The organism is uncultured Comamonas sp. (assembly GCF_964277875.1).
Lineage (GTDB): Bacteria > Pseudomonadota > Gammaproteobacteria > Burkholderiales > Burkholderiaceae_C > Comamonas > Comamonas sediminis.
In genome coordinates this window covers 1-109,421 of record NZ_CAXYJV010000030.1, presented here as the reverse complement: position 1 = coordinate 109,421, position 109,421 = coordinate 1, and the positions used below count along the sequence as shown (strand labels likewise).

At 65.7% G+C, this 109,421-nt stretch carries 109 protein-coding genes (1 of these 109 running past the window's edge); 45 read left to right on the top strand and 64 right to left on the bottom strand.

What is annotated here, in order from left to right:
- Both mreC and ACHWUQ_RS11435 read right to left on the bottom strand, forming a co-directional pair.
- Positions 1–238, bottom strand: the start of a protein-coding gene (gene mreC / locus ACHWUQ_RS11440; RefSeq protein ID WP_239810286.1) for a rod shape-determining protein MreC. Its footprint begins 704 nt before the window's first position; the window shows 238 of its 942 coding nt (coding positions 1–238); the start codon lies at positions 236–238; its stop codon lies beyond the left edge, outside the window.
- Between the two features lie 287 nt (positions 239–525).
- Complete coding sequence (locus ACHWUQ_RS11435; protein ID WP_021026802.1) at positions 526–1,572, bottom strand: rod shape-determining protein; 1,047 nt, start codon at positions 1,570–1,572, stop codon at positions 526–528.
- A 212-nt stretch (positions 1,573–1,784) separates the two neighbouring features.
- Between ACHWUQ_RS11435 and gatC the strand changes: the two genes are divergently transcribed.
- From gatC to gatB, 3 genes are all read left to right on the top strand, one after another.
- Complete coding sequence (gene gatC, locus ACHWUQ_RS11430) at positions 1,785–2,084, top strand: Asp-tRNA(Asn)/Glu-tRNA(Gln) amidotransferase subunit GatC (protein ID WP_239810285.1); 300 nt, start codon at positions 1,785–1,787, stop codon at positions 2,082–2,084.
- A 141-nt stretch (positions 2,085–2,225) separates the two neighbouring features.
- Entirely contained in the window at positions 2,226–3,701 is a 1,476-nt protein-coding gene (gene gatA, locus ACHWUQ_RS11425; RefSeq protein WP_394681193.1) for an Asp-tRNA(Asn)/Glu-tRNA(Gln) amidotransferase subunit GatA, read from the top strand.
- 20 nt (positions 3,702–3,721) lie between these two features.
- Entirely contained in the window at positions 3,722–5,176 is a 1,455-nt protein-coding gene (gene gatB, locus ACHWUQ_RS11420) for an Asp-tRNA(Asn)/Glu-tRNA(Gln) amidotransferase subunit GatB (RefSeq protein WP_394681192.1), read from the top strand.
- 139 nt (positions 5,177–5,315) lie between these two features.
- Here the strand turns inward: gatB and ACHWUQ_RS11415 are convergent, their stop codons facing one another.
- The 7 genes from ACHWUQ_RS11415 to ACHWUQ_RS11385 all read right to left on the bottom strand — a co-directional run bounded on the left by ACHWUQ_RS11415 (position 5,316) and on the right by ACHWUQ_RS11385 (position 9,717).
- A complete protein-coding gene (locus ACHWUQ_RS11415; protein WP_239810282.1) occupies positions 5,316–5,468 on the bottom strand; it encodes a transcription initiation factor TFIID subunit D10 in 153 nt (50 codons plus the stop codon).
- Positions 5,469–5,675: 207 nt separating this feature from the next.
- On the bottom strand, positions 5,676–5,897 hold the full coding sequence (locus ACHWUQ_RS11410) for a hypothetical protein (RefSeq protein ID WP_394681191.1): 222 nt from the start codon (positions 5,895–5,897) through the stop codon (positions 5,676–5,678).
- Positions 5,898–6,001: 104 nt separating this feature from the next.
- Positions 6,002–6,475, bottom strand: a complete 474-nt coding sequence (locus ACHWUQ_RS11405) for a hypothetical protein (protein WP_394681190.1) — start codon at positions 6,473–6,475, stop codon at positions 6,002–6,004.
- A 108-nt stretch (positions 6,476–6,583) separates the two neighbouring features.
- Entirely contained in the window at positions 6,584–6,742 is a 159-nt protein-coding gene (locus tag ACHWUQ_RS11400) for a hypothetical protein (protein ID WP_239810280.1), read from the bottom strand.
- A gap of 38 nt (positions 6,743–6,780) precedes the next feature.
- Positions 6,781–6,909, bottom strand: a complete 129-nt coding sequence (locus tag ACHWUQ_RS11395; protein WP_312413822.1) for a hypothetical protein — start codon at positions 6,907–6,909, stop codon at positions 6,781–6,783.
- 268 nt (positions 6,910–7,177) lie between these two features.
- Positions 7,178–8,365 carry a hypothetical protein gene (locus tag ACHWUQ_RS11390; RefSeq protein WP_394681189.1) on the bottom strand — a complete coding sequence of 396 codons (1,188 nt, stop codon included), beginning with the start codon at positions 8,363–8,365 and terminating at the stop codon, positions 7,178–7,180.
- Positions 8,362–9,717 (bottom strand): hypothetical protein, encoded by a 1,356-nt coding sequence (locus ACHWUQ_RS11385; RefSeq protein ID WP_394681188.1) that lies wholly within the window; start codon positions 9,715–9,717, stop codon positions 8,362–8,364. The genes ACHWUQ_RS11390 and ACHWUQ_RS11385 overlap by 4 nt, the downstream gene beginning before the upstream one ends.
- Positions 9,718–9,908: 191 nt before the next feature.
- Here ACHWUQ_RS11385 and ACHWUQ_RS11380 point away from each other — a divergent pair, with 191 nt between their 5' ends.
- Both ACHWUQ_RS11380 and ACHWUQ_RS11375 read left to right on the top strand, forming a co-directional pair.
- On the top strand, positions 9,909–10,370 hold the full coding sequence (locus ACHWUQ_RS11380; protein ID WP_312836308.1) for a PaaI family thioesterase: 462 nt from the start codon (positions 9,909–9,911) through the stop codon (positions 10,368–10,370).
- A 58-nt stretch (positions 10,371–10,428) separates the two neighbouring features.
- Complete coding sequence (locus ACHWUQ_RS11375) at positions 10,429–10,980, top strand: nitroreductase family protein (protein WP_230773338.1); 552 nt, start codon at positions 10,429–10,431, stop codon at positions 10,978–10,980.
- A 63-nt stretch (positions 10,981–11,043) separates the two neighbouring features.
- Here the strand turns inward: ACHWUQ_RS11375 and ACHWUQ_RS11370 are convergent, their stop codons facing one another.
- From ACHWUQ_RS11370 to serA, 6 genes are all read right to left on the bottom strand, one after another.
- Entirely contained in the window at positions 11,044–12,135 is a 1,092-nt protein-coding gene (locus tag ACHWUQ_RS11370) for an ABC transporter ATP-binding protein (protein ID WP_394681187.1), read from the bottom strand.
- Between the two features lies 1 nt (position 12,136).
- Entirely contained in the window at positions 12,137–13,003 is an 867-nt protein-coding gene (locus ACHWUQ_RS11365; RefSeq protein ID WP_312413837.1) for a carbohydrate ABC transporter permease, read from the bottom strand.
- Positions 12,993–13,994: a carbohydrate ABC transporter permease gene (locus tag ACHWUQ_RS11360; protein ID WP_394681186.1), complete on the bottom strand. Its 1,002-nt coding sequence runs from the start codon at positions 13,992–13,994 to the stop codon at positions 12,993–12,995. The genes ACHWUQ_RS11365 and ACHWUQ_RS11360 overlap by 11 nt, the downstream gene beginning before the upstream one ends.
- Positions 13,995–14,012: 18 nt before the next feature.
- Positions 14,013–15,377 carry an extracellular solute-binding protein gene (locus ACHWUQ_RS11355; RefSeq protein ID WP_312525919.1) on the bottom strand — a complete coding sequence of 455 codons (1,365 nt, stop codon included), beginning with the start codon at positions 15,375–15,377 and terminating at the stop codon, positions 14,013–14,015.
- A 110-nt stretch (positions 15,378–15,487) separates the two neighbouring features.
- Positions 15,488–16,444 (bottom strand): TauD/TfdA dioxygenase family protein, encoded by a 957-nt coding sequence (locus ACHWUQ_RS11350; protein ID WP_394681185.1) that lies wholly within the window; start codon positions 16,442–16,444, stop codon positions 15,488–15,490.
- A gap of 193 nt (positions 16,445–16,637) precedes the next feature.
- Positions 16,638–17,867, bottom strand: a complete 1,230-nt coding sequence (serA, locus tag ACHWUQ_RS11345) for a phosphoglycerate dehydrogenase (protein WP_394681184.1) — start codon at positions 17,865–17,867, stop codon at positions 16,638–16,640.
- Between the two features lie 340 nt (positions 17,868–18,207).
- Between serA and ACHWUQ_RS11340 the strand changes: the two genes are divergently transcribed.
- From ACHWUQ_RS11340 to ACHWUQ_RS11320, 5 genes are all read left to right on the top strand, one after another.
- Positions 18,208–19,323, top strand: a complete 1,116-nt coding sequence (locus tag ACHWUQ_RS11340; RefSeq protein ID WP_394681207.1) for an alkene reductase — start codon at positions 18,208–18,210, stop codon at positions 19,321–19,323.
- 82 nt (positions 19,324–19,405) lie between these two features.
- The gene (locus ACHWUQ_RS11335; protein ID WP_394681183.1) at positions 19,406–19,978 is read left to right on the top strand and encodes a hypothetical protein; all 573 of its coding nucleotides are present in this window, start codon (positions 19,406–19,408) and stop codon (positions 19,976–19,978) included.
- Positions 19,979–19,991: 13 nt separating this feature from the next.
- Positions 19,992–20,354: a hypothetical protein gene (locus ACHWUQ_RS11330; RefSeq protein ID WP_394681182.1), complete on the top strand. Its 363-nt coding sequence runs from the start codon at positions 19,992–19,994 to the stop codon at positions 20,352–20,354.
- A gap of 88 nt (positions 20,355–20,442) precedes the next feature.
- Positions 20,443–20,673: a hypothetical protein gene (locus ACHWUQ_RS11325; RefSeq protein WP_021026822.1), complete on the top strand. Its 231-nt coding sequence runs from the start codon at positions 20,443–20,445 to the stop codon at positions 20,671–20,673.
- A 60-nt stretch (positions 20,674–20,733) separates the two neighbouring features.
- Complete coding sequence (locus ACHWUQ_RS11320) at positions 20,734–21,267, top strand: GNAT family N-acetyltransferase (RefSeq protein ID WP_394681181.1); 534 nt, start codon at positions 20,734–20,736, stop codon at positions 21,265–21,267.
- 10 nt (positions 21,268–21,277) lie between these two features.
- Here the strand turns inward: ACHWUQ_RS11320 and ACHWUQ_RS11315 are convergent, their stop codons facing one another.
- Genes ACHWUQ_RS11315 through pyrE form a run of 3 tightly spaced genes read right to left on the bottom strand, consistent with a single transcriptional unit; the run spans position 21,278 to position 23,294 of the window.
- The gene (locus ACHWUQ_RS11315; RefSeq protein ID WP_394681180.1) at positions 21,278–21,895 is read right to left on the bottom strand and encodes a DNA-3-methyladenine glycosylase I; all 618 of its coding nucleotides are present in this window, start codon (positions 21,893–21,895) and stop codon (positions 21,278–21,280) included.
- Between the two features lie 15 nt (positions 21,896–21,910).
- Positions 21,911–22,555, bottom strand: coding sequence for a DUF4124 domain-containing protein (locus tag ACHWUQ_RS11310; RefSeq protein WP_394681179.1), 645 nt, complete (start codon positions 22,553–22,555; stop codon positions 21,911–21,913).
- 40 nt (positions 22,556–22,595) lie between these two features.
- Positions 22,596–23,294: an orotate phosphoribosyltransferase gene (gene pyrE / locus ACHWUQ_RS11305; RefSeq protein ID WP_312836315.1), complete on the bottom strand. Its 699-nt coding sequence runs from the start codon at positions 23,292–23,294 to the stop codon at positions 22,596–22,598.
- 10 nt (positions 23,295–23,304) lie between these two features.
- Here pyrE and ACHWUQ_RS11300 point away from each other — a divergent pair, with 10 nt between their 5' ends.
- Complete coding sequence (locus ACHWUQ_RS11300; RefSeq protein WP_394681206.1) at positions 23,305–24,108, top strand: exodeoxyribonuclease III; 804 nt, start codon at positions 23,305–23,307, stop codon at positions 24,106–24,108.
- A gap of 62 nt (positions 24,109–24,170) precedes the next feature.
- Entirely contained in the window at positions 24,171–24,758 is a 588-nt protein-coding gene (locus ACHWUQ_RS11295; protein ID WP_394681178.1) for a hypothetical protein, read from the top strand.
- A 9-nt stretch (positions 24,759–24,767) separates the two neighbouring features.
- On the opposite strand, the gene pntB is transcribed toward ACHWUQ_RS11295, so the two are convergent.
- Positions 24,768–26,183, bottom strand: a complete 1,416-nt coding sequence (gene pntB, locus ACHWUQ_RS11290; protein ID WP_394681177.1) for a Re/Si-specific NAD(P)(+) transhydrogenase subunit beta — start codon at positions 26,181–26,183, stop codon at positions 24,768–24,770.
- Between the two features lie 18 nt (positions 26,184–26,201).
- On the bottom strand, positions 26,202–27,839 hold the full coding sequence (locus tag ACHWUQ_RS11285; RefSeq protein WP_394681205.1) for a Re/Si-specific NAD(P)(+) transhydrogenase subunit alpha: 1,638 nt from the start codon (positions 27,837–27,839) through the stop codon (positions 26,202–26,204).
- Between the two features lie 239 nt (positions 27,840–28,078).
- On the opposite strand from ACHWUQ_RS11285, the gene ACHWUQ_RS11280 reads away from it, so the two are divergent.
- Positions 28,079–28,387: a hypothetical protein gene (locus ACHWUQ_RS11280; protein ID WP_394681176.1), complete on the top strand. Its 309-nt coding sequence runs from the start codon at positions 28,079–28,081 to the stop codon at positions 28,385–28,387.
- Positions 28,388–28,706: 319 nt separating this feature from the next.
- Here the strand turns inward: ACHWUQ_RS11280 and ACHWUQ_RS11275 are convergent, their stop codons facing one another.
- Both ACHWUQ_RS11275 and ACHWUQ_RS11270 read right to left on the bottom strand, forming a co-directional pair.
- Positions 28,707–29,132, bottom strand: coding sequence for a cupin domain-containing protein (locus tag ACHWUQ_RS11275; protein ID WP_313336450.1), 426 nt, complete (start codon positions 29,130–29,132; stop codon positions 28,707–28,709).
- Positions 29,133–29,212: 80 nt separating this feature from the next.
- Positions 29,213–30,049: an AraC family transcriptional regulator gene (locus tag ACHWUQ_RS11270; RefSeq protein ID WP_313336453.1), complete on the bottom strand. Its 837-nt coding sequence runs from the start codon at positions 30,047–30,049 to the stop codon at positions 29,213–29,215.
- A gap of 188 nt (positions 30,050–30,237) precedes the next feature.
- Between ACHWUQ_RS11270 and ACHWUQ_RS11265 the strand changes: the two genes are divergently transcribed.
- Positions 30,238–30,876 (top strand): MBL fold metallo-hydrolase, encoded by a 639-nt coding sequence (locus ACHWUQ_RS11265; protein WP_313336456.1) that lies wholly within the window; start codon positions 30,238–30,240, stop codon positions 30,874–30,876.
- Positions 30,877–30,943: 67 nt separating this feature from the next.
- Here the strand turns inward: ACHWUQ_RS11265 and ACHWUQ_RS11260 are convergent, their stop codons facing one another.
- Together ACHWUQ_RS11260 and ACHWUQ_RS11255 are read right to left on the bottom strand one after the other, a co-directional pair.
- Entirely contained in the window at positions 30,944–33,253 is a 2,310-nt protein-coding gene (locus ACHWUQ_RS11260) for a TonB-dependent siderophore receptor (protein WP_394681175.1), read from the bottom strand.
- A 162-nt stretch (positions 33,254–33,415) separates the two neighbouring features.
- Positions 33,416–34,348 (bottom strand): helix-turn-helix transcriptional regulator, encoded by a 933-nt coding sequence (locus ACHWUQ_RS11255; protein ID WP_394681174.1) that lies wholly within the window; start codon positions 34,346–34,348, stop codon positions 33,416–33,418.
- A gap of 162 nt (positions 34,349–34,510) precedes the next feature.
- On the opposite strand from ACHWUQ_RS11255, the gene ACHWUQ_RS11250 reads away from it, so the two are divergent.
- Positions 34,511–35,527, top strand: a complete 1,017-nt coding sequence (locus tag ACHWUQ_RS11250; RefSeq protein ID WP_394681173.1) for an alpha/beta hydrolase — start codon at positions 34,511–34,513, stop codon at positions 35,525–35,527.
- 12 nt (positions 35,528–35,539) lie between these two features.
- Positions 35,540–35,839, top strand: coding sequence for a DUF2218 domain-containing protein (locus ACHWUQ_RS11245; RefSeq protein ID WP_394681172.1), 300 nt, complete (start codon positions 35,540–35,542; stop codon positions 35,837–35,839).
- Between the two features lie 19 nt (positions 35,840–35,858).
- Here ACHWUQ_RS11245 and ACHWUQ_RS11240 read toward each other — a convergent pair whose 3' ends face one another.
- The gene (locus tag ACHWUQ_RS11240; RefSeq protein ID WP_312413889.1) at positions 35,859–36,716 is read right to left on the bottom strand and encodes a M48 family metallopeptidase; all 858 of its coding nucleotides are present in this window, start codon (positions 36,714–36,716) and stop codon (positions 35,859–35,861) included.
- Positions 36,717–36,885: 169 nt separating this feature from the next.
- On the opposite strand from ACHWUQ_RS11240, the gene ACHWUQ_RS11235 reads away from it, so the two are divergent.
- From ACHWUQ_RS11235 to ACHWUQ_RS11210, 6 genes are read left to right on the top strand one after another with little or no spacing between them, the layout of a single operon-like run.
- A complete protein-coding gene (locus ACHWUQ_RS11235; protein ID WP_394681171.1) occupies positions 36,886–37,593 on the top strand; it encodes a hypothetical protein in 708 nt (235 codons plus the stop codon).
- Positions 37,590–38,555: a collagen-like protein gene (locus ACHWUQ_RS11230; RefSeq protein ID WP_394681170.1), complete on the top strand. Its 966-nt coding sequence runs from the start codon at positions 37,590–37,592 to the stop codon at positions 38,553–38,555. Before ACHWUQ_RS11235 ends, ACHWUQ_RS11230 begins: the two co-directional genes overlap by 4 nt.
- On the top strand, positions 38,552–39,406 hold the full coding sequence (locus tag ACHWUQ_RS11225) for an aspartyl/asparaginyl beta-hydroxylase domain-containing protein (protein ID WP_394681169.1): 855 nt from the start codon (positions 38,552–38,554) through the stop codon (positions 39,404–39,406). Before ACHWUQ_RS11230 ends, ACHWUQ_RS11225 begins: the two co-directional genes overlap by 4 nt.
- On the top strand, positions 39,394–40,419 hold the full coding sequence (locus tag ACHWUQ_RS11220) for a sulfotransferase family protein (RefSeq protein ID WP_394681168.1): 1,026 nt from the start codon (positions 39,394–39,396) through the stop codon (positions 40,417–40,419). The genes ACHWUQ_RS11225 and ACHWUQ_RS11220 overlap by 13 nt, the downstream gene beginning before the upstream one ends.
- A 2-nt stretch (positions 40,420–40,421) precedes the next feature.
- Positions 40,422–41,561: a hypothetical protein gene (locus tag ACHWUQ_RS11215; RefSeq protein WP_394681167.1), complete on the top strand. Its 1,140-nt coding sequence runs from the start codon at positions 40,422–40,424 to the stop codon at positions 41,559–41,561.
- A 20-nt stretch (positions 41,562–41,581) separates the two neighbouring features.
- Positions 41,582–42,124: a tail fiber protein gene (locus ACHWUQ_RS11210; RefSeq protein ID WP_313336029.1), complete on the top strand. Its 543-nt coding sequence runs from the start codon at positions 41,582–41,584 to the stop codon at positions 42,122–42,124.
- Here ACHWUQ_RS11210 and cysC read toward each other — a convergent pair.
- From cysC to ACHWUQ_RS11185, 5 genes are all read right to left on the bottom strand, one after another.
- Positions 42,070–42,735, bottom strand: a complete 666-nt coding sequence (gene cysC / locus ACHWUQ_RS11205) for an adenylyl-sulfate kinase (protein ID WP_394681166.1) — start codon at positions 42,733–42,735, stop codon at positions 42,070–42,072. The two genes, ACHWUQ_RS11210 and cysC, sit on opposite strands and share 55 nt — an antisense overlap.
- On the bottom strand, positions 42,732–43,250 hold the full coding sequence (locus tag ACHWUQ_RS11200) for a GNAT family N-acetyltransferase (RefSeq protein ID WP_394681165.1): 519 nt from the start codon (positions 43,248–43,250) through the stop codon (positions 42,732–42,734). The genes cysC and ACHWUQ_RS11200 overlap by 4 nt, the downstream gene beginning before the upstream one ends.
- Positions 43,240–43,593 carry a DUF6916 family protein gene (locus ACHWUQ_RS11195; protein ID WP_312525964.1) on the bottom strand — a complete coding sequence of 118 codons (354 nt, stop codon included), beginning with the start codon at positions 43,591–43,593 and terminating at the stop codon, positions 43,240–43,242. The genes ACHWUQ_RS11200 and ACHWUQ_RS11195 overlap by 11 nt, the downstream gene beginning before the upstream one ends.
- An 89-nt stretch (positions 43,594–43,682) precedes the next feature.
- A complete protein-coding gene (locus ACHWUQ_RS11190) occupies positions 43,683–44,627 on the bottom strand; it encodes a DMT family transporter (protein ID WP_394681164.1) in 945 nt (314 codons plus the stop codon).
- A 78-nt stretch (positions 44,628–44,705) separates the two neighbouring features.
- Positions 44,706–45,407 (bottom strand): helix-turn-helix domain-containing protein, encoded by a 702-nt coding sequence (locus ACHWUQ_RS11185; RefSeq protein ID WP_394681163.1) that lies wholly within the window; start codon positions 45,405–45,407, stop codon positions 44,706–44,708.
- A gap of 160 nt (positions 45,408–45,567) precedes the next feature.
- Between ACHWUQ_RS11185 and ACHWUQ_RS11180 the strand changes: the two genes are divergently transcribed.
- The 3 genes from ACHWUQ_RS11180 (at position 45,568) to ACHWUQ_RS11170 (ending at position 49,080) form a co-directional block, all read left to right on the top strand.
- Positions 45,568–46,923: an AmpG family muropeptide MFS transporter gene (locus ACHWUQ_RS11180; protein ID WP_239810242.1), complete on the top strand. Its 1,356-nt coding sequence runs from the start codon at positions 45,568–45,570 to the stop codon at positions 46,921–46,923.
- A gap of 128 nt (positions 46,924–47,051) precedes the next feature.
- Positions 47,052–47,780, top strand: a complete 729-nt coding sequence (locus ACHWUQ_RS11175; RefSeq protein ID WP_239810241.1) for a response regulator transcription factor — start codon at positions 47,052–47,054, stop codon at positions 47,778–47,780.
- A gap of 28 nt (positions 47,781–47,808) precedes the next feature.
- Positions 47,809–49,080, top strand: coding sequence for a HAMP domain-containing sensor histidine kinase (locus tag ACHWUQ_RS11170; RefSeq protein WP_312413917.1), 1,272 nt, complete (start codon positions 47,809–47,811; stop codon positions 49,078–49,080).
- A 79-nt stretch (positions 49,081–49,159) separates the two neighbouring features.
- Here ACHWUQ_RS11170 and rbsD read toward each other — a convergent pair whose 3' ends face one another.
- The 7 genes from rbsD to ACHWUQ_RS11135 all read right to left on the bottom strand — a co-directional run bounded on the left by rbsD (position 49,160) and on the right by ACHWUQ_RS11135 (position 56,675).
- A complete protein-coding gene (gene rbsD, locus ACHWUQ_RS11165) occupies positions 49,160–49,561 on the bottom strand; it encodes a D-ribose pyranase (protein WP_239810239.1) in 402 nt (133 codons plus the stop codon).
- Positions 49,558–50,532: a ribokinase gene (gene rbsK / locus ACHWUQ_RS11160; RefSeq protein WP_394681162.1), complete on the bottom strand. Its 975-nt coding sequence runs from the start codon at positions 50,530–50,532 to the stop codon at positions 49,558–49,560. Before rbsK ends, rbsD begins: the two co-directional genes overlap by 4 nt.
- Complete coding sequence (locus ACHWUQ_RS11155) at positions 50,529–51,578, bottom strand: LacI family DNA-binding transcriptional regulator (protein WP_394681161.1); 1,050 nt, start codon at positions 51,576–51,578, stop codon at positions 50,529–50,531. Before ACHWUQ_RS11155 ends, rbsK begins: the two co-directional genes overlap by 4 nt.
- Before the next feature lie 8 nt (positions 51,579–51,586).
- Complete coding sequence (locus tag ACHWUQ_RS11150; protein ID WP_373449401.1) at positions 51,587–52,615, bottom strand: ABC transporter permease; 1,029 nt, start codon at positions 52,613–52,615, stop codon at positions 51,587–51,589.
- 24 nt (positions 52,616–52,639) lie between these two features.
- Positions 52,640–54,229: a sugar ABC transporter ATP-binding protein gene (locus tag ACHWUQ_RS11145; RefSeq protein ID WP_312462541.1), complete on the bottom strand. Its 1,590-nt coding sequence runs from the start codon at positions 54,227–54,229 to the stop codon at positions 52,640–52,642.
- Positions 54,230–54,243: 14 nt separating this feature from the next.
- Positions 54,244–55,194 (bottom strand): sugar ABC transporter substrate-binding protein, encoded by a 951-nt coding sequence (locus ACHWUQ_RS11140; RefSeq protein ID WP_394681160.1) that lies wholly within the window; start codon positions 55,192–55,194, stop codon positions 54,244–54,246.
- Positions 55,195–55,409: 215 nt separating this feature from the next.
- Entirely contained in the window at positions 55,410–56,675 is a 1,266-nt protein-coding gene (locus ACHWUQ_RS11135; RefSeq protein ID WP_312462539.1) for a YbfB/YjiJ family MFS transporter, read from the bottom strand.
- Positions 56,676–56,753: 78 nt separating this feature from the next.
- Between ACHWUQ_RS11135 and ACHWUQ_RS11130 the strand changes: the two genes are divergently transcribed.
- From ACHWUQ_RS11130 to pdxY, 3 genes are read left to right on the top strand one after another with little or no spacing between them, the layout of a single operon-like run.
- On the top strand, positions 56,754–57,638 hold the full coding sequence (locus ACHWUQ_RS11130) for a LysR family transcriptional regulator (RefSeq protein ID WP_394681159.1): 885 nt from the start codon (positions 56,754–56,756) through the stop codon (positions 57,636–57,638).
- On the top strand, positions 57,635–58,687 hold the full coding sequence (locus tag ACHWUQ_RS11125; protein ID WP_312462536.1) for a nitronate monooxygenase: 1,053 nt from the start codon (positions 57,635–57,637) through the stop codon (positions 58,685–58,687). The genes ACHWUQ_RS11130 and ACHWUQ_RS11125 overlap by 4 nt, the downstream gene beginning before the upstream one ends.
- 47 nt (positions 58,688–58,734) lie before the next feature.
- Positions 58,735–59,631, top strand: coding sequence for a pyridoxal kinase PdxY (gene pdxY, locus ACHWUQ_RS11120; protein ID WP_394681158.1), 897 nt, complete (start codon positions 58,735–58,737; stop codon positions 59,629–59,631).
- Positions 59,632–59,646: 15 nt separating this feature from the next.
- Here the strand turns inward: pdxY and ACHWUQ_RS11115 are convergent, their stop codons facing one another.
- The 4 genes from ACHWUQ_RS11115 to ACHWUQ_RS11100 all read right to left on the bottom strand — a co-directional run bounded on the left by ACHWUQ_RS11115 (position 59,647) and on the right by ACHWUQ_RS11100 (position 62,630).
- A complete protein-coding gene (locus ACHWUQ_RS11115) occupies positions 59,647–60,939 on the bottom strand; it encodes an O-antigen ligase family protein (RefSeq protein ID WP_394681157.1) in 1,293 nt (430 codons plus the stop codon).
- On the bottom strand, positions 60,936–61,748 hold the full coding sequence (locus tag ACHWUQ_RS11110) for a glycosyltransferase family 2 protein (protein ID WP_394681156.1): 813 nt from the start codon (positions 61,746–61,748) through the stop codon (positions 60,936–60,938). The genes ACHWUQ_RS11115 and ACHWUQ_RS11110 overlap by 4 nt, the downstream gene beginning before the upstream one ends.
- The gene (locus ACHWUQ_RS11105; protein WP_021028650.1) at positions 61,749–61,955 is read right to left on the bottom strand and encodes a zinc-finger domain-containing protein; all 207 of its coding nucleotides are present in this window, start codon (positions 61,953–61,955) and stop codon (positions 61,749–61,751) included.
- Positions 61,956–62,198: 243 nt separating this feature from the next.
- Entirely contained in the window at positions 62,199–62,630 is a 432-nt protein-coding gene (locus tag ACHWUQ_RS11100) for a glycerate kinase (protein WP_394681155.1), read from the bottom strand.
- Between the two features lie 175 nt (positions 62,631–62,805).
- On the opposite strand from ACHWUQ_RS11100, the gene ACHWUQ_RS11095 reads away from it, so the two are divergent.
- The 4 genes from ACHWUQ_RS11095 to ACHWUQ_RS11080 all read left to right on the top strand — a co-directional run bounded on the left by ACHWUQ_RS11095 (position 62,806) and on the right by ACHWUQ_RS11080 (position 67,353).
- Complete coding sequence (locus ACHWUQ_RS11095) at positions 62,806–63,498, top strand: MarC family protein (RefSeq protein WP_394681154.1); 693 nt, start codon at positions 62,806–62,808, stop codon at positions 63,496–63,498.
- A gap of 169 nt (positions 63,499–63,667) precedes the next feature.
- Positions 63,668–65,146, top strand: a complete 1,479-nt coding sequence (locus ACHWUQ_RS11090; protein ID WP_239810229.1) for a S1C family serine protease — start codon at positions 63,668–63,670, stop codon at positions 65,144–65,146.
- Complete coding sequence (locus ACHWUQ_RS11085; RefSeq protein WP_394681153.1) at positions 65,143–66,252, top strand: FHA domain-containing protein; 1,110 nt, start codon at positions 65,143–65,145, stop codon at positions 66,250–66,252. The genes ACHWUQ_RS11090 and ACHWUQ_RS11085 overlap by 4 nt, the downstream gene beginning before the upstream one ends.
- 96 nt (positions 66,253–66,348) lie before the next feature.
- A complete protein-coding gene (locus ACHWUQ_RS11080; RefSeq protein ID WP_394681152.1) occupies positions 66,349–67,353 on the top strand; it encodes an aldo/keto reductase in 1,005 nt (334 codons plus the stop codon).
- 6 nt (positions 67,354–67,359) lie between these two features.
- Here the strand turns inward: ACHWUQ_RS11080 and ACHWUQ_RS11075 are convergent, their stop codons facing one another.
- Both ACHWUQ_RS11075 and radA read right to left on the bottom strand, forming a co-directional pair.
- Complete coding sequence (locus tag ACHWUQ_RS11075; protein WP_312836343.1) at positions 67,360–68,034, bottom strand: phytanoyl-CoA dioxygenase family protein; 675 nt, start codon at positions 68,032–68,034, stop codon at positions 67,360–67,362.
- Between the two features lie 4 nt (positions 68,035–68,038).
- Positions 68,039–69,424: a DNA repair protein RadA gene (radA, locus tag ACHWUQ_RS11070; RefSeq protein ID WP_230773463.1), complete on the bottom strand. Its 1,386-nt coding sequence runs from the start codon at positions 69,422–69,424 to the stop codon at positions 68,039–68,041.
- A 157-nt stretch (positions 69,425–69,581) separates the two neighbouring features.
- On the opposite strand from radA, the gene ACHWUQ_RS11065 reads away from it, so the two are divergent.
- The gene (locus ACHWUQ_RS11065; protein ID WP_312462529.1) at positions 69,582–70,211 is read left to right on the top strand and encodes a glutathione S-transferase family protein; all 630 of its coding nucleotides are present in this window, start codon (positions 69,582–69,584) and stop codon (positions 70,209–70,211) included.
- Here the strand turns inward: ACHWUQ_RS11065 and ACHWUQ_RS11060 are convergent.
- The 8 genes from ACHWUQ_RS11060 to ACHWUQ_RS11025 form a co-directional block, all read right to left on the bottom strand.
- Positions 70,208–71,083 carry a substrate-binding domain-containing protein gene (locus ACHWUQ_RS11060; RefSeq protein WP_312525980.1) on the bottom strand — a complete coding sequence of 292 codons (876 nt, stop codon included), beginning with the start codon at positions 71,081–71,083 and terminating at the stop codon, positions 70,208–70,210. The two genes, ACHWUQ_RS11065 and ACHWUQ_RS11060, sit on opposite strands and share 4 nt — an antisense overlap.
- A 44-nt stretch (positions 71,084–71,127) precedes the next feature.
- The gene (locus ACHWUQ_RS11055; RefSeq protein ID WP_373449391.1) at positions 71,128–72,750 is read right to left on the bottom strand and encodes an ABC transporter substrate-binding protein; all 1,623 of its coding nucleotides are present in this window, start codon (positions 72,748–72,750) and stop codon (positions 71,128–71,130) included.
- A 154-nt stretch (positions 72,751–72,904) separates the two neighbouring features.
- Positions 72,905–73,549: a 4'-phosphopantetheinyl transferase family protein gene (locus tag ACHWUQ_RS11050; protein ID WP_394681151.1), complete on the bottom strand. Its 645-nt coding sequence runs from the start codon at positions 73,547–73,549 to the stop codon at positions 72,905–72,907.
- Positions 73,537–77,604: a Pls/PosA family non-ribosomal peptide synthetase gene (locus tag ACHWUQ_RS11045; protein WP_394681150.1), complete on the bottom strand. Its 4,068-nt coding sequence runs from the start codon at positions 77,602–77,604 to the stop codon at positions 73,537–73,539. The genes ACHWUQ_RS11050 and ACHWUQ_RS11045 overlap by 13 nt, the downstream gene beginning before the upstream one ends.
- Before the next feature lie 177 nt (positions 77,605–77,781).
- Complete coding sequence (locus ACHWUQ_RS11040) at positions 77,782–79,245, bottom strand: efflux transporter outer membrane subunit (protein WP_394681149.1); 1,464 nt, start codon at positions 79,243–79,245, stop codon at positions 77,782–77,784.
- Entirely contained in the window at positions 79,242–80,438 is a 1,197-nt protein-coding gene (locus ACHWUQ_RS11035; protein WP_394681148.1) for an HlyD family secretion protein, read from the bottom strand. Before ACHWUQ_RS11035 ends, ACHWUQ_RS11040 begins: the two co-directional genes overlap by 4 nt.
- Before the next feature lie 39 nt (positions 80,439–80,477).
- Positions 80,478–82,142 (bottom strand): MFS transporter, encoded by a 1,665-nt coding sequence (locus ACHWUQ_RS11030; protein WP_239810220.1) that lies wholly within the window; start codon positions 82,140–82,142, stop codon positions 80,478–80,480.
- Positions 82,139–82,723 (bottom strand): TetR family transcriptional regulator, encoded by a 585-nt coding sequence (locus tag ACHWUQ_RS11025; RefSeq protein WP_312525991.1) that lies wholly within the window; start codon positions 82,721–82,723, stop codon positions 82,139–82,141. The genes ACHWUQ_RS11030 and ACHWUQ_RS11025 overlap by 4 nt, the downstream gene beginning before the upstream one ends.
- Positions 82,724–83,090: 367 nt before the next feature.
- On the opposite strand from ACHWUQ_RS11025, the gene ACHWUQ_RS11020 reads away from it, so the two are divergent.
- The gene (locus tag ACHWUQ_RS11020; protein ID WP_394681147.1) at positions 83,091–83,591 is read left to right on the top strand and encodes a helix-turn-helix transcriptional regulator; all 501 of its coding nucleotides are present in this window, start codon (positions 83,091–83,093) and stop codon (positions 83,589–83,591) included.
- Positions 83,588–84,856 (top strand): type II toxin-antitoxin system HipA family toxin, encoded by a 1,269-nt coding sequence (locus tag ACHWUQ_RS11015; RefSeq protein WP_394681146.1) that lies wholly within the window; start codon positions 83,588–83,590, stop codon positions 84,854–84,856. The genes ACHWUQ_RS11020 and ACHWUQ_RS11015 overlap by 4 nt, the downstream gene beginning before the upstream one ends.
- A gap of 90 nt (positions 84,857–84,946) precedes the next feature.
- On the opposite strand, the gene alr is transcribed toward ACHWUQ_RS11015, so the two are convergent.
- The gene (alr, locus tag ACHWUQ_RS11010) at positions 84,947–86,050 is read right to left on the bottom strand and encodes an alanine racemase (RefSeq protein ID WP_394681145.1); all 1,104 of its coding nucleotides are present in this window, start codon (positions 86,048–86,050) and stop codon (positions 84,947–84,949) included.
- A 143-nt stretch (positions 86,051–86,193) separates the two neighbouring features.
- On the opposite strand from alr, the gene lplT reads away from it, so the two are divergent.
- The 3 genes from lplT to ACHWUQ_RS10995 all read left to right on the top strand — a co-directional run bounded on the left by lplT (position 86,194) and on the right by ACHWUQ_RS10995 (position 89,024).
- Positions 86,194–87,498: a lysophospholipid transporter LplT gene (lplT, locus tag ACHWUQ_RS11005; RefSeq protein ID WP_239810215.1), complete on the top strand. Its 1,305-nt coding sequence runs from the start codon at positions 86,194–86,196 to the stop codon at positions 87,496–87,498.
- A 109-nt stretch (positions 87,499–87,607) separates the two neighbouring features.
- Positions 87,608–88,489 carry a DMT family transporter gene (locus tag ACHWUQ_RS11000; RefSeq protein WP_394681144.1) on the top strand — a complete coding sequence of 294 codons (882 nt, stop codon included), beginning with the start codon at positions 87,608–87,610 and terminating at the stop codon, positions 88,487–88,489.
- Between the two features lie 37 nt (positions 88,490–88,526).
- On the top strand, positions 88,527–89,024 hold the full coding sequence (locus ACHWUQ_RS10995; protein WP_312836600.1) for a glutathione peroxidase: 498 nt from the start codon (positions 88,527–88,529) through the stop codon (positions 89,022–89,024).
- Positions 89,025–89,038: 14 nt separating this feature from the next.
- Here ACHWUQ_RS10995 and ACHWUQ_RS10990 read toward each other — a convergent pair whose 3' ends face one another.
- From ACHWUQ_RS10990 to ACHWUQ_RS10960, 7 genes are all read right to left on the bottom strand, one after another.
- Entirely contained in the window at positions 89,039–89,164 is a 126-nt protein-coding gene (locus tag ACHWUQ_RS10990) for a hypothetical protein (protein WP_373449380.1), read from the bottom strand.
- 128 nt (positions 89,165–89,292) lie between these two features.
- On the bottom strand, positions 89,293–90,387 hold the full coding sequence (locus tag ACHWUQ_RS10985; RefSeq protein ID WP_394681143.1) for a ProQ/FINO family protein: 1,095 nt from the start codon (positions 90,385–90,387) through the stop codon (positions 89,293–89,295).
- A gap of 240 nt (positions 90,388–90,627) precedes the next feature.
- Complete coding sequence (locus ACHWUQ_RS10980) at positions 90,628–91,407, bottom strand: SDR family oxidoreductase (protein ID WP_394681142.1); 780 nt, start codon at positions 91,405–91,407, stop codon at positions 90,628–90,630.
- 21 nt (positions 91,408–91,428) lie between these two features.
- A complete protein-coding gene (locus ACHWUQ_RS10975; protein WP_394681141.1) occupies positions 91,429–92,463 on the bottom strand; it encodes a 2Fe-2S iron-sulfur cluster-binding protein in 1,035 nt (344 codons plus the stop codon).
- A gap of 30 nt (positions 92,464–92,493) precedes the next feature.
- A complete protein-coding gene (locus tag ACHWUQ_RS10970) occupies positions 92,494–92,970 on the bottom strand; it encodes a heme-binding protein (RefSeq protein WP_133857535.1) in 477 nt (158 codons plus the stop codon).
- 24 nt (positions 92,971–92,994) lie between these two features.
- Positions 92,995–94,452, bottom strand: coding sequence for an aldehyde dehydrogenase family protein (locus tag ACHWUQ_RS10965; protein ID WP_394681140.1), 1,458 nt, complete (start codon positions 94,450–94,452; stop codon positions 92,995–92,997).
- Between the two features lie 91 nt (positions 94,453–94,543).
- On the bottom strand, positions 94,544–95,281 hold the full coding sequence (locus ACHWUQ_RS10960) for an iron-containing redox enzyme family protein (protein ID WP_312462254.1): 738 nt from the start codon (positions 95,279–95,281) through the stop codon (positions 94,544–94,546).
- Between the two features lie 300 nt (positions 95,282–95,581).
- Between ACHWUQ_RS10960 and ACHWUQ_RS10955 the strand changes: the two genes are divergently transcribed.
- The 5 genes from ACHWUQ_RS10955 to ACHWUQ_RS10935 are packed head-to-tail and all read left to right on the top strand — an operon-like array spanning position 95,582 to position 98,262.
- Positions 95,582–95,938 (top strand): 2Fe-2S iron-sulfur cluster-binding protein, encoded by a 357-nt coding sequence (locus ACHWUQ_RS10955; protein ID WP_239810211.1) that lies wholly within the window; start codon positions 95,582–95,584, stop codon positions 95,936–95,938.
- Between the two features lie 9 nt (positions 95,939–95,947).
- The gene (locus ACHWUQ_RS10950) at positions 95,948–96,265 is read left to right on the top strand and encodes a ferredoxin (RefSeq protein ID WP_312462256.1); all 318 of its coding nucleotides are present in this window, start codon (positions 95,948–95,950) and stop codon (positions 96,263–96,265) included.
- Positions 96,266–96,274: 9 nt separating this feature from the next.
- Positions 96,275–96,565 (top strand): 2Fe-2S iron-sulfur cluster binding domain-containing protein, encoded by a 291-nt coding sequence (locus ACHWUQ_RS10945; protein ID WP_312414028.1) that lies wholly within the window; start codon positions 96,275–96,277, stop codon positions 96,563–96,565.
- Entirely contained in the window at positions 96,562–97,308 is a 747-nt protein-coding gene (locus ACHWUQ_RS10940) for a TSUP family transporter (RefSeq protein ID WP_394681139.1), read from the top strand. The genes ACHWUQ_RS10945 and ACHWUQ_RS10940 overlap by 4 nt, the downstream gene beginning before the upstream one ends.
- A 27-nt stretch (positions 97,309–97,335) precedes the next feature.
- Entirely contained in the window at positions 97,336–98,262 is a 927-nt protein-coding gene (locus ACHWUQ_RS10935; RefSeq protein WP_394681138.1) for an ornithine cyclodeaminase family protein, read from the top strand.
- 9 nt (positions 98,263–98,271) lie between these two features.
- Here ACHWUQ_RS10935 and ACHWUQ_RS10930 read toward each other — a convergent pair whose 3' ends face one another.
- The gene (locus ACHWUQ_RS10930) at positions 98,272–98,925 is read right to left on the bottom strand and encodes a GntR family transcriptional regulator (RefSeq protein WP_239810207.1); all 654 of its coding nucleotides are present in this window, start codon (positions 98,923–98,925) and stop codon (positions 98,272–98,274) included.
- A gap of 139 nt (positions 98,926–99,064) precedes the next feature.
- Entirely contained in the window at positions 99,065–99,295 is a 231-nt protein-coding gene (locus ACHWUQ_RS10925) for a hypothetical protein (RefSeq protein WP_312836054.1), read from the bottom strand.
- 347 nt (positions 99,296–99,642) lie between these two features.
- Here ACHWUQ_RS10925 and ACHWUQ_RS10920 point away from each other — a divergent pair, with 347 nt between their 5' ends.
- Together ACHWUQ_RS10920 and ACHWUQ_RS10915 are read left to right on the top strand one after the other, a co-directional pair.
- A complete protein-coding gene (locus ACHWUQ_RS10920; protein ID WP_394681137.1) occupies positions 99,643–101,181 on the top strand; it encodes a hypothetical protein in 1,539 nt (512 codons plus the stop codon).
- A 1-nt stretch (position 101,182) separates the two neighbouring features.
- Complete coding sequence (locus tag ACHWUQ_RS10915; RefSeq protein WP_394681136.1) at positions 101,183–102,664, top strand: gamma-glutamyltransferase family protein; 1,482 nt, start codon at positions 101,183–101,185, stop codon at positions 102,662–102,664.
- Between the two features lie 6 nt (positions 102,665–102,670).
- On the opposite strand, the gene glcF is transcribed toward ACHWUQ_RS10915, so the two are convergent.
- The 3 genes from glcF to ACHWUQ_RS10900 all read right to left on the bottom strand — a co-directional run.
- On the bottom strand, positions 102,671–103,936 hold the full coding sequence (gene glcF / locus ACHWUQ_RS10910; protein ID WP_394681135.1) for a glycolate oxidase subunit GlcF: 1,266 nt from the start codon (positions 103,934–103,936) through the stop codon (positions 102,671–102,673).
- Positions 103,937–103,969: 33 nt separating this feature from the next.
- A complete protein-coding gene (glcE, locus tag ACHWUQ_RS10905; RefSeq protein ID WP_394681134.1) occupies positions 103,970–105,121 on the bottom strand; it encodes a glycolate oxidase subunit GlcE in 1,152 nt (383 codons plus the stop codon).
- A gap of 595 nt (positions 105,122–105,716) precedes the next feature.
- The coding region (locus ACHWUQ_RS10900; protein ID WP_394681133.1) for an RHS repeat-associated core domain-containing protein at positions 105,717–109,421 on the bottom strand (3,705 nt) is incomplete at its 5' end.

The following is a 109,421-nucleotide window of genomic DNA, read 5'->3' as shown; positions in this document are numbered from 1 at the left end:
GCAGGTCTTCGAAATACTTGGCGCCGCCCTGGGCCAGCAGCACCGGCTGCAGCATCACCCACTGCAGCGGAAAAAGCACGGTGGCGACGGCCTTGCGCAGCGGCTCGGTCAGCTTAAAGCGCACGTCCGCCACCATCAGGAACACCGCCAGCGCTACGCACAGCGCCAGACGCACATTGGCGCTGGGGCCCTGGGGCCGGAAAGTGGGGATACCGCCGGAGAAGACGTTGCGTGCCATGCGGTGCCTCAGCAGGACCGGGCCCGGTGGCCAGCGCCCGGCCCGGACGCGTGCCGGTCCGCCGGTCGGCGGTCAGCACGGTGGACAAAAGGCAATGGCAGGGACATCGGAGAAAGGCGAAAAGTCAGAAACGGGCGCATCACAGCGGCGAAGCATCCAGCCAGACTGCCTGCACATGGCAAGCGGCCCAGCTGCCGGACACACGTCGGGCGGGCCTGCGGCATGCGATGCAAGCATTGCCGCTGACGCACGCCATTATTGCGTAACCGCCGCGAAGGGTGCCTCTGTTACTCGCTGGTGAAAATCGTCACACCCTTGCGATCCAGGGTGTCGAGTGCAATACCGCAGCCGCGCACCACACAGGTCAGTGGCTCCTCGGCCACCAGCACCGGCAGGCCGGTCTCTTCGGCCAGCAGGCGGTCGAGGTCGCGCAGCAAGGCGCCACCACCGGTCAGCATCATGCCGCGGTCGGCAATATCGGCACCCAACTCGGGCGGGGTTTGCTCCAGCGCGTTCTTCACCGCAGAGACGATCTGGTTGAGCGGCTCGGTCAGCGCTTCCAGCACCTCGTTGGAGCTGATCGTGAAGCTGCGTGGCACGCCTTCGGACAGATTGCGGCCCTTGACTTCGATTTCCTTGACTTCGGAGCCTGGGAATGCAGAGCCAATGCTCTTCTTGATCAGCTCGGCGGTGGGCTCGCCGATCATCATGCCGTAGTTGCGGCGGATGTAATTGATGATGGATTCGTCAAACTTGTCGCCACCCACGCGGACACTGCCCTTGTAGACCATGCCGCCCAGCGAGATAACGCCCACTTCGGTGGTACCACCACCGATGTCGACCACCATCGAGCCGGAAGCCTCGGACACCGGCAGGCCCGCGCCGATACCGGCAGCCATCGGCTCTTCGATCAGCTCGACCTGGGTCGCGCCGGCCTTGAGCGCCGCATCCTTGATCGCACGGCGCTCGACCTGGGTCGAGCCGCAGGGCACGCAGATGATGATGCGGGGGCTGGGCGAGAGCAGGGTGCGGGGGTGCACCATCTTGATGAACTGCTTGATCATCTGCTCGGTGATCAGGAAGTCGGCAATCACACCGTCCTTCATCGGACGGATCGCTTCAATGTTGCCAGGCACCTTGCCCAGCATGGCCTTGGCTTCGCGGCCTACGGCCTGGATGACCTTGCGGCCATGGGTGCCGCCTTCATGGCGAATCGCAACGACAGACGGTTCATCCAGCACAATCCCCTTGTCGCGTGCAAAAATCAAGGTGTTGGCCGTGCCCAGGTCGATGGCCAGGTCGGTGGAAAAGTAGCGACGGAACGCTCCGAACATGCAGGTTTCCTCTAGGGCATGGGTCGCGCTTCGGCGCTCCATCGCCCTTCATTGGTGTGTGGTGAGATGACAGAAGGGTTTTTGATGCGCAATGACCGACGTTGCCGCGTTATTGCGTCAAAGACGGGATAATACTCTATCCCCTGTGAATAACTTACAGGGCAACGCTTTCCGGCCCCGTTTTTTTACGACTGGTTTACATACGACTATCTATGGCCCTGACAAAAGATGACATTGCCCGCATCGCCAACCTGGCGCGGCTCGAATTATCCGGAACCGAGAGTGAGCGCATGCTCTCGCAGATGAATAACTTTTTCGGCATTGTGGAGAAGATGCAGGCTGTGGATACCTCCGGTGTCATGCCCCTGTCACACCCCGTGGCCGCGATCCAGGAAATCAGCCTGCGCTTGCGTGATGACGTCATCAGCGAACCCAATAACCGGGAGGCCAACCAGCGCAGTGCCCCTGCCGTGGAAAAAGGCTATTTCCTGGTACCCAAGGTGATTGAGTAATTCACAGCATCTTCAGGCCTGGTGGGCCCTGGCAACAACCGGCCCCGGCCGTGGTGGCGGCACCAGGCTGCACCACGGCCCTGAGACCGGGGCGCAGCGCCCTATCCCATTCACCGAGATCGCCAAGATCGCGAGATTTGTATGAGCATCCCTACCGAATTGCATGACTTGAGCGTGGCCCAGCTGGCCGCCAAGCTCAAAAGCCGCGAAGTGTCCTCCGTCGAGGCTGCGCAACATTTCCTCACCCGCGCCAAGGCCCACCAGGACCTGGGCGCCTATGTCCATATCCATGAGGAGGTGACCCTGGCCCAGGCCCGTGCCGCCGATGCCGCCATTGCAGCGGGCACGGCCGGCAAGCTGGCCGGTGTGCCGATTGGCCACAAGGACCTGTTCGTCACCCAGGACTTCCCCACCACCGCAGGCAGCAAGATGCTGGCCGGCTACCAGTCGCCGTTTGACGCCACCATGGTGAGCAAGCTGGCCGCTGCCGGTGCCGTGACCCTGGGCAAGCTGAACATGGACGAGTTCGCGATGGGCTCGGCCAACGAGAACAGCGCCATCAGCCCGGTGCGCAACCCCTGGGACACCAGCCGCGTGCCTGGCGGTTCGTCCGGCGGCTCGGCAGCCGCCGTGGCCGCGCGCCTGGCACCCGCAGCCACCGGCAGCGATACCGGCGGATCCATCCGCCAGCCCGCGTCGTTCTGCGGTATCACCGGCATCAAGCCCACCTATGGCCGCGCCAGCCGCTACGGCATGATCGCCTTCGCCTCCAGCCTGGACCAGGCCGGCCCGATGGCGCGCACCGCCGAAGACTGCGCACTGCTGCTCAGCGAGATGTGCGGCCCCGACCTGGACCGCGACTCCACCAGCCTCGACCACCCGGCCGAAGACTTCAGCGCTCACCTGAACGACTCGCTGGCCGGCCTGCGCATTGGCGTGCCCGCCGAGTTCTTTGGCGACGGCCTGAGCAGCGATGTGCGCGCCGCCGTCGATGCCGCCCTCAAGGAGTACGAAAAGCTGGGCGCCAGGCTGGTGCCGATCAGCCTGCCGCGCACCGAGCTGTCCATCCCCGTGTACTACATCATCGCCCCGGCCGAAGCCTCGTCCAACCTCAGCCGTTTTGACGGCGTGAAGTTCGGCCACCGCGCCAAGGACTACAGCGACCTGGTCGACATGTACAAGAAGACCCGCGCCGAAGGCTTTGGCGACGAGGTCAAGCGCCGCATCATGACCGGTGCCTATGTGCTCTCGCACGGCTACTACGACGCCTACTACCTGCAGGCGCAAAAGATCCGCCGCATGATTGCCGACGACTTCCAGGCTGCCTTCAAGGACTGCGACCTGATCGCCGGCCCCGCTGCGCCCACCGTGGCCTGGGCGCTGGGCGGCAAGAGCGACCCGCTTGCCAACTACCTGGCCGACATCTACACGCTGCCCGCGTCGCTGGCCGGCCTGCCCGGCCTGAGCGTGCCTGCCGGTTTTGGCGAAGGCGGCATGCCCGTGGGCCTGCAGCTGATCGGCAACTACTTTGGCGAAGCCAAGCTCCTGAACGCGGCCCACCAGCTGCAGCAAGCCACCGACCACCACCTGCGCCAGCCCACCGGCATCGCGAAGTAACGCAGGGAGGAACACAGAACATGACCGAAACAACCGTCAAGCTCATCAACGGCTACGAAGTGGTGATTGGCTTTGAAACCCACACCCAGCTGGCCGCCAACAGCAAGATCTTCAGCCGCGCCAGCACCGCCTTTGGCGCCGAGCCCAACACCCAGGCCTGCGCCGTGGACCTGGCCCTGCCTGGCACCCTGCCGGTGATGAACAAGAAGGCCGTCGAGTGCGCGATCAAGCTCGGCCTGGCGCTGGGCAGCACCATTGCGCCCGTCAGCATCTTTGCGCGCAAGAACTACTTCTACCCCGATCTGCCCAAGGGTTACCAGATCTCGCAGTTCGAGATCCCGGTGGTGCAAGGCGGTGAGGTGAGCTTCTTCGTCGGCGACCAGAAAAAGACCGTGCGCCTGGTGCGCGCCCATCTGGAAGAAGACGCCGGCAAATCCGTGCACGACGAATTCATCGGCCAATCGGGCATTGACCTGAACCGCGCCGGCACGCCGCTGCTGGAGATCGTCACCGAGCCCGACATGAGCAGCACCGCCGAAGCCGTGGCCTATGCCAAGGAACTGCACAAGATCGTCACCTGGATCGGCATCTGCGACGGCAACATGCAGGAAGGCTCGTTCCGCTGCGATGCCAACGTGTCGGTGCGCAAGCCCGGCCAGCCGCTGGGCACCCGCCGCGAGATCAAGAACCTGAACTCGTTCAAGAACATGCAGATCGCCATCGATTACGAAATCCGCTGGCAGATCGAGGAGATCGAAGACGGCCGCGCGATCCAGCAGGCCACCGTGCTGTTCAACCCCGACACCGGCGAGACCCGCGCGATGCGCACCAAGGAAGACGCGGCCGATTACCGCTACTTCCCCGATCCGGACCTGCCGCCACTGGTGGTGGCCGACAGCTGGGTGCAGGCCGTCAAGGCCGACATGCCCGAGCTGCCGCGCCAGCGCGCCGACCGCTTTGTGGCCGACTACGGCCTGCCCGAGTACGACGCCACCACCCTGACCCAAAGCCAGGCGATGGCCGACTACTTTGAAGCCGCCGCCAAGGCCAGCGGCCAGCCCAAGCTGGCCAGCAACTGGGTGATGGGCGAGATCTCGCGCCGCCTGAACCTGGAAGAGATCGGCATGGACCAGGTCAAGGTCAGCGCCGCGCAGCTGGGCACCCTGATCGCCCGCATCCACGGCAATGTCATCAGCAACAACAGCGCCAAGCAGGTGTTCGAGGCGCTGTGGAGCGGTGAAGGCGCAGATGTGGACGCCGTCATCGACGCCAAGGACCTGAAGCAATCCAATGACACCGGCGCGCTCGAAGCCATCATCGACGAGGTGATCGCCGCCAACCCCGGCAATGTCGAGCAGTACAAGGCCGGCAAGGACAAGGCCTTCAACGCGCTGGTCGGCCAGGTGATGAAGGCCTCCAAGGGCAAGGCCAACCCGGGCCAGGTCAATGAGCTGCTGAAGGCTAAGCTGGCCTGATCCCGCAACCGCAAACCGCAGACAGCAAGAAGCCTCCAGCGATGGAGGCTTTTTTACGGGCTTGCCAGGCATGCACCCTGGCTGACCCTGCTGGCTATCGTGCGGGGGCAACTACCAGTTGCTTAGGCCAACGCGGGCTTTAGCGCTGCTGCTGGGACCGGTCTTGCTGACCAGGCTGCTTTTGCTGCGGCGACTGCTGCTGGTGTTGCTGCTCTTTTTGCGAACCGGATTTCTGGCCCGATTGCTGCTGGTTCACCTGGTTGGGATGGCGTTGGCTGTTTGGCTGATTCATAGCGTTAGCTCCTTCAAGATGATGACGGGGCGACATTGCCCTGCCATGGCTCTATAGTCGCGCCCCAGCCCAGGGGCCGGTGTAGGAATTGACGCGCCGCCTGCATCGAGACGTTTCTCTGCACACATTTTGCAAAGCCGCATGGCGCTCTTGCCTGGGGCGATCAGCGCAAGTCAACAACATTCCTTTTCCTTCCTTCACAGAAGTTCAAGCTTGGGTTGACTCCCAGCGGTCGGCCATGTCTTCGGTATAGCCCAACACCAAACTGCGTTGCGTTTGCAGCACCGCTGGCAAGGCTTGCCAGCCCGGATGGGCCCGCAACGCCTCATCAGCCGAGGCATACAGCGCCCGCAAATCCTCTACCAGCGCCTGGGCCTGCGCCGCATCCGGCGGCTGCGGGCGGGCCAGCGCCATCCAGGCGGCGCCCATCGCATACAGCTGGTAGCCATGCTGCTGCGCCAGATGCTGGTGAATGGCATGGTTCTGAAAGCTGTCCCAGTCGGCGCTGAAATAGCCATTGGGCTGACCGGCGATCAGCGGGTCGGCATCGGCGAGCGGCAGGCGCTGGATGTAGATGACCTCGTCGAGCAGCAGATCGGGCAGCGATTGGCGGCCAGCAGCGCGTCGATATCGCTGCCGCTCAGCGCCAGGCTGCCGCAGACCTCGGCCCAGCGTTGCGGGCTGTGGGCCTGCCGCAGTTGCCGCGCGCGGTGCTGCAGCGCCTGCAGCTCCCAGGCGGCCTCCTGTGCCGGATCGTCCCAGTCCATGTCCGGCGGGCTGGCCAGGTCGAGCCGATCGTCCTGGCTGGCATGGCCGCTGGTGTAGCTGGCCTGCTGGATATCGTCCAAGGTGCTCAGGTAGCGGTGGCCGGGGCCGGCGGCACGCAGCGCCTCGACATGGGCCAGCAGCGCAGCGAGGCTGACCACCCCCTCCAGCCATAGGTAGGCAAAGGGGTAATTGGCGCGGCGGTATGGGGGGTCGGGCTGCGCGAAGAAACCGGTGTTCATGGCAATCTGCTGGCGAGGGGGTCAAGGACGCCAGTATCGCCGCTGCCAACGCTGCTGCGCCCACGAAAAAGCCCGCTGGAAGCGGGCTGTGGCGCAGCATTCAGCAGATCAGCACATCTGTGCATTGCTCGGCGTCTTGGGCTCGGTGCCCAGTTGGCGGCGGTTGCATTTGCACTGCTGCTGCGAGTACTTGGCCTCGCGCAATGGCTGCCCCTGTTGCAGGGGCCAAGGTTGCTGCTTGGTCATCGGCAAAGGCAGGTGTTGCATGGCTGGCTCCGTGTGATCTGGCTGCGTGCCGTCGCTGTCTACTTCTGCGACTGCTGCTTGCGGTCTTGCTGGCCCTGTTGCTGCTGCTTGGGGGACTGCTGCTGTTGCTGCTGTTCCTTTTTCTGCGCAGGCTGTTGGTTGGACGCCTGGCGGTTCTGCTGAGTCATCGCTATCTCCTTCAGTGTCAAGTTGAGAGGGGCGGCAGGCTCTGGGCACTGCCGTAGCTAGATGGTGCAGCAGGTGCTGCGCCGCGCTTGTAGGAGTTTTGGAGATCTGAATGGCTTTACGTAAACGAGCCGTTCGATTTGCAAAATTTCTTTTCAAAACAGCAGCTTATCCCAGCCAATAACTATCGATGCAAGGGCCGTTTTTGGGGCCGGCTATGGCCCCATCGCCGGGCTGCGGAGTGATCGGCTTGGGCCGGTCTGCCGCCGCTCAGTCTTCGCCCGGGGATGGAAGGCGTTTTTGCGGCTGAAAGTCGTACAAGGTCTGGCCGGCGTTGTCGATCACCAGCGCCGGAAGGTTCGCGCTGGTGGTCAGGTAAAAGCCGCCTGGCCAGGCCTGCGCAGCGAGCTGCGCCCCGTCCAGCAGCAGCTGCGGCATCTCGCGTGACGACTTGCGCCATACCAGCTGCAGGCTGCGCGCATCCACGATCTGCAGCACGACTTCGGCAGCGGTGGTGGGCGTCTCGTCGTAGCGCATCAGCACCCGGTCGGCATTGCGGGCCAGCACCTCGCCGCTGAACTGCACCGGCACCTGGGCCACTGCGGCGATCTGGGTGATGCCTGCATCACGCAGCGCCTGGCGGCTGACGACGAAACCATCGCTCACCGGCTGGTAGAGCCTGGGCGCGGCGCGCACCTGTTGGTCTGCGCTGGAATGCACGCTCAGCCGTGGCCAGCGTTCAAACTCGCCGGGCCGCACTTTTTGCGCAAACTGCAGCAGCATGGTGGGCAAGCCGTACTGGGCGACGTCGGTGTCAAAGTCGGCGTAATCGATGCGCGATACCGTCTGCCGGTACTGCGCCCAGGGGCGCTGCTGCCAGCGCTGCAGCCGCTCCGCCCAGGGGTACAGCTCGCCGCTGGCCCAGTACAGCGCATAGCGGTCGCCGGTATTGCTGGTCACCTCCAACAAACCCGGTTCGCGCTGCTCGCCAAATGCGTACCTGGACACGCCCGTGCCCAGCGCTGCCGCAAAGCGCTGGCGCAGCGCTGCATCCATCGGTTCAAACGCGGTCTGCGCCGGCTGGCGCAGCCACCAGTGCTGGTCATTGAGCAGCAGCGACAGCTGGCCATCGGCCTCGCTGCGCAGGCGGGCGGGCTGGCGCAGCTGCGCGCGGGGCAGCACGATGCGCTGGGGCTGGCCCAGCAGCTGCCTGGCCTGCAGGTCGTTGTCCAACAGCACAAATACATCGTCCTGCGTGGTGCTGTGCTTCATCACCCGCAGCATGCGCAGGCTGCCATCCTCGCCCTGGTAGATGGCCGATGCCTCGACCTCGCCCAGCTCCTCGGCCTGGTCCGCAGGGCGCAGCAGGCGGACCGTGGCGGGAACCAGCAGCGGCAGCACAAAAAACACCACCAAGGCGATGCCCAGGGGCCCGATGGCGCGCCGGGGGACGTTCATCGCGCGGCGCCTTCAGCCGCACCGCTAAAGTCCTGCAGCACTGCACCGTCCTCGCCGATCAGCAGCGCAGGCTGGCGCATGTCGTTGAGCAGCAAAAAGCCGCCGCTGACCGCCTGGCCGGTGACATAGGCTCCACCTTCGCGCTTGCCCAGTGGGGGCAGCTGGTCGATCGTGCGGCTCCACACTACCTGCTGGCTGGCCTTGTCCAGCAGCTGGATGACGCGGCCTTCCTGCCGCACCGGGCTGGGGTTATAGGCCAGCAGCAGGCGGCGCGCGTTTTCCGCCATCACATCGGCATGGAAGCGCGGCACCGCCGGCTGCACCACCTTGATGCGCAGCAGCCCCCGGTCCTGGGTGGCATACCGGGGCGTGAAGTAACCATCGCCTATCGGCACATAGCTGCGCAACGATGTCTGCACCTCGCGGCTGTCGCCGGGCTGCAGGTCGAAGTAGCCAAAGTGAAGAGGCTGACCGGGCTCGTGCCGCCACCAGGACTGCACCAGCACGGCGCGGTTCTCCTCGCCGGTCGGGCGGGGCAGCGATTCGTAGCGGTAAAAGGCGGTCTCCTGGCGGTAGCCGGCTTGCGCCTTTTCATACAGGCTGCTGCTGTCGGCCGCCGGCCAGATCTGGCCCAGCAGCCAGTACACCAGGTATTTGCTGCCATTGCGGCTGGTCACCTCCAGGCTGTCGGGCCGGTCACGGCCCTTGGGCGCCACGCCGACGATGCCCTCGCCCAGCTGCGCTGCAAAGCGCGCGCTCAGCTGGGGCTGCAGATCGACAAAGCGCAAGGTGCCGGGGTCAAAACGCCAGAAACCGCGCTCCTTCAAGAACAGGTAGAGCTGGCCGTCGGAGAAGAACTGCAGCGCTGCGCTGCCCGAGCTGCCGGCCCAGGGCATCGCCATGCGCTGGGGCTCCCCCAGGCTGGTGCCGGTGGCCGCATCGCGCACCACCGTGCGGTAGACCACATCATCGTGCTCACGGTTTTCATACAGCTGCACCAGCAGGCGCTGGCCGTTGCGCTCAATGAGCGTGGTGGCCTCGCTGCGGCCCAGCGCCAGCGGCGGTGCCTTGGCTTGCCAGGCAGCGGGCAGGCTCAGTCGGAGCCCGGGTTGCAACCGGGGCAGCCACCAGGGTATGGACACCAGCATCGCCAGCAGCACCGCCACCCAGGGCAGATGCCGGCGCAGCCGCGCCCCGCTGGCTGCGTCTGCAGAGGCGGACATGCCTGGGTAGGCCTGGCCCTGCAACTGCTCCAGCCGGAACTGCGCGCCGCACTGCAGGCAGGCAAAGGCATGGGGCACGCCTGCACTGCGGCAGTGCGCAGCGCCGCAGCGCGGGCAATACGGGGACATCAGAGAGGATGCGGGGGTCCAGGCAGGCATAAGCCAGCGATGATAAACCGTGACCCCAGGAGCCCGGGAACCCGCTTTGCAAACGAAGCTGGGCGCCGCCAGGTGGGCGACTCCCAGGCGTCAGCCGCCTTGCCCGCACGGCTGCCCCAGCCGCTAACATGCTGGCTTTTGAACCTGCTGCGCCCTGCCCCATGACCACCACCGCCCCATCCACCGCTGTTGCCAACGACATCCCCGCCTACACCGTGGATGAGCCGGCCCACCAGATCTTCGGCCTCAGCATGGCCATGGCCGAGGCCTTTCTGCTCAAGGGCGAGGCGATCGGCAATGACCGCGCCCGGGTGCGCATGCCCTACCAGAAGCACTACACCAACAGCCGGGGCGACATGCATGGCGGCGCCATCGCCACGTTGCTCGATGTGGGCCTGTCCTGCGCCGCACGCGCGCATGACCCGTCGCGCTATGGCGTCATCACCGTGGACCTGACCATCCACTACATCGCACCGGGCAGCGGCGATGTAGTCTGCACCGCCGTCTGCGAAAAAAGGGGCAGGAGCCTGTCGTTTGTGCGAGGCGAACTGCATGACGATGCCGGCAACCTTTTGGGGCTGGCCACCGGCACCTTCAAGCTGGTCGACAAACAGAAAATCTGAGCCTGCAAAAAACCGGCAGATATGGCATGCTGGCGGTCTTATTGCTCCAATTTTGACCATGACGCGCCAATCCACCCATGCCATCCATCCCCAGTTTCTGGACCGTTCCTCGCCCCGCGCCTTCTCCGGCAAGGCGCTGACGCCCAAGGACATCGAGACCATTGTTGAAGGCGCACGCTGGGCCCCTTCGGCCAGCAACAAGCAGCCCTGGCACTTTGCGTATTCGATCCATGGCGATGCCAACTGGCAAGCGTTCTCCACCATCCCCAACGAGTTCAACCGCCGCTGGTGCCTGAACGCCGGCGCGTTGCTGGTGGTGCTGTCGAACAAGGCCGAATCGGCCATGCACAGCTTTGACACCGGCTGTGCCTGGGGCTACCTGGCGCTGCAAGCGCATGCCATGGGCCTGGCCACGCATGCGATGGCCGGCATCGAGCTGGCTGCCGCACGCGAGGTGCTGCAACTGGGCGAGCAGTGGCAGGTCGAATGCCTGGTCGCGATCGGCGAGCGCGGCGACAAGTCCAGCCTGCCAGCCGACCTGGCCGAGCGCGAAACACCATCGCCACGCAAGGCGCTGTCGGACATCCTGAGCGCAGGCCCGCTGGCTTAAACGGCTGCCTCCAGCAACGCAAAGGCTCCCAACCGGGAGCCTTTGTGCTTCAGGCATCAGGCTTTATGCGACGTTCAAGCGCTCGCCGCTGTGCCGGTCAAACACATGCCAATGCTGCGGCGCCGTGTGCCAATGCAGGGCCTGGCCGGGGGCCAGCGCCAGGCGCTCCTTGACGGTCGATATCAGTGGCTGCTGGCCAAAGCGGCTGACCACCTGGGTTTCGGCGCCGGTGGGCTCGACGACCTCGACGGTCGCAGCGCTGGTGGCCACACCGCTCAGCGGCGCCACTGCCAGCTGCACATGCTCGGGCCGCACACCCAGCCACAGTTCACGCGCGCCCTGGGCCTGCAGGCCAGGCAGCAGCGGCAGGCGCTGGCCGTCGTCGGTCACCAGCTGCCAGCCGTCCTGCGCTGGCTGGCTGCGGGCGGCAATCAGGTTCATCGCGGGTGAACCGATGAACTGCGCGACAAAGGCATTGCGCGGCCGGTCATACAGCTCCAGCGGGGTGCCCACTTGCTCAATCACGCCGTCGCGCATCACCACGATGCGGTCGGCCATGGTCATGGCCTCGATCTGGTCGTGGGTGACATAGACCGTGGTGGTGCGCAGGCGCTGGTGCAGGGACTTGATCTCGGTGCGCATCTGCACGCGCAGCTTGGCATCCAGGTTGGATAGCGGCTCGTCAAACAAAAACGCCAGCGGCTCGCGCACAATGGCGCGGCCCATCGCCACACGCTGGCGCTGGCCACCCGAGAGCTGGGCAGGCAGGCGGCCCAGCAGCGGCTCCAGGCCCAGAATCTCGGCCACCTGCTGCACGCGCTGCGCGATGGCCGAAGGCGCCTGGCGCTGCAGCTTCAGCGCAAAGCCCAGGTTCTCGGCCACCGTCATATGCGGGTAGAGCGCATAGTTCTGGAACACCATCGCGATATTGCGCTCGCGCGGCGGCACGTCGTTGATGACCTGTCCGCCCAGCACGATCTGGCCGCTGCTGACCTCCTCCAGCCCGGCGAGCATGCGCAGCAAGGTGGATTTGCCGCAGCCAGACGGGCCGACCAGCGCGACAAACTCCCCCTCGGCGATATCGAGCGATATGCCCTTGAGCACATCGTGCCCCTCAAAGTGCTTGCGCAGCTGTCTCAATGCAATCGAAGCCATCTCAGTCCTTTACGCCACCGGCGGTGAGGCCGTGCACCAGGTATTTGCGCACCAGCACCGTGAACAGCAGCACCGGCAGCATCACCATCGTGCCGGCTGCGGCAATCTTGGTCCACTCCCAGCCGTCGTACTGCAGAAAATTGACGATGGCGACCGGCGCCGTCACCGCCTGGGTGCGCGTCAGAATCAGTGCGAAGAAAAAGTCGCTCCACGAGAAGATGAAGCACAGCACGGCCGTGGCCACCAGGCCCGGCCGGGTCAGCGGCAAGGTCACATGCCAGAAGGCCGACCAGATGCCGCAGCCGTCCATCCAGGCCGCTTCTTCCAGCGCTGTGGGAATCGCGTCAAAAAAGCCTTGCATCATCCAGATCACGATCGCCAGGTTGAAGGTCAGGTAGACCAGTACCAGCGCCCAGACCGTGTCGAGCAGACCCAGCCAGCGGAAGGCCAGGAAGAACGGAATCGTGAACGCAATGGGCGGCGCCATGCGCGTGCACAGCACCCACAGCGCCACCTGGCGCCGCTGCTTGAAGCGCCAGCGCGACAGCGCATAGGCCGCAGGCACCCCCAACAGCAGTGACAGCCCGGTGGACAACACACTCACCAGCAGGCTGTTGCCAAAGGAGCGCGCAAAGTTGTCCTGCCAGAGGCCGGCAAAGGCCTCCAACGTGGGGCTGAAGATGAGATCCAGCGACAACGCATCGCCCGCCGGGCGAAAGGCCATCTGCAGCATCCACAAAAAGGGCAGCAGCACCAGCATCAGCACCCCCACAGCCACGGTGCTGCGCAGATGGCGCTGTGCGCCCTGCACTACGCGTTGCCACAGCGGCAATGAAGGTGCTGCGCTGTGCCAGGTCTCAGCGTGCATGGCGCTCTCCGTTGGCCTTGCCCAGGCGGCTGATCAGCGCGCTCAGCACAAAGATGATGGCCAGCATCACCACCGCAATGGCGCTGCCATACCCCCAGTACGAGAAGTTGAAGGCCTGGATAAAGCCGTAGAAATTGGTCACCTCGGTCACGGTGCCCGGCCCGCCATTGGTCAGCACATACAGCAGCGGAAAGGCCTTGAAGCTGTCGATCAAGCGGAACAGCGCGCAGACAACCAGCGTGCGCTGCAGATAGGGCAGCACGATGTAGACAAACACCTGCCAGCGGTTGGCGCCATCGATGCGGGCGGCATCGACCGGGTCGCGCGGCACCATCTGCAGCTGCGCCAGCACCATCAGCATCGTGAACGGGAACCACTGCCAGACATCGGCAACGACAATGGCCCACAGCGCGGTGTCGGGGTTGGCGATCAGCGAGCGCACCGGCCAGCCCCACTGCTCGAGCAGCGCATGCAGCGGACTGATGTCGGGCGTGTAGATGATCTTCCAGACCAGGGCCACCACAATCGGTGGCAGCACCATGGGGATCAGGAAAAACGTGCGCAAGCCCGCCAGCAGCCGGCTGCCGCTGTGCAGCAGCAGGGCCAGGCCCAGGCCGACGAGCAGCTGCAACAGCACCCCCACCGACGAGAGCTTGGCCTGCACCCACAGCGAATCCAGAAAGCGCTGGTCCTGCAGCAGCTGCACATAGTTGCCAGCGGGCTGCTCAAAGTGGAAGGTGGCTGCCGGGTCCGTCAGGCTCAGCGGTGTCAGGCTCACCACCACCAGGGTGATCAGCGGCAGCAGGGTAATGGCGGCCAGCACCACCAGCGCCGGCGCCAGGCCCAGGCCGTAGGCCCGCGCCGATGCGCGCTGCCAGCGCTGTGTGGCTGGCGTTTCAGCGCGCTTGCCGCGTGTTGGCCGGGGCAGCGGCAAGGGCTGCGCAGGCCCCGTGTCGAGCGCCTGCGGCGCGATGGAAGCGGTGGGCGGCATGGGCGCGTTCCTGGCCTGTCAGACTGAGACGCCAGCGCGGCGCAGCTCGGCAATCGACGCGGTCTGCGCCTGCTTCATCGCCTGCTCGGGCGTGCGCTGGCCGGTGACGATCAACTCGATGGCCTTGTTGATCTGCTGGTCCACCTGCGGGTAGGCGGCCACGGTGCGGTATTTCATATGGCCCTGCTTGGCCGACAGGTCCACCGATGCGGTCACCAGCGCCGCAATGTCATAGCCATTGGCGCGTTGGCGCTCGCGGTAGAGGGGGGAGTCGATGTCCGAGCGGCGCGTCGGCGAGCCATAGCCGGCGGCCACGGCACGCTGCAAGGTTTCCTTGGACGTCGCCCAGCGGATGAACTGCCAGGCGGCGTCCTTGTTCTTGCTGCCCACCGGAATGCCCCAGCCATGGATGGCGGTGCCTGGAAAGCGGCCGGCCACGCCCTTGGGCACCTGGCCCCAGGCCGCCGATGCCGCCACCTTGCTGCTCGATGCGTCGGCCAGCTGCGAGAGGTTGATCTGGCCTTGCACGCTCAAATGGCTGCGCCCGGCCTTGAGCGACTGCACCGCCTGGTCCGAGGTGTAGGAGACCACTCCGTCAGGCCCGTATTCACGCAGCAGGCGGGCAAAGTAGTCGGCGGCCGCGATCGCCTCCGGGCTGTCCAGGGTCGGGAACAGGTCATCGGGCGCCTTGCGGAACACATCGCCGCCAAAGGCCTGCAGGAAGGGGATGAAGGTCCAGCCATAGTGGTTGTCGGTGACAAAGCCGGCCGCGCGCTCCTTGCGGTTGAGCAGCTTGGCCGCTTCCAGCCAGGCGTCTGTCGTATCGGGAAAGGCCAGGCCCGACTGCTTGAGCACATCAAAGCGCGAGGCGGCGGCAATTGTCACCTCGGCCTGCCAGGGAATGCCGTAGAGCTGCCCGTCGCGGCCCCGCTCGGGCGCCAGCGCGCCTTCCAGAAAGTCGCGGATGTCAAAGTTCGCCGGCGTTTTGTTCGGATCGTTGATATAGCCGTCCAGCGGCGTCAGCCAGCCCGAGTTGATCCAGCGGCTCGAATAGATGAAGGTGACATTGACCGCATCAAAGGCCGCGCCCTTGGTGGACAACTCCAGATCGGCACGCTGGTTGTAGACCGGAAAGCCGGGCGTGTCGAAGTTCACCTTGGCGCCCGTCGCCTCCTCGAATTCGGGAATCCAGGGGCGCAGCAGCTTCGAGTACGGCGAGCTGTACAACGAGGTATTGAGCGTCACGCCCTTGAGCGGCTTGCTGTCCAGCGCCAGTGCGGGAAAGCCCAGCGCGCTGCCGGCACCGGCGGCCAGCGCTGAGACCAGCAGCTTGCGGCGCGGCACCAGCAGGCCGCCTTCATAGTGGTAGGTGGTTCGGGTCATCGAAGTTCTTCTCCAGCGGGCGCAGGCGTTCATGGCCGTCTGCTGTCGGATAGGGAGGCAGGCGCAGCGCCAGTCCAGGCAGCCGCCAGGTCCGGCCGGTCTGCGGCGGGTCAGGCTGCGGCCGGCTCGCGCACCGTCAGGTCGACGCTGGTGCGGCCATCGACTGCAGTGGCCACATCGCCGGTGACCGTGACGCGGCGCATCACGCGGTGGGCGTCGGCGTAGTCATTGATGGCGTAGTGCTGGGTTGCCCGGTTGTCCCAGATGGCCACATCGCCGGGCTGCCAGTGCCAGCGCACGGTGTTTTCCAGACGCACAATGCGCTCATGGAAGAGCTGCAGCAACGCGGCAGACTCGTTGCTGCGCAGGCCCTTGATGCGCTTGGCAAAGTGGCCCAGCAGCAGCGCCTTCTCCCCCGTCTCGGCATGCACATGCACCAGCGGTTGCTCGGACTCGATGGTCTTGCTGGTGAACACCTTGCGGTAGCTGGCGCGGCCCTGCGTCTCGCTCTGGCTGGCAGTGGTGTTCTGGCGGAAGTTCTCCGCATAGTCGTAGTCATTGCCATGCACAGCCCAGAGCTGCTCGGCCAGCTGCTGCAGCTGGGCGGGCAGGCTCTCATAGGCGGCCACAGTATTGGCCCAGACGGTGTCGCCGCCATGGCCGGGCAAGGTGACGGCGCGCAGCACGCAGACTTTCGGGAACACCGCCTTGAAGGTCACGTCGGTGTGCCAGGAATCGGCCCGGCCACCGTGCTGGGAATTGAGCTCCAGGAAGGCCGTGCCATCGGGTGCAGGCACGGTGGGATGCGCTTCGATCTCGCCAAACAGACGGCCAAAGGCCTGGTGGCTGGCGTCATCGAGGTGCTGCTGGCCCCGGAAGAAAATCACCCGGTGCTGCAGCAGCGCCGCCTTGATCTGGGCAAACAGCGCGGGCTCCAGCGCGCCCGACAGCGACACGCCATGCACCACCGCGCCAATGCGGCCCGCCAGGGGCTCGATGTGCAGGGCGGCGCCTGCAGCGGCATCGGCCGCGGGGCTCGGGTGGCGAACATTGGTGATGGCATTCATGGGCGCTCCTCAAGGGCTGGCAATCAGGTGGAAGCCTTCATGCTAGGCAGGGGTGCGCGCCGCCACAACGACGCATTTCATGCATCGATATGCCAACAGCAGCTAAGAAAAAAGAGGCATAAGCCTCTTTCTGGGGTGTCTAAAGCCATCCACTGCAACGGCCCCGCTGGGACGCGCTGCGGTGGATGCCGCATCAGAACAGCACGCGGCAGCGGATCGTGCCGGCGATCTGGGCCAGCTTCTCCAGCGCCAGCGCCGACGATTCCTGGTCGATATCGATCACCACGTAGCCCACCTTCTCATCGGTGCGCAGGTACTGGCCGGCGATGTTGATGCCGTTGTCGGCCAGCACCTGGTTGATGGCAGACAGGATGCCGGGGCGGTTCTCATGCACGTGCAGGATGCGGTTCTTGCCCGGGTGCTCGGGGAGGGCCACTTCGGGGAAGTTGACCGCCGAGGTGGTGGTGCCGTTGTCGCTGTACTTGACCAGCTTTTCTGCCACTTCCAGGCCGATGTTGGCCTGGGCTTCCATCGTCGAGCCGCCGATGTGCGGTGTCAGGATCACGTTGTCCATGCCGCGCAGCGGCGACTGGAACTCATCCTTGTTGCTCTTGGGCTCGACCGGGAACACGTCGATGGCAGCGCCCAGCAGCTTCTTGTCCTTCAGTGCCTGGGCCAGCGCGTCCAGGTCCACCACGGTGCCGCGCGAGGCATTGATCAGGATGCTGCCGGGCTTCATCGCGGCGATCTGCGCCGCGCCGATCATGTTGTGGGTGGAGGCCAGCTCGGGCACGTGCAGGGTCACGATGTCGGACTGCTCCAGCAGCGCCGTCAGGTTGGCGGCCTGGTGCGCATTGCCCAGCGGCAGCTTGGTGACCACATCATGGAACACGACCTTCATGCCCAGGCCTTCGGCCAGCACCGACAGCTGCGTGCCGATGGAGCCGTAGCCGACGATGCCCAGGGTCTTGCCCCGGATCTCGAAGGCGTTGTCGGCGCTTTTCTTCCAGCCGCCACGGTGCGATACCGCGTTCTTCTCGGGGATGCCACGCAGCAGCAGGATGGCTTCGGCCAGCACCAGCTCAGCGACGGAGCGGGTGTTGGAGAAAGGCGCGTTGAAGACCGCAATACCGCGCTCGCGCGCCGCATTCAGATCGACCTGGTTGGTGCCAATGCAAAAGCAACCCACGGCGACCAGCTTGTTGGCCGCGGCAAACACATCGGCTGTCAGCTGCGTGCGGGAGCGGATGCCGACAAAGTGCACGTCGGCGATCTTGCGCTTGAGCTCCTCGCCCTCCAAGGCGCCGGTCAGCGCCTCGACCTGGGTATAGCCCGCCGCCTGCAACACCTTGAGCGCGGAAGGGTGGATGCCCTCGAGCAGCAAGAACTTGATCTTCGATTTATCCAGCGATGTTTTGGTCATGAATGCGCGCTTTCTCTTTCACAAACAACAGCGGTCTGCCCCCACGGCTGCGATCGGCAGCTGGCAGACCCGGGTCGATCATGGCGCAGAACCTTTGCCATTACGTGTTGTCGGGTTGACCCTAGGTCCTACGCGGCGCAGCCGGCGCTACCCGCCGCTTGCCCAGGCCTGCCGCCCTGCACAGCTGAAGCACTTGATTTGCTTGGTTTTTCAGCACCCGGGTGGTTCGCCGACAAGCGCCGGGCTTCAACCCTGGCCTGCAAAGGGTGGCGCTGCGTGGTACAAAAAGCAGGTGATTCTGTGACACAACCGCAAGGAGTTTTGCATGACAACTGCCCCCATCCACAGCCTGTTCGACCCGATACAAGTGGGCGATCTGGCGCTGGCCAACCGCATCGCGATGGCGCCGCTGACGCGCAACCGTTCGCCCAACGCCGTGCCCCAACCGATGACGGCTACCTACTATGCCCAGCGCGCCAGCGCGGGCTTGCTGATCACCGAGGCCACCGCCATCAGCCACCAGGGCCAGGGTTATGCCGATGTGCCAGGCCTGTACGAGCAGGACCAGCTTGACGGCTGGAGCAAGGTGACCAGCGCCGTGCATGCCAAGGGCGGCAAGATCGTCTGCCAGCTGTGGCATGTGGGCCGCGTCTCCCACCGCCTGCTGCAGCCGGGCCAGCAGGCCCCGGTGGCCCCTTCGGCCATCACTGCCAAGACCAAGACCTACCTGATTGACCACGCCACGGGAGAAGGCCGCTTCGAGCCGACCTCCGAGCCGCGCGCACTGGATGCCGAGGAGATCCCCGGCATCGTGCACAGCTTTGCTGCGGCTGCCCGCAATGCGGTCAAGACGGCCGGCTTTGATGGCGTCGAGATCCACGGCGCCAATGGCTACCTGCTGGACCAGTTCCTGAAGACCGGCGCCAATGTGCGCCGCGACGACTACGGCGGCTCGATTGAAAACCGCGCTCGCCTGACCCTGGAAGTCACCCGCGCGGTGATCGATGCGGTAGGCCGTGGCCGGGTGGGTATCCGGCTCTCGCCGGTCACCCCGGCCAATGGCATCGATGACGCCGATCCGCAAAGCCTGTTCACCTACCTGGCCCACCAGCTGGCGCCGCTGGGGCTGGCCTATATCCATGTGATCGAGGGCGCCACCGGGGGCCCGCGCGAGGTGGAAGGCCGCCCCTTCGACTATGAAGCGTTCAAGGCGGAATACCGCCGCGCCGGCGGCAAGGCGGCCTGGGTGGTGAACAACGGCTATGACCGCGAACTGGCCGAACAGGCCGTGGCCAGCGGCCAGGCCGACATCGTCGCCTTTGGCCGGCCCTACATTGCCAACCCGGACCTGGTCGAGCGCCTGCGCAGCGGTGCCGCGCTCAATACCGGCGACAGCAGCACCTACTATGGCGGTGGCGAGAAGGGGTATACCGACTACCCCACTCTTGCCGGCTAAGCGCCTTGAGCGGCCTGGGCCTACAAAGAACCTGTTCCAAGGCCTGGGCCGCTGCTTCACCGTATTTTGGTAGAGTGCGCAGATGCCATTGACTCCTCTCTTCCGCACCACCTTCTGCCTGCTGCTGGTCCCCGGCCTGGCCGCCTGCTCCAGCCTTTGGCCCTCCAAAAAAGAGGCCGATCCTGCGCCCCGCGCGCCCCAGCAGGCGCCCAGCGGCAAACCGGCGCCGCAAGCACCTGCCGCCGCAGCGGCCAGCATCAGCGAGGCCGACCTGGCCGGCATCTGGGAATGCCAGTTCCAGATCAGCATGGGCAAGGACAGTGCCAGCTTCACCTACACCAACCAGTTCAACCCCGACCACACGTTGCGCTCGCAGGCCTTTCTGGCCTATGACATGCCCAGTACCGAGCAGCAGTACCGCTTTGTGCTGCAAGGCACGGGCCATTGGCGCATCGACGGCAGCACGATCACGATGATCGTGCCCAAGGTGGTCAAGCAGGACCGCTCCGAACACAAGAAGCCCGAACTGATGAACGACAAGGACCTGGTCCCCGAGGATTTGAGCGATACCTGGGCGGTGCAGGCCCACAAAGGCAAGAACCTGCGCGTGACCGTTGGCAGCCTGGCTGACGCGATGCTCTGCAACAAGGAATAAGGCCGGGCCTCGCATGGATTCGCTGACCCTGGCCTTTTTGCCGCTGGCGCTATGGTGGCCGGTGGCCACCGGCCTGTCCTTGCTGCTGGTGCTGAGCGCCGTGCTATGGATGTTTCTGCAGAACCGGCCGCCGCGGCAGCAGGCACCCGCAGGCCGTCCAGCCTGGCTGCCGTGGGCGTTTGCACTGTTTGCGCTGGTCTGGTGGGGCTTTGGCTTTGCGTTCGCGCTGTGGCCGCTCACAGAGCTGGATGAACTGGGCCAATGGGCCCGCGCCAGCAGTTATGTGCTGGAGCCGCTGTGGATAGGCGGCGTGGCCTGGGTGGGCGCGCTGCTGGTGCAGCGCCTGCTGCGCAGCATGGCGGCCATGCGCGGCTAGCGCGGCGTTACCGGTTGGCGGCGATTGCCGATTGACAGCCGCCCCATTTGCGCGACACTGGTGCTTAACCCTGAGTTGGAGGCCTGCCATGACCGATATCGACAGCATCAACCTCGACAAACTGCGCAATATCGTGCAGAAGTTCACGCACCGCGACTTTACCGCCGCCCAGATTGCCGATGACTACTGGGATGGCGCGGCCGAACAGATCGGCGCCAGCGGCGCGCAGTTTGAAGCCGTTTTGCAGCGCAATGCGGCGCTGCTGGGCATCCAGACGGTCGGCAGCCATCAGCCCGCGCGCTGGCATGTAGCGGCCTGAGGCGCCGGCCCCTCATCCATGCCACACCGCACCGCCGCCCAGCGGTGCTAGGCTTGCACCATGCTGCAGCCCGCCCGCCTCCATTTCCGTGATTTCTCTCCCGCCGACCTGTTCGTCGTCGCCCATGCGATGGGCGACGCACGGCTGACCGCGTTTTACGGACTGGAAACGGCGTACAGTGATGCCCGCGTCATTGCGCAGGAACAGCTCGATTGGTATGCCAGTGTTGCCAGCGAAGGCAGCGGCTGGTGGCAGGCGGTGCTGCTGGACGGGGCCGTCATCGCAGCCGTCGGCATCTACGACCATGACGACGAGGCCGACAGCGCCGATCTGGGCTACTGGCTGCTGCCCGACCATTGGGGCCACGGTTGGATGGACCAGGCACTGCGCCAGTGGCTGCCCGGCGCATTTGGGCGGCTGGGCTTGCACAGCGTGGTGGCCTATGTGGAGCCCGAGAATGCGGCATCGACCCGTTTGCTGGGCCGCCTGGGCTTTTGCCATGAAGGCCTGCTGCGCGACTGCAGCAAGCGCGATGGCGCCTACGTATCGCTGCAGCGCTATTCGCTGCTGGTCAGCGAACTACCGGGCTTGTAGGTAAAGGGGCTCAGGCCGGCCGGCCATCCCGCACATGGCAGCCATGGAGGTGGTCATTGACCATGCCCATCGCCTGCATGAAGGCGTAAACCGTGGTGGGGCCGACAAACTTCCAGCCGCGCTTTTTCAGATCCTTCGACAGCGCCACGGCCTCGGGCGCCACGCCCATCTGGCGCACGGCCTCCAACGTGATCCGCTCCGGGCGGCTTGCCGGCGCTGGCGCAAAGCGCCACAGGTAGGCGTCAAAACTGCCAAATTCGCGCTGCAGCTCGGCCAGGCGCTGTGCATTGTTGATCACTGCCTCGATCTTGCCCCGGTGGCGCACAATGCCGGCGTCGGCCAGCAGGCGCTGCACATCCTCGGCACCGAACTGCGCAACCTGCTGCGCATCGAACTGCGCAAAGGCCGCCCGGAAGGACTCGCGCTTGTTCAGAATCGTCAGCCAGCTCAGGCCGGCCTGAAAGCCTTCCAGGCAGATCTTCTCGAACAAGCGGCGGTCATCATGCACGGGGAAGCCCCATTCATGGTCGTGGTAGTGCTGGTAGAAGGGCGAGGCCATGCACCAGCTGCAACGCGCGCGCTGGTCGTCGGCCAGGGCCAGGCCTGGGGCGAGGGTGTCGAGGGGCATGGAGGTTGCGCGCGGCTACTTGGAAGCAGCCGGGGTCCAGTAGGGTTTGAGGTTTTGGGCCTCTTCGTCAAAGCGCAGGTTGGTGGCCTTGATTTCTTCGTTGATCGTGGCGATCTGCTCGTCCACTTCCTTGAAGTCACGGCGGTTGCCTTCCAGGCGCGCCTGCAGCGGCGCGGGGGCCTTGCTGGGGTCCTTTTTGTAGAACTCCATGTCCTGGTCGATCTTCTTGCGGTCTTCGAGCAAGAAAGTGCGGCGCTCCTGCACGATACGGATCTGCGCACGCAACACATCGACGGCTTCGGCACGCTCGGCGTCATGGGCGGCCTTGGTGGGAAAGCGTGTGGCCAGCGCGCGCTCGCGCCGTTTGCCGTCATTGGCGCGGTAGCGCTCTTCTGCCTCACGGCGCTGCTGGGCGGCCTGCTCGGCACGCTCGCGCTCGGAATAGGCCGGCCCCACCGTGCGCACCGCACCGCCGGGCATCGTGACCTGCTGCTCGCGGTCCGCACAGGCAGGAATGGGCCGGTCCGCAGTCAGGCGGCGGCCAGCCGCATCCACGCAGCTGTAGACCATGGAGGCCGACGGGGACTTCTGGGCATGGCTGGCGCCAGCGAGCGCCAGCATCCCGATGGCCAAAGCAGCTGCACACCTGTCCTTCCGCATTGCTAGATCCTTATCATTCAAAACTATCGAATTCTAATAATCAATTGCCAACGCCATAACGTTCCCGGTAAGCCAGCACCTGACTGTGGTGTTCACGCATCGATTCTGCGGCCGGGCCCTGGGCCAGGAAGGCCAGCAGGTCCTCCAGCCTGGCAATGGTGCAGACCTGCATTCCCAGCTGGTCGCGCACATACTGCACGGCACTATGGGCAACGTCCTTGCCATTCTCAGTGGCTTTCTCCTGTCTGTCCAATGCAATGGCCATCGCATGGGGAATGGCGCCCGCACCCTTGATGAGCGCAATCGATTCGCGTGCAGCAGTGCCGGCCGACATCACATCGTCAATGATCAGCACCCGGCCTTTAAGCGGCGCGCCCACCAGGCTGCCGCCTTCGCCATGGTCCTTGGCTTCCTTGCGGTTGTAGGCAAAGGGCACGTTCTTGCCCTGGCGCGCCAGCTCCACGGCCACGGTCGCGGCCAGCGGAATGCCCTTGTAGGCCGGGCCAAACACCATGTCGAACGCCACACCGCTGGCCAGAATCGCTTTTGCATAGAATTCGGACAGGCGCGCCATCTTGGCGCCATCATCAAACAACCCGGCATTGAAAAAATACGGGCTGATGCGGCCGGCCTTGGTGGTGAACTGCCCAAAGCGCAGCACGCCGGCTTCGACGGCAAACTCTACAAAATCCTGTGCCAACTGCGCATCTGCGCCTGGCTGTGGGAGACTATCGACCATGACCCAATCCTTGTTCAAATTAACCAGCCTCAACCTCAACGGCATCCGCTCCGCTGCCACCAAGGGCGTGATCCCCTGGATTGAGACAACCCGGCCCGATTGTATTTGTGTGCAGGAAATCAAGGCACAGCAAGCGGATATGCTGGACAAGTTCGACGTTATCGACGAGATGAACGGGTATTTCCAGTTTGCCGAGAAGAAGGGCTACTCGGGGGTGGGCATCTACACCCGCCATGCACCCAGTGATGTGGTGGTCGGCTTTTCGCCCAACGAGTTCGATGCCGAAGGCCGCTATGTGGAGCTGCGCTTTGACACGCCCACGCGCAAGCTGTCGATCATCAGCTGCTACTTTCCCAGCGGCAGCTCGGGGGACATCCGCCAGGCTGCCAAGTACCGCTTTCTGGCCGAGCTGCACCCGCACCTGATGCGCTTGCGGGCCGAGCGCGACTTCATCCTCTGCGGCGATATCAACATTGCCCACACCAACGCCGACATCAAGAACTGGCGCAGCAACCAGAAGAACAGCGGCTTCCTGCCCGAAGAGCGCAGCTGGATGACCCAGCTGCTGGAGAAGGAAACCGAGACCGGCGGCCTGGTCGACGTGTACCGCGTGCTGCAGCCCGATACCACCGACGCCTGCTACACCTGGTGGAGCAACCGGGGCCAGGCCTATGCCAACAATGTGGGATGGCGCCTGGACTACCACCTGGCCACGCCAGCGATTGCCGCACTGGCCCGCCAGGAGCACATCTACAAGGATGTGAAGTTCTCCGACCACGCGCCCATCACGATCGATTACGATTTCCAGCTCTGATCCCAACGCCCCGCCACGCGTCCCAGCGGCCGGGAGCCCAGACCACCCACCGGGAGCTTTCCATGCGCATCACTGCAACACCCCTTCTTCTGGCTGCCCTGCTGGCCAGCAGCGCCGTTAGTGCCCGGGACGCATCGGATTACAGTACGCAGGAACTGGTCGAGGCGCTGGCCCAGCGCCTGTCCAAGGTGCTGCTGGCGGGCCCTACGCGTGATGCGCCGCCCAGTACCGCTGCCATTGTCATGCTGGAGGGCAAGGGCCTGCGCCTGGCACCACGGCTGCAATCCACCCCAACGATGCGGGTGCTGAGCCAGGAGCAACTGGTGGCCGAGCAGCGCGCCAACTTTCTGATCATCTCGCAGTTGGGCCAGCAGGGCGCGGACATGCTCGTCGACTACGAGACGCCCAACAATGCCTCGTTCGGTACCTTGCGCATCCAGGACAAGGACGGCAAGCTGGTCTTCAAGGCCGAGGACACCTACCGCAGCAGCAGTGGCGCGCGGGCCACCTATGCACGCCTGTACGGCGGCCTGCCCTGCCGCAATGGCAGCGAGATGGCCTACCGCTTCAACTATGCCGACCGCTATGCGCGCAGCGGCGAATGCCCGGTGGCGCGCTTTCCCAGCAGCGATTCCGCCTTCGAGTGGTAAGCATCCGTCCTAGGTGCTGCCCTTGAGGCTGGCCAGCACCTCATCGAGCATCTGCTTGGCATCGCCAAACAGCATGCGGTTGTTGTCCTTGTAGAACAGCGGGTTGTCCACACCGGCATAACCGGCCGCCATCGAGCGCTTCATCACGATGGACTGGCGCGCCTTCCAGACTTCCAGCACCGGCATGCCGGCAATGGGGCTCGCAGGGTCGTCCTGGGCGGCGGGGTTCACGATGTCATTGGCGCCGATGACCATGGCCACATCGGTGTCGGGAAAGTCGTCGTTGATCTCGTCCATCTCCAGCACGATGTCATAGGGCAGCTTGGCCTCCGCCAGCAGCACATTCATGTGGCCGGGCATGCGGCCCGCCACCGGGTGGATCGCAAAGCGCACCTCCACCCCGCGCTCGCGCAGGCTACGGGTGATCTCGTTGACGGTGTGCTGTGCCTGGGCCACGGCCATGCCGTAACCGGGCACGATGACCACGCGCTTGGCCTCGCGCAGCATCTCGGCGGTCTCGGCCGCGGTGACCGCCACCACCTCGCCCTGGGGCGCTGCGCCTGCCTGGCCCGCTGCTGCGGGCGCGCCACTGCCAAAGCCGCCTGCGATCACACTGATAAAGCTGCGGTTCATCGCCTGGCACATGATGTAGCTCAGGATCGCACCCGACGAGCCCACCAGCGCACCGGTGACGATCAGCAGGTCATTGCCCAGCATGAAGCCGGTGGCTGCCGCGGCCCAGCCCGAGTAGCTGTTGAGCATCGACACCACCACCGGCATGTCGGCGCCGCCAATGGCCATCACCATGTGCACGCCAAACAGCAGTGCGATGGCTGTCATCACGAGCAGCGCCAGCATGCCCAGGCCCAGCGATGCGGTCTGCACAAACCAGCAGCCCAGCGCAACCACCACCACGAGCCCCAGCAGGTTGAGCAGATGCCGCCCCGGCAGCAGCAGCGGTTTGCCGCCGATGCGGCCATTGAGCTTGCCAAAGGCCACCAGCGAGCCCGAGAAGGTAACAGCGCCGATGAGAATGCCGATATAGACCTCGGCCGCGTGGATGGCCTTTTCGGCGCCCTGCAGCGGATGGGAGGTATCGACATAGCTGGCAAAACCCACCAGGCAGGCGGCCAGGCCGACCAGGCTGTGCATCAGCGCCACAAGCTCGGGCATCTGGGTCATCTTGACCCGCTTGGCGGCATACAGCCCGATGCCCCCACCCAGCACCAGCGCGATGACAATGGCCACCACGCCGGACTGCGACACGCGCGGGCCGAACACGGTCACCAGCACCGCCAGGCCCATGCCCAGCATGCCCAGCAGGTTGCCGCGCCGCGCGGTCTCGGGGTGTGACAGCCCGCCCAGGCTGAGGATGAACAAAATGGCAGCGCCCAGGTAGGCAACGGTTGCAAGGCTTTCGGTCATGCGGTTCTACCCCCCGGCCTATTTGCGGAACATGGCCAGCATGCGGCGCGTCACCGCAAAACCACCAAACATATTGATCGCCGTGAGCACCAGGGCCACAAAGGCCAGTGCGCCAATCAGCAGCCCCGGCCGGTCCGAGCCCACCACGCCGGGCGGCGCTATCTGCACCAGCGCGCCAATCGCGATGATGCTGGATATCGCATTGGTCACGCTCATCAGCGGTGTGTGCAGGGCGGGTGTCACATTCCAGACGACCATGTAGCCGATAAAGCAGGCCAGCACAAACACCGTGAGGTGGCCCAGGAAGGCCGCCGGCGCATGCGCGCCAATGAGCCAGAAGAGCAGCGCCAGCACCGCAAAGAGGATGGCCAAGGTGCGCGCAGGCAAAGGGCTGCCGGCACCATGGCCATGGCCCCGCTTTTTGGCCGCTGCCGGGCTGGCTGCGGCCGTGCCCGCAGCAGCCGCTGCCGGCTTGGCCACCGGCGCCGCCGCCAGCGCAGGCGCGGGCCAGCTGATGCTGCCCTGGTACACCACCGTCAGGCCCCGGATCGCCTCGTCGTCCATGTTCACCACTGCATGCCCATCCTTGGCCTTGCACAGCTCCTCGGCCAGGCGCAGCAGGTTGTTGGCGTACAAGGTGGAGGACTGCGCCGCCAGGCGCGAGGCCAGATCGGTGTAGCCCACAATCGTCACGCCGTGGCGCACCACGGCCTCGCCGGGCACCGTCAGCTCACAGTTGCCGCCCTGCTCGGCGGCCATGTCCACAATCACGCTGCCGGGCTTCATCGCCTGCACCATCTCGGCCGTGACCAAGCGCGGCGCCGGCTTGCCGGGGATCAAGGCCGTGGTGATGATGATGTCGGCCCATGCGGCCTGCTGCGCATACATCTGGCGTTGCGCTGCCTGAAAGCCCTCGCTCATCACCTTGGCGTAGCCACCACCACCACCGCCCTCTTCGGCGTAATCCACCGGTACAAAGGTACCGCCCAGCGACACCACCTGGTCCGCCGCCTCGGCCCGCGTATCGTTGGCGCGCACCACCGCGCCCAGGCTGACGGCCGTGCCAATCGCCGACAAGCCCGCCACCCCGGCACCCGCAATAAACACCTGCGCAGGCGGCACCTTGCCGGCCGCGGTGATCTGCCCGCTGAAAAAGCGCCCAAAGGCATGGGCCGCCTCGACCACTGCCCGGTAGCCGCTGACCCCCGCCATCGAGGTCAGCGCATCCATCTTCTGCGCGCGGCTCAAGGTGCGCGGCAGCGCATCCATCGCCAGCACCGTCAGCCCCTTGGCCGCCAGCTGCGCCATCAGCTCCGGGTTTTGCGCAGGCCAGACAAAGCCGACCAGCATCTGGCCGGCATGCATCCATTCGCATTCTTCAGCAGTAGGTGGCCGCACCTTGAAGAGAATGTCGGCCCCCGCCCAGATCGCCGAGCTGGGCATGACCTGCGCACCCGCTGCGCGGTAGGCGTCGTCGCCAAAACTGGCCGCCTCGCCAGCGCCTGCCGCGACGCTGACGCGAAAGCCCAGTTTCACCAGCTTCTCCACCACCGCAGGCACGGTGGCCACGCGCTTTTCACCGGCGAATATCTCGCGCGGCACTCCTATGCATTGCGGGTTGGCCGGCGGTGGCTGCGGCGCCGCTGCTGCTGACATCGGTGGCGAGGTGCTGGACATGGATGCGCGCTCCTGGTTCAGGGATCAATGGGCTTGCAGCGCGCCGGTGTGCCCGGCCATGCCTGCAGCGCAGAACCCCTTGTATCACGGGCCAGCGGTTTGGGCTACGCGCATTTTTGCCTAGGGCCTGGCGATCCCTGCCATAGCGCGCGACTGGGCAGTGCGTATACCTACAATGCAGCTCCATCACCCAGCGCATTGGGTCTGCTACTACTTCCATGGCATTTGTGATATCACGTTTTCAATTTCGCATCAGCACTGCTTTGCTCTGCGCAGGCATACTGTTGTTGCCATGGACTTCCACCTTACTGGACGGACCCAGGCCTGCATTACCGGGGGAATCCATTCGCGAGCTGATTGACGTGACGGTGATGCATGTGGGGCCTCAACTCTTCTTCTTGGCTTTTCTGTTCGCCTTGGTTAGATTAGGCCGCTCAATCTGGCAGCGCCGTTGGGTTGGAACCATCCAGCCGATGACTGAAATGGCGCTTTGTTTTCTGGCTTTGTTATTCATCCCAACGTACTGAGATACCGAGAGCTCCACCAGGGTGCCTGGTTCTGCCAGTCAGCCTTAGCTTTGTGCCGGGCACAAAGAAATTTCCAGTCCTATCCCCCATGCCCCCGGCGCGCTGCACCAGCAGCGCGGGAAAAGCGAGGTACTGGAACCCCTCTTCTCTGGTCTCCCGCGCAAAGTCCAGCGTCGCGGCCGACTCCCGCGTCTGCATCATCCGCCTGATATCGGCGGCATGGTCGCTCAGAAATGCCAACGCATCCTGCAGCTGGCCGGGAACATCATCGAATTCGCAGTCGCTCACCAAGATCTTCCGTTTTTTCGCTGGGCGAGTTCTAAATCCAAAGATCATTCGCCACCGTACGCGCCCCCGCCTCCCCATCCCCCGTATTGGCCACCCCGCGCGGCTCGATCAGCAGCAGCTTGACCTCGGCCTGCGCAAAGGGCTTGTGCTCGAGGCCCTGGGGGATGACGGCCATCTGGCCGGCCTGCAGGTGGAGGGCACGGATGCTGCCGCTGGCATCGCGCAGGTCGATGCGCAACTCGCCGCCCAGGACGATGAAGGTTTCGTCGGTGTCGCTGTGCTGGTGCCACAGAAATTCGCCGGCGATCTTGACGACCTTGAACTGGTAGTCGTTCATCTCTGCTACCACGCGCGGCTGCCAATGGCCCTGCAGCTGGGCGATCTTGCCCAGCAGATCGATGGACTGGCCTTGGCCTCGGTGGCGGGGTGCGGGAGATGTTTCGGCAGGTGCTGACATGGTGGTGCTGTAGGTGTTGAAAACAGCAGCCAGCTTAAGCATGCGCAGCCCGGACGTATTGAACGTTTGTGGTGCCGGGTTCAGCGAGGTCGTGCATGGCGCATCACCTGCAGCCAGCGCCCTGGCGTGATGCCAAAGGTCTTCAGAAAATGCCGCGTCATATGGCTTTGGTCGGCAAAGCCGGCGTCCTGGGCGGCGTCGGCCAGTGACAGGCCCGCCAGCAGCAGGCGCCGCACGGCATCGAGCCGGCGCATCGTCAGGTAGCGGTAGGGGCTGGTGCCATAGAACATGCGGAAATCATGCGACAGGCTCCAGCGGTCGCGGCCGGTGGCCGCCTCCAGCTCGTCCAGTGCCACGACCCGGGTGGCATGGGCCTGCAGGTAGTCACGCGCGCGGCGGGCGGCCTGGTAGTCGCCCTTGGCCTTGGCGCGCCGCGTGCCGGGCCCGCCGGTGGCAGCGGCCAGCGCATGGGCCAGCTGTGCCAGCGCATCGCTTTGCTCCAAGGGCTCGACAACATCATCCACACCTTGCAGCAAGGCCTGGGCAGCGGCCGATATCGCCGGGTCGTGGGTGATGCCGCCTTCCAGAAAAGGCAGCGCGCTGCCGCCCAGAATGTCCTGGATCAGCGCGGGCTCCACATAGACCATGCGGTAGCGAAAGCCCTCGTCCGTGCCGGCCTGCCCGTCATGCGCCTCGTCGGGATGCAGCACCAGGGTGCTGCCGGCCAGGCTGTCGCGCCGGCCGCGCCGGTAGTGAAAGCTCTGCACGCCCGCCAAGGTGCGCCCGATCGCATAGGTGTCGTGGCGGTGCATCGCGTAGGCAGGGCCCTGGAACCAGGCCTCGATGCGCTCCATGGCGCCGGAGGCCGGGCTGCGCAGCACCCAATCCGAACGGGGCAAGGCAGGAGGGCGGGGCATCAAACCTCCAGAAAAGACGTAGAACCGATGGGCGAAGCACTGATTTTACGGGGCATCCCCCAAGCGGCACCCACCACCTGCGGCGCCAAACCCCACCCAGCCCCCTCGTCCATAGCAGCTTGCCGCACAATAGCCGGATTGCGCCCCGCATCCGCCGGCCTGCGCGCTGCCGCCAGCCCCAACAAACCATGCTCCACTACCACACGATTCCCGTCACCGCGTTTCAGCAAAACTGCTCCCTGGTCTGGTGCGACCAGCAGATGGAGGCCGCCGTCATCGATCCCGGCGGCGATCTGGACCGCATCGAGGCGGAGATTGCACGCCTCGGTCTGCAGCTCAAGGCCATCTGGCTGACCCATGCGCATATCGACCATGCCGGTGGCGCCGGTGAGCTGGCCGAGCAGCGCGGGCTGCCGATCATTGGCCCGCACCCGGGCGACCAGTTCTGGATTGATGGCCTGCCCCAGCAAAGCCAGATGTTTGGCTTTCCGCCTGCGCAAAGCTTTACGCCCACGCGCTGGCTGCAGGATGGCGATACGGTCAGCATCGGGCAGGAGACCTTGCAGGTGCGCCACTGCCCCGGCCACACCCCTGGCCATGTGGTCTTCCATGCGCCGCAAATCACGCGTTGCTTTGTCGGAGATGTGCTGTTTGCCGGCAGCATTGGCCGCACCGATTTCCCCCAGGGCAACCACCAGCAGCTGATCGACTCCATCACCCAGCGGCTGTGGCCCATGGGCGATGCGACGGTGTTCATCCCCGGTCATGGTCCCGAGAGCAGCTTTGGCCGCGAACGCCAGAGCAACCCCTATGTGGGTGGGACCTGATCTCCAGCGAAGGGTCTAACGCCCAAGGCCAGCGGCATGCCGCTGGCCTTTTTTGCGTAGACGCCGATCAGAACCTGGCGGTCAGCGACGCATAGAATGAGCGGCCCGGCTCGTTGTAGGTCGCTGCACCCGCGCCGTAGATGGTGCGCGGGTTGTTCACGCCCACGGCATTGCCCATGCGGTAGAGGCGCTTGTCAAACAGGTTCTTGATGCCGGCGGTCAGGGTGACATCCTTGCTGAAGCTGTAGCGCGCGCCCACACCGACCAGCGCATAGGGGGCCAGGCGGCGGGTTTCCTCGCCGGTCAGCGGCAGGCCCTGGTAGTCGAGCTTGTTGGGCTTTTGGCCGCCATACCAGGTCACCGAGCCAAGCAGTTGCAAGGCGTGGGTGGTCTGCCATTCCACCCGCGAGTTGAGCGTGTACTTGGGGATGATGGACAGCTGCTCGCCGGTGGTCTTGTTCTTGCTCTGCACCATGTAGGTGAGGTTGTTGCTCAGGCGCACTGCAGGGCCCAGCTTGATGTTGAAGGTGCCCTCTACGCCAGACACCACCGCCTTGGGGATGTTGGTCCAGGTGAACACATCGGCATTGGCATAGGCGCCGGTGCCGCCAGTAGCGCTGCCCACCGGGGTCATGCCCGCATCGATCTTGTTGCGGTAGTCGTTGTGGAACAGGGTCACACCGGCCAGCAGGCCCTCGTCGGCGTACTCGATGCCCAGCTCCTTGTTGATGCTGGTCTCGGGCTTGAGGTCGGCATTGCCCATCAGGTAGCAGGCACCGCCCGCGCCCCAGCAGCCAATGCCGCGGCTGTAGAGCAGGTAGTTGGGGTTCATCTGGTAGAGGTTGGGAGCCTTGTAGGCCCGTGCCACGCCGGCCTTCAACGTGACCTTGTCCGTCAGGTAGTGCGACAGGTTCAGCGACGGGCTCCAGTTGGTGCCCACCTCGCTGTGCTGGTCCAGGCGCAGGCCGGGGGTCAGCAAGGTGCGGGCGTTGAGCTCGATGTTGTCTTCGACAAAGACCGAGGCAATGCGCGAGGAGATCTTGCCGCTGCGGCCGGTGTTGTCCACCCCCGGCACGCTGCCGGCCTCGGTCGTGGTCTGCGATACCGAGTTGCTGTCTTCCAACTTTTGCTCGACCCACTCGGCGCCCACGGTCATCACATGGGGCAGGCTGCCCCATGTGCCCCGGGCGCTGACCTCGCCATGGGCGGTCAGGATGTCGAGCTTGGAGGTGCCATAGGCATCGCTGGAGAACAGGCCTTCGGTGCCGCCGGCCAGGCCCTCGTTCAGGCGGGTGTTGCGCGTGGTTTCGTACTGCAGGTAGGCGGTGGAGCTGCCAAAGTCGTACTCGCCCTTGTGCGTGACAGCATAGGTGGAGCGGTACATGCGGTTGGTCTCGGTGCCCAGCGCATCGAGCACGCGCTGCGAGGTGGCGACCAGGTTGCCATTCGCGTCGACCGTGTAGTTGTTGGTGTTTTGCGTATCGCCCGCATAGATATTGCCCTGGCGCGCAAAGCTGGCATCGAAGTCGATGCGGTGCCCCGCTGCGGGCTTGAGGCTCAGCCGCCCCGACAGATTACGGTCGCGCACGCCTTCGCGGCCCGCAGGGAAGGTGCCGGCATAGATGCCGGTGCGGGTCGAGGCATGGCCTTGGTTGATGTCCCAGGCGTCTGCATCGGTCTTGTCGATATTGCCGCTCAGGCGAAAGCCCAGTTGCTCCGAGATGGGCCCGGCCAGCGAGAAGCTGGTGCGGCTGCTGCTGCCGTCGCGCGAATCTTCGGGCTGGTTGTAGTAGACCGTCGCGCTGCCGCTCAGCTTGTCGGGGATGCCCTTGGTGATGATGTTGACCACGCCGCCAGCGGCGCCATTGCCATAGCGGGCCGCGGCGGGGCCGCGCAGCACCTCGATCTGCTCGACGGCCTCTTGCGGCACCCAGTTCATGTCACCCCGGGTGTCGCGTTCGCCGCGCCAGCCGTAGCGCACCGATCCCCGGCTGTTGACGGGTTTGCCGTCGACGAGGATCAAGGTGTTTTCCGGGCCCATGCCGCGCAGGTCGATCTGGCGGTTGTTGCCGCGCTGGCCGCTGCTGGAGTTGCTGGTGAGGTTCACACCGGGCTGCTGGCGCAGCACATCGGCCAGGTCATTGCTCGGCTGGCTGTCCAGGTCTTCGCGCGTGACGGTCGATACGCCCGGTGCCTGCTTCCAGGCGCTTTCTGCCGTGCCCAGCACCTGCACGGTCTCCAAGGTCGGATCCTGCTCCGGCGGTGTGGTTGCCGCTGCCTGGGTTTGTGCCTGCGCTGCCGCCTGCACACCCACTACCAGCACCGCTGCTGCCACGGCGCGCAAGCGCCACCCCTGTTCCCCTGCCTGGATCGACATACCGCCCCTTTTTGAAAGACAAATGATTTTCATTACCAAGTACTGAATTCTTCCATCCCGGGGGCGCGCCGTGGTTTGCGCGGGCAACAAAGATGTTTGCGCCAGCGGCAGTGCCGTCCGGCGGAGACCAGGCCATGGATGCGGACGGAAGAGCGCGCGCTTTTAGACCCGTGCCCGCGCCAGCTTGGGCGCCAGGCCAAAGCGCCTGCGGTAGGCGGTGGCAAAGTTGGCGGCGCTGGTGTAGCCGGCCAGCAGCGCCGCCTGGCCCACGGTGATGCCGTCGCGCTCCAGCGCCTGGCGGGCGCGCTGCAGCCGGCATTCGCGCAAGAACTCGAATACGGTGGTGCCGTAGACGCTGCGGAACTGGCGCTGCAAGGTGCTGGCATTGACACCGGCCTGGCGCGCAATCGCATCCATCGACAGCGCATCGGCCTGGCCGGAGGCCAGAAACGCCTGCAGCTCGCGCAGCCGCTGGTGTTCACGCGGCAGCAGGCCTGCCGCACTGGCGCCTGGGGCCGCGGCCTCGCCATCCCCCACGGTGGCCAGTGCCTCGCCCAGCAGCTCCAGCGCATGGCTTTCCAGGTACATATGCTGCAGCAGCGGCGCCAAGCCTGGCGGATGCACGATCTGCTCGGCAATCACGGCGGCGCGGGGCGACAGCTGCCAGCGGCGCGTGGCCAGGTGCTCATGCATGAAGCGCTGCAGATCGGGCCAGGCGGCCCCGTCGCCACCTCCGGCCTGGGCCAGCCAGGCGGGGGTGAGCCCCAGGCTGACCCGGCGGGAATACACGCCCGAGCGCGCGCGCCGCTCAAAGCGTTCGCGCTCGGCAACCGACACCAGCGCCGCGCTGGCGCCCGCGCCTGCATGGCTCAGCGCCACCCGGGTCAAACCGTAGGAGACATCAATGCGCCCTTCCAGCAGCACCACCAGGCGCAGCCCGGCACCGATCTCGGCCTGCGCAGTCTGGTCGCGCAGGTCGCAACCGTCCTCGCTGTGCAGGTGCAGGCCCGGGCGCAGTTCGCGCAGCCGCGAGACATGCGCGCGCAGGTCCGCTTGATCCGCCTCTGGGCTGGATGCAGGATCAGCGCTGTGCATGGGCCAGGCCGGTAGCGGGTGGAAGGGGTGCCCGGCATGCGCAAACATTTTTCTTGCTGCAGCAAACATGGGCCAAGCGGGTTTGTGCCATGCTTGCCATGATAATTTCTTAATGCAAATCATTCTCAAGCTCATGGTTGATTTGCCGCAAGCCCCGCCCCTATGCACATTGCCCTGTCCCCCTTCCCCACCCTGCCCTTGGCCCAATTGGCCGATGGGACCCGGCGCCGCTTGCTGGGCCTGGGCGCCGCGCTTGCGCTGCCCGGCTGCGCCTGGCAAAGCAGCCTGAAGGATGCCCCAGCGGTGACCCTGCCCGGCACGCGGCAGCTGGACCTGCGCGCGCCCGGCATGCCGGGCCCGGGCGCACTGGAGCGCGTGCACCGCATCATGGTGGCCGTGCCGCCCGCCCCGCCGCCGCCCCAAGGCTACCCGGTGCTCTATCTGCTGGACGGCAACCTGCTGTTCACACCCACCGCGCAGCTGATGCGCAACCGCTTTGCGCGCGGCCCCTCGGTGCCCACGCAAGGCGCAGTGGTCGTCGGCCTGGGCTATGCCGACAGCGCGGTACTGGACCTGAGCGCCCGCAGCTATGACTACACCCCGCCTGCGCCCGGGCCGGCCACCGATGCGCGCGGGCGTGCCGAAGGCGGCGCCGACCATTTTCTGGATTTCATCGACCAGCAGGTGCGCCCGCTGGTGGAGGCGAGCTGGCCGATCGACCGGGCGCGCCAGACCTTTTTTGGCCACTCGTATGGCGGCTTCTGCGTGCTGCATGCGCTGCTGACCCGGCCGGGCAGCTTTCAGCGCTATGTCGCCGCCAGCCCCTCGATCTGGTGGCGCGATGGCTTGGTGCTGCAAGCCTTGCCCGGCTTTTTGGCACAGGCAGCGAGCCGGCCTGCCGATGCAGCGGCGCTGCAGCTGTTGCTGACGCAGGGTGAGCGGGAAGCGCGGCCGGCCGCGCCATCGACGCAGTCTTCGCCGCCGGCATCCGCCAGCGACCCGGCCCGTGATGCGATACGGCGCCAGCGCCAGAACGCGCCCGGCATTCCGGCCTTGATGGAAAGTCTGCGCGGCGCGCCCGGCCTGGCGCTGCGCTATGCCAGCTTTCCCGGAGCCGACCACGGCGGCGCGATGCTGCCAGCGGCGCAGCAGGCGTTGGCAATGGCTCTGCAGGACTGATCGCCCGACGCCATGACTTCATCGACCGCCACCCCATTCAGCACCCAAGGCCAGGTAGCGACGCCAGAGGCCAGCCGCTACCTGCAGCGGCTGTGCTACCACTTCAGCCGCAAGATCAAGGTGCAGTACGACAGCCTGCAGGGCGAAGCGCAGTTCCCCTGGGGCCACTGCAGTTTGCGGGCCGACGAACGCACGCTCTCCTTTGTCTGCAGCGCAGACGATGCCCTGGCGCTGGCACGGGTGCGCCATGCCATCGATGCGCATGTGGCGCTGTTCTCGCGCAAGAACCCGATGCAGGTGGAATGGGTGTGAGCGCGTTCAGGCCGGGGCTCTACCGCTTGGCGCGCTCGTAAAGACCTTGCACCTTGGGCACATTCGCCTCCAGGTTGGCGATGCGGTCCGGCCCGGTCGGGTGGGTGGACAGAAAGCCGATGCCGCCCTTGCCGGTGGCAGCACCCATCTTTTCCCACAGCGTCACGGCGGCCTGCGGCGCATAGCCGGCACGTGCAGCGATCTCCAGCCCGACCAGATCGGCATCGGACTCGTCGGAGCGGCTGAACTTGAGCGTCAGCAGCTGGCCGCCCAGGTTGGCCGCGGCCGTGCCCATATCGCCCAGCCCAAAAATGGCCGCGCCCAGGCGGATGCCCAGCCCGGTGGCCTGGGTCTTGGCCAGTTGCTCGCGGGAGTGCTCGCGCAGCGCATGCGCCATCTCGTGGCCCATGACCATCGCAATCTCATCGTCGCTGAGTTGGAGCTGGTCGATCAGCCCGGTGTAGAACACGATCTTGCCGCCGGGCATGCAAAACGCGTTGATCTGCTTGCTGCCGATCAGGTTCACCTGCCACTGCCAGTCCTTGGCGCGCGGGTTCCAGGGCAGGGCCTGCGCAATCAGGCGCTGGGCAATCGTCTGGAGGCGCTGCAGCTGCGCATTGCCCGGCCCCGCCAACGCACCCTGCTCTTTGGCCTGCGCCAGCAGCTCGGCGTACTGCTGCTGCGCCGCCTGCTCCAGCGTCTCGGCCGGCACCAGATTGCGCAGCGCGGACGACTTGCCCACATCGACCTGCGCCCAGGCGCTGCCTGCGCTGCCCGCCCCCACCACGGCGGCACCCGCCACCAGCGTTTGCAACCAGGCGCGGCGCCCGTGGCAGGCACAGCTGAACAACGGTGTCGGGTGAGGCAGGTCAGGCATTCCAGTTCCAATCATGAAAACGCGATGATCGCACAGCGGTTGTATCCCCAAATACGATTTCGCTTAGCACATTAATAAATATATTTAATAAATAAATTGCAAACTATGTTTCGCTCTGGTACAAATCTACACCCAATTACATTTGCTCCAAAGCAAAACAGGCCCGCCCATGCCTCATCTGCGTTTTCTGGCCGCCGCGAGCATCGCGCTTGGCCTTGCCTCTGCTGCGCATGCGCAGATGGAGATCCCTGCTGGCTCTGAAGGGAGCCTAGGCGGTGGCAGCCAGGACCTGGGCTGTGAGGCCGTCACCATTGCGGGCAGCTATGCACTGGACGGTGGCACGCTGCAAAACGCTGGGGCCTTTTTGATCGAAACGGGTGGCGTGCTCGATGCCCAGGGCAGCATCCAGCTGGGCTCCGATTTTCGCAACCAGGGCAGCTTGAACGCAGCGGCCAGCACCATGGTTTTCGACGGCTCCTGCGCCGCGCCGGGCGCCAGCCTTACCGTCTCCGGCGTCACCACGGTAGCCAACCTTACCTTCAGCTCCAGCAGCGGTCAAAGCTTTGTGCTGCCCAACGGCGCCAATATCGTCGTTACGGGCAACCTGGTGCTGCAAGGCCAGCCGGGCCAGCCGCTGCAGATCACCACCGCATCCGGCCAGCCAGCGATCTTCACCTTGGGCCCGGGCGCACAAGTCACGCAGCAGAACGTCAACCTGGTCAATGTCTACATCGGCCCACCGCCTAGCGCGGCGCCGGTTGCGGTGCCGGTTTCCGGCCTGGGCTGGACGGCCAGCCTCGCACTGCTGCTTTCGCTTTTGTCCTGGGGCGCGTTGCGCTCTGCCCGCATCCGCTCTTTTCTGAGAACCCAGCCATGAACCTCGTCACCTCCTTCTTCCACAGCCGTTGGCTGGCCGGCAGCATCATGGCCCTGGCTGCGAGCGCCGCATGGTCTGCCGATACCAGCTTCAAACCAGCGGCAGGCTCCGGCTTTGTCATCAAGGACCAGGCCAACCAGGATCTGTTCCGGGTGCAGGGCACCGGCGAAACCTATGTGCCGCCAGTCCGCACCGCGCCCGAGACCGGCACCGAGCAGCTGTGCATGGACCCTGCCACCGGCCGCCTGCTGCGCTGTGCCGATGGCATTGGCACGGGCGCTACAGGCCCGGCCGGTCCCACCGGTCCGCAAGGCCCGGTTGGCCCCGCAGGCGCCATTGGCCCGGTTGGGCCGGCAGGCCCCACGGGTGAAACCGGCCCAAGCGGCGCTGTGGGTACAACGGGCCCAGCAGGTCCTGCAGGCCCTGCGGGCCCCACCGGCGCTGCCGGCCCTGCGGGCCAGACAGGCCCCATAGGTCCAACAGGTGCTACCGGTGCGACCGGGCCTGCCGGTCCCATCGGTGCTACCGGCGCCCAAGGTGCCACAGGCGCTCAAGGCCCTGCTGGTCCCGCAGGCGCCACTGGCGCGACCGGGCTGACGGGCGCGACCGGTTTGCAAGGACCTCAGGGCGAGCCAGGCCCGCCTGGTGCCCAAGGTATTCAAGGACCCGCCGGCTCGATTGCCGCTGTACGCACTGTCGAAGGCGATGGCACGGGTGAACTCTGCCAAGCAGTCGCCTGCTGCAATGTTGGCGAGCAAGTGATCGGTGGCGGCCATTCGGCTTTTAGCGGGACCGTACAAAACCCTGTCTTCGATGTGCGTGTTTCGGTCAGTGCACCCGGCTCGCCGACCAGCTGCAGCGGTACCCGTGGTTGGTCGGTACAGATCCTGAACTCGTTCAAAGGCGACAATTCTTTGACCTGCAAGGCCTACGCGCTTTGCGCCCCTGTCACCACGCCATGACCCACACGGCCGCTCCGGACCTGCAAGCCCAGCCCCGCCAGGGTCTTCGCCTGCAGGGCATCACCACCATGCGCCTGCCATGGCGCCTGGAGGTAGCGGCTGCCTTGCAAGAAGCCCAGCAACTGCCCGAATCCCTGTGGCGCATGCATTTCAACCAGGGCCGGCACGATGGTGGCTGGCAGGCGCTGGCCTTGCGGGCATCGGCCCAGGCGCCGTCGGACATCATGCCGATGGATGCCAGTTTGGACGCGTATGCCGACTGCGAGGCGCTGCAGGCCTGCCCCGCCATTGCCGCCCTGCTGCACAGCCTGGACCTGCAGTGGAAATCGGTGCGCCTGATGCGCCTGCAGCCTGACAGCGAAATCATGGAGCACACCGATGCAGGCCTGTGCGCGGCCGAGGGCGATGCCCGGCTGCACATTCCCTTGCAGACCGAAGAGCGGGTTTTTTTCCATTTAGGTGGCCAGCGCGTGCCGATGCGCGTGGGTGAATGCTGGTACACCGATGTGTCCCTGCCGCACCGCGTGCGCAACCGCAGCGGCAAGGCACGCATCCACCTGGTGGCAGATGCGCTGGTGGACGAGCGCCTGGCACAGGCGTTTGCCGCCGGTGACCAGGGCGAGCCAGCGCCTGATGACGGTGATCCCTGGTTGGCATTTGAACAGTTTCGCGAGCGCGTGTTTGCGCAAGAAGCACTGGCCGATGCGCTGGCCGGCTGCGCCGACCTGGCCAGCCTGAGCGCCCGCAGCATTGCGCTGGGCCAGGCCCAGGGCCTGGTGTTTGATGCCTCCGATGTCGAATCGGCGATGAAGGCCGGGCGCCGCGCCTGGAATGCCCAATGGATGCTCTGACACTCCAGGGCTGGCGGCCCGTTCGGCTGTACCACGATGGCAACCAGACCATGGTGGACTGGGCGCGCCTGGGCGATGCACCGCTGCGCGCGCCCTTCTACCAGGAGAGCCTCAAGCCGCTGCTCAACCTGCCGTTCAACCAGGCCTTTCGCCGGCAGACCCCGCTGCAAGTGCTGCTGGACTGGCAGGCGCAGTCGCCGGGTATCGCGCCTTGCCTGCTGGTCTTCCATGTCTCGCGCTGCGGCTCCACCTTGTTCCCCCAGGCACTGGCGCAAAGCGCCCACCACCTGGCGATGTCCGAGCCGCCACCGGTCGATTTCCTGCTGCGCGAGGCACGGGTCAATGGCTGGCTCAGCCCCGCGCAATCCATTGCCGCGCTGCGCGCCTGGATGAGCGCCTGGGCCCAGCGCAGCGATGCGGCCAGCCCGGCGCTGCAATCGGCCAGCCTCAAGATCGACGCCTGGAACACCGACCAGGCACCGCTGTTGATGCAGGCCTGGCCTGAGGCCTTGCCAGTCTTTTTGACCCGCGAGCCGCTGGCCGTGCTGGTGTCGCAGATGCAGGAGCGCGCTTTCTACCTCGTTCCCGGCGCCTTTGGCCCCACGTTCGGCCTGCCGGGCCTGAGCCTGCTGGAGCAGGCCACGATGCCGCCCGCGCAGTACTGCGCACGCATGCTGGGCCGCATTTATGCGGACATGGCCCGGGTGGCCGATCCGGCGCAAGCGCTGGTGCTGGACCATGCCCAGCTGCCCGAGGCCATCGAGCAGTGGGTGCTGCCACGCATGTCCTGGCAACCCGATGCAAAAGCCATGCAGGCGCTGCGCGAGCGCCTGTCGCGCCACGGCAAGCGGCCGCATGAGCCCTTTGCCCAGGACACCAACGACAAACATGCCAAGGCCGACGCCGCACTGCGCGCGCTGGCCGCGCAATGGATGGCCCCCCATTACCAGCAATTGCGGGCCCGGTGCGACGCCCATGACCGCGCAGAGACTCTCACCGAGGCCGCTCTATGACCATGATTCCAAGACGCCATTTTCTCGCCTCCACCAGCGTGGCCGTCAGCACGACCGGCGGCTGGAGTGCTGCGCAGGCGCTGGTGCCCAGCACCCCGGCCCCGCAAACGGCCAAGGCCTGGCAGCTGCTGGCCGTGGCGCCGCAGTCGCACAAGGTGGCCACTCTGGGCTCGGACTACCGCCGAGGCCTGGAGCTGGGCCTGGCCCAGCGGCCGGAGATCGCTGTACAGCTGCACTGGGTGGAAGCCCCGCCCACCCCCAACCGTGCCGCCCGCAGCATCACGGCGGCAATGGACCAGCTGCCCCAACTGCATGGTGTTGTCGGCTGGATGCCGCCCGCCGTCGAAGCCAGGGTGGCCGCCCATGCGCAACCCAGGGGGCTGCCTTTGTGGGCCAGCGATACCGGTGCCGATCTGCCTGCCGATGCCAAGCCGGGCCAGCCCCAGGCCGTCGTGCGCCACAGCCTGGATCTGTGCGGCAGCGCCGCGCAGCTGGCGCAGGCCGTCTACCAGCAGCTAGGCCCACGGGCCGTGCTGGCCGTGGGCCATATGGAAGGCGGCTACGACTTTGTCTATAGCTTCGAGCATGCCTACCGCGCGTTGGGTGGACGGGTGCTCGCCCGCCATGTGGGCCGCCAAGGGCCACAGAGCGAGGAATTTGACGGCTTGCGCACTGCCGTTTTCAGCCACCGGCCTGATGCCGTTGTCGCTTTCTACTCAGGTCCGCAGTTGGCCCGCTTTGCTCACTGGTGGCAGGCGCATGCCCAGTCGCAAGGTGCATGGGGACTGGCTGGCTTGCCTTGGCTGGAGGATGTGCATACCGGCGGTAATACCATCACTGCTGGCACTTGGCCCAGCGCCGCTCAGGCGGAGCCGGTTTGGAAGCAACGTTTTGAGCGGGTTGGATTGCCTTGGACCGCTGCAGCCTTGCTTGGCGCCGAAGCGGGGTACAGCATTGCGGCTGCCTTTGATAACCCTGCTCAACAGCCTTTCGCTGCTGCGTTGCGCCAGCGTTGGCAATTGGCGGTGCGACAGGGTCCACGCGAAAGCAGTTCGCGCGATATCGCCTCGACCACCAACGTGCACAACCGCCCTATGACCCCTCTTGTCAGCGGATGGCTTAACGGCTATCTCCAAACCTAACAACGTCAAAGGAATCGACCATGGAACTGTATTTAGGCCAGATAGTCATGTTTGCGGGAAATTTTGCCCCTAGGGGCTATGCCTTTTGCAATGGACAGATTCTCTCCATCGCTCAGAATACCGCCCTGTTCTCACTTCTGGGAACCACCTATGGAGGAAACGGCGTAACCAATTTCGCTCTGCCTAATTTAAGTGGCCGGATGCCAATTGGTGTTGGACAGAGTCCAGGAACCGAGAATGTGCTCCTGGGCCAAGTTGGAGGAAGCCCCAATGTCACCTTAACTTCCTCGCAGCTCCCGATACATAACCATACATTGGCCACCCCTGTGGCAAGCACCGCGGCCGGCACGCTGCAAGCAGCGACTAGCGGCGCGATGCTGGCACAGTCAAACCAGCGGGACGCGCAGTACATTCCGGCCGCCGAGGCGGGCACTCCGGTTTCACTGGCAGGCGCTACAACCACGGGATTGGCTGGTGGTTCCCAGCCTGTCCCGACAATGTCCCCCTATCAGGGAATTAACTTCATTATTGTGGTTTCAGGCCTCTTCCCATCGCGTAATTGAGCATTGGGCGCAGACGCGTCCAGATACGCCAGCACAGCGCCCAGCGCAGCCTCGGGCGCGAGGTCCGTGCCCTGCAAATGCAGCTCCGGCTGCAGCGGCCGCTCATAAGGGCTGTCAATACCGGTAAAGTCGCACAGCTCGCCGCGCCGGGCGCGCGCATACAAGCCCTTGGGATCGCGCGCCTCGCACACAGCCAGCGGCGTATCGACAAACACCTCGACAAAGGCGTCCGGCGCAAACAAGGCCCGCGCCTGTGCCCGTTCTGCCGCAAACGGCGAGATGGCAGCCACAATCACCACCAGGCCGGCATCGGCCATCAGCCGCGCCACATGGGCCATACGGCGGATATTCTCTGCCCGCGCCTCGGCGCTGAAACCCAGATCGGCATTGAGCCCCTGGCGCAGGTTGTCGCCATCGAGCGCATAGGTATGGCAGCCGCGCTGGTGCAAGGCCCGCTCCAGCGCATGGGCCAGGCTGGTCTTGCCCGAGGCGGACAAACCGGTGAGCCAGATGCAGCAGGGCGCATGGCCCATCAGCGCGGCGCGCTGGGCCGGCAGCATCGCCTGGCCAGGCGGAAAGATGGCGGCCACGGGTTCTGGATGGTCGTTCATTCGGCAGGCTCCGTCTTGGTGGGCGCGCGGCGCATGGTCACGTACAGCCCATCGCCTGGCAGTTGCACAAAGCCCAGCCGCAGGTATAAATGGCGCGCGCGGTTCTGCGGCTCCACACTCAGCGCCAGCGGCTGCCGCTGGGCATCAGCGCAGTCGCACAGCCACCGCAGCAGCACGCTGCCCAGGCCTTGGCCACGCTGTGCAGCCAGCAGCGAGATATCGACGACCCGTAACGCATCGGGCCCGTCCTCCACAATCAAACGCCCGATCGGCTGGCCATCCTGTTCGACCAGGTAATGCAGCGCATCGGGGTAGTAGCTGCCATAGTGCTGACGCTGAAAATCAAACTGCGACTGGCAGAAGGCATCGATGACCTCAGGCGGCCAGCCGGTAACTGCCAGCTCGTCGCTGCGCACATCGCGGTAGAGCACACGCAAAAAATCCGCATCCGACGCCAAAGACTGGCGCAGCTGCAAGCGGCCCAGCTGCAGCGCCGCAGGCAGCTCAGAGGGCATGGCTGAAGTGGGCCTCGTAGTACACGCCTTGCGCATCGGCCCCGGTGGCGGACACCATGATCGCAAAGTCGCCCCAGTCCGCATGGCGTGCGCGGTAGGTCTGGCTGGGCAGCACCGGGGCGGCCGGGCCCTGAAAATTAAGCCGGAAGGCAGCCATGCCTGGGGCCGTTCGGCCTTGCGTTTCAAAGGCCGTCACCACCAGCGGAATCTGATGCGTCTGCCCTGCGGTATCCCCCGCCAGGAACACCAGCGACTGGCCCTGGAGCTGGCTGGCCATCTCCTGCGTCAGCACCCGCGACCATACGGCATCATCCAGTTGGTAAGTGGCTTCGGGCAAGGTCATACAGGGGCAGCAAACGCAGTCCATGGGGGCAAGAGCGCCATTCTATCGCTGGGCCTGCGGGCGGCACCAGCGAATGCGTGACCTGGATTTCAGCCCCGCATCTCCGCCTTCACCACCACCCACAGCCCCAGCAGCACCGCCGCCAAGCCCGCCCAGGCCACCCAGGGCTGGTGCTCGCCGACAATCCACACCGCCAGCACAAAGGCCGCCACCGGCTCGATGAGGCTCAGCGCCACTCCGGTGGGCCCGGAGATATGGCGCAGGCCCATCGAGAACAGCAAGTGCGCAATGCCCGAGACGACAGCGCCCAGGTAGACGACGACCAGCACGGCAGACAGGCTCCACTGCGGCGCACCCGCATACAGCGCGGCAACAGGCAGCGCCAGCAGCGCAGCACCGCTGAACACATAGAAGTTCACCACCTTGGGCGACATATGGCTGACTAGGCGCTTGTTGACCAGCGCATAGCCGGCATAGGACAGCCCCGCGAGCAGGCACAGCGCCAGCCCAGGCCAGGAGACCTGGCTGCCGCCGCCCTCGCCCATCACCATCGCCACGCCACCGGCCACGCTGACCAAGGTGCCCAGCCACCACAGCGGCGACAGCGGCGCGCGCAGCACCAGCGCCTGCAGCAGGCCCGCCCAGATGGGGCTGCTGCCAATGGCCACGGCCGTACCCACGCCTACACCCGCCATCTGCAGGCCGGCATAAAAGAACACGCTGTAGCCGCCAATGCCCAGCGATGCCCAGAAGAACGACGACAGCCGCAGCCCCGCCTGGCGGGGCCGCAGCACCAGGCTGCCAGTGCTGCCGCGCCGCGCCCAGAGCAGGCTCAGGCCCAGGAAGGCCGCCGCCACCGCCAGCTGCGCCGCACCCACCCAGAACGGCGACAGCCCCGCCGCCCCCAGGTATTGGGCGGTGCCGCTGGTGCCCCAGAGCACGCCGGCAATGGCGACCAGTGCAATGCCCTGGGCGGAGGCGCTGAAGATAGAAGAAGGTGCAGGGGAAACCATGCCGCTGGATGTCTGTGTCATACCGCTATGGTGCTGCGGCGGGACCCGGGCAAATGTCGAGAAACGCTTGTGCCTGCGCTGCTCCACAGGCCCCGTGCATCAACGCGCCGCGCCCTTGCGCAGGCTGCGGCTGCCCACGCCACGGTCGCGCCGCAGTGCATAGGCCAGCGCGCTGGCGGTGCTATAGCCGCAGCGCAGCGCCGTGGTCTCCAGCGGCTGGCCGGCCGCCAGCGCTTTGCTGGCCTCGGTCAGGCGCAGGTCGCGCAGCCACTGCTGGGGGGTGCTGCCGGTCAGTTCCAGCCAGCGCACATGGAAGCGCTGCGGGCTCAGGTGCGCGAGGGCCGCCAGTTGGGGGGTGCGCCAGTCGCCGGCCAGATCGGCCCGCACCGCAGCGGTGATGGCCTGCACATGCAGCGCGCGGCGCAGCAGCAGCTGCGGCGATTGCTGCACCCAGGCCACATGGGCCTGGGCTACCGTCAAGGCCGAGGCATGGGTGGCCAGCCAGTCACGCGGTGGTGCGGCAAAGCGGCGCATCTGCGTCCAGTCTGCGCCATCGGGCACATCCACCACGGCCAGTGCACTGCCCTTCTGCGCGAGGTAGGCATGGGTGGAGCCGGCCGGTATCACCACGCCGCTGGCGGTATCGACATAGGCCGCCTTGCCATCGACCTCCAGCTCCATGCGCCCGGCCAGTGCGTACAGCAGCTGCACATGGTCATGGCTGTGCGCCTGCTGCTCGCCTTCGTAATGGCGAACAGAGTAGTCAGGAGCCAGCAAGCGGTGGTGAGAGTGGTCGGCCATGGCAGCGGTGCATCAGTGCATAGCGCACAGTGTAGCCAGGCGCTGGCGGTTGCTCCCTGTTGCGCCGCTTGCCCCGCCTGGCCGTGCGGATCAGCGTATATTGGCGCATGGTCCGGGACTGGCCCGGGCCGCCCCGCTTACTGCACAGCTTTCCGTCTGCATGGCCGACACCTCTTCGCCCCTCTCTTCTTCCGCTCCCGCGCCTGCCGCCCGCCGCTCCTGGGCGGACACGTTCCGCGTCTACACCGAGCCGGCCAGCCTGCGCATGCTGGCGCTGGGCTTTTCTGCCGGCCTTCCGTTGCTGCTGGTGCTGGGCACCTTGTCGTTCTGGCTGCGCAAGGCGGGGATTGACCGCAGCACCATCGGCTACCTCAGCTGGGTGGGCCTGGCCTATGCGTTCAAATGGGTCTGGTCGCCACTGGTCGACCGGCTGCCGCTGCCCGGCCTCACGCGCCTGCTGGGGCGCCGGCGCAGCTGGCTGCTGCTGGCCCAGGGCCTGGTGATCGCCGGCCTGCTGGGCATGGCCTGGGCCGATCCGCAACTGCACCTCAACCACGTGGTCTGGTGCGCGCTGGCCGTGGCCTTTGGCTCGGCCACGCAGGATATTGCGCTCGATGCCTACCGCATCGAATCGGCCGACGCCGAGCGCCAGGCGGCACTGGCCGCCACCTACCAGACGGGCTACCGCATCGCGATGATCTGGGCCGGCGCTGGCGTGCTGTGGCTGGTGGCGCTGGGGCTGCAAGAAGGCGCGGGCGACTACCAGCGCCAGGCCTGGAGCTTTGCCTACCTGGTGATGGCCGCGTCGATGCTGGTGGGCGTGGTCACCGTGCTGCTGTCGCCCGAGCCCGTGGCCAAGGCGCTGACCCCTGCTCGCAATGCCGCCCAGTGGCTGCGGGAGGCGCTGGTCGCCCCGTTTGCCGACTTTCTGGGCCGCTACGGTTGGCATGCGGCGCTGATCCTGGCCTTGATCGCGATCTACCGCATCTCGGATGTGGTGATGGGCATCATGGCCAACCCCTTTTATGTCGACATGGGCTACACCGAGGCCGAGGTCGCCTCGGTCAGCAAGATCTTCGGCGTCATCATGACCTTGGTCGGCGCCTTCATCGGCGGCGTGATCTCGATGCGCATCGGCGTGATGCGGGTGCTGATGCTTGGCGCGGTGCTGTCGGCCGGCAGCAACCTGCTGTTTGCCTGGCTGGCCACCCGTGGCCATGACCTGGTGGGCCTGATTGCGGTGGTCTCCGCCGACAACCTGGCCGGCGGTATTGCGTCGGCGGCCTTCATCGCCTATCTGTCGAGTCTCACGAACGTCAACTACTCGGCCACCCAATATGCGCTGTTCAGTTCGATGATGATGCTGCTGCCCAAGTGGATTGCCGGCTTCTCGGGCGTCTATGTGGACCATTTCGGCTATGCGCAGTTCTTTGTGTCGACGGCACTGCTGGGGTTGCCGGTGCTGGTGCTGGTCTGGCTGGCGTCGCGCATCAGGCCCGTGCCCGGCAGGCCCTGACCCGCTTGGCACGGCCGATGCGCGGTTTACCAAACTTTACGGCAGGGACAATCCGGCGCGACCCCGGCGTGCCACGATCGCCCCTATAGCAAAATCTGCGGGTCCTCCCGCCCATAACCATGACTGCCATGCATACCCACCAACTGTTGATGATCGAAGATGACGAGCGTCTGGCCAATATGGTGAGCGAGTATCTGGCCCAGTCGGGGCTGCAGGTCAGCCACATGGCCGATGGCGCCAGCGGCCTCGCAGCGCTGCAGGAGCCGGCCAGCGGCCAGTCGCCCGACCTGGTCATCCTCGATCTGATGCTGCCCGATCTCGACGGCCTGGAGGTCTGCCGCCGCATTCGCACCCTGAACGGCCCCGCCGCCCAGGTGCCCATCCTGATGCTGACCGCCAAGGGCGACCCGATGGACCGCGTCATCGGCCTCGAAGTGGGCGCCGACGACTACCTGCCCAAGCCGTTCGAGCCGCGCGAGCTGCTCGCCCGCATCCGCGCCATTCTGCGCCGCCGGGTCGATGGTGGCAGCGCGGCGGCCCCCGCCAGCCAGGTGCTGCGCTTTGGCAGCCTGGAGATCGACCGCGACGCCCGTTCCGTCACGATCAGCGGCAAGCCCGCCGACCTGACCAGCTACCAGTTTGACCTGCTGGTCACTCTGGCCGAACGCGCCGGCCGCGTGCTCAGCCGCGACCAGATCATGGAAGCCGTGCGGGGCCGCGAGCTCGAAGCCTTTGACCGCTCCATCGACGTGCACATGGGCCGCATCCGCGCCGCCATCGAGGCCGATGCCAAGAACCCGCGCCGCATTCTGACGGTGCGCGGCGTCGGCTACGTGTTCGCCAAACAGCAGGACTGAGGACTGGCTCCAGCGCCCCGCCGCCCGCATGCATCTGTACAAATACTTCGCCGAACGGCTTTATCTGCGTATCTGGCTCACCGTGGTGGGCGGCGTGGCCGTGCTGATCCTGGTGATTGGTTGGGCCTGGCAGGCGGCGGCGGAGAAGAACGCCACGCCACTGCAGCCCCCGGCGCGCGAGCTGCTGATCCGCAGTGCCGATGGCTCGTTGCTGCTGCATGGCGAGGCGGTGCGCCAGCCCGGCGACCCCAGCGAGCTGGTGCTGTACCTGATTGAGGACGACCAGGGCCGCACCTACGAGATGGAGCTGCAGCGCCGCTCCGGCCGGGGCGAAGGCCACCGCCCGCCGCCGCCCAATCTGGGTCCGTGGTGGTTCTGGGTCAAGCCGCCGTTTGGCTTTTTCTGGATGCTGGGCCTCATCGGTGTCGTCGTCGTCGTGGGCGTGTTCCCCATCATCCGGCGCCTGATGGGCCGGCTCGAGGCACTGCGCAAAGGCGTCAAGCAGTTTGGCGATGGCGACCTGTCGGTGCGCGTCGATGTGCGCGGCAATGACGAGGTCAGCGACCTGGCCGAGCAGTTCAATGCCGCAGCCGCCCGCATCGAGGCGCTGGTGCAATCGCACAAATCGCTGCTGGCCAACTCCTCGCATGAGCTGCGCAGCCCGCTGACCCGCATCCGCATGGGCGTGGAGCTGATGGGCGAGAAGCCCTCGCCCACGTTCAAGCAGGAGATCCAGCGCAATATCGCCGAACTGGACCAGCTGGTGGACGAAATTCTGCTGGCCAGCCGTCTCGGTGCGCGCGAGGCCGATGTGGGCACCGCCGAGATGATCGACATCATCGGTCTGTGCGCCGAAGAGTGCGCACGGGTGGAGGCCGACCTGGAAGTGGCCGACATGCATGGCGATGCGATCGAGGTGCGTGGCATTGCCAAGCTGCTGCGCCGCGCGGTGCGCAACCTGCTGGAAAACGCCCGCCGCTACTCCCAGGGCCCGATCACCTTGTTCCTGGACAAGCAGGGCGCGTATGCGGAAATCCGCGTCGCCGACCGGGGGCCCGGCGTGCCGCCCGACCAGCGCGAGCGCATTTTTGAATCCTTCTACCGCATGCCCGGCGCCAGCGAGCGCCATGGCGGTGTGGGCCTGGGCCTGGCCCTCGTGCGCTCGATTGCCGAGCGCCATGAAGGCAGCGTGCATTGTGAGGGGCGTGAGGGCGGCGGCGCCGTCTTTGTGCTGCGCCTGCCGTTGGCACCGCTGGCACGCAGCACGCCTGCGCAAACCCTGCCGCCGGCCAGCGTCTAAGCCAGCGGCGAACGCATTGAAAAAGGGCCTCTTGCTTTGCAGCAGAGGCCCTTGTTGATGGCACGTTGGATGTCAGCGCTTAAAAAGCCACGCCCGACCTAAGCGCGATATTGGCATAAGGCGTGCATTCGCCAGTGCGCACCACGGCCACGGCCTGGCGGCTCAGCGCCTTGAACGCTTCATGCGGCACGCATTGCGGCGCGCTGGGCAGGCCATCGGCCTGGCGCTGCTGGTACCAGGCCGGCAGTTGCGGCCCGTCCAGGCACTCATTGGCGACGACGGCCGCTTCCACCTGCAGCTCGCTCAGGATGGCCTGCAGCACCTGGTCCAGGCTGGGCACACCGCGCGCCACGGCCAGGTCCACCCGGCGCACGCCAGGGGGCACCGGCAGGCCGGCATCGCCAATGACCAACAGATCGCCATGGCCCATCGCGGCGATGATCTGCGACAACTCGATATTCAACAGCGCGGCACGCTTCATACGGGGCTCCAGAGGCTGGCTTCGGTGCGGGTAGCGACCTCGGCATGGAAAGGAATGGAAGGCTGTGCGCCTGCGCGGGTCACGCAGATGGCTGCCGCACGGATGGCCCACTGCGTGGCGTCGTCCAGGCTGGCGCCAGCCGCCAGTTGCACGGTGAGTGCGCCCAGGAAGGTATCGCCAGCAGCCGTGGTGTCCACCGCCTGCACCTGGGGCGCGCGGTGCCAATGGGCGGCGGCTTCTGCGCAACCCTCGGCCGGCTGGCCGCAGCAAACGGCGCCCTGGCTGCCCAAGGTCACCACCACCTGGCCCACGCCCCTGGCCTGCAGCCAGCGCGCGGCACGGGCGGCGCTTGCGGGGCTGTCCACCGGGCTGCCGCTGAGCTCGGCGGCTTCGCCTTCATTGACCACCAGCACATCCACCATGGGCCACCAGGCATCAAGCAGCGGCTGCACCGGTGACGGGTTGAGCACGGTCTTGCAGCCCACGGCGCGCGCGCTGCGCAAGGCCTGGTCCACCTCCTGCAAAGGGGTCTCGAACTGCAGCACCACATAGTCGGCATCCTGCAGCAGCGGGCGCAGCACCGGCCCGGTCACCTGCAGCCGCAGGTTGGCACCGGGCACCACCACGATCTGGTTCTGGGCGCTGTCATCGACGCTGATGACGGCCACGCCGGTGGCATCGCGCGCACTGCGCTGCACATGCTGCACATCGATATGGTCGGCCACCAGGCCAGCGAGCAATTGGTCGGCATAGGCGTCCTCGCCCACGCAGGACAGCAGGCTGACGGCCGCCCCCTGGCGCGCACAGCTGACGGCCTGGTTGCCCCCCTTGCCGCCGGGCACCTGGCTGAGCGACTGGCCCAGCATGGTCTCGCCAGCGCGCGGCATATGCGGCACGCGCAGCACCAGGTCCATGTTCAAACTGCCCAGCACCACGATACGCGGCGCCTGGCTCAAGATAGGCACATTCACACTGTTTCTCCACTCACAATCGGCACGGCAGCCCGGGCCAGCGCCCGGCTGCTCTCGCGGGTGACCAGCGCCGGCACCAGCATCTGCGTGGCAGCGGCGGCCGGGCCGGCGCTGCGGCCGGCCTGGATGCGCTCCAGCAACCAGGCCAACGCCTGCTGGGCCATGGCCCGGGTCGGCTGGGCCACCGTGGTCAGCGCTGGCTGGGTATAGCTGGCCAGCTCGATATCGTCATAGCCCACCACGGCCACATCGCGCGGCACCTGCAGGCCCGCCTCATGCACGGCGCGCAGCGCGCCCATCGCCATCAGGTCGTTGCAGGCAAACACGGCCGTGGGCCGGTTGGCGCCGCCGTCGTGCAGCAGGCGCTGCATGGCCACATAGCCACCGTTGACGGTGAAATCACCATGCACCAGCAGATCGCTGGGCAGGCCCACCAGCTGCAGTGCCTGGCGCCAGCCCTGTACGCGCTGTTCGCTGGACTGCAGATCCTGCGGGCCAGCGACGCAGGCAATGCGCTTGCGGCCCAGGGCCATCAGGTGCTGGGTGGCCAGCATGCCGCCCTGCACATGGTCGGTCTGCACGCAGGGGCGCTCCAGGCCGGCAATGGCCCGGTCGATCAGCACCATCGGCAGCGCCGTCTGCACCAGGTGCTGGGACATCAGCGCGTCATCGCTGGTGGAGGCCACGATCAGGCCATCGACCCGCTTTTGCGACAGCACATCCAGGTAGACCTGCTGGCGCCCGGCATCGTTGTCGGTATTGCACAGCAGCAGCGCATAGCCGGCCGCAAAGCAGGCGTCTTCGACCGCGCGTACCAGCTCGGCAAAATAGGGATTGGAGTTGTCCGGCACCAGCATGCCGATGGTGTGCGTGGCCTGGGTCTTGAGGCTGCGCGCCACGGCGCTGGGCACATAGCCCAGGGTCTGCACGGCTTCCAGCACACGCTCCTGCGTGGCCGGCAGCACCGAACGCGTGTTGTTCAGCACATGCGAGACCGTGGTGACGGACACGCCCGCCAGGCGCGCCACGTCCTTGATGCTGCTCATCACCACCGTCAGGCCCGGCGTGCGGCACGGCGCTGGCGCACCGTGTCGATGATCACGGCCACGACGATCACCGCGCCGGTGATGATGCGCTTGGCCGGCTCGCTGGCGCCGATCTGGGCCAGGCCCGCTTCCAGCACCGCGATGATCAGCACACCAAAGAAGGTGGCGATCACCGAGCCGCGCCCGCCCATCAGGCTGGTGCCGCCGATCACGACGGCGGCAATCACCTGCAGCTCCATGCCGCTGCCGGCATTGGGGTCAGCGGCCTCCAGGCGGGCCGACTGCATCAGGCCTGCCAGGCCGGCGAGCAGGCCGGTCAGTGCAAACACCAGGATGCGGATGGGGCGCGGATCGATACCGGCCAGGCGCATGGCCTCTTCATTGGTGCCGATGCCGACCACATAGCGGCCGAACACGGTGCGGGTCAGCACAATCTGGCCCAGCGCCACCACCACGATGGCGATGACAAAAGCCGCCGAGACGCCAGCGGCAATGGGCGCCGCCAGGCCCGAGATCGCATCGCCCACATACTGGGTGCGCGAGTCGGTGACCAGGTAGGCGGCGCCACGCAGCGCTTCGAGCATGCCCAGCGACACAATGAAGGTGGGCAGGCGCCAGACCACCGAGATGGAGCCCAGCACCGCGCCGCACAGCAGGCCGCAGAGCAGGCCCAGCGCACCCGCAGCCCAGGGGTTGAGGCCCCAGACCAGAATCGCCTGGGCCGCCACCGCCGCCGACAGCGCCAGCACCGAACCCACCGACAGGTCAATGCCCGCCAGGATCAGCACAAAGGTCATGCCGACGGCCATCACCGCCAGCGCGGGGATCTCATTGGCGATGGTGACAAAGGTCTCGGTGCTCCAGAAATACTCGCTGAGGAAACTGAACAGCGCGACCATCGCGGCGAGCACCAGAAACAGGCCCACATAGGTGCCCCAGGCCTGCATGCGGCCCGAAGACGCCTGCGAGGCGGCGCTGGCAGCCGCTGCAGCCGACGGCGTAGGCGCGCTGGCGCGCGCGGAAAGGGGGGTAGTCATGGCTTGGTCCTCTTGCCTGCTCTTTTATTCGGGGGTTGCAGCCTGTGCTGCGGCGTGGGCCGATGGGGCTTCATCCACATTGCCAAAAGCGGCGGCCAGCAACTGCTGGTCGCTCCACTGGCCGCGCTCGAACACGGCCACCAGCTCGCCATCGTGCATCACGCCAATGCGGTCACACATGGCCATCAGCTCCCGCAGGTCGCTGGAGACCATCAGCACGGCCTTGCCGTCATCGCACATGCGGTCGATCTCGTGGTAGATGTCGGCGCGCGCGCCCACATCGACGCCGCGTGTAGGCTCATCGAGCAGCAGCACATCACAGGGCTGGTGCAGCCAGCGGGCAAACACCACCTTTTGCTGGTTGCCACCGCTCAGCGTGGAGACGGCCTGCTCGGCGCTGCGCGAGCGGATGCGCAGGCGCTCGACAAAATGGCGGGCCACTTCGCTCTCCTGCGCGCGCTGCAGCCAGCCGCCGCGTGCAATCTTGTGCATGCCCGCCAAGGTGGTGTTGGCGCGGATCGACTGGGACAGCAGCAGGCCTTGCGACTTGCGGTCTTCGGTCACCAGGCCGATACCGGCCCGGATCGCCTGCACGGGGCTGTTCCAGTTGGGCGCCACCGTCTGCGTGGGCGCGGGGCTGCCAGCGGCATGCAGGCTGATTTCGCCGTGCTCGGCGCGGTCTGCGCCAAACAGCAGGCGCACCAGCTCGGTACGGCCCGAGCCGACCAGGCCCGCCAGGCCCATGATCTCGCCCGCATAGAGCGACAGACTGACGCCGCGCACCTGCGCGCCGCGCTGCAGATTTTTGGCAGACAGGCGCAGCGCACCACGCGCGCGGCGCGGCCGGCCTTCGTTGTCCTGCACCGCATGGCCCACCATGCGCTCGACCAGCTCATGCTCCTGCACGCCCTGCATGGGCCGCACATCGACCAGGCGGCCATCGCGCAGCACGGCCACCTTGTCGGCGATGCGCTGCAGCTCTTCGAGCCGGTGCGACACATAGACCAGCGCCACACCGCGCTCCTTGAGCAGTGCAATCTGTGTGAACAGGTGCTCGGTTTCCTTGAGCGTGAGCATTGCGGTGGGCTCATCGAGCACCAGCACCCGCGTGCCCTCCTGCAGGTTACGGGCGATCTCCACCATCTGCTGCTGGCCAATGCCCAGCTGCGAGACGGGGGTGTCCGGATCGATATGCTCCATGCCGATCTTGGCCAGCTGGGTGCGGGCCAGCGCCCGCATCGCCGCATGGTCCAGCCAGCCGAGCCTGTGGGGGAGCTGGCCGAGCAGCAGGTTCTCGGCCACCGTCAAGGTAGCCACCAGGCCCAGCTCTTGCATCACCATGCGCACGCCCAGGCGCTCGGCTTCGCGCCGCGACGCGGGGGCAAAGGGCTTGCCATCGAGCTGCATCTGCCCCTGCGATGGATCCACCAACCCGCACAGAATCTTGGACAAGGTGCTCTTGCCCGCGCCGTTTTCACCGGTCAGCGCCATCACTTCGCCCGCCTGCAGATCCAGGCTCACGCCCTCCAGCACCAGGGTGCCGGAGTAGGCTTTGCCGATCTGCTGCAAACGCACGCGTGGCGTGCCGGCGCCTTGCGCCTCAGTCGTAGCCATGGGGTGCGCCGTGATTACTTGCTGTCCTTGGTCACCAAGGACACATCGGTCTTGACTTCAGCGGGCAGCTCGTTCTGCTTTTTCTTCTCGGCCAGCGCCTTGAGGGCGATCTCGATGCCGAACACAGCCTGCTTGGCAGCGTACTGGTCGGCGGTGGCCAGCACGCGGCCGTCCTTCAGCATGGGCTTGATGGCGGCGATATTGTCATAGCCCACGACCTGCACCTTGCCGGTGCGGCCGGCGGCCTTCACCGCTGCGACCACGCCCAGCGCCATGCTGTCGTTGCCTGCCATGATCGCCTTCAGATCAGGGTGCTCGCGCAGCATGCCGGCGGCCACCGTGTTGCCCTTGTCGATTTCCCACTGGCCCGACTGCAGGCTGACCACGTTGGCGCCAGCGGCCTTCATCGCATCCTGGAAGCCCAGCGTGCGCTGCTGGGCGTTGAAGGTGGTCGAGACGCCTTCGACGATGCCCACCTTGTCACCGGCCTGCAGCTGCTTGCCCAGGAAATCGCCCACCAGCTTGGCGCCGGCACGGTTGTCCGGACCCACGAAAGGCACGTTCAGGTCCTTGCTCTTGAGCGCGTCGGCATCGAGCTTGTTGTCGATGTTGACGATCAGCACGCCCTTGTCTGCCGCATTTTTCAGCACCGACACCAGGGCCTTCGAGTCCGCCGGGGCGATCACGATGGCCTGCACGCGCTGGGCCACCATCTGCTCGACCATCTTGATCTGCGCGGCCGTGTCGGTCTCGTCCTTGATGCCATTGGCCACCAAGGTGTACTGGGCGGCATTGGCCTTCTGGTGCGCCTTGGCGCCGTCTTCCATCGTGCGGAAGAACTCGTTGGCCAGCGATTTCATCACCAGCGCCACTTTGGGCTTATCAGCCGCAACGGCTTGGTGGGAAAAACCAGCCACGGTGGCCAAAGCCAGCGCAGCAGTCAGGGTACGGCGGGTAAAGCGCATGAGATAAGTCTCCGAAGGATTGTTGTGCATCGCGCGGTGCCATCCACAGCAGTAGCCGCGAGATGCCGCATGTTTGCATGGGCGCAAACGTTTGCGCCCCGGAGTTTACCCGAAGGTCAAACAAGATTTCACGAGTGGGTCATGCCGGGCAAATGCTTCGGCGGCACCCGCTTGGGCAACCCGCTACGGCTGCCTGCAGGCGGCCTTTCAGCGGCTCAGCCCTGGTGCGGATGGCGCCAGACCATGGCCGCCAGAATCACGATCCCCAACACCAGTGCAGCGCCTGCGGCCGCCAGGCCATAGGCAAAGCCCTGCTGGGTGCTCGCGCTGTGGGCCAGCATCCAGGCGACCATCGGCGGGCCTACGATCTGGCCCAAGCCGTAGGCCGCCGTCAGCAGACCCGGAAAGCTGCTGAGCGCGCTCGGCCAGATGCGGCGCGCCTCTTGCAGCGCAAAAAAGGTCAGCGCCGTAAACGGCAGGCCCAGCAGCAGGCTGCCCAGCGAAAAGCCCAGCGGCGTCGGCCACAGCGCACTGATGGCAATGGACACGGCCTGGATGCCGTAGCCGGCCATCAGCAGGCGGCGCCGGTCCCAGCGGGTAGGCAAATGGGTCGAGAGATAGGCGCCCAGTGCCACGCCGCCACCGAACATGGGCCAGAACAGGTCGGGCCAGACCGAATCGGCGGGCAGCGCGCCGCGCGCAATCACCGGCAGGTAGGTGGCGGTGACGATATAGCCCAGGCCGGCCAGACTGTAGGCCAGGGTCAGCAGCAGCCGGTCGACCGGGCCCTCGGGTGCGGCTGCCACAGCGGCGCCGGTCTGCGTATGGGCAGGCGGTGGCGCCAGCGGGCCGCGCACCACCGTCATCACCATCAGCCAGAAGACCAGCGCCAGCAGCGCAAACGCCAGCCAGGCGCTGACGGCATGCCAGCCGGCTGCCACCATGGCGCTGGTGGCCAGGCCGGTCAGCGCAATGCCGATGCCCGGGCCGCAAAACAGCAGGCCGCCCATCTGCGGCCGCCCCAGATGCGCCAGCTGCGACATGCACCACAGGGTGATATTGAGGAACACCACGGCGCTGGCCACGCCCGAGACAAAGCGCAGGCTGGCCCAGGCGCCGGGCCAGTTCAGTGCCATCGCCGCCGTCAGCACGGCGGTGATGAACAGCCACCAGTGCACCATGCGCGAGGGGTGCAGCCGCTGCATCAGGCCTTGGGCTACCCAGGGCAGCACCATGCACAGCAGCGAGCCGACAAAGTAGCCCAGGTAGTTGCTCATCGCCAGCCAGCTGCCCTGCGCCAGATCGATGCTGCCGTCATGCAGCATCATCGGCATCAACGGGGTGAACGCAAAGCGCCCCACGCCCATGGCCGAAGCCAGCGCCACCATGCCCGCCACGGCCACCAGCCATGGGCGCTGGTTCCAGGGCAGCGAAGCGCTGGAGGAGGAAGGGGAAACCGAAGAGCTGACCGAGGGTGGCATGGTGCGAACCTGACGTTTATGTATCTTTTCTAGAGATGCTATGTTAAATTAACATCTTCAAAAAAGATAGATACAAACGTGTTGGATCTCGCCACCCTTGCCATCTTTCAGCAGGTCATTGCCAGCGGCAGCATCACCCGTGCTGCGCAGCAGCTGGGCCGCGCCCAGTCCAATATCACCACCCGCATCCAGCAGCTGGAGGAGTCGCTGGGCGTTGCGCTTTTTGTACGCGAAGCCCGGCGCATGGTGCTGACACCCGAGGGACAGCAGCTGCAGCGCTATGCCGACCAGTTGCTGACCCTGGCCGAAGAGGCCACGCAGAGCCTGCGCGGCCAGCACCCCAGCGGCCGGCTGCGCCTGGGCTCGATGGAGAGCACCGCCGCCGCGCGCCTGCCGCTGCCACTGGCCACGTTCCACCGCACGCACCCGCAGGTGCAGCTGGAGCTGTCCACGGCTGCATCGCTGCAGCTGATGGAGCAGGTGCTGGACCACCAGCTCGATGCCGCGCTGGTCGCCTGGCCGCCGCCGGATGTGGATGCGCCGCTGCCGCTGGACCTGGTGCCGCTGTACGAAGAATCGCTGCAGCTGCTGCGCCCCGCCCAGACCCTGGAGGGAGAGCTGCCCCGCACCCTGGCCGGTTTCAGCGATGGCTGCACCTACCGCCGCATTGGCGAGCAATGGATGTCTCAGGCCCACGGCCCGGTTCCCACGCGGGTGCTGCAGTTGTCGTCCTACCACGCGATCATTGCGGCCGTGGCCGCAGGCAGTGCGGTGGCCGTCGTGCCACAGACCGTGCTCGACCTGCAGCGCCACCCGCTGCCTGTGCACAGCCAGCCGCTGGGCAGCTGCACCACGATGTTTGTCACCCGCCAGGGCTATGCCACGCCGGCGGTGCAGCAATTGCTGGCGGTCCTGCAGACGGCCGCACCTACCCCTTTAACAGCAGCGATGGAGACCGTATGACCCGCGATGTGATGCAAGAACTGGGCCTGCAGCTGCCTGTGGTGCAAGGCCCGATGACCGGCGCGGACAGCGCAGCGCTGGCCGCTGCCGTCAGTGCGGGCGGCGGCCTGGGCTCGCTGGGCTGCGGCATGCGCTCGCCCCAGGCGATGGCTGAGGCCGCTGCCGCAGTGCGCGCGCAGACCGACCGGCCCTTTGCGATGAACCTGTTTGTGCAGGCCACCCCCGCACCCGATGCCGCCACCGTGCAGCAGGCCCTGCAGCGCCTGGCCCCGCTGTACGCCCGTTTTGGCGCGGAGCCCGCCGTACCCAGCCAGTGGTGCGAAGATTTTGCGCAGCAGCTCGATGCACTGGCCGCCTGCCGCCCGGCAGTGGCCAGCTTTACCTTCGGCATCCTCAACGCCGCCCAGGTGCAACGCCTGCAGGCGGCCGGCAGCCAGGTCTGGGGCACGGCCACCACGGTGGCCGAGGCGTTGGCCTGGCAGGCGGTGGGGGCCGATGCCGTCATCGCCAGCGGCAGCGAGGCCGGTGGCCACCGGGGCACCTTCCTGGCGGACTATGCTTCGTCGATGGTCGCCACCTTGCCGCTGGTGCGCGACTGCGTGCGGCAGCTGCAGGTACCGGTAATTGCGGCCGGCGGCATCATGGATGGCGCCGGCATCGCCGCCGCACAGGCATTGGGGGCGCAGGCGGCGCAGATGGGCACAGCCTTTCTGGTCTGCCCCGAATCGGCCATCAACGCTGCCTACCGCGCTGCACTGGCCGCTGCCCAGGCCACCGACACCGTCACCACCCGCACGATCTCGGGCCGCCCTGCGCGCGGCATCCGCAATGCGATGATCGATGCGCTCGAAGCCGATGAGGCCGCCATTCCGCCCTACCCGGTGCAAAACGCGCTGACCGGCGCACTGCGCAAGCTCGCCGGCGCGGCGGGCGATGCGCAGTACCTGTCGCTGTGGGCCGGCCAGGGCGTGGCCCAGGCCAGAGCCCTGCCCGCTGCGCAACTATTGCACCAGCTCAAGCAAGAGTGGCAGGCAGCGGGCGCACAATAGCAGCCAATGCCCGGCAGCCTGGTCCGGGCCAGCAAAGACTGCCTGCCGTGAACACTGTTGCACCCTCTGCCCCTGCGCAAGCCTCCCGCCCCGTCATCCTGTCCATCCAATCGCATGTGGCCTGGGGCTATGTCGGCAACTCGGCGGCGGTGTTTGCGCTGCAGCGCCTGGGCTTTGATGTGCTGCAGGTGCATACGGTGCTGTTCAGCAACCACACGGGCTACGGGCAGTTCCGGGGCCAGATCCTGGGCGCCGAACATATCCGCGACATCCTCGCGGGCCTGCGCGAGCGCGGCGCGCTGCAGAAAGTGGGCGCCGTGCTCTCGGGCTACCTGGGCAACGCCGATACCGGCGCCGCCATTCTCGATGCCGTCAATGACATCCGCCAGGCCAATCCGCGGCTGCGCTACCTCTGCGACCCGGTGATGGGCGATGTGGGCCGGGGGCTCTTCGTCAACCCGGCGATCCCCGATTTTCTGCGCGACCAGGCCATCCCGTTCGCCAACATCATCACGCCCAACCAGTTCGAGTTCGAGCTGCTGAGCGGCACCAAGCTGGCGAGCACCGAAGAGGCTGTGGCTGTCGCGCGCCAGATGCGTGGGCGCGGGCCGGACACCATCGTCATCACCAGCCTGGCCACGCCCGACATCGCTGCCGGCCAGCTGGGCACCCTGGCCGTCAATGGGCAAGGCGCCTGGCTGGTGACCACGCCGCGTATCGACCTGCACCCCTTGCCCAATGGCATGGGCGATGTGTTTGCCGCCACCTTGCTGGGCCGGCTGGTGGATGGCCGCGCGTTGCCAGAGGCGCTGGAGCTGGCCACGGCTACCTTGTATTCGCTGGTCCAGGGCACGCAGGCGGGCTCCCGTGATCTGCCGCTGGTGGCAGCGCAGGCCCAGCTGATCGAGCCGGCAGCGCGCTTTGCGTCCCGCCAGGTGGCCTGAGGCAACCCAAGTCGCTTATGGTTTCTGCTGCAAAGCCAGCAGTGCGCGCTCACGTCCGATCAGCGCACCCAGCAGCAGCACCAGCAGATAGACGTAGAACAGATGCCCGCTGTTGTGGGCAAAAAAGACCTGGGTCAGGCCAAAGCCGATGTAGCACATCGGAACCAGAATGCCGAGCATGCGCAGGTAGAGGATCTGGCGGTCCATGGGCATGCCCGGGCATTGCGCCATGCGCTTGCGGGTGGGCCAGAAGATCAGCAGCGGCACGGCATAAAAGGCCAGCAGCAAGGCCACTCCCACCAGGCCGCGCTTGGCAAACATGTCGAGCAGCTCGTTGTGCGCATGGTCATACGGCAGCACCGAGGCGCTGGCCTCGCCCGCTTCCACGCGGCGGGCTTTCTCTGCGATATAGCCTTGGAGGCCCCAGCCGGTCAGCGGCCTGTCCAGCCCCATGTGCCAGGCCAGGTGCCAGTGGGCCAGCCGCTGGCCGACCGAGGTTTCAGCCGCATGGCGGTCCTGCACCTCGTAGCTCTGCACCTCGTGCACGGCGGTGTGGTAGCGCTGGGCCATTTCATCGCCCTTGAGCAAGACCAGCCCGCCAATGCCCAGCACGGCCGCCAGCAGGCCCAGCCCCACCGGTTTGCGCAGGCCGCAGCGCCACAGCAGCGCCGCGCCTATCAGCAGAACAAAGGGCAGCACGATCCAGCTGCCGCGCGTATCCGACAGGATGACGGCCAGCAGGCCGAACAGGCTGCAGACCAAACCCAGCGCGCGCTGCCAGGGCGCCAATGAGCGCCACAGCAGCAGCACCCCAAAGCAGCAGGCCAGCGCCAGCACCAGCGCAATGCCGCTGAACTGGATCGCATTGGTAAAGCCATTGGCACGGTGGGCATCGGTCCAGCCCGTCTGGTAGACGGCGACCAGGCCCGCACCCAGGGCACCCGCCAGCATGCCCCAGCCCAGCGGGCGCACCCGGGGCGCAAAGGTCTGCAAAAAACCCAGGCCGGTGATGGCCAGTGCGTATTTGACGAACTGGTCGCTGCGCGAGCGCACATGCCAGTCATCGAAGCTCATGGTCCACATGACGGCCATGACGGCGAGCATCAGCGCCCAGGCCAGCGCGCGGCGGTCCCAGCTGCGGCCCCACCATTGGCGCACAAAAACCAGGCTGGCCAGCGCCAGCACTGCAGCGCCAAAGGAGTAGCCAGAGGGCAAGGTCAGTGCCACACCGGGCACCAGAAACGCCGCCAGCTGGCTGGCGCGTGCTGCGGCCGGGGGTGCAGCGGACGGCGCCGCAGCAGGGCTCATCTGCGCACGTCTCCGCTCAGGTAAGGGCGGTCATAGGCCAGTGCCACATAGCGGAAGAAGCTCTCCAGTGCGACGAACACGCAATACAGGAAGCCCGCGCCCCCGCACAGAAAGCCGAAATGGAAGAAGTAAAGACGCACAAACATCGCCACCGACGAGGCCATACCGCGCAGAATGCCGCCACGCACGCCTTCTTCGGCCCGCTTGGCGGCCCCCAGCATCGCGTACTGGGTGAGCTTTTCCAGGCTGGAATGCACGGTGCTGCGCGAATGGTGCAGCAGCGGTGTGCGCATCAGGTGGCGCGTCACATTGGTGCGGCTCAGTTGCGCCTCTTCATGCACCACGCCGGTGTACTCGCGCAGCAGGCCACGCCAGAACAGGCGCTCGACCTTGGCGGTGGAGCGCAGGTATTTCAGTTCCTTGCCGAAAGCGACCATGCGCCAGCGCACCATCCAGATGGCTTCCTCTCCCGACTGGACGATGGCCTCCAGCTCCTCGCGGAACGCGGGAGAGATGGTCTCATCGGCATCGAGGAAGAACACATAGTCCCCCTTGGCGTGGGCGAGCAGCCGGTTGCGCTGCAACGCAAAGCCCTGCCAGTCTTCGTAGCGAAACACCTGGGCACCAAGGCTACAGGCAATGGCGGTGGTACGGTCCACACTGCCACTGTCCACCACCACAACCTGGTCGGCAAACGAGGCACTGCGCAAGCAGGCCTCGATATTGTCTTCTTCGTTGAGCGTGAGGATGCCAATGGTCAGCGTCAGCCTGCGCGAAGCTGCAGCGCCGCCCAATGGGGAATCAGTCACTCAATGGCCACCGTGGAAGGTTTCGCCCGCCTTGAGCCGGTACACGGTACCGCAGTACGGGCATTTGGCCTCACCGCTGTGGCCGACATCCAGAAAAACGCGGGGATGGCCGCTCCACAATTTCATGTCTGCCTTGGGATTGGGGCAAAACACGCCACCTTGGGCGTTCAGGTCTTTGGCCAGCAACTCAACAACTGCCTGCGTCATGGTTTTCAACTTTCCTGCGCCGGCCCCGCACCCCTGTCGCGGACCGGCTTTCGATGATTCTGTAGGCACGGGCAATGGTGGGGACCAGCCCCAACGGGCTCCCGTGCTGGGCAGTGATTTTACGTGGACGGCGCCCGACTTGGCAGAAGATGCACATTGCGCACCTCAGATTTGACCGCCAAACCCGCCTAAAAGGGTGCCGCAGACGGGCGGCAGGTCGCCGTTGTTACAAGTGGGGCCGGCTCAAGGCTGCGGATGGGCGGGTGCAGCCGCGGCTTCGGCTGCGTCAGCCGGGCGCTGCAGGGTCCATTTGTGCAGGCGCCCGTGCACAAACTCGCAGGTCACCGATGAGTCCGTGTTGTCGCGCCACACAAACACCTCGGGCTGCTCCAGGTCCTTGGACTGGCGCAGGCCCAAAGAGCGCGTCATGGCCACCACATGGACCAGCGGCACATTGGGTTTGAGCTTGGCATTGAGCATCACCGCACTGGCGACATAGCCCAAAGGCCGCTCGGAGGCCCGCTTCATGATGGTCATCAGACGGGTGAAGTGCAGCATCAGCCACAGCACGATGCCGCCGCTGACGGCCAGCACGCCCATCCATTTGTAATTTTGGTAAGCAGCCCCCAGCAGCACCAGCAAGCCGATGGGGATCAGTATGTTTCTCCAGTTCATCGCGCTATTGTCCACTGCCTCCGGAGTTGCCGTTGTCTCCAGGGGCCAATTGGGCCGTCCCCCGCCCTGCGTTGCGCACATACGCTGTAACGATATTGGCCGGTTGCCCACTGGTTGGACTTCGCTTAGAGTGGCACCATCGGGCTATGGATTAACTATCAAAAGGCATTTAACGATGAATTTTGACACTTATCTGAGCGCGTCCCACCAGAGCTTCTGGCTGCTGGTGGTTACCGTCGTGCCTGCGCTGAGCCCGATCGGCATTTCGGTCTTCTTTCTGGCCTTGACCGAAGGCGCCAGCAAGGAATTGCGGCAAAGCATGGCCACCCGCATCGCCCTGCAGACCAGCGTGCTGATGGTCTTTTTCATGCTCTTTGGCGCCATCATCCTGAACCTGTTTTCCCTGTCCATCGACGTGGTGCGGCTGGGCGGCGGCCTGTTGCTGGCGGTGATCGGCTGGAGCATGATCAACGCCAAGCCCAATGAGGAGTTGCAAGAAAAGCCCACCCAGTCCTTGTCGCCAGAATCCGCCCGTCTGCTCACCTTCTACCCACTGACCTTTCCGCTGTCGTTTGGTCCGGGCACGCTGGCAGCGACCATCACGGTCAGCGTGGCAGTTCTGGACAGCGAGTCCAACGCCGTCGTCGCTGCCAACCTGCTCGGTGCCGTCGCCGGATGCCTGGTTGCAGGCAGCACGGTACTCATCTGCTACCGCTATGCAGACCGGATACTCAAACCGCTGGGCAAGAGCGGCGTCATGGTCTTCCTGAACTTCTCGGCTTTCATCCTCATGTGCCTGGGCATCCAGGTGGCCTGGGGCGGGCTGCGCAACCTGCTCACCGAGGTGCTGCGCCGTGGCGTTGCCTGAGACCTACGAACACTTGCACAGATACCGGATCCCTTCACACAACAGCGCTTTAATTTTGATAGCATTTGAGCTTGCCTGGTATCCAGCCCTGGCCGTCAGCCCCTGAGTCCAACGCCCTGCCATGCCTGCGAGCGAGCCCGCCGGCCTGCAGGGCGCGAACCCCAACACCATGACCCATTGCACATCTTCCCCTTTGTGGCGCAACGGCCTGGCGCTTGCGCTGGCTGCCTTGCTGGCAGCGCCCGCCATGGCCCAGGCGCCGCTGGTACAGACGGCCAACCCGCTCGCGGCGGAGGCTGCCGTGCCGGCGCCCACGGCGCCACCGCTGTCACCCTCAGCGCCAGCAACACCGGGAACGCCTGCTGCTGCCAGCCAACCCGCAGCGGCGGCCGAGGCCCCGCCCCCCTCCCCCGACGCGCAGCAGGCCTATATGGCTGCGCGCGACAAGCTGGTGCAGATCCGCACCCTGCGCCGCCAGACCAATACGCAAAGCAGTACCGGTTCGGGCTTTTTTGTCTCCGAGGATGGGTTGCTGATCACCAACTACCACGTGGTCAGCCAGCTCGCGCTGGAGCCCGAACGCCACCGCGCGGTGCTGGTCTCGGTCAGCGGCCAGGAGGCGCCGGTGCAGCTGCTCGCGATCGATGTGCTGCATGACCTGGCCTTGCTGCGCGTCACCCCCCCGCCAGCCAGCGAAGCGGCCCCAGCGCCCCGCTACAGTGCGCTGCCACTGCGCCCCAGCAGCCGGCCGCTGAGCGGCGGCGAGCGTATCTTCTCGCTGGGCAACCCGCTGGACGTGGGCTTTGCGATCACCGAGGGCACCTACAACGGTCTGGTGCAGCGCAGCTTCTACCCGCGCATCTTCTTTGGCGGCACCCTGAACCCGGGCATGAGCGGTGGCCCGGCCATCGACACCCAGGGCCGGGTGGTCGGTGTCAACGTGGCCAAGCAGCTGGGCGCAGAGCAACTGAGCTTTCTGGTGCCGGTGGAGTTTGTCGAGCAGCTGCTCGCGCAGGGCCGCGAGGCTGCCCCGGTCAAGGGCGCCATGCATGCCGAAGTCACACGCCAGCTGATGGCCCACCAGAAGGACCTGGTCGACCGGGTGCTGAGCGGCAGCAGCCGCAGCGAGCGCTATGGCCCCTACCGCGTGCCCGTGCCGTCCGAAACCCTGGCCCGCTGCTGGGGCGATGGCCGTGAGCGGCGCAGCGAATCCTTGTTCGATTTCGAGCGCAGCCAATGCCGCATCGACAGCGAAGTCTTCACCGGTGATGGCGATGTCGGCGGCCTGGGCATGCGCTACGAAGCCTACGACGCCCCGCGCCTGAGCCCCTGGCAGTTTGCCCATACCTATGGCAGCAGCTTTGCCAATGAACCGATGCGCAAGCGCGGCAACCGTGTGCGCACCGGCTATGAATGCCGCGAGGATTTTGTCGCGGGTGACGCCAAGCTGCCGCTGCGCGCCGTCGTCTGCATGGCCGCCTACCGCAAGTTCAGTGGCCTGTATGACCTGACCGTGCTGGCCGTCTCGGTGGACCAGCCGCGCCAAGGCGTGCTTGGCCGCCTCAACGTCAGTGCCGTGAGTTTTGACAATGCCCAGCGCCTGGCCCGCCAGTACCTGCAAGGCTTCTCCAGCGAGGCCGCCCAATGAGCCAGCACGATTACCCTGAATTGACCGATATCGCTCCCGAACACGAAGACACCAGCACCCAGGCGCCTGCCGCTGCGCATGCGCCTGAAGGCGCGGTACTGGAGCTGGTCGAACGCGGCCACCGCCTGGCGATGGCCTTGCCGGTGTTTGCCTGGCCCTGCACCATCGGCCGCGCCGCCACCAATGACCTGGTGCTGACCGACCCCAGTATCGGACCCAGCCATGTGCGCCTGCACCGCCTGGATGCAGGCCAAGCTAGTGCGGGCCCCCCTGATGCGGGCCAATACGAAGTCGAGGTGCTCGACAGCACCAATGGCGTCTGGCATGGCCGGCGCCACTACAGCGCCGGCGAGCGCTTTGTCTGGCAGCCCGGTCAGCGCCTGACCCTGGGCCGCGGCGTGCAGCTGAACCTGCGCAGCACCGCCCAGCCCTTGCCCGCCACCCAGCGCTGGCGGCCGTTCTCGCGCGCCCAAGGCCTGCTGACGGCCATGGCCCTGGTGCTGCTCGTGCTGCTGTCGGCCTGGACCACCTGGCTGGGCGCCACCGAAACCGGTGCCCTGGCCCGCCAGCTGCCCGCCATCCTGCTGTGGATGCTGGGCGGCCTGCTGGTCTGGACCCTGGGCTGGTCGATGATGGGCAAGCTGTTCACCGGGGTGACCGGCTTCTGGCGCCATGTCTGCATTGCCTCGGTCGGCATGGTCGCCATGGCCTTGCTCGATGTGCTGCTGTCGGTAACGGGCTTTGCCATGTCCTGGCCCATGCTCAGCCGCTTTGCCAGCCTGGCGTCCTTCACGTTGATGGCCGTGGTCATCTGGTTCCATCTGCGTGCAGCCACCTTGGTGTCGGCCCGTACCTTGGCGCTGGCTGTTGGCGGCTTGCTGGTGCTGGGCATCGGCGCCAAGCTGGGCCTGCAGTGGCAGACGCAAAAGCGCCTGGGTGACAACCTCTACATGTCCACCATGCTGCCGCCTGAATGGCGCTTGGCCCCTACCACCTCGGTGGACCAGTTCATGCAGGGCACCGACAGCATGCGCGAGCAGCTGCAAAACCGCAGCCAGCTGGAGAAGGACGACGACGAGGAAGGCGACGACAGCGGTCTCGATTGAGCCGCGATGCGTGGGGCAAGCCGCTGCCCCATGACTGACAAACCGGCGGCGGCCCGCTAGCATCGAGGGACTCGACCTGATTCCCGAAGGACCAAGATGCAGTACCGCCAGCTGGGCGCCAGCCCTCTCCAAGTCTCCGCCCTCTGCCTGGGCACGATGATGTTCGCCGACCAGACCGATGCCCAGGAGGCGGCCGCCATCGTCGCCGATGCGCGCGCCCAGGGCGTCAACTTCATCGACACCGCCGACATCTACAGCAAGGGCGAGTCCGAGCGCATGGTGGGCCAGCTGCTGCAGGGCCAGCGCGATGACTGGGTGCTGGCCACCAAGCTCGGCAACCCCATGGGCAGCCAGCCCAACCAAGGCTACTACTCACGCGCCTGGATGCTGCGCGAGGTCGAGGCCAGCCTGCGCCGCCTGCAGACCGACCGCATCGACATTCTCTACCTGCACCGCGACCGCGCCGGCCTGCAGCTGCACGAGCCGCTGTATGCGCTCAAGCACCTGATCGACAGCGGCAAGATTCTGTACTGGGGCCTGTCCAATTTTCGCGGCTGGCGCATTGTCGAGGCCGTCTACACCGCCCGCGAGATCGGCCTGCCGCCCCCCGTCGTCTGCCAGCCCTATTACAACCTGCTCAACCGCATGCCCGAGACCGACATCCTGCCCGCCTGCGCGCAGTTCGGCATCGGCGTCGTGCCCTTCAGCCCGATTGCGCGGGGCGTGCTCAGCGGCAAGTACCAGCCAGGCATGGAGCCGCCCAAGGACAGCCGCGCCGGCCGCCAGGATGCCCGCATCCTGCAGACCGAGTTCCGCCCTGAATCCCTCGTGATCGCCAAGCAGGTGCAGCAGCACGCCGAGCGCCAAGGCATCAGCGCTGCGCAGTTTGCCACCGCCTGGGTGCTGGCCCACAACGCCATCAGCGCGGTCATCGCGGGCCCGCGCACCTTGAAGCAGTGGCAGGACTACCAGCCCGCGCTGAACTACCAGATCACCGTGGAAGACGAGCGCCTGGTCAACGGCCTGGTCAGCCCCGGCCATCCATCAACGCCCGGGTACAACGATCCGGCGCATCTGTGGCCGCAGGGGCGGCTGGTTTAAAGGCGGCTACACGGCGGCAGCCCAAGCCAGCCCATAGGGCAGCTGCGCAGGGCCAAATAGAAAATGCAGTACGCGCCGGCGGCTGCTGCCACTCGCTTTGGACGAGGCGTGCAGCAGCAGGGGCCGCATCACCAGCGCCTCGCCTTGCGCAGCCGGGCATGTGACCTCTCCCCGTTCGTCACGCAACTGCACAGCGTCTGCGCTATCGATGACACCCATGGCGTGGGAGCCTGGCACCACGCGCAAGGGTCCATCATCGGGGCCGCAGTCCTCCAGATGCACACGCACCGCCACCAGTTGTTCCAGCACCTGTGGTGGTGCCTGCACAAAATAGGTTGCTTCCTTGAGCGCCCAGCCTTTGAGCGCGGGGTGTTCCATCTTGCGCTGCACCGGTATTGACAGATCCTGGTGCAGCGCCACCAGCCAGTTGCTGTCGCGCGACTTTTCGAAATAGCTGCATTGCACCGCCAGATGGCCTGGAGGAATCAGATCGGCCAGGCCAGGGGCTGCACGCAGCTGTCCGGCCAAGCGCTCGCACCATGGCAAAGTCAGCAGATGGCGTGCGCCCGGCCCCTGCCCCGTGTGCCCTTGCAGGTCTGCCAGCACCGATGCGCAGCCAGCGGCAGCCAGTACACCGGGAACCAGCACAAAGCCGTCACGCGCAAAGGCATCTGCCAGCATGCGCTCAGTCCAACCCACGCACCAGCGAGATCGCCTCATCCACCCGGTCCACCGCGTGGATGGTGATGCCCTCGATCGGCTTTTTGGGTGCATTGGCCTTGGGGACGACGGCGACGGTAAAGCCCAGCTTGGCAGCTTCCTTCAGGCGCTCCTGCCCGCGCGGGGCCGGGCGCACTTCACCGGCCAGGCCCACTTCGCCAAAGGTAATGAAGCCCTTGGGCAGCGCCTTGCCGCGCAGGCTGCTGGTGATGGACAGCATGACGGCCAGGTCGGCCGCAGGCTCGCCAATGCGCACGCCGCCGACGGCGTTGACGAAGACGTCCTGGTCCGCGCAGGCCACGCCGGCATGGCGGTTGAGCACGGCCAGCAGCATGGCCAGGCGGTCGCGGTCCAGGCCCACCGACAGGCGGCGCGGGCTGGGGCCGCCGCTGTCGACCAGCGCCTGGATCTCGACCAGCAGCGGGCGGGAGCCTTCCAGGGTCACCAGCACGCAGCTGCCGGGCACCGGCTCGCTGTGCTGGCTCAGAAAGATGGCGCTGGGGTTGCTCACCCCCTTGAGGCCTTTTTCGGTCATCGCGAACACGCCGATCTCGTTGACGGCACCAAAGCGGTTCTTGATGGCGCGCACCAGGCGGAAGCTGCTGTGCGTATCGCCTTCGAAGTACAGCACGGTATCGACCATGTGCTCCAGCACGCGCGGGCCGGCCAGCGCGCCTTCCTTGGTCACATGGCCCACCAGCACCACGGCAATGCCGGTGCTCTTGGCCATGCGGGTCAGGTGCGCCGCGCATTCGCGCACCTGGGCCACCGAGCCGGGGGCCGAGCTGAGCTGGTCCGAGTACATGGTCTGGATCGAATCGATGATGACGATGGCCGGCTGCGTGCTCTCGCAGGTGGCCAGGATCTTCTCCAGCTGGATTTCGCTCAGCACATCGACCTGGCTGTTGTCCAGCCCCAGTCTGCGTGAGCGCAGCGCCACCTGGGCACCGCTCTCTTCACCGGTCACATAGAGTGCTGGCAGGCCCTGGCGCTGCAGCGCATCGACCGCCTGCAGCAGCAAGGTCGATTTGCCGATGCCCGGGTCGCCACCGATCAGCACCACACCGCCTTCGACAATACCGCCGCCCAGCACCCGGTCGAGCTCGGCAATGCCGCTGGGGGTGCGGGCGACTTCGGTGGCTTCGATGGCCGCCAGCGGCGTGACGGCCTGGGCTTGGCCGGCATAGCCGGTGCGCCCGGTCTGGCTCAGGCGGTTCTTGCCGCCCCCCGCCGATTCGGTGGCGCTCTCCACCAAGGTGTTCCAGGCATTGCAGGACGGGCACTTGCCCAACCAGCGCGGGCTGGTGCCGCCGCATTCGCTGCAGATGTAAACGGATTTCTCTTTGGCCATGGCGAGGATGTTTCGGTACAGACACCCATGGTAACGGCGAGCGCAGCGCGGCGCCGGCAAATCGTTTAGCATCCCCAGGCGATACGGCAGACGCCATGCACCGGCGCACCGGAACCTGCCCCATCACCCCCATCCAGCACCGCATCCAAGGAGACCCATGAGCCAAGACCTGACCCTGTACTACGCCCCCGGCACCTGCGCCCAGGCCGTGCTGATTGCCTTGCACGAGGCGGGCGCCGCCTTCCAGGCCCAGCGCCTGAACATGGCAGAAGGTGCGCAGCGCACGCCCGCCTACCTGGCCATCAACCCCAAGGGCCGCGTGCCTGCGCTGGTCACCCCGCAAGGCGTGCTGACCGAGACGGCTGCACTGCTGCTGTATGTGGCACAAACCCACCCTGACAAACAACTGGCGCCGCTGAGCGACCCGTTCCAACTCGCCCGTCTGCAGGAGTTCAACAGCTACCTGGCCTCGACCGTGCACATCAGCCATGCCCACCGCCCACGCGCAGCACGCTGGGCCGATGACGAAGCCGCACAAAAGGCCATGCAGGCCAAGGTGCCGCACAACATGCGCGATGCCTTTGCACTGATCGAGCGGCACTACCTGGGCGACAAGACCTGGGTGATGGGCGAGCAGTACACGGTGGCCGATGGCTACCTGTTCACGATGGCCGGCTGGCTCAAGAGCGACAGCGTCGATATCAACGAGTTCCCGCGCGTGGCCGCGCACTACGCCCGCGTGGCGGCACGGCCTGCGGTGCAGGCGGCGCTGGCGCAGAGCGCTTAAGGCTGGTATTCGGCCGGATCGAGGTGCTCGACCGGCGGCGGTGGCGGCTGCGACACGCCCGCCACCGGCTCCCAGCCTGAGCCATTCCAGTCATGCATGGCCGCTTCGCGCTGGTAAAAGCGGGCCAGCAACTGGGCACCGGCGGTACTGCAGGCCTGGCCGGCAATGCCGGCGCTGTACACCGCCTCATAGGCAAGCGGGTGCGGTATCTTGCCAACCACCTGCACCTCGGCGGAGCGGGGCAGTTCGCTGCGCAGCAGCAGGCCCAGCTCCGCATCGCCCCGGGCCACCAGCTGCGCCACCTGGGGGCCAAACACCTTGATGCTCTTGGGCAGAACCTTGGCGCTCAGATCCAGTTCGCGAAACAGCTTTTGCTCGATAAAGTCGCTGCCATCGGCCGAGGGGTAGGCGATGCTGCGGGCCGCCTCCAGCATCTGCTTGGCATCTTCGGTGTCCTTGAGCACCGGCAGCGGACGGCCGGCCTGCACGATGGCGATCAGCGGCGAGCGCACCACATCGTAGAGACGCCCCGGGCGCACCAGGCCATGCGCCTGCAACAGCTGCAACACAGGGCGCGGCGCCAGTACCAGATCGACACAGCGCGCCTGCTGCAGGTACGGGGTCAGCTCCTGCACCACCACATGCGGCGCGCCATAGCCGGGCTCGGCACGGATCTGCGTGGGGATCATCAGCTGGCCGGCCAGTGCCCGGTGCACGGGTACAAAGCCTTCGGTCATCAGCAGCTGCACCGGCAGGCTGGCCTGGGCCAGGCTGGGTTCGGCCTCCGGCTGCGGCGGCTCGGAGGCACAGCCCGCCAGCACCGCAGCGGCACAGCTGAGCAAGAAGGAGCGGCGAAGAGGCATCAGGCGCATGCCGGCATTATCAGACAGCCGCGCCAACCCTCACTACCGGCCCCTTAATTCACCACATTCAACAGGCGCCAGTCGATGTAGTTGTCCGCGCGGGTCGGGATGCTGACCTTCTTGCTGGCCGCCCAGGGGGTGATCAGGTTGAACAGCGGGATATGCGAGATGGCCTTGTGCTCGTTGAGCAGCACCTTCTCGATCAGCTGGTTGCGCAGCTTCAGGTCGGTCTCGGTCTTGACGCGCTCGATCATCGCATCCTGCTGCGGGTCGGAGAAGCGGCCCAGGTTGAAGTTGCCATCGCCGCTGCCGCCCGGCGAGCGCAACAGCGCCTGCAGGCTGTAGTAGGCATCAAAGGTGGGCACCGACCAGCCCAGCAGGTACACGCTGGCTTCGTAGCGCTGGATCATCGGGAAGTAGGTGGCAAACGGGTAGGTGCGCAGCTTGGCCTTGATGCCCACCTTGGCCCACTGGGCGCTGATGGCCTGGCAGAGCTGCTCATCGCTGGGGTAGCGGCCGGCAGGGCAGGAGAACTCGAACTCGAAGCCATCCGGGTAGCCCGCCTGGGCCAGCAGCTTCTTCGCGCCCTCGGCATCGAAGGCGAGGCGCTGGTCGGCCTGCTTGGTCCAGCCATTCACATGGTGGGCGATCAAGGTGCCGGTGGGCTGGGCCAGGCCACGCATCACCACGCGCTGGATGGTGCCCATGTCGATGGACTGGTATAGCGCCTGGCGCACGCGCACATCCTTGAACGGGTTCTTGCCCTTGACGCTGGACTGCGGAAGTTCGTCGCGGAACTGGTCCATCCCCAGGAACAAGGTGCGGTCTGCTGCGGACTCCAGCACCTGCAGGTTGGGCGCCTGCTTGATGCGCTGCAGGTCATTCATGCTCGGGTCGATGATGAAGTCCACCTCGCCCGACAGCAGCGCTGCGGTGCGCGTGGCGTCCGACTTGATCGGCGTGTACACCGCCTGCGTGATGTTGCTCGGGTACTGGGTCTTGCCCCACCACTGCGGGTTGCGCTTGAGCACCAGGCGCGAATCCTGCGACCAGCTGTCGAGCACATAGGGGCCGGTGCCCAGCGCATGGCGGTGGGCATAGTTCTCGTCCTTGGCCTTGATGTCCTTGGGCACTTCGGACTGGTGCTGCACTGCCCAGGCCTTGCTCATGATGCGCAGCTCGGTCAGCTGGTTGACCAGCACCGGATTGGGCACCTCCGAGAAGATATCCAAGGTGCCGGCATTGACCACCTCGATGCGGTCGATGCCCTGGGTGTAGACCACAAAGCCGGAACTCTTGGCCTTGGCCCGCTCCAGCGAGAACTTGACGTCATCGGCCGTCAGCGGCGAGCCATCGCTGAAGGTCACGCCTTCGCGCAAAGTGATGCGCAGCTGCTTGGGGTTGATGCGCTCCCACTTGGTGGCCAGCGAAGGCTCGGGCTTCTGGGTCTGGCTGTTGTACTCGACCAGGGCCTCGTACACCGCGCGGTGCACCGAGTTGTTGACGCCGACATTCTGCGCATGGATATCCCAGGACGACAGATCGGCCGAGCGGGTCCAGCGGAAGTTCGAAGCCTGGGCAGAAAATGCCATGCTGGCCACCGCGCCAGCGATGGCCAGGGTGCAGACGCTGCGCGCCCAGCCGTTGCGGCCTTGCAGATGAGTGGTAGGTTGCATCACAGACTCCTTCATTCCATGCAAAAAATCAAAACGCCGCACTATCGCAGTGCAGCCCGGCCCCGCCAACGATTTATTCGTTGTATCGATATGGGCCTGGCGCTGTGCAGTTTCTGCTAGCGGCGGGCGGGCAGGCCAGTGTAACGGCCCTGCTTCAACCGGATGCGGCCTGGGCCGGCGCGCGCCAGGCCACGGCCACGGGCCCTGCATCTGTCTGTAGTTCAGTCACCACCATGCCGGTGCGCCATCCCGCCGGCCGGTCCTCCGCCTCGGTCAATGCCAGCCCGGCGCATTTGAGCTGGGCTTCCAGCCGCGCCCATTGCCGGGCAAAGCCGCGCTGCCAGTCCATGCGCTGCAAGCCGGTCAGCGCAGCGGCTGCGTCAGGCTCCAGGTACAGCGCAGCCACCGCTGGCCAGCCAGCGGCATCGATATCCGTGGAGGCACTACCGGGCAGGCCTTGCACATCAATGCCGACGCAGCCATGTTGCGTGCAAGCCCATACCGCCATCGCATCGGCATAGCTGATGGACAGCTGCCACCCCGCCAGCGCTTGCCCATTGCGCAGCAGCTGCGGCGCCTGCCCAGCGCGGCGCTGCACAGCCAGTTGCGCCGGTGCACAGCCCAGCTGCGGCGCCAAGGCCTCGCCAATCGCCCGGTACACGGCCTCGCGCATCGCCTCGCGCGGCAGCACACCCGATGCAGCGGCGGCCATCCTCACCGCCTGGGCCCGCACCCGGCCCTGCAGCGCCGGCGGCAAGGCCAGCGGCTGCGGGGTCCCCGTGAGCGCTAGGCCCGCCATGGCGCGGCCGGTGCGCCCTGCCAGCGGCTGCCGGCCGGCAGGCGCTCGCCCTTCATCACCAGGGTCATCGGGCCCAGCTGCACGCCATCGCCCACCTCGGCGCTGTAGAGCACCGTGCAGCGTGCGCCCACCGTCACCCGCTCGCCAATCACCACGTCGTCCACCTTCATCACCCGGTCTTCGAACAAATGGGTTTGCGGGCAGGACAGCGCATTGAGCTCGCTGTGCGCGCCGATGGTCACGCAGTCGTGTTCGGTGATGTCGGTGGTGTCCAGGTAGGCGCTGCTGGCAATCTTGCTGCCCAGCAGGTTCATCGCCAGATTGAGCCAGGGCGTGCCGCGCAGGTAGCGCAGAAAATTGGGCACCGCAATGCCTTCGTACATGCTGGTGGTGGCCTCGGACAGCCAGACAAAGGGCGTCCACATCGGCGCGGCCTTTTTGCGGTAGCGCCCCACCAGCAGCCACTTGAACAGCGCCACCGCCCAAAAAGCGACCAGACCGAACACCATGCCGGCAACCGCCAGGTCCAGCACCACCGCACCCCAGCGGCCCGCTGCTGCCAGCGGCATCGCGTCGAGCACGATCGCATAACCGGCCGCAATCACCAGCGCATGGGGCGCGCCAATGCGGAAGGCTTCGACCAGGCCCCGGCCCAGCACGCGGCGGCGCGACGGGGCAAAGGTCAGGTGGGCGGGGTAGCCCTGCACCACTTCGCGCGCGGGCAGGTTGATGGCCGGCGAGCCGATCCAGGTCTGGCCCGCCTGCATGTCGGCATTGCGCGGCACGGCCGACATCACGCCGATCAGCACCCCTTCGGGGATGGTCGAGCCATCGGGCACATAGGCGCCATTGCCGATGAAGCTGCGGCGCGACACCACGGTGGGCTGCACCGTCATGTAGCCGCCATCGATGCGCTCATCGCCCAGCATCACCGCATCGGCCACAAAGCATTCGTCGCCCAGGGTCAGCATATCGGGCACCACGCCCAGCGCGGTCGACAGCTCGGTGCGCTTGCCCACCTTGGCGCCGAGCATGCGGTACCAGCTGGCCGAGAACACCGTGGCATAGATGCCGTGCAAGGTGGCCAGGCTGCCTTCCTGGATCTGGTTGGTGAGCCACTTGCCCAAATAACGGCCACTGTGCACCGACCAGGTGCCCGGCTGCAGCCGGGGCAGGAACAGGTAGCGGACCAAGGCCGCCACCAGCATCGTGCAAAGCACCAGCACCAGGCTGGCAGGCAGCGCCAGCACAAAGAACTTGAAGAAGCGCAGGATGAAGGCGCCCAGCGCATCGACGGTACCGTCCTCGAGCAAAGGCCGCACCGAGATCGCGTCCACATCCAGCCAGTCGATCAGCAGGAATGCCGGGAAGACCGGCATGAAGAACAGGGTGGCGATGCTCAGACCGCCCAGCGCATAGACCAGCATTTCCCAGACGCGCCAGGCGGCGCTGGGGCGCACGCGCTCAGGCATGCAGCTGGTATCGAAGTCCGACACCGGCTGGGCGGGCGAGCCTGTCCAAACGCTGCGTGCGGGCTGCTGCTGGCCATCACTGAGGCTGGACTGCCCTTCCAGATGGGCCCAGTCGCCCAGGCGGGTGTTGCCCTCCAGCACCACATAGGAGCCAATGCAGGCCTCGGCGCCGATATCGATGCGGCCCAGCAGCAGCCAGCCGCCTTCGACCCGGGCGTTTTCCAGACTCACCACATTGCCTACGCTGGCACCAGCGCCAATGCGCAGCAGATCGGGGGCGCGCACCGTCATCGAGCCCAGCACCACGTCCTTGCCTACCTTGGCACCCAGGGCCCGCAGCCACAACGGGAACAGCGAGGAGCCCGAGATCATGCCCACCGGCACGGCCTCGACCAAGCGGTCCGCCAGCCACCAGCGGAAGTAGGTCAGCCCCCACAGCGGGTAGCGCCCCGGCTTGAGCCGGCCGGCAATCAGCCACTTGCCGGCCCAGGCCACGGCAAACTCCAGCACCGTGGCCAGCGCAAAGGCCAGTACCGATACCGCAATGGCCACAGCCACCGAGTCGTTTTCGTCCCCGGTGAAGAAGTGGTAGGTGAAGAACGGCGCCAGCCACTGCGCCATCTTGACCAGCACCAGAAACGGGATGGCCAGCGCCTGCGCGGCGCCACAGCGCCAACGGCGCAGCGCCGAATGCTCGCGAAAGGCACGGGGCGCTGCTGCCGGTGCATCGTCCGCCACCATGCCGGCCTGCAGCGCCTCGGCAATCGCGCCCACGCGGCGCTGCTGGTAGATGGTGCTGACGGTGGCCTGTGCAAAGCGCGCATCGGCGCGCAGCATCGACGTCAGCCGCGCGGCAAACAGCGAGTGGCCGCCCAGGTCGCTGAAGAAATCCAGCGAGCGGCGGATGGGCTGGCCCGGGAAGATCTTGGCCAGCGCGGCAAACAGCAGTTCCTCGGCCGGGGTCTCGGCGGTATCAGAGTCGCCGCTGTCCACGGCGGCACTCAGCGCAGCCGCGCGCAGCGCCTTGCGGTCGATCTTGCCCGAGGTCAAGCGCGGCATCAGCGCCAGCGCTTCAAAACGGGCCGGCACCATATAGGGCGGCAGGCGCTCGGCCAGCGCGCTGCGCAGCGCTGCATGGCTGGGAGGCGCGTCCAGCGGCACATAAAAGGCCACCAGCTGGTCGATGCCATCGTCCTTGCGCAGCAGCACCGCTGTGGTACCCACACCGGGCTGCTGGGCCAGCACGGCCTCGATCTCGCCCAGCTCCACGCGGAACCCGCGGATCTTCACCTGGTCATCGGCCCGGCCCAGGCACTGCATCTGGCCTTTTTCATCGATGCGCGCCAGGTCGCCGGTGCGGTAGAGGCGCGTGTCATGCGGCCCCGCCGGCCAGGGGTTGTCCAAAAACTTCTCGGCCGTCAGCTCCGGCCGGCCCAGGTAGCCCGCAGCCACGCCAGGGCCGGTAATGCACAGCTCGCCCACCTCTCCGGCCGGCAAGCCCACCAACTGGGGCGCCGTGCCTGCAGGAAAGCTGTCCGCGTCGATCACCTGCACCACCACCATGCTGTAGTTGGGCAGCGGCGTGCCGATGGTCACGGGCTCACCCGCCTTCAGCTCGGCCAGGCTCGCCGATACGGTGGCCTCGGTCGGCCCATAGGTGTTGAACAGCTGGCGGGGCGCACCGGTGCTGGAGCGGGCCCAGCGGTCGACCAGCGCCTCCGGACACATCTCACCACCCAGGTTGATGATGCGCAGGCTGGGCACATCCTGCGCAAACAGCGCCAGCAACGTGGGCACGGCATGCAGCACGGTGACCTGCTGGTCCAGCAAGGCCTGGGGCAGCGCCTCGGGGTCGCCGGCAATCTCGCGCGGCGCAATCCACAAGGTGGCGCCCACCAGGTAGCTGATCCAGATCTCCTCGAACGACATGTCAAAGGCCACCGAGAAGCCCTGGTAGACCTTGTCGCCCAGACGCACACCCAGGCGCGCATTCTCGCTGCGCAGAAAGTGGCAGATGCTGCCCTGGTTGATGGCGATGCCCTTGGGCTTGCCGGTCGAACCGCTGGTGTAGATCACATAGGCCGGATCGCCAGGCTGGGCATGGCTGCGCCGCCGCGCCGTGGTGCCAGCGGGCAGATCGGCCAGCAGGTCCACATCGGTCCATAGCGGGCACAGCACCTGGGCATCGCGCAGGCCCTGCTGGGGCGTGGCCGCTGCCAGCAGCAGCGCCTTGGCGCCTGCGTCTTCCAGGCAGGTTGCTATGCGCTCGGGGGGTGTTTCGCTGTCAAAGGGCAGCCAGGCAGCGCCTGTTTTGGCAATCGCCAGCTGCAGGCTGAGCAGCGCAATGCCACGTGGCAGCCACAGGCCCACCATGTCACCCGGGCCAATGCCGGCCTCGATCAGCCGGTGCGCTGCGCGGCTGGCATCGGCATCGAGCTGGGCATAGGTCAGCTGCCGCGCACCGGCGATCAGTGCGACCTGCTCCGGGTGGGCATAGGCAGTGGCCTCAAATACATCAGCCAGCACCTCATGGCGCAACAGATCAGGGCGCTCGGGCCCCCGCAATACAACAGTCTCAGACATGGCAGCAATACCCGGCAGCTGCAGAAGGCGCACATGCACCGCCTTGCTGCACAAAACGCCCCAGAACGGGGCATTCGCGCATTATGCGGCGGCGCCAGCGCCCGCTGCGGCTGGATCCCCCTGCCACCCCCGGTCTGACGGCTGTGCGCAACGCTTTGTGCCGGGATTAAGCCCCGTCTAATCTGCGGCCGGCTGCGCAGCGGCTGCGGGCAACACGGCATCGGCCGACCAGCCCCCGCCCAGCGCGCGGTACAGCGCAATCTGGTTGTCCAGCCGGCTCTGGCGCAGGTTGACCAGCTCGGTCTCGGCCTGGAACAGGTTGCGCTGGGCGTCGATCTGCTCGAGGTAGGACGCATAGCCCGCCTCGTAGCGGTCCTTGGCATAGCCCAGGGTCTGGGCCAGCACGGCGCGGCGGCGCTCGGCTGCCTGCTCCTGCTCGGCCAGGCGCTGCACGCCCACCAGCGCGTTTTCCACGTCGCCCAACGCCGACAGTACAGCGGCCCGGTACGCATAGGCGGCCTGGTCACGCTGGGCCGTGGCCGTGTCGTACTGCGCATCAAGCCGGCCGCCATCCAACAGCGGTGCCAGCACGCTGGCGCCCAGGCTCCAGACATTGATGGGGTTGTACTGCAGCGCATTGACAAACAGCCGCCCCGCACTGGCGCTGAGGTTGAGCTGGGGCAGGTAGGCGGCCCGGCTGGCACGCAGGCTGGCATCACTGGCGGCCAGGTTCAGCTCGGCCTGCACCAGGTCAGGCCGGCGGCGCAGCAAGGTTGATGGCAGCGCCGCTGGCACCACCGGCATCTGCAGGCGGGCAAAGCCCTGGCCGTCGGCCGCCTTGGGATCGCGCACCGCAGGCACATCGCCGGCCAGCAGCTGCAGTGCGTTGTACTGGCGCGCAATGGCCAGCTCCAGCGGCGGGATCTGGCCCTGCACCGCCTCGTACTCGGCCTGGGCCTGCGTCACCTGCAGCCGCGAGATATAGCCCACCGATTCCTGGTCCCGGGCCAGCTGCAGCGCGGTGCTGCGGGTCTGCAAGGTCTGGCGCGTCTGGGCCAGTTGTGCCTCGCGGCCCAGCAGATCGACATAGGCCTGGGCCGTGGTGGCCGCCACCGTCAGCGCCACTGCATCACGGTCGGCCTGGCTGGCGCGGTATTGCAGATCAGCCGCCGTACTGCGGTCGCCCAGGCGCCCCCACAGATCGGGCTCCCAGCTGGCCTGCAGCTGGGGCTGCACAGAGCGGCTGGTGGTGATGCCCGAGGCCGTCAACGTGTGGGTGGCGCCCACATTGGCGCCCAGCGACAGGTTGGGTTGCAGTGCGGCAGCGGCCGCCGCGAGCTGGGCGCGCGCAGCCGCCACCCGGGTGCCTGCCACCTGCAGGTTGGCATTGCGCGCCAGCGCGGCCTTCACATAGTGGTTGAGCTGCTCATCGCCAAAGGCCTGCCACCAGGCGGCGGGCACGGCTGCCTCAGGCCCGCTGGTGGCAGCGGCCTCGGTCTGTGCCCAGGCGGCGGGCACGGTCACGGCGGCATCGGCGGGCGCCTGGCGCAGCGCCGGTGCGCAACCGGCCAGCAGCAGGGCCAGGCTCAGGGTGGTCAGCGCGGTCCAGGCCGAACCGCGCACTGGCGGAGTGCGGGTCATGGCCGGTCTCCCTGGGCAGCGGCCTTGGCCGCGCGGGTGTCCACCTGCACTTCGACCGACATGCCGGGGCGCAGGCGGGCAGCGAGCGGCTGGTCCGGGTCAATCGCAATGCGGATCGGCAGGCGCTGCACGATCTTGATGAAGTTGCCCGAGGCATTGTCAGCCTTGATGACGCTGAACTCCGAGCCGGTCGCCGGTGCCATCTGCTCGATATGGCCGCTCAGCCGTGCGCCTTCCAGCGCATCGACGTAAAAGCTGGCGGCCTGGCCCTGCTGCATGTGGGCAATCTGGGTTTCCTTGAAGTTGGCTACCACCCAGAGCTGCTCGGGCACCAGGAACAACAGCTGCGTGCCAGCGGCTACATACTGGCCCAGGCGCACCGAGGCCTCGCTGATCTGGCCATCGCGCGGTGCACGCACCACCGTGTTGTCTAGGTCGATCCTGGCCAGGCCCAGCTGGGCTTCGGCGGCCTTCACCTGGGCTTCCAGGCTGGCCCGTGCCACCTGGGTGGATTTGATGCTTTGCTCGCCAATGCGGATATCGGCCTGCGCCTTTTGCACATTGGCCTTGGCCAGCTGGCTGGTGGCGCGCGACTGGTCACGCTCGCGCAACGACACCGAGCCGCGCGCGGCCAGGTCCTCGACCCGCTGCAGATCGGCCGCCGCACGGCGGGCTTCGGCATCCACCGCCGACAGGCTGGCCTGGCGTGCGCCCAGGTTGGCGCGGTTTTGCGCCTGGGTCTGGTCCGAGTTGGCCAGCTGCGCGCGGGCATTGTCGAGCTGCGCCTGGGCCTGGGCCACTTTTTCGGCATAGATGCGGTCGTCGATGCGCAGCAGCACATCGCCGCGTTTGACGTGCGCATAGTCCTGCACATTCACCTCGGTCACATAACCGCTGACCTGGGGCGCCAGCACGGTGATCTGGCCGCGCACATAGGCGTTGTCGGTGCGCATCATGTCGGAGGCAAAGGGCGGCAGCTTCCAGGCCCAGAGCACCAGCAGCACACCGGCCAAGGCGACGACCGCCATCGTCAGCACCGCGCGGCGGCTGGGCCGGATCAGCTTGGCCGTTGGCGATGCCGCAGGCGCAGCGGCGGGCACGGGCACCGCAGGCGCTGGCGTGGCTTGTGGGGCTGCCGGCTCCGCTGCGGGAGCGGGGGCAGCGTTGGGGGTGGGTTTTTCAGTATCAGCCATTGTTGTTGCTTTGTAGATAGGGATCGAAAAGGGGTGGGATCAGACGGGGGCCGGCAGCTCGCCTCGGCGCCGCGCCAGCCAGGCCAGGGTGCGCTGGCGCAGCACGCGGTAGAACGCCCAGGCCAGGAAGGCCAGCGCCATCGCGCCAATCACGCGGAACACATCGTTGAAGGCACGCACCGCCGCTTCGCGCCGGATCACCTGCACCAGCTGGGCCTGGCTTTGGGCGCCGCGCTGCACCGGGTCGGTGATGGTACGGCCCAGGGACTGCGATTGCTGGGCCAGGCGCTGCGCGACCAGCGGGTTGGTTACCGGCATCTCGGCAGCAATCGCCTGGGTGTAGAGCTGGGCACGCTGCTGCTGGATACTGCCCAGCAGCGCCGGGCCGAGCAGGCCGCCCAGGCTTTGGGTGACCGAGAACAGCACGACAAAGGTGACCATGTGGTCCAGCCCCTTGCCCAGCGCGCGCTGGATGCCGATCATCATCACCGGTCCCATGAACAGCGCCGCCGAAAACGCGATCAGGAACTGGCTGAAGAAGAAGTCATGCGGGCGGCTCAGGCTGGTGGAGTGCAGGTCCAGCCATCCGCCCACGCCGATCAGCAGGATCGAGGTCAGGATCTGCGGCAGGATGGCCTGCGCGCTGAAGGTAGCCGCCCCGACGATCACGCCCAGCAGCATGCCGACAAAGATCACGCCGTACAGGGCCTGCAGCTGCTCGGGCACCACGCCCATCGCGCGCAGCAGACCCACCACGCCATAGTTCTGCTCGGAGATCATGAAACGCATCATGATGGCCCCGGCCATGAAGGTCAGCGTCGTGGGGTGCATCAGCCAGCGCAGCTGGATCAGCGGCGTGCGGCGGCTGTATTCCAGCAGTGCCGCCAGCGCAAACAGCACCACCGAGGCGATCAGCGCATAGGCTAGCCAGGGGGCATTGAACCACCAGGCATTGACGCCCTGGGCCAGCACCGCACACAGCAGGCCCACCGCAGGCGCGACCAGCAGAAAGGTCACAAAGTCCAGCGGCTCGAACACATGGATCTGCAAGCCCCGTGGCAGCTTGAGCACCACCACGGCGGCAAAGGCCATCAGCGCCAGGCCCGCCTCGAACGCATACAGATGGGGCCAGGGATTGACGTTGACCAGCGAGGGCGAGAGTACCCAGGCCAGCGGCACGGCGATCGAGGACATGTTCATGCCCAGGATGAAGGCCGAGGGCACCTTGGACGCCGGAAAACCCTGCATCACATACATGACGGCCAGCGAGGTGGTGGTGGCACCGGCAAAACCGGCCACCGCCCGCACGACGATGGACATGGTGTAGCCCTCGACAAACACATGCAGCAGCGCCAGCAGCGCATAGATGCCCAGGCCCCATTCGGCAAACACCCGCAGGCCCAGCTGCTGGCGGCTTTTGAAGACCAGCAGGTTGGCCGTCACATTGACCATCACATAAGCTGCAGGCAGCCAGGCGGCCTCCACGGCGGTCAGGCCCAGTTGGCCCTGGATCGAGGTCAGATTGGCGGTGACCAGGCCATTGCCCAGACCCCCGACCAGGCCAACAAACAGGCCCACCATGATGTAGGCAATGCGCCGGGGCAGCGTGTGCTGCAGCCGCGCGGGCGAGCCCGGCAGCACGGGGCGCTCATGCGTCTCCCAATCCGGGGGTTGCTCGACATAGCGAAAGGCAGGCGCGTTCATACCATCTCCCGGGCATCCACGCGCAGGCCCTCGGTGATCAGCTGCCAGGCGCGGTCGCTCAGTTGCAGGCGCTCAGCCGGTGTGCGGCCCCGCCGCGCCGCACTGAACATGCCCACGATCAGCAGCAAATCGGCGCCTTGCAGATCCTCCCGGCAGCGCCCTGCCGCCTTGGCCTGCAGCAACAACGGTGTCACCAGCGCCAACAGGCGCGCACGCAGATCGACGACCAAGGGGTCATCGAGCGGCAGCGAACGCCAGTAATCGGTCAGCGGCACGGTCAGCACTGAGTCATGCGCCCACAGGCGCAGAAACTCGAACAGCGCATCGGCATCGCCGGTGGCGCTCAAGGCCTGGGCCTTGGCGGCCAGCCGATCCAGAATATGGATCAGCAAGGCCCGCAGCAGCGCAGGCCGGTCCGCAAAATTGCGGTACAGCGTCGTGCGGCTCACCCCCGCCCGCTCAGCCACCACATCCAAGGCCACCGTCACCCCCTGCTCGGTAAACACATGTAGAGCCGCATCGAGCAACTGGCTGCGATGGGCCAGCGCATCACTGCGGGGTTGGCGTTCTTTGGAGGTCATGGTGTGGGGCAAAAGCATTAAACGTACAAAACTGTACGCTAATTGTGCGCGACCTGCACAAACCCTGGTGACGCTAGGGTAAACCCGTGGGTTAATGGCTGCCTATTTTTTGGGCAACTTACTAGTGACTTTCGAGAGAACAGCCTGCGAGATGAGCCACCAGAGGTCACGCGGCCCACTTGAGAAAAAAGCGTGAGGCCTGACACATTCTTCACAAATTATTTATAGATGAATGAAATATGCGTGAATCACGACATCTATGGTGCATAACACCTTTAGCAAGCAGAGGTTGGTCGGATTTCAGCGACGTGGAAGTCGAAATAATTCATAGATTTGCTTTTTTCTCGCAAAAGACTAATATCTATGAATGCCTCGCCAAAACACACCGCCCTCTCACTACCCGCAAGCCGTTCTGCAGCAGATCGAAAAGCTGGCGCAGAACATTGCGATCGCCCGTAAGCGGCGGGGAGAGTCGCAGGCGCAATGGGCCAAGCGCCTGGGCATTTCGCAGCCCACGATGGCGCGGATCGAGCGGGGTGATCCGTCGGTGGCAATGGCCTCCTATGTGATGTGCATGTGGCTGATCAATCCAAAGGGCGATTTGGCCGCGCTGATTGCGCCCCAAAACGACCATGCGGCGCTGGAGCGGGAGGTCGCCAAGGCAAAAGCTCAGCGCAAACCCAAAGCGCCCCAGCCAAACAGTGCTGCGCCACCAACGGCCAACGCGGATAGTGCCGTGTACCCCAGCCAGGAATCCGACCTTGCCTCCATCATTCCTGGCCTGTTGAACGAAGCACGCCAGGAATGGACAAGTGCAGCCCCAGGGCTTGCCGCGCTCATGGCCAAGAAGCCTCCCCAAAAGCCATGACCACCGCCGCCCCCGCCGTCTCTGCACGCACCTATGTGCCGCAAGACCAGCTCTATGTCTGGGCCATGGTCAACCCAGCAGCGCCCACCTTGGCGGGCACGGTCAGCCTTTCGCAGTTGGTGGCGGATTGCGCCACGTTCAGCTATGCGCCAGATTGGTGGAACTTTGCACTCAGCCAGGACCTGCCCTTGGTACAAGGCCAGCTCTTCAGCAATGATGAAAAGCACACAGCGCCCGGCGCCATTGACGATGCCCGGCCTGACCGCTGGGGCGAGCGCATCATCCGCCATATCGACCGGCCTGCACGCCTGTCAATTCTGGAGATGCTGCTCTTTGCCGGTGACGACCGCTTTGGCGCGCTGGGCATCTCCACCTCGGCCGAGCGTTACCTGCCGCGCTACATCGGGCCCTATCCGCGGTTGAACGACTTGGCGCAACTCGCTGCCGCCGTAGAAGACGTGCAGACCCAGGCCCCGATCACCCCTGAGATACAGCGGCTGATCCAGCCCGGCGTCACCTTGGGCGGCGCCCGGCCCAAGGCCTTGCTGCAGACCGACAATGGCCCGTGCGTCATCAAGTTCAGCGAGTTGGATGATGCCGTGGATACCCCGCTGATTGAACACGCGACGATGAGGCTGGCCGCACAAGCCGGCATGTACACCGCCAACACGGCGGTGCTGCCTCTGCCACCACGCTATGGCAAAGCACGGCACGCACTCACCGTCGAACGTTTTGACCGCATCGGCCCCTTCCGGGTGCACTGCCAGTCTGCCCATACCGCCCTGCGCGCTGCGGGGCTGGAGATGGGCTACAGCGCCTTGGCAAGCATCCTGCTGCGCCTGGGCCATCCCGAGCGACAAGCCGCCATGCGCGAGGAGTTGTTCAAGCGCATGGTTTTCAACATCCTCATGGACAACACCGACGACCATGAGCGCAACCACAGCCTCAGCCTCAACCTGGCTGATAACTACTACGACCTCAGCCCCGCCTACGACGTGGTGCCTAGCCTGCAAAACCTGGGCTACCAAGCCCTCAGCGTGGGAACCATGGGCGCCGAATCCACCTTGGAGAATGCCCTCACCCAGATCAACGAGTACGGCCTTAAAAGGCCGCGCGCCCTGGCGCTGGTGAAAAAGGTGGCAGCGGTCGTCGACCAATGGGCTGTGCATTTTCAGGCGCTGGGCGTCAGCCCGGTGGATATGGAACAGCTCGCAGCCAGCATCGACCGCGACGCGCTTCGGCTGCAAAGGCAGGCATTTCTTTAAAGCCTGCGGGGCTGGCTGAAACCTTCAGAAGCGATGGCGCAGCGCCCTCCCATCCCAGCCCTTGGAAGATCTGCCTATATTTAAGGCAGCTCAGTGCCCATCCACCACCACCGGCACCCGGGGCGCCACCGCGCACATCAGCTCATAGCCCACGGTGCCGGCGGCGTGTGCCACTTCGTCGATGGCGAGCACCGTGCCATTGGCGGCGCGGCCCCAGAGGGTGACCTCGCTGCCCCAGCCGGCTTGGGGGATGTCCGTGAGATCAACGGTGACCATGTCCATGCTGACCCGGCCGATCAGGCGCGAGCGCTGGCCGTCGACCAGCACGGGGGTGCCGTTGCCGCAGTGGCGGGGGTAGCCGTCGGCATAGCCGCAGGCAACGACACCGATGCGCATGGGCTTGTCGGCGGTAAAGGCCGAGCCATAGCCGACGGTGTCGCCGGGCTGCAGTTCCTGCACGCCGATGACCTTGGCTGACAAGGTCATCGTAGGCTGCAGGCCCCAGTCGTCAGCGGTTTGCAGCGGGTAATCGGGCGCGCTGCCATAGAGCAGGATGCCGCCGCGCACCCAGTCGCCACGCTCGCTCGCCGACATATCGGGATTGCGCAGCAGCGCGGCGCTGTTGCAGATGCTGCGCTCGCCGGGCAGGTCCACAGTGGTCTGGGTGAACAGCGCCAGTGCCGCGCCAATGCCCTTGGCGGTATCGGCATCGCTGAAATGGGTGATGAAGGAGATCTCATCCACCTGGGGCAGCGCATTGAGGCGCGCCCAGGCCGAGCGGTAGCGCTCGGCGGTGAAGCCCAGGCGGTTCATGCCGGAGTTCATCTTCAGGAACACGCGGTGGGGCTGCTGGGTCTTGTGCGCCGCCAGCCAGTCGATCTGCTGGTCGCAGTGCACCGTATGCCAGAGGTTCAGGCGCGAGCACAGCTCCAGGTCACGCGCATCAAAGACGCCTTCGAGCAGCAGGATGGGGCCGCGCCAGCCCAGATCACGGATGCGCTGCGCCTCGGACGGCTCCAGCAGCGCAAAGCCATCGGCGGCGCGCATGCCGTCAAACACCTGCTCGATACCATGCCCGTAAGCGTTTGCTTTCACGACACACCACAGCTTGGCGTCTTGCGCCGCTTGACGCGCGCGTGCCAGGTTATGTTGCAAGGCAGCGGTATGAATGGTGGCTAGAATGGGGCGCGGCATGGCGAATACTCACAACAAGATGATGAAAAACCCCTAGTATTCTGGCACCGTGCTTTCGCCCCTGCGTGCTATAACCTCGACTCCCTACACGCAGCTTACAAATTTCTCGCGCCATTAGCATCCCTTATTAGCATCCCCAACGAATGAAGCGCGGTTTCTACACCATCATGTCGGCGCAGTTTTTCAGCTCGCTGGCCGACAACGCCCTGTTTGTCGTTGCCGTCGATCTGCTGATCAACGCAGGGGCCGCCGAGTGGCAGCGTGCCGCCCTGGTGCCCATGTTCGCGCTGTTCTACGTGATCCTGGCACCGTTTGTAGGCGCTTTTGCCGATGCCTACCCCAAGGGGCAGGTGATGTTCATCAGCAATGCCATCAAGGTCGTCGGCTGCCTGCTGATGCTGTTTGGCCACCACCCGCTGCTCGCCTATGCGGTCGTCGGCCTGGGCGCAGCAGCCTACTCCCCGGCCAAATACGGCATCCTCACCGAGCTGCTGCCCGCCAGCCAGCTGGTGCGGGCCAATGGCTGGATCGAGGGGCTGACCATTACCTCGATCATCCTGGGCGTGCTGCTGGGTGGCCAGCTGGTGGGCCCCCAGGTCTCGGGCTGGCTGCTGTCTTTTGATCTGCCGCTGATCGACACCCCCATCGACACCCCGTCCGAGGCGGCGATCTGCGTGATCGGGCTGCTGTATGCCGGCGCTGCCTGGTTCAACACGCGCATCCCGCGCACGAATACCCAGCTGGTGCCGCTGCGCCAGGACATGAGCCGCAGCATGTTCTCCAACGTGATGGACCTGCTGCCCGACTTCTGGCGCTGCAACAGCCGCCTCTGGCGCGACAAGCTCGGCCAGATCTCGCTGTCGACCACCACCTTGTTCTGGGGCGTGTCGGGCAACCTGCGCTATATCGTGCTGGCCTGGAGCGCGGTGGCGCTGGGCTACAGCACCACCAAGGCCTCGGCCCTCGTCGGCGTGGTGGCGATTGGCACGGCAGTCGGCGCCATTCTGGCCTCGATGCGCATGAAGCTCGACGGCGCCACGCGCGTGATCCCGCTGGGCATTGCGATGGGCCTCCTGGTGGTGTGCATGAACTTTATCCACAGCATCTGGCTGGCGGTGCCTTTCCTGGTCGTGCTGGGGGGCCTGGGCGGCTTCCTGGTGGTGCCGATGAATGCCTTGCTGCAGCACCGGGGCCATAACCTGATGGGCTCGGGCCGCTCGATTGCGGTGCAGAACTTCAACGAGCAGGCCTGCATCCTGGGCCTGGGTGTCGTCTACAGCATGTTCACCCGCTTTGGCATGTCGGCCTACGGCGCCATCACCTGCTTTGGCCTGCTGGTGGCCGGCATCATGTGGTGCATCCTGCTGTGGCACCGGCATAATTGCAAACAGCATCCGCAGGAAGTCCAACGGCTGCTGGACATTGCCCGCCACGACCACCACCACTGACGGCCCCAGGCGGTGGGCCCAGCGCCAGGCCACCCGGCCCTTCTGCACCACCCAAAAATTAGTAAGCTGACAGCGCCTGGGCACCCCAGGCGCGGCTTCCCCTCGCCCCATGCTCACCGCGCTGCCCTTTTTAGCCCTGATGACCAACGCCCTGATCTGGGGCACGATCTGGTGGCCGTTCCGTCAGTTGCAGGCCCTGGGGGTGCACCCGGTGCTGGGCACCGCCCTGGTCTACCTGATCCTGTTTTGCGGGCTGCTGCTGGTCAAGCCGGCGGCGGCGGCCATTGCCCGGCGCCACCCGCTGTTGCTGCTGCTGGCCTTTACCTCGGGCAGCACGAATGTGCTGTTCAACTGGGCGGCCACCACCGGCGATGTGGTGCGCGTGGTGCTGCTGTTCTATCTGATGCCCGCCTGGTCGGTGCTGCTGGCCTGGTACTTTCTGGGTGAAAAGCCCAACAAGTATTCGATACTGCGCCTGGTGCTGGCCTTCAGCGGCGTGCTGATCGTGATGATTCCGGCCGGCGCCACCTGGCAGAGCCTGACGGCCAACCTCTCGCTGCCCGATGCGCTGGCGATTGTCGGCGGCTTCACCTTTGCCGGCACCAATGTGGTGTTGCGCAGCCAGTACCGCGTGCCGGGCGAGGCGCGCATGCTGGCCATGTTCTTTGGCGGTCTGGTCGCCGCCGGCGCCATGTCGGTGCTGGGCATCTCCCTGGGCCGCATGCCGCCTGTTCCCGATATCGTCTGGAGCTGGCCGCTGATGGTGCTGGTCGTCGCCGTGCTGATCATGCTGAGCAACTGGACCTTGCAATACGGTGCCTCGCGCCTGGCCGCCACCACCGCTGCGGTGGTGATGCTGTCCGAGGTGGTGTTTGCCAGCGCGTCCAATGTGCTGATCGAGGGCACGGTGCTCTCGGGCCGCCTGCTGCTGGGCGGCGCGCTGGTGCTGTCGGCCTCGCTGATCGCGGCGCTGGAGTCGCGACTGCCCTGAGTGGTGTGACGGTGGGTTAGCGACTAAGATAGCCGCCATGCCCGCAACACCGCACACCATCCAGGACTTTGTTCTCCACGATGCCAGCGCCCAGCCGCTGCCGCTGTCGCGCTATGCCGGCCAGGTGGTGCTGGTGGTCAACACGGCCACGGCCTGCGGTTTCACGCCGCAGCTCAAAGGGCTGGAGGCCTTGCAGCAGCAGTACGGCGCCCAGGGCCTGCAGGTGCTGGGGGTGCCGTGCAACCAGTTTGGTGCGCAGGCATCGGGCAGCAATGCCGAGATTGCGCAGTTTTGCGAGCTGAACTACCAGACCAGCTTTCCCAGCCTGGCCAAGGTGGAAGTGAACGGCCCGCACACCGACCCCTTGTTTGCCTGGCTCAAGGCGCAGGCGCCGGGCATCCTGGGTGGGCGGATTCTGTGGAACTTCACCAAGTTTCTGGTGGGCCGCGATGGCCGCACGGTGCAGCGCTTTGCACCGATGACCAAACCCGCCAAGCTGGCAGCGGCTATTGAAAAGGCCTTGGCTGCTTCTTAAATACCAAACGGCGCTCAGTCCATCAACGCCGTCTCCAGCCCGGCGGCAATGCTGGCCAGGCCGGCAATCACACAGACCGCACCCCAGAACTTGCGCAGCCAGCGGCGCTTGGTGGTGCTTGTGGTGCTATCGGGCTTCATGGCGGTCTCCTTGCCAGGTCTCAGACAGTCAGTGTAAGCAGCGGCTGATCGGCGATCAAGCCAGCACATAAAAAAAGCTGTCCACGCTTTTAGAGCGCGGGCAGCTTTTTACTGGGCGAAGGCCGGGTTTATTCAGCAGCAGCGCTGTCGTCGGCCTTGGCGGCGGCCGGCTCGGCCACCTCGTCCTCGTCCGCCGCTTCGGGGGCCGCAGGGGCAGCGGCAGGGCGTACAGCAATCGCCTTGGTCTGGGCGGCGCGGTGCAGGTGGCGCTCGACCGCAGCCGGGTGCATGCCGTACATGTCGGCAAACTCGGCCACGCTCTTGCCGCTGGCAGCATGGGCGGTCGCCAGCGCCTCGGCCTTGGCGTCGAACTCGGCCACTTCCTGCATGGCAGCAGCGAGCATCGCCTGGGTTGCTTCATCCTTGACCTGGACCTTGGCCAGGAAGTCGTCGCGGCTCAGGTCCGATGCAATATAGGCCATGCCAATGCGGCGGCGCAGCTTGAGCTGCAGGTCTTCGCCGTCGCGCGGCTTGCGGCGGCGGAAGGACTCCACCAGCGCATGGAACACGTGCTCAGGCGCCATCGCCTCGACCACCTGGCCCTGCAGGTCATGGCGGGGCTGGCCCATGGCCACGGCGTTCAGGTAGCGGGTCGAACGGGTATGCAGGCCCAGGGCCACCTTCAGCTCGCTCTTCTCGAACGCGTCGGGGTGGGCGGCCATCAGGTCCTGGAACACACCGCGCTTGAGTGGCAGCGGCTGGTCACCAAACAGCGCCGGGTACAGACCTGCGAGCTTTTCCACCACCGGGTGGCGTGGGCGGGGAGGCGCCTTGGGCGCAGCGGGGGCTGCCTGGCCACCATCACGGCGCGGGCCACGGCCACCAGCACCCTGGCCTTCGCGGCGTGCGCCATTGCCGGGCTTGTTGCTGCGGCGGGGGGCCTGGCCGCTGCGAGCGGGGCGCTCGCTGCGCGCCTGGCGCTGCACGGGTGCGGCATCTGCCTCGACCGGTGCAGGCGCAGCTGCCACTTCCAGCGCATGGCCCTTGGTGGCCGCACGCAGCGCATCGGCCATGGCCGAGTTCAGCACCGGCGCTGCGCCTGCAGGGCGCTCGCGGCGCTCCTGCTTGGGCTGGCGACGCGTATCACCGCCCGCTGCGGGCGCTGCCGCAGCTGGTGCCGGTGCGGAAGCATCAGAAGAGGTGGGGAGGGTCGGTTCGGTCATAAACAGAGGCTGGCACAGAAAAAAGTGCAGACCCGCCAAGAGCAGCTGCACCGGTAAAAAGCAAAACGCCCTGGATTACCCAAGGCAAGACTGCAAGTATAACGAATCAAGCCCATCACCAAGTAAGCAGCTGCACACCGCAGCAGGGCTTTAACGGCGGGAGCGGCCAGGGTGCAGGGCGGCGTGGCGCGGCCACGCCAAGGCCTGCGGTAACGGCATCGCCGCTGGCACTGCCCATCGTCAATAGGTCCCCGGGTACTCGCCGCCGTCGATCAGCCAGCTCTGCCCGGTCACATAGCCGGTGTGCCGCGATGCCAGGTAGGCGATCAGCGCGCCCACCTCCTCGGGCTGGCCAAAGCGGCCTGCCGGATTGGCGGCCTCGCGGCTCTGGCGCACCTGGGCCGGCGAGCGGCCGCTTTGCTGGGCGAGCTTGTTGATGTGGCGGGCCTGTGCATCGGTGTCGAACGCGCCGGGCAGCACATTGTTGATGGTGACGTTGTGGCGCACCGTCTGGCGCGCCAGCCCCGCCACAAAGCCGACCAGGCCCGAGCGCGCGCCGTTGGACAGCCCCAGCTCGGCATGCGCGGCCTTGACGCTGCGCGAGACGATATTGATGATGCGCCCGAAGCCGCGCTGCTGCATGCCATCGACCACGCGGCGCATCATGTCGATGGGGCCGACCATCATCATGTCCAGCGCCTCGTGCCAGGTCTCGTCGCTCCAGTCGCGGAAGTCGCCGGGCGGGTAGCCGTCGGAGTTGTTGACCAGAATGTCCGGCTGCGGGCAGGCAGCCAGTGCGGCTTCGCGGCCCGCCTTCCTCGTGATGTCGGCCACCACATAGCGCACCGGGCGGCCACACTCGGCCGACAAGGCCTGCGCCGCTGCCTGCAGGCTGCTTTCGGTGCGCGCGGCGACCACCACCTCCACCCCTTCGAGCGCCAGCTGGCGCGCCGCTGCATAGCCCATGCCCTTGCTGCCGCCCCAGACCAGCGCGGCCTTGCCCGTCAATCCCAGATCCATGGTGTTGTTCCTTAGCTCCGCTTAGTGTTGCTCACTGAGTTCGGCCACGGCGGCCGCCTCGTTCTGGAAGATGAAGCTGTCGCTGTAGATCTTGTCCAGCGCCGCACCCGACAGGGCCATCAGCGCCTTGGCATCAGCAATCATATGGGGCGAGCCACACAGATAGATCGAATGCTCGGACAGGTCCTCGAAGTCCTCGGCAATGGCGTCCTGCACATAGCCGCGCCGGCCGGTCCAGCGATCGGACGGGCGCGAGAGCACCGGCACAAAAGTGAATTCATACAACTGCCCGGCCCAGGCCGCAATCTCATCGAGCAGGTACAGATCCGCCTCGCTGCGCATGCCCCAGTAGAAATGGATCGGCGGGCAATCCGCATCGCCCAGCAGCGATTCCAGGATCGCCTTGATCGGCGCAAAGCCGGTGCCGGTGGCGGCAAACACCATTGGCTGGTAGTCCTGCGCGCGGTAGTAAAAGCTGCCGTGCGGCAGTTCCACATCCAGCACATCGCCGACCGCCATCGTCGCCAGCAGGCCATCGGTAAAGCGCCCGCCGGCAATCTTGCGGATCTGCAGGCTGATGCGCCGGCCCTGCGGCGGCGTGGCCATCGAGAAGCTGCGGTGCTCGCCGCCGGGCAGGCAGATGTTCAGGTACTGGCCCGGCACATAGCGCAGGCCGTGGTCCTCGGGCAGGTCCAGTGCCAGGTGGTAGATATCGGGCGTGTGCATGCGCAGCTCGGCCACGGTGGCCTGCACCCGGATGGGTGCGGAGCTGTCCGGCCCCGCCGCGATGCTGATCACCAGATCGGACTGCGCCCGCGCCTGGCAGGCCAGCGCATAGCCCTGTGCATGCTCCTCCTCGCTCATGGCCAGCGGCAGCTCGCCATCGGCATAGGCAAACTGGCCCTCTTCCACCTTCATGCGGCAGGTGCCGCAGCCGCCAAAGGTACATTCATGGGGCAGCGCCACGCCCTGGCGCGTGGCGGCATCGAGCACCGACTCATCGGCACCCACGTCAAACAATTGCTGCGTCTGCAGCCACTGTACGCGGTAGTTCATCGCAGACCTCAGCTCGGTTGTCCCTGGCGCTTATTTCTTGATGTCGGCCTGTACCAGCACATCGGCTGCGGCGCCCAGGTGGTCTTTCAAGGCTTGCAAAGCGGCCACGCCACAGGCGGTGTCCTGCTCGCCATTGCCGCCCGACAAGCCCACGCCGCCAATCACCTCGCCGTTGACGACGATGGGGTAGCCGCCGACGAAGACCGCAAACTTGCCTTCGAAGCTCCACTGGATGCCAAAGGCCTCGTTGCCCGGCAGCGCCGGCCCATTGGGCAAGGTATTGAACAGGTGCGTGGAGCGCTTGTGCCCCGCTGCGGTGAAGGCCTTGTTCCAGGCGATCTGCGGGCCGGTGACGCGGGCGCCATCCATGCGTTCGAGCACCAGCGGAAAGCCGCCCTCGTCGGTGATGCAGACCGTCTCGGTCACGCCGATTTCCTTGGCCTTGGCCAGTGCGGCCAGGGACATCACACGGGCTTCCGCCAGTTCCAGTTTCAGTGCGCTTTTCATCGTGTTTCCTCTTGCTGTCAGGTATCAGATACCGCGGTAGACGGTCTTGATCTGGGTAAAGAATTCCAGGCCGGCGCGGCCCGATTCGCGGAAGGTGGAGGTGCTGGAGTTCTTCAGCCCGCCAAAGGGGGCGTTGACCAGGTTGCCGGTGGTCGTGCGGTTGATCTTGACGGTGCCCGCCTGGATCTCGTTGGTGAACACATGCATGTAGCGCGGGTTCATCGTGACGATGCTGGCCGACAGCCCGTACTGCGAGTCGTTGGCCTGGCGCAGCGCGTCGTCAAAATCGGCCACTTCGATGATCGCCAGCACCGGTCCGAAGATCTCTTCCTGCGCAATGCGCATGCTGTTCTTCACATCGGTAAAGACTGCGGGCGACAGGTAGTAGCCATGGTCAAACTCGCCCCCGGTCAGCCGCTCGCCGCCGCAGAGCCAGCGTGCCTCGCTCTTGCCGATGTCGATGTAGCGCTGCACGGTCTGCAGCTGCTTTTCGGTCGCCAAAGGGCCCAGGTCCATGCCTGGCGCCATGCCGTTGCCGATCTTGAGCTGGGACACGCGCGTCAGCAGCTTGTCGGTAAAGGCCGCTTTCACGCTGGGCACCACCAGGATGCGGCTGGTGCCGGTGCAGGCCTGGCCGGTCAGCGAGAAACCGCCCTTGATCGCCAGGTCCACCGCCAGGTTGAGGTCGGCGTCCTCCATCACGATCAGCGGGTTCTTGCCGCCCAGCTCCATCTGCAAGCGGGTGGAGAGGTGCACGGTGCGGTGGATCTGGGTGCCGGCCGTCGTCGAGCCGGTGAACGAGATCGCGCGGATGGCCTGCGAATTGGTGATCACCGGCCCCACCTCGCCCGCGCGGCCGGTGACACAGTTGACCACGCCTGCGGGCACGCCCGCCTTCTCCAGCGCCTCGACCAGGCGCAGCCCCGACAGCGGCGCATCCGACGAGGGCTTGAACACCACCGTGTTGCCGGTGATCAGCGCAGGCGCCAGCTTGCGCGCCGGGATGGAGGCGGGAAAGTTCCAGGGCGAGATCACCGTCACCACGCCCAGCGGCTCGCGGTGGCTGAACACATGCAGATTGGCATCGTCCTGCGGGTAGGTCTCGCCGCCCAAGGTCTGGCCTTCGGTGGCATAAAAACGAAAGGTTTGCGCGCTGCGCAGAAACTCGTCGCGCGCCTGGCTCAGCTGCTTGCCCTCCTCACGGGTCAGCTCCTGCGCAAACTGCTCCACGTTCTGCTCCAGATAACGGGCCGCGTCGTTGAGGATCTTGGCGCGCTTGCCAATGGGCAGCTTGCGCCAGCCATCAAAGGCTTTTTGCGCCGCCTGCACGGCCGCCTCGGCATCGGCCGGGCCTGACGCCTGAAAACGCCCCACCACATCACGGGTATCGGCGGGGTTGAGGTTGTCAAAGGTGCTGCCAAGCAGGCAAGGCACCCAGGCGCCGTCGATATAGTTCAGAAACGTTTGCACGGTGTCAGCCATGGTGGGGAGGGTCTTGGAGAGGTGGAGGTCAGTCACAGCGGCGGCCGCCAGCGGCCCGCCGCCGCGCGGGGCAAGTGGGGGTCGGCAACGCTCAGGCGGCCAGCAGCTCTTCCTGCGAGATCTGCAGGTCCTTGGCGACGTAGTCGTGGTAGAGCGCCGTCGTGTAGAGCAGGCGCATCTGGGCACCGATCTCGCAGATGCGCAGGCACCTGGCTTGCAGCTCGGGCGTGTTGGCATGCTCCAGCACGATCTGGTAGCCGCGCTCGCCATGGATTTCGTCAGAGACGATGTGCAGGTCAAAGAACTCGACCTCTTCATCGGTAAAGCCGTACTTGTCACGCAGAGTGGGCGTCTGCTTGCGGTAGATCGATGGCACCTGCGACTCCAGGCCCACGACCAGACCGGCCACCGCGACCACCGGGTCTTCGCGCATCGCAATCGAATAGCACCAGGCCTGCAGGCCACGCGTGGTGGGCGACATGTTGTTGGGGTCCACCACGCGCTCACGCGTCGTGCCGCAGGCCTCGGCAAAGCGGATCAGCAGATCGGTATGGCGGTCGCCACCAATCTCTTCCTCATACATATTGGCCAGCAGGAAGTCCTTGGCCTCCGTCATATGGTCCGGCGTGCGGGCATACAGATAGGCCAGGTAGTCGGCAAACGGGCCCACATAGTGGTAGTGGTTCTCGGCCCAGCGCGCCAGGTGCTCACGGCTCAGGCGGCCGGTTGCCCAGGCCACGCTGAAAGGGGCCTTGTTGGCGCTTTTGCCCTTGATCGCATTCTCAAGCGCAGCGCGGAATTCGTCGCGGTTCATCAGTGTTTGGGTCATGGCGGGTTCCTCTGAAATGTTGGGGTGTCGCCAAGTCAAACCGATCCAAGCGACGGAGTTAGAATACTGTATACAGAAAACATGGTCAATGTTTTCGCACCCAACTCGCCCCTAGTGCTTACCCCTATCGCTGGTGAATTTCAAAGTCTTCGATCGTCACCTAACAGTCACAAGCCATTGATATTCATTCATCCGCAAGTGCGATCGCCAAACCAAAATTCCCCCTGCATCACGTTATCCCTAATACATCCACAACATCCTTTTGTATACAGTATACGTAATTGCAATGCGGAGGATGCCATGCCCCAGATCACCTTTCACAAGAACGGCCAGACCTTCCACGGCGAGGTCAAGAGCGGCGCCAACCTGGTCGTGCGCGCGGGGATCAAGCAGTTCCCCTTCCCCCACCTGGCCTACCAATGCGGCATGGGCAAGTGCGCCACCTGCGCCTGCAAGGTGCTGGCCGGGGCCGAGCACCTGCCGGCGCCGAACTGGAAGGAAAAGAAGCAGCTGGGCGCCCACCTGGACGAGGGCTTTCGCCTGGTCTGCCAGCTCTGGCCGGAGCACGACCTGGAGCTGGCGCAAGTGCCGCTGCCGGCCGCCCCTGCCAGCAATACCCACCCCGCAGGCACAGCGCCCGCCACCCCTGCTGCCTGAGGAATGCCCATGTTTGTGATCTTGACCAGCAAGCCCGGCCAGTACCGCACACAAGCCAATGCCGACATTGCGCTGTGCGAAGCCTGGGATTACCACTTCTGCGGCCGCCTGCTGGCCCGCTTTGCGGTGGGCGAGTTGCTGCGCGAAACCAAGGTGCAGGTGATCGAGGAAGGCCCCGGCGGCACCACCAACCTGGTGCCTTCCAAGTTTCTGGAGCGCTTTGACTCGCTGGAGCAAGCCCGCCAGGAGCTGCAGCACCTGTGCCAGTTCGGCGCGCTCGATGCCACGCTGACCGCCGCCCCCCTCACCTCTGTGCCCGCCGCCTGATTGACCCGTATGCCCACCATCACCTTTGTCAGCAACGACAACAAGACCGTCGAAGCCCCGGAAAACAGCAACCTGCTGCGCGTGTCGCTGCGCGAGAAAGGCGGCATCCCCTTCAAATGCGGCGGTGGCCTGTGCGGCACCTGCAAATGCCGCATTGACGAAGGCCTGGCCCACACCGATGCGATCAAGGCCAAGGAGCGCAAGCATTTCAGCGATGAAGAGTTTGCCCAGGGCCACCGCCTGGCCTGCCAGACCTTTGTCAACGGTGACATCAAGGTCAGCTGGGTGCCCCGGCCATGAGCGCATGGACGGCGATGGCCGAGCACCTCTCCTGGGGCCGCTACCTGGCCATGGGGCTGATGGTGCTCACCGGTGCCGCCATGCAGGGCGTCGGCGGCCTGGGCTATGCGATGTTCTGCGCGCCGCTGGCGGCGATCTTCTTCCCCGAGCTGGTGCCCGGCCCGCTGCTGGCCGTGGGAGCGCCGCTGGCCCTGCTGGCTTACCTGCGTGAGCGCGATGCCCTCAACCGCCAGGTCGCTGCCGCCACCTTGGTGGGCCGGGTCATCGGCACCTTTGCGGCCGCCGGGCTGCTGGTGCTGTTCAGCGCCCATGCGCTGTCGGTTCTGTTTGCGGTGCTGATCCTGGCCGCCGTCAGCCTCAGCACCCTGGGCTGGCGCGTGCAGCCCAGCACCACCAACCTGTCGATTGCCGGTGTGGCCAGCGGCATCATGGGCACCATCACCGCTGCGGGCGGCCCGCCGTTTGCGATTGCGATGCAGCACCTGGCGCCGGCGACGATGCGCTCCACCCTCGGTGTGGTCTTTTTTGCCGGCACCATCGTCTCGCTCACCGCGCTTGCCTGGGTGGGGCGCATGGGCAGCGGCCAATGGCTGCTCAGCCTGGTGCTGCTGCCCTGGATGCTGGGCGGCTTTCTGGCCTCCAACCGGCTGGCCCGCCATGTCTCCAAGGCCACCATCCGCCGCTGGCTGCTGGGCACCGCCGCCGTCAGCGCCTGCATCATCCTGCTGCGCGTCTGGCTCTGATTTCCACCCTCACCCACCACACACACCATGCTGCACATCACCGATGCCATGGTGGACACCCTGGTGTCCACCGACCAAGCCCTGCAGGCCATGCACCGCGCCTTTGCCGCCTTTGGCGCGGGCGAAGCAGCGATGCAGGCGCGCGAGCGCACCGATGCCGGGGGCGTCAAGCTCTCCACGCTGGGGGCCGTCATCCCCGCACAAGGCGTCACCGGCGCCAAGGTCTACACCACCATTGCCGGCCAGTTCAACTTTGTCATCCTGCTGTTCTCGACCGAGACTGGCGCGCCGCTGGCCACCCTCGATGCCAATGCCATCACACGCCTGCGCACCGCCGCGACCACGGTGCTGGTGGCCCAGCATCTGGCGCCTGCCAATGCGCGCCATCTGTTCCTGTGCGGCGCCGGCGTGCAAGGCCTGGCCCATGCGCAGCAGATGGTGCAGCACTTCGGGCTGCAGCGCATCGATGTGTTCGACCCCTATGCGCCCAGCGGCCTGGAAGCACGCCTGGCGCAGCTCACCGGTCTGCCCGAAGCGCAGATCCGCCGCGTGGCGCACACCCAGGGCGTCGGCGAGGCCGACATCATCGTCACCGCCTCGCGCGCCAAGGAGCCGCTGTTCAACGGGCAACATGTCGCTCCCCATGCGCTGGTCGCTGCGATTGGCTCCAGCCTGCCCCACACCCGCGAGCTTGACGATGCCCTGCTGGCGCGTGCACAGCTGATTGCCGTGGAATGGAAAAAACAGGCGACCAGCGAAGCGGGCGACCTGGTGCTGGCGGACCCAGGCTTGTCGCTGGCGGGCAAGCTGGTGGAGCTGGGCGATATCGTCAGCGGCCGCTATGCCGTCAGCGCGCAGCCGGGCATCCGGCTCTACAAGGCCGTGGGCGTGGGTTTGGAAGATATTGCGCTGGCGGGTGTGGCTTACCAGAACTACCTGGCCAGCCAATCGTAAACGCGGAACTCAGGGCTCGATGCCGGCCGCGTTGTAGATATGGCGCGCGGCCAGCAGGCCGGCCAGCTCCGGATCGCCCTTGATCACCGCGCGCAGGATGGCGGCATGCTCTTCCCAGTTCTGGGGCGCACGCGCCTGGCTGCGGGGCGCAAACAGCACTTCGGTGCGGTCACGCAGGGACAGCATCACCTCTTGCAGCACGGAGTTGGCGGCGATCTTGCCCAGCGCCAGGTGGAACTTCTGGTTCAGCACGGCCAGCACATCGGCATCGCCCGAATGGGCGTTCTTGGTGCCCTCGGCCAGCAAGGCCTCCAGCGCGGCAATCTGCTCGGGGTCATGGCGCTTGGCGGCCAGGCGCGCATTGAGCGCCTCCAGGGTGGCGCGCACCTCGACCAGCTCGCGCAGCAGGTCGCCATGGAACTTGGCCACCGAGGCACCACGCCGGGGCTCGATGATCACCAGGCCACTGGCAGCCAGCTGGCGCAGGGCCTCACGCACAGGCATGCGCGAGACCGAAAACTCCTCGGACAGACGCTCCTCCACCAGCCGCTCCCCCGAGGCGAGTTCGCCAGACATGATCTTCTCGCGCAAGGCCTCCACCAGCTGCTGGGTCAGCGGCGAGTGGTTCAGTGCAGGTTTTTTGTCTCCGTTGGCAATGGGCATGAAAGTCGGTCCGTTCGGTACGTTGCAAGCCCCGGGTTGCGGCATCGGCTGCAATGCGCCACCCAGGGTCGCACCCAGTTTACATGCCCGGCAAGGGTTTGCAGCGCCTTCGACGTGTCTTGTATACAGAAATCGGCGTTCAGCGCTGGGCGCGGCGGATCTCCGCCAGCGAGCGCGTGTCCTGCATCGCCTGCGCCCAGAGACGGCCCGGCTCCAGCTCAGCGAGGCGCTTGGCCTGCCAGCGCACAAAGGCATTTTCGATGGCCGAGAGCCAGCCCAGTGACGCGGGCAACAAGGCCTGGCGGGGCTCGCGCAGGTTCAGCAGATCGGTTTGCTGGGCAGCAATGGCTTGGGAAGCAGTGTTCTTCATCGGATAGCTCCTGGATGACCTAGTAATTACCCTAGTGTATCCAGTGTACAAATCCATGTCCTTGATCTGGGTTCATAACCATGCGCTATCCAAGCCTTTGATACGGCTTGCAAATACAGGCAAAAACAGCATTCCCCCAGCGCTGTGAACCTTGTCCATCCAAAGCCATCACCTCGAATTCCTTCAGAGGATTTTTCTTTTTTGTATACGAAAACTAACTTATTGGCTATTTAACCCGGGTTTATCGCATGCTGCGACGCAATATTTCTGGTATTCCCTGATGATTTTTTGATTCATTGTATTTAGTATACAAATTGGCTGTATCAACATACCAAGGAGTAGCCACGATGGATCCGTCAGTCTCTATAGGCCCCGCGCACTGGGCCTACCTCGCCGGGGTGCTGGTCATCATCTTGACCATGGCCTTCCGTGCCAATGTGGTGGTGCCATCGATACTGGCCACCGTCGTCGTGGCCTTCGCCTGGAGCGGCAGCTTCATCACCGGCATTGGAAGCATATTCAGTGCCAGCATGGTGGCCGCCAAGGAGTTGTTCAACATCTTTCTGATCATTGCGCTGATGACGGCCTTGCTCAATGCGCTCAAGGACCTGGGCTCGGACATCCGCATGGTCAAGCCCTTTCGCGCGGTGATGAAAAACGGCCATATGGCCTATTTCATCCTGGCGCTGGTCACCTACCTGATCTCGCTGTTCTTCTGGCCCACGCCCGCAGTGCCACTGGTGGCGGCCGTGCTGCTGCCGGCAGCGATTGCAGCGGGCCTGCCGCCCATCGCAGGGGCGATGGCCATCGCGATTGCCGGTCAGGGCATGGCGCTGTCGTCGGACTATGTGATTGGCGTGGCACCAGGCATCAGCGCCAAGGCCGCGGGCGGCATCAGCGCCGTGGCGGTGGGCGACAAGGCCTTGCTGCTGTCCTGGGTGGTCGGCATGATTGCGCTGTTCCTGTCGTACTTCAAGGTGCGCAAGCTCATCGTGCCCAGCGACAACGCCCTGCTGGAGCGCTGGGAGTTGAACCCCGCCGGCATCGACGCGCAGATTGAAGGTGCAGGCCCGTTCGACAAGGCCGAGATCGCCAAGGGCACCGCCCATGAGGGCGATCTGGGCACCAACTCCGAGCTGGAAGCCGAGCTGCGCAAGACCCAGCCGCTGGCCTCGGCCTCCAAGCTGTTTGCGGTGCTCACCCCACTGGCTTTTTTGCTGGTGATTCTGGTGATGGTCGCGCCCAAGTTCAGCACCGCCGTGCCCGAGCTCAAGGGCGGGGATGCTGCCATGCTGATCGGCGGCGTGGCAGCGCTGCTGATGATCTGGGCGACCACCGCCGCCCAGGGCTTTCGCAAGATGCTCGATGGCGCGGCAGACCATGTGACCGACGGCTTTGTGTTTGCGTTCAAGGCCATGGGCTCGGTGCTGCCGATTGCCGGTTTCTTCTTTATCGGCTCGGGCGAGACTGCCGGAGCCATCCTGGGCATGGCGCCGGGTACGCCAGCCCCCAGCCTGCTGTTTGAGCTGGTGCAAGCCGGCCAGCACCTGATTCCCGACAGCCAGCTGCTTGTGTCGTTTGGCGTCCTCATCATGGGCATGATCACCGGCATCGATGGCTCGGGCTTCTCCGGCCTGCCGCTGACCGGCACCATCGCCGGCGCGCTGGGCCCGGCCTCGGGCATGGATGTATCCGCGTTGGCGGCCTTGGGCCAGATGGGCTCCGTATGGACGGGTGGCGGCACCTTGATCGCCTGGTCCTCGCTGATTGCGGTCGCAGGCTTTGCCCGGGTGAATGTGCTGGAGCTGGCCCGGGCGCTGCTGATACCGGTGGTGCTGGGGCTACTGGCCGCCGTCTTCACCGCCGTCGCACTCTGGGGCGGTTGAGATGGCGCAGCTGCACCGCCAAGACCTGCCAGGCGCAGCCGGCGTGCTGGGCCGGGGCGCGATGCTGGCCACCGGCCACCCGCTGGCCGCAGCAGCCGCGCAGGCCCAGCTGCAGCAAGGCGGCTCGGCCGTCGATGCCGCCATTGCCGCCGATGCGGTGCTGGGCGTGGTCGAGCCCATGGCCACCGGCGTGGGCGGCGACCTGCTGGCCATGCTGGTGCCGCCGGGCCAGCCGCCGCTGGCCTACAACGGCACCGGGCGTGCGCCCCAAGCTCTGACGGCCGACTTGGTCGGGGCCCTGCCCCAACGCCGCGTCCCCGAGCGCCATCCGCTCTCCGTCACCACGCCCGGCGTGGTGCAAGGCTGGTGGGATCTGCACCAGCGCTTTGGCCAACGCCCGTGGGCGCAGCTGTTCGATGCGGCCGTGCAGGCCGCCAGCCAGGGCTTTGCGGTGGCCCCGGTCGCTGCACGTGAATGGGCGCTGTTCCAGCCGGTGATAGCCCGCGATGCAGCCAGCGCCGCGCTGTACCGTGCCGATGCCCCGCCCCGCGCAGGCGAGCACTTTGCCAACCCCGCGCTGGCCCGCTTGCTGCAGGCCATAGCCACCCAGGGGCCGCAGGCCTTTTATGCCGGCGCCATCCCCGCCGCCTGCGCCGCTGCGGTGCAGGCAGCCGGCGGCGTGTTGGCCGCTGCAGATTTCAGCGCCCACCAGGGCAACTTCTGCACGCCGGTGAGCACCTCGTTTCGCGGCGCCACCATCTACGAATGCCCCCCCAACACCCATGGCGTGGCCGTGCTCCATGCACTGGCCGCCATGCAGGACCAGGCCATCGATATGGCCAGCGCAGCCACCCAGGTCGCGCTGGTGCAGGCGATGGAGGCAGCGATGGCCCATGCCCAGCAGACCGTGGCCGACCCGGCCGGCAATACCGTCTGCACCACCGTGGTGGATGGCGACGGCCTGGCCATCAGCCTGATGAGCAGCGTGTTCAAGCGCTTTGGCTCGGGCATTGGTGTGGCCGAGGGCGGCTTTGTGCTGCAGAACCGGGGCCATGGTTTTTCGCAGCCCGGCCATATCAACGGACCGGCGCCGGGCAAACGCCCCTACCACACGGTGGTGCCTGGCGCTGCCACGCGCGATGGCCAATTCCTCGGCGTGTTTGGCGTGGTGGGCGGCGCGATGCAACCCCAAGGCCAGGTGCAGCTGCTGTGCCGCATGCTGGCCGGCGGCGAGGCGCCGCAGCCCGCCATGGACCAGCCGCGCTGGCGCCTGGAAGGCGGCCGCGTGCTGGCAGTGGAGGCAGGCATGCCGCCTGCGATCACCGCTGCGCTGCGGGCCCAGGGCTACCGCGAGCCGAGTGGCGAAGGCGAGCTGGGCGGGCGCAGCGACTTTGGTGGCGCGCAGTGCATCTGGCGCCTGGCCGATGGCCAGCTCTGCGGCGCATCCGACCACCGCAAGGACGGCCTGGCGCTGGCCGTCTGAGCCGCTTTAGCGCTGGGCCTTGGCGGGCGCCAGCGCCTCGTCGATCACCTCGATCCAGTGGCGCACCGGCACATCGGTGCCTGACTGCAGATGCGAGATGCAGCCGATATTGGCCGACAGAATCGCGGCAGGTGGTGCATCGCTGCAGGCCTGGTTCAGGGTGCCGATCTTGCGGTCGCGCAGCTGGTGCGCAATCTCGGGCTGCAGCAAGGAATAGGTGCCGGCCGAGCCGCAGCACAGATGCGATTCCACCCGCGAGACGCGGATGTCAAAACCCAGGCGGCGCAGGCTGGTCTCCACCCCGCCGCGCAGCTTCTGGCCATGCTGCAAGGTGCAGGGCGGGTGGTAGGCCAGCGGCGCCTCGGGCAGGTTCAGCTGGCCCTGCAGGCGCTGCTCCAGCTCGGGCAGCATGTCGGGCAGCAGCTCGCATAAATCACGCGCCAGCGCGCCAATCTCTGCGGCCCGCGCCGCATAGGCCGGGTCATGGCGCAGCAGGTGGCCGTAGTCCTTCACCATCACGCCGCAGCCCGAGGCCGTGGTCACAATCGCCTCGACCTGTTGGCTCTCCACATGGGGCCACCAGGCATCGATATTGGCGCGCGCCTGGGCCAGCGCGCCCTGCGGGTCGCTCAGGTGCTGCTGCACTGCGCCGCAGCAGGCGGCGGCTGGCGTCACCAAGGTCTGGATGCCCACGGCATCGAGCACCCGCGCAGCGGCCGCATTGATATTGGGCAGCATCACCGGCTGCACACAGCCGGCCAGCATCAGCACCTTGCGCGCATGGCTGCGTGTGGGCCACTTGCCGGCACGCGGTACGCGCGCCAGCTTGGCCTTGAGCGCCGCCGGCAGCACCGGGCGGGCCAGCCGCCCCAGCGCCAGCGCCGGTCCAAAGGCCTTGGACACCATGCCCTTGCGCAGCGCCCAGCGCTGCAGGCGCTCGGCCGCCGGGCGCTCCACCTTCTGGTCGACGATGTGGCGGCCAATGTCGAGCAGCTTGCCGTACTGCACGCCGCTGGGGCAGGTCGATTCGCAGTTGCGGCAGGTCAGGCAGCGGTCCAGGTGGGTCTGGGTCTTGCGGGTGGGCTCCTGCCCTTCGAGCACCTGCTTGATCAGGTAGATGCGGCCGCGCGGGCCGTCGAGCTCATCGCCCAGCAGCTGGTAGGTGGGGCAGGTGGCGGTGCAAAAGCCGCAATGCACGCACTTGCGCAGAATGGCCTCGGCCTCCTGGCCTTCGGGGGTGTCTTTGAATTCGGGGGCTAATTGGGTTTGCATGGTGCAGGGGTGCCTCGATTAGCTGAGCTCAGCTTAGCTCAACGCCCAGTCGCCCAGGCGGCCGGGATTGAAGATGCCATGGGGGTCGAACGCCTGCTTGAGCCGCTGCTGCACCTGGCGCAGCGCGGGCGAGGCGGGCGTAAAACCAAAATCATCGGATGCGGCCAGGCCCACCTGGGGGCCGGGCCGGAAACACACGGCGCTGCCGCCCACACTGGCGGCCAGCGCCTGCAAGGCCTGGGCATGCTGCATGGGGGCCTGCACCCAGCGCAGTGCGCCGCCCCATTCCATCAGCGGCTGCAGGCCTGCTTCGGTGCAGGGCAGCACCGGCGTGGTGGCCGGCAGCGACAGGCGCCACAGCGCATGGCTCGGGTCCATGTCGCTGAACCAGGGCAGTTGCTGCTCGCGGCAGGCCAGCCAGGCGGCATCGGCCTGGCCGTGGTCCAGCATCGTGCCACCCATGCCATCAAGTGCCGACTGCACCGCCGCCACCGCACCGCGCAGCCGCACCAGCAGATGGCCTTGCTCGCCCTCGCCGGATTGCTGCCACAGGCTGGCATTGATGGGCAGCGGCTTGGCGCGCCAGGCCGAGAGTTTGTCCAGCGCCTGCTGCGCCGTGCATTCGTAGTACAGGGTGGCCTGCGCGCGCTGCATCGGCAGCACCTTGAGGCTGATGTCGGTCAGCAGGCCCAGGGTGCCCCAGGCACCGGCCATCAGGCGCGACACGTCATAGCCCGCGACGTTCTTCATCACCTGGCCGCCAAAGCGCAGCAGCTCGCCCTGCCCATTGATCAGCTCCAGGCCCAGGATGTAGTCACGCACGGCGCCGACTGCTGCCCGCGAGGGGCCGGACAGGCCCGCCGCCACCATGCCGCCGACCGTGGCGCCGGGGCCAAAATGCGGCGGGTCAAAAGCCAGGCACTGGCCGCATTCGGCCAAGGCCTGCTCCAGCGCCGCCAGCGTTGTGCCGGCCCGCACGGTCACGACCAGCTCACTGGGCTCGTAGCTGATGATGCCGCTATAGCTGCGGGTATCGAACACCTCGCCGCCCAGGCGTGCACCATAAAAATCCTTGCTGCCACCGCCCCGGATGCGCAGCGGCGTCTTGTGGGCATGGGCGGATCGAACGCGCTCCTGCCAGTCGAGCACGGTGGGGGGAAGAGAGGTAGCCACAGCTTGGTCCATGGCGCCATGGTAGCGACAGTTGCGCCCGGCGTACGGTGCTCAAGTTAGATGGGGGACTGAGGGCGGTTGATGGGGCCTGTTTGACTCAGATTTCACAGTTTTTACATCAAAACCATTATCATTATTTATCACTCACAAAAGAAGTAGAGGGTGTAATAATAAAATTATGCAGGCACATTCCATTTGTGCTGCCTTGACAGCTCCAAATATCTTTTATAAGATGGCGCAATGTAATCTATCATATTAAAAAATATCAAAAATAATAGAAACACAAAATAACTCTTCAAGGGGTTATCAGCATCAAATTGATAGAAATATGAAATCCTCCCCAAGGAGTAATATAAAATACAATAATAAAATACACAACCAAGGTAAAAAGACAATCTGCTATGGATCCCAAAAATTTGGTGATAGTTGATTAGAAATAATCTACGAGAGAATACACACACCCAAAAAATTATGAAATACAATCCATTAGCAATATCTTTATATAATCCCTCAGGAATATTTGAGTAAAGTTTTACTTTGAGATAAATTAATAGAAGCATTGCAGAATGTGAAACAAATACTCTGAATAATTGGAAAAATAGATTTATTAACAAGTGCATGTCAGTTTATAAGCTACTGCTTTTCCAAGAGATCCTATGCCTAATCCTGAATACCAGCCGACAGCGGTGGCGCCTGTAGTCATTCCCGTTGTAAACACTGTTTTGCCCGCTAAATGTTTCCAGCTTGTCCTGATGGGCATCAGGCCTGACGCGAGTGGTCGCCCCTCTTGAAAAATTAGAAATGCCGACTGTAGAATGGTAGAACCTCCATAGCTACGGGCTGCGGCGCCCCCTAGCGCCAGTGCCAGCGGTGTTTTTGCGTTGGTTAGAATGTCGGGGATCACTGGTATGACGCCATCAACTAATTCGTTTGCAATGTTATTTGTTTGCCGCGCATTATTCCAAGCATTCTTGAATACTCCATCTTCACAGTTCATCCCTGCCGAGAATAGCTCTCCATCTATCGTTTGATTCCATAAGTACCCCAAAAAACTATCTTCGTTTGCGCGTGGCAGCGATGGAAGATCAAATAGACCCAAAGGGTCTAAAGTTAATAGTGGATTATTGTTTGCGTAGCTATACTTAAGAAACCCACCACTCAGACCAATTAAATCTTGACTAACATATTTTCCTGTAAGATTATCAATATATCTACACCTGTTGTAATCGATACTGGTTATTTCGTTATGATGCTGCCCCGGCAGCCGAATCGGCTGGTACAAATCCCCCGGGTTATGCTCCGCTCGCACATTCCCCCAAGCGTCTAATTGCACGGCCCAATCCAGCCTGCTGTCCTCGCGAATCAACGCATTGGGCGTTCCCAGGTGGTCGCAGAGGTAGTGGCGGATTTCCACTTTTTCTGCAGCTGCTTTGCGTTGGTCGCTCAACGTTTGCTCGTACTCCTGCAGCTGCTCACGCATAAACATCTGCACATCCTTGGACATGGACTTAAAGGCGATGTTCTGGGGCAGCGTGGCGCTGAACTCTTTGATATCTGCCAAGGCTTTGCGCAAGGCGTCTTGCACTACGCCTGGCGAGGTGTTGGCGAGCAATTGTTCGCCCAGATCGGGCGCTGCTTTGCTGGCTCTGCGCAGCTGGATCAGCGGGGTAAACGATCCTGGCTCATAGATGGTGTGGATGACTTCGGGTTGCGCTGCGCCATCGTCGTCTTTGGCGTTGGCGCTGTTAAAGCGCTCGGTGTGGATCAGGCGGTCGCCATCCCAGCCAAAGTAATCTGTTTCCTTCCCTTCGCCGGTATTGCTCGGTGCGTTGTACTTTGCTAAGCGCCGCCCAAACGCGTCGTATCGGTAGCTTTGGGTGTGGCGCTGGCCAGCTTCATCAACGACTACCTGCACCAGCTGGTTGCCACTGTCATACGCCAGCTCCAGCTTGCGCCCCGTGGCCTCGTCCAGGCTTTGAGTGCGATTGCCCCGGCTGTCATATTGGTAGTGGATCTTTGCCCCTTGGCTGCTCGCGTCTTCCTGGTTCTCGTAATAGGCCACGCGGTTGCCAGCCCAGCGTTTGCTGGTGTGCAGCGGTTGGTTGCTGCTGGGGTCTGGGTCCGCTTGGAGCGGGTTGAAGTCGCTGCGCAGTAGCTGCTCTTTGGTGATGGGGTTGGCTTGGACTGCGGCGCGTTGCTGGGCGCGCAGGCGGTCAGTTTCGTTGAGGTGGCCGGTGATGGCGTCTGGGGTGGCGGGCTTTGTGTCGGGACCGGCGATGGGCAGCCGATTGCCTGCAGGGTCAAACTGCCAGCGCTGTGAGCCAGCATGCGGCGTGTGCGCGCCTGTCAGGCGCCCCGCTGCGTCGTAGGCAAAGCGGCTGATGCCGGCATGGCTGCGCATACCGACCATCTGGCCCAGGCTGTCGTAGTAGTACTGGCGGGCGGTCATGGCGCCCAGCAGCGTTGGTGGCACGCGGTTGGGGGCTTGCCCGCCGGGCGTGGCAAGCATGTCATCCAGCGCGCTACCCTGCTCCAAACCCATCCACTGCATCGTTTCCATGCGCCCGCCAGCATCCCAGCTGAGCTTGCGGTAGAGCGGCTTGGCGGTGTTTTCGCCAGGGGTTTGGCTATTGATGTCGGTGAGGACTTGGCGGTGGACTTCTCGGTGCAGCGCGTCGCGCTCAAAGTTCACCAGGCTCTCGCCTTGCCAGGTGATGTCGTGCACGTGGCCTGCGCCGTAGAGCAGGTAGCCGACGTTGCCCAGGCCTTGGAGCTGGCTGCCTTGGCGGTGGCCCAGGGCGTCTAGTTGGTGGCTGATGCGGTGTTCGAACTCGATCTCGGGGGTAAAGAACCGGTCTTGCAGGTCATCCTGGCTGGGGGTTTTGTAGAGGCGCTGGACTTCGCCGATGACTCTGCCGGCTGCATCGCGCTCGATGATGGCTTGGCTTTGCAGGATGCCTTCTTGTCCCTGGCTTGGCAGGCGGTTGGGGCGTTCAGCTTCTCCTTCGCTGAGATGCCACACGCTCGCTTGCAGCAACTCACCGACTTTGCCCCATTCGTAACGCTGTGTGGAAGCTGGCAGCAGGTCGGTTGCTGGTAGATGGCGGGCGGCGAGCTGACCAGTGACGGTCCATTCATAGTGACTGGTGTGCGCTGGCAGGCCTTGCTCTGCAGCCCAGCCGTCACTGGATTGAACAAGCTGGCCAGCCGCGTCGTATTGGTAGCTTTGCACCCGGGCATCAAACCCGGTTTCTTGGGCCAGCCGGTCCATCACATCCCAAGCAAAGCGGGTGTGTTCGCCGTTCTCGTTGGTGAGCTGGGTCAGGCGCCCTGCCGTGTCGTAGGCAAAGCCTAAATGCTGGCCCGCGTGGCTGCGCTGTACAAGGCGCCCCCAGAGGTCATAGGCCATGCGCACGCTGGGTGCGGTGGTGCTGACAGGAATGCGGCTCTTGCTGGGACTGTTGAGTTCACGATCATCGCGGCGCCCGGCCTTCACTTCGACTACCTGCCCCCGGGCATCGTAGGTGTAGTGCTCGGTGCTTCCATCGGGGTAGTAAACCCCGCGCAGCTGGTCCTGCTCGTTGTATTCGTAGGCCACCCGCTCACCCAGTGCGTTACGCACCGCCGTGGTCTGGCCCCAGCGGTTGTATTCGTAGTGGGTGCTTTGGCCCGAGCAGTCGGTGTAGCTGGCGGTCTGCCCGGTGGGGGTGTAGCTGATATGTTTGTCGCGGCCATTGGCATCGGTGATGCGGAGGGGCTTGTCAGCGTTGGCGCGCAGGCCCAGGTCTCCTGGATTGAGCGTGATGTTGGGATAGTGGTATTGCTCGCTGCTGCCATCCGGCAGGGTCACCCGCGTCAGGCGGTGGTGATAGTCGTACTCGTAGTGCGTGGTGCGGCCAGCGGCATCGGTACTGCTTTGCAGCAGGCTAGTCGTGTCGTCAAATCGCTGGCTGCTGCGCGATCCGTCTGGGCCTTGGGTTGCCAGCAGCTGGCCCATGGGGCTGACGGCCATGTATACAGTTCGGCCTAGCGGGTCGGTGACTTCGCTCAGGTGCCCGTACTGGTTGTATTTGCGTTTGATCGTGCTGCCATCAGCGCGGGTGTGTTCTACAAGGCGCTGCAGCCCTGCCTCGCCTTGGAAGATGTATTTGTCGACCCGGCCCAGGTTGTCCGTAACGACACATGCTCGCTTCGGCTGGCCATCCACTTCGGGCAGCTCTTGGTAGTCAAACTTGTAGTCCAGGCCTTCCTGGTTGCGCTGCTCGATGGCTTGGCCGCCTGGCTCATAGCGGTCATAGGCATAGTGGTGCTC

What these genes read in the sequence shown, in the direction of transcription:
- ACHWUQ_RS11250 (WP_394681173.1), top strand. Translation starts at nt 34,511, where the DNA reads ATGCACATTGCCCTGTCCCCCTTCCCCACCCTGCCCTTGGCCCAATTG.
- pyrE (WP_312836315.1), bottom strand. Translation starts at nt 23,294, where the DNA reads ATGGTCGATAGTCTCCCACAGCCAGGCGCAGATGCGCAGTTGGCACAG.
- ACHWUQ_RS11225 (WP_394681169.1), top strand. Translation starts at nt 38,552, where the DNA reads ATGACCCACACGGCCGCTCCGGACCTGCAAGCCCAGCCCCGCCAGGGT.
- ACHWUQ_RS11015 (WP_394681146.1), top strand. Translation starts at nt 83,588, where the DNA reads ATGACCACCGCCGCCCCCGCCGTCTCTGCACGCACCTATGTGCCGCAA.
- ACHWUQ_RS11325 (WP_021026822.1), top strand. Translation starts at nt 20,443, where the DNA reads ATGACCGATATCGACAGCATCAACCTCGACAAACTGCGCAATATCGTG.
- ACHWUQ_RS11280 (WP_394681176.1), top strand. Translation starts at nt 28,079, where the DNA reads ATGGCATTTGTGATATCACGTTTTCAATTTCGCATCAGCACTGCTTTG.
- ACHWUQ_RS11335 (WP_394681183.1), top strand. Translation starts at nt 19,406, where the DNA reads ATGCCATTGACTCCTCTCTTCCGCACCACCTTCTGCCTGCTGCTGGTC.
- gatC (WP_239810285.1), top strand. Translation starts at nt 1,785, where the DNA reads ATGGCCCTGACAAAAGATGACATTGCCCGCATCGCCAACCTGGCGCGG.
- ACHWUQ_RS11405 (WP_394681190.1), bottom strand. Translation starts at nt 6,475, where the DNA reads ATGAACACCGGTTTCTTCGCGCAGCCCGACCCCCCATACCGCCGCGCC.
- ACHWUQ_RS11320 (WP_394681181.1), top strand. Translation starts at nt 20,734, where the DNA reads ATGCTGCAGCCCGCCCGCCTCCATTTCCGTGATTTCTCTCCCGCCGAC.
- ACHWUQ_RS11435 (WP_021026802.1), bottom strand. Translation starts at nt 1,572, where the DNA reads ATGTTCGGAGCGTTCCGTCGCTACTTTTCCACCGACCTGGCCATCGAC.
- ACHWUQ_RS11295 (WP_394681178.1), top strand. Translation starts at nt 24,171, where the DNA reads ATGCGCATCACTGCAACACCCCTTCTTCTGGCTGCCCTGCTGGCCAGC.
- ACHWUQ_RS10945 (WP_312414028.1), top strand. Translation starts at nt 96,275, where the DNA reads ATGCCCACCATCACCTTTGTCAGCAACGACAACAAGACCGTCGAAGCC.
- ACHWUQ_RS11255 (WP_394681174.1), bottom strand. Translation starts at nt 34,348, where the DNA reads ATGCACAGCGCTGATCCTGCATCCAGCCCAGAGGCGGATCAAGCGGAC.
- ACHWUQ_RS10915 (WP_394681136.1), top strand. Translation starts at nt 101,183, where the DNA reads ATGGCGCAGCTGCACCGCCAAGACCTGCCAGGCGCAGCCGGCGTGCTG.
- ACHWUQ_RS11285 (WP_394681205.1), bottom strand. Translation starts at nt 27,839, where the DNA reads ATGTCAGCAGCAGCGGCGCCGCAGCCACCGCCGGCCAACCCGCAATGC.
- ACHWUQ_RS10975 (WP_394681141.1), bottom strand. Translation starts at nt 92,463, where the DNA reads ATGAACTACCGCGTACAGTGGCTGCAGACGCAGCAATTGTTTGACGTG.
- ACHWUQ_RS10965 (WP_394681140.1), bottom strand. Translation starts at nt 94,452, where the DNA reads ATGGCTGACACCGTGCAAACGTTTCTGAACTATATCGACGGCGCCTGG.
- ACHWUQ_RS11025 (WP_312525991.1), bottom strand. Translation starts at nt 82,723, where the DNA reads ATGACCTCCAAAGAACGCCAACCCCGCAGTGATGCGCTGGCCCATCGC.
- ACHWUQ_RS11020 (WP_394681147.1), top strand. Translation starts at nt 83,091, where the DNA reads ATGCCTCGCCAAAACACACCGCCCTCTCACTACCCGCAAGCCGTTCTG.
- ACHWUQ_RS11275 (WP_313336450.1), bottom strand. Translation starts at nt 29,132, where the DNA reads ATGTCAGCACCTGCCGAAACATCTCCCGCACCCCGCCACCGAGGCCAA.
- ACHWUQ_RS10920 (WP_394681137.1), top strand. Translation starts at nt 99,643, where the DNA reads ATGGATCCGTCAGTCTCTATAGGCCCCGCGCACTGGGCCTACCTCGCC.
- ACHWUQ_RS11210 (WP_313336029.1), top strand. Translation starts at nt 41,582, where the DNA reads ATGGAACTGTATTTAGGCCAGATAGTCATGTTTGCGGGAAATTTTGCC.
- ACHWUQ_RS10980 (WP_394681142.1), bottom strand. Translation starts at nt 91,407, where the DNA reads ATGGATCTGGGATTGACGGGCAAGGCCGCGCTGGTCTGGGGCGGCAGC.
- ACHWUQ_RS11090 (WP_239810229.1), top strand. Translation starts at nt 63,668, where the DNA reads ATGACCCATTGCACATCTTCCCCTTTGTGGCGCAACGGCCTGGCGCTT.
- ACHWUQ_RS11100 (WP_394681155.1), bottom strand. Translation starts at nt 62,630, where the DNA reads ATGAACTGGAGAAACATACTGATCCCCATCGGCTTGCTGGTGCTGCTG.
- lplT (WP_239810215.1), top strand. Translation starts at nt 86,194, where the DNA reads ATGAAGCGCGGTTTCTACACCATCATGTCGGCGCAGTTTTTCAGCTCG.
- ACHWUQ_RS10995 (WP_312836600.1), top strand. Translation starts at nt 88,527, where the DNA reads ATGCCCGCAACACCGCACACCATCCAGGACTTTGTTCTCCACGATGCC.
- glcE (WP_394681134.1), bottom strand. Translation starts at nt 105,121, where the DNA reads ATGGACCAAGCTGTGGCTACCTCTCTTCCCCCCACCGTGCTCGACTGG.
- gatB (WP_394681192.1), top strand. Translation starts at nt 3,722, where the DNA reads ATGACCGAAACAACCGTCAAGCTCATCAACGGCTACGAAGTGGTGATT.
- ACHWUQ_RS11310 (WP_394681179.1), bottom strand. Translation starts at nt 22,555, where the DNA reads ATGCGGAAGGACAGGTGTGCAGCTGCTTTGGCCATCGGGATGCTGGCG.
- ACHWUQ_RS11035 (WP_394681148.1), bottom strand. Translation starts at nt 80,438, where the DNA reads ATGGCTGATACTGAAAAACCCACCCCCAACGCTGCCCCCGCTCCCGCA.
- ACHWUQ_RS10940 (WP_394681139.1), top strand. Translation starts at nt 96,562, where the DNA reads ATGAGCGCATGGACGGCGATGGCCGAGCACCTCTCCTGGGGCCGCTAC.
- serA (WP_394681184.1), bottom strand. Translation starts at nt 17,867, where the DNA reads ATGACCAAAACATCGCTGGATAAATCGAAGATCAAGTTCTTGCTGCTC.
- pntB (WP_394681177.1), bottom strand. Translation starts at nt 26,183, where the DNA reads ATGACCGAAAGCCTTGCAACCGTTGCCTACCTGGGCGCTGCCATTTTG.
- ACHWUQ_RS11215 (WP_394681167.1), top strand. Translation starts at nt 40,422, where the DNA reads ATGATTCCAAGACGCCATTTTCTCGCCTCCACCAGCGTGGCCGTCAGC.
- ACHWUQ_RS11045 (WP_394681150.1), bottom strand. Translation starts at nt 77,604, where the DNA reads ATGTCTGAGACTGTTGTATTGCGGGGGCCCGAGCGCCCTGATCTGTTG.
- ACHWUQ_RS11390 (WP_394681189.1), bottom strand. Translation starts at nt 8,365, where the DNA reads ATGAACGTCCCCCGGCGCGCCATCGGGCCCCTGGGCATCGCCTTGGTG.
- ACHWUQ_RS10990 (WP_373449380.1), bottom strand. Translation starts at nt 89,164, where the DNA reads ATGAAGCCCGATAGCACCACAAGCACCACCAAGCGCCGCTGGCTGCGC.
- ACHWUQ_RS11150 (WP_373449401.1), bottom strand. Translation starts at nt 52,615, where the DNA reads ATGACTACCCCCCTTTCCGCGCGCGCCAGCGCGCCTACGCCGTCGGCT.
- ACHWUQ_RS11385 (WP_394681188.1), bottom strand. Translation starts at nt 9,717, where the DNA reads ATGTCCCCGTATTGCCCGCGCTGCGGCGCTGCGCACTGCCGCAGTGCA.
- ACHWUQ_RS11315 (WP_394681180.1), bottom strand. Translation starts at nt 21,895, where the DNA reads ATGCCCCTCGACACCCTCGCCCCAGGCCTGGCCCTGGCCGACGACCAG.
- ACHWUQ_RS11040 (WP_394681149.1), bottom strand. Translation starts at nt 79,245, where the DNA reads ATGACCCGCACTCCGCCAGTGCGCGGTTCGGCCTGGACCGCGCTGACC.
- ACHWUQ_RS10955 (WP_239810211.1), top strand. Translation starts at nt 95,582, where the DNA reads ATGCCCCAGATCACCTTTCACAAGAACGGCCAGACCTTCCACGGCGAG.
- glcF (WP_394681135.1), bottom strand. Translation starts at nt 103,936, where the DNA reads ATGCAAACCCAATTAGCCCCCGAATTCAAAGACACCCCCGAAGGCCAG.
- ACHWUQ_RS11095 (WP_394681154.1), top strand. Translation starts at nt 62,806, where the DNA reads ATGAATTTTGACACTTATCTGAGCGCGTCCCACCAGAGCTTCTGGCTG.
- rbsD (WP_239810239.1), bottom strand. Translation starts at nt 49,561, where the DNA reads ATGAAGCGTGCCGCGCTGTTGAATATCGAGTTGTCGCAGATCATCGCC.
- ACHWUQ_RS11030 (WP_239810220.1), bottom strand. Translation starts at nt 82,142, where the DNA reads ATGAACGCGCCTGCCTTTCGCTATGTCGAGCAACCCCCGGATTGGGAG.
- ACHWUQ_RS11000 (WP_394681144.1), top strand. Translation starts at nt 87,608, where the DNA reads ATGCTCACCGCGCTGCCCTTTTTAGCCCTGATGACCAACGCCCTGATC.
- ACHWUQ_RS11260 (WP_394681175.1), bottom strand. Translation starts at nt 33,253, where the DNA reads ATGTCGATCCAGGCAGGGGAACAGGGGTGGCGCTTGCGCGCCGTGGCA.
- ACHWUQ_RS11230 (WP_394681170.1), top strand. Translation starts at nt 37,590, where the DNA reads ATGAACCTCGTCACCTCCTTCTTCCACAGCCGTTGGCTGGCCGGCAGC.
- ACHWUQ_RS11050 (WP_394681151.1), bottom strand. Translation starts at nt 73,549, where the DNA reads ATGGCGGGCCTAGCGCTCACGGGGACCCCGCAGCCGCTGGCCTTGCCG.
- ACHWUQ_RS11365 (WP_312413837.1), bottom strand. Translation starts at nt 13,003, where the DNA reads ATGCACGCTGAGACCTGGCACAGCGCAGCACCTTCATTGCCGCTGTGG.
- ACHWUQ_RS10950 (WP_312462256.1), top strand. Translation starts at nt 95,948, where the DNA reads ATGTTTGTGATCTTGACCAGCAAGCCCGGCCAGTACCGCACACAAGCC.
- ACHWUQ_RS11115 (WP_394681157.1), bottom strand. Translation starts at nt 60,939, where the DNA reads ATGAGCCCTGCTGCGGCGCCGTCCGCTGCACCCCCGGCCGCAGCACGC.
- ACHWUQ_RS10925 (WP_312836054.1), bottom strand. Translation starts at nt 99,295, where the DNA reads ATGAAGAACACTGCTTCCCAAGCCATTGCTGCCCAGCAAACCGATCTG.
- ACHWUQ_RS11370 (WP_394681187.1), bottom strand. Translation starts at nt 12,135, where the DNA reads ATGGCTTCGATTGCATTGAGACAGCTGCGCAAGCACTTTGAGGGGCAC.
- ACHWUQ_RS10935 (WP_394681138.1), top strand. Translation starts at nt 97,336, where the DNA reads ATGCTGCACATCACCGATGCCATGGTGGACACCCTGGTGTCCACCGAC.
- ACHWUQ_RS11170 (WP_312413917.1), top strand. Translation starts at nt 47,809, where the DNA reads ATGCATCTGTACAAATACTTCGCCGAACGGCTTTATCTGCGTATCTGG.
- gatA (WP_394681193.1), top strand. Translation starts at nt 2,226, where the DNA reads ATGAGCATCCCTACCGAATTGCATGACTTGAGCGTGGCCCAGCTGGCC.
- ACHWUQ_RS11245 (WP_394681172.1), top strand. Translation starts at nt 35,540, where the DNA reads ATGACTTCATCGACCGCCACCCCATTCAGCACCCAAGGCCAGGTAGCG.
- ACHWUQ_RS11200 (WP_394681165.1), bottom strand. Translation starts at nt 43,250, where the DNA reads ATGCCCTCTGAGCTGCCTGCGGCGCTGCAGCTGGGCCGCTTGCAGCTG.
- ACHWUQ_RS11415 (WP_239810282.1), bottom strand. Translation starts at nt 5,468, where the DNA reads ATGAATCAGCCAAACAGCCAACGCCATCCCAACCAGGTGAACCAGCAG.
- ACHWUQ_RS11185 (WP_394681163.1), bottom strand. Translation starts at nt 45,407, where the DNA reads ATGGCCGACCACTCTCACCACCGCTTGCTGGCTCCTGACTACTCTGTT.
- ACHWUQ_RS11105 (WP_021028650.1), bottom strand. Translation starts at nt 61,955, where the DNA reads ATGACGCAGGCAGTTGTTGAGTTGCTGGCCAAAGACCTGAACGCCCAA.
- ACHWUQ_RS11270 (WP_313336453.1), bottom strand. Translation starts at nt 30,049, where the DNA reads ATGCCCCGCCCTCCTGCCTTGCCCCGTTCGGATTGGGTGCTGCGCAGC.
- ACHWUQ_RS11075 (WP_312836343.1), bottom strand. Translation starts at nt 68,034, where the DNA reads ATGCTGGCAGATGCCTTTGCGCGTGACGGCTTTGTGCTGGTTCCCGGT.
- ACHWUQ_RS10970 (WP_133857535.1), bottom strand. Translation starts at nt 92,970, where the DNA reads ATGAAAAGCGCACTGAAACTGGAACTGGCGGAAGCCCGTGTGATGTCC.
- ACHWUQ_RS11145 (WP_312462541.1), bottom strand. Translation starts at nt 54,229, where the DNA reads ATGGCTACGACTGAGGCGCAAGGCGCCGGCACGCCACGCGTGCGTTTG.
- ACHWUQ_RS11080 (WP_394681152.1), top strand. Translation starts at nt 66,349, where the DNA reads ATGCAGTACCGCCAGCTGGGCGCCAGCCCTCTCCAAGTCTCCGCCCTC.
- ACHWUQ_RS11125 (WP_312462536.1), top strand. Translation starts at nt 57,635, where the DNA reads ATGACCCGCGATGTGATGCAAGAACTGGGCCTGCAGCTGCCTGTGGTG.
- ACHWUQ_RS11155 (WP_394681161.1), bottom strand. Translation starts at nt 51,578, where the DNA reads ATGAGCAGCATCAAGGACGTGGCGCGCCTGGCGGGCGTGTCCGTCACC.
- ACHWUQ_RS11355 (WP_312525919.1), bottom strand. Translation starts at nt 15,377, where the DNA reads ATGACCCGAACCACCTACCACTATGAAGGCGGCCTGCTGGTGCCGCGC.
- ACHWUQ_RS11135 (WP_312462539.1), bottom strand. Translation starts at nt 56,675, where the DNA reads ATGCCACCCTCGGTCAGCTCTTCGGTTTCCCCTTCCTCCTCCAGCGCT.
- ACHWUQ_RS11400 (WP_239810280.1), bottom strand. Translation starts at nt 6,742, where the DNA reads ATGCAACACCTGCCTTTGCCGATGACCAAGCAGCAACCTTGGCCCCTG.
- ACHWUQ_RS11220 (WP_394681168.1), top strand. Translation starts at nt 39,394, where the DNA reads ATGGATGCTCTGACACTCCAGGGCTGGCGGCCCGTTCGGCTGTACCAC.
- ACHWUQ_RS11175 (WP_239810241.1), top strand. Translation starts at nt 47,052, where the DNA reads ATGCATACCCACCAACTGTTGATGATCGAAGATGACGAGCGTCTGGCC.
- ACHWUQ_RS11235 (WP_394681171.1), top strand. Translation starts at nt 36,886, where the DNA reads ATGCCTCATCTGCGTTTTCTGGCCGCCGCGAGCATCGCGCTTGGCCTT.
- ACHWUQ_RS10985 (WP_394681143.1), bottom strand. Translation starts at nt 90,387, where the DNA reads ATGACCGAACCGACCCTCCCCACCTCTTCTGATGCTTCCGCACCGGCA.
- ACHWUQ_RS11190 (WP_394681164.1), bottom strand. Translation starts at nt 44,627, where the DNA reads ATGACACAGACATCCAGCGGCATGGTTTCCCCTGCACCTTCTTCTATC.
- ACHWUQ_RS11195 (WP_312525964.1), bottom strand. Translation starts at nt 43,593, where the DNA reads ATGACCTTGCCCGAAGCCACTTACCAACTGGATGATGCCGTATGGTCG.
- ACHWUQ_RS10930 (WP_239810207.1), bottom strand. Translation starts at nt 98,925, where the DNA reads ATGCCCATTGCCAACGGAGACAAAAAACCTGCACTGAACCACTCGCCG.
- ACHWUQ_RS11240 (WP_312413889.1), bottom strand. Translation starts at nt 36,716, where the DNA reads ATGCCTGACCTGCCTCACCCGACACCGTTGTTCAGCTGTGCCTGCCAC.
- ACHWUQ_RS11380 (WP_312836308.1), top strand. Translation starts at nt 9,909, where the DNA reads ATGACCACCACCGCCCCATCCACCGCTGTTGCCAACGACATCCCCGCC.
- ACHWUQ_RS11085 (WP_394681153.1), top strand. Translation starts at nt 65,143, where the DNA reads ATGAGCCAGCACGATTACCCTGAATTGACCGATATCGCTCCCGAACAC.
- ACHWUQ_RS11055 (WP_373449391.1), bottom strand. Translation starts at nt 72,750, where the DNA reads ATGCAACCTACCACTCATCTGCAAGGCCGCAACGGCTGGGCGCGCAGC.
- ACHWUQ_RS11065 (WP_312462529.1), top strand. Translation starts at nt 69,582, where the DNA reads ATGAGCCAAGACCTGACCCTGTACTACGCCCCCGGCACCTGCGCCCAG.
- ACHWUQ_RS11265 (WP_313336456.1), top strand. Translation starts at nt 30,238, where the DNA reads ATGCTCCACTACCACACGATTCCCGTCACCGCGTTTCAGCAAAACTGC.
- ACHWUQ_RS10960 (WP_312462254.1), bottom strand. Translation starts at nt 95,281, where the DNA reads ATGACCCAAACACTGATGAACCGCGACGAATTCCGCGCTGCGCTTGAG.
- cysC (WP_394681166.1), bottom strand. Translation starts at nt 42,735, where the DNA reads ATGAACGACCATCCAGAACCCGTGGCCGCCATCTTTCCGCCTGGCCAG.
- ACHWUQ_RS11330 (WP_394681182.1), top strand. Translation starts at nt 19,992, where the DNA reads ATGGATTCGCTGACCCTGGCCTTTTTGCCGCTGGCGCTATGGTGGCCG.
- radA (WP_230773463.1), bottom strand. Translation starts at nt 69,424, where the DNA reads ATGGCCAAAGAGAAATCCGTTTACATCTGCAGCGAATGCGGCGGCACC.
- ACHWUQ_RS11375 (WP_230773338.1), top strand. Translation starts at nt 10,429, where the DNA reads ATGACGCGCCAATCCACCCATGCCATCCATCCCCAGTTTCTGGACCGT.
- alr (WP_394681145.1), bottom strand. Translation starts at nt 86,050, where the DNA reads ATGCCGCGCCCCATTCTAGCCACCATTCATACCGCTGCCTTGCAACAT.
- ACHWUQ_RS11395 (WP_312413822.1), bottom strand. Translation starts at nt 6,909, where the DNA reads ATGACTCAGCAGAACCGCCAGGCGTCCAACCAACAGCCTGCGCAGAAA.
- ACHWUQ_RS11140 (WP_394681160.1), bottom strand. Translation starts at nt 55,194, where the DNA reads ATGCGCTTTACCCGCCGTACCCTGACTGCTGCGCTGGCTTTGGCCACC.
- ACHWUQ_RS11360 (WP_394681186.1), bottom strand. Translation starts at nt 13,994, where the DNA reads ATGCCGCCCACCGCTTCCATCGCGCCGCAGGCGCTCGACACGGGGCCT.
- ACHWUQ_RS11180 (WP_239810242.1), top strand. Translation starts at nt 45,568, where the DNA reads ATGGCCGACACCTCTTCGCCCCTCTCTTCTTCCGCTCCCGCGCCTGCC.
- ACHWUQ_RS11350 (WP_394681185.1), bottom strand. Translation starts at nt 16,444, where the DNA reads ATGAATGCCATCACCAATGTTCGCCACCCGAGCCCCGCGGCCGATGCC.
- ACHWUQ_RS11410 (WP_394681191.1), bottom strand. Translation starts at nt 5,897, where the DNA reads ATGGGCGCCGCCTGGATGGCGCTGGCCCGCCCGCAGCCGCCGGATGCG.
- ACHWUQ_RS11060 (WP_312525980.1), bottom strand. Translation starts at nt 71,083, where the DNA reads ATGCGCCTGATGCCTCTTCGCCGCTCCTTCTTGCTCAGCTGTGCCGCT.